Origin of the sequence: Mesorhizobium sp. M1D.F.Ca.ET.231.01.1.1 (assembly GCF_003999155.2) — a bacterium.
GTDB lineage: Bacteria > Pseudomonadota > Alphaproteobacteria > Rhizobiales > Rhizobiaceae > Mesorhizobium.
In genome coordinates this window covers 1-113,618 of the sequence record NZ_RZOZ02000011.1, presented here as the reverse complement: position 1 = coordinate 113,618, position 113,618 = coordinate 1, and the positions used below count along the sequence as shown (strand labels likewise).

Genomic DNA, 113,618 nt, shown 5'->3' with positions numbered 1-113,618 from the left:
GCCTTCGGCGAGCCTGCGCGGCACGGCAAGCATCAGCGCCATGGTCATGTCGGCGGTGTCTTCGGTGAGCACGTTCGGCGTGTTGGTGACGGTGATGCCTTTCTTGGCCGCCGCGGCGACATCGATCTTGTCGACGCCGTTGCCGAAATTGGCGATCAGCTTCAGGTTCTCGCCGGCCTGGGCGATCAGCGCCGCATCGATGTGGTCGGTGATGGTCGGGACCAGCACGTCGGCTTCCTTGACGGCCGCGACCAGCTCCGGCTGGGTCATGGGCCGGTCCTCGACATTGAGGCGCGCGTCGAACAGCTCGCGCATGCGAGTTTCGACCGGATCGGGCAGCTTGCGCGTGATGACGACGAGGGGCCGTTTTTTGCCTGCCATTTTATCCCCGAAGCTTCCTAGATCGGGATGACGTTTCGTTGAATCGCCATCCTGATCCTACTCTTTTTTGGAGCATGATCGTTTCCGAAAACCGGTTCCCACTTTTCGGGATCATGCTCTCGAAACCGATCTCGTTGAGACCTCTTTAACCAAGACCGGCGACACTTGTAGCCGATCGCGGCATCAGCCCACTCCTGTAACAAGCGGTGCCGCCGAAGACAAAGAAAAAGGGGCGCTCATCCCTACGGACCGGCGCCGAAAGGAACAAAGGTGTCTGGTTTCGCGTCGCTTCGCCTGGCTTTCAGCGCGGCCGTCCTCGGGGCTTTGCTTTGCGTGCCGCAGGCATCCGCGCAAAGCGCGGCGGCGCCCGCCCAAACCGTGGTCCTGGGCCCGAGCGGCCTGCCGCTGCCGCGTTTCGTCAGCCTGAAATCGGGCCGCGTCAATTCACGCGTCGGCCCGGGCGCCAACTATTCCGTCGACTGGATGTACATGAAGGCCGGGCTGCCGATGGAGATCATCCAGGAGTTCGACACCTGGCGCCGCGTCCGCGACGCCGACGGCTCCGAGGGCTGGATCAACCAGTCGCTGCTTTCGGGCCGCCGCACCGTGATCGTCGCCCCCTGGCAGCGCGGCAAGGGCGGCCGAATCAATCTGCTCTACGATCCCGACAAGGACGCCGGCGTGGTCGCCATCCTCGAGCCTGGGGTCATGGGCTCGATCAAGAAGTGCGACGGCCAGTGGTGCGAGATGACCTTCGACGGCCATAGCGGCTGGATAGCCCAGTCGCAGGTCTGGGGCGCCTATCCGGGCGAGAAGGTCAAGAACTGATCGTGGCCCGGTCGCGGCCGATCCGCCCGAGATGCGTATCCTGAAAGCCGGTTGACAGTTTCAGTCCGTAGCCAAGTGCGCGGTCGATGGCGATGTGGGCGATCCAGATCAGCGCCACCGCTGTCGTGATTGGGGCGGCAAGCAGGACGCCGGCGAGCGCCAGGACGAGCGGGGCGAACAGGACGTGCAGCGCGTTGTAGGCCATCGCGCCGATACGCGGCCCGGCGAGGTAGCCCAGCATCGACAGGTCCGGCGCCAGGATGAGGAGCGCAAACAGCCACCAGGATATGCCGGTCATTTCGTAGAGGACGATGGCCACCACGGCGGCGGCGACCCATTCCAACCGGACCGCCAGATCGACAGGCCTCATCGCCATCGATCAATCGCGGCGCTTGGGGCGCAGCCTGACAACGATGTCGACATTGGCGATCTCCATGCCTTCCGGAGGTTGCGGCAGGTTGGAGACGCTCACCGGGCCGCTGGCGATGTCGAAGATGCGGTTCTCGCCCTCGACATAGAAATGGTGGTGATCGGAAGTGTTGGTGTCGAAATAGGTCTTGGACCCTTCGACCGCAAGGATGCGCAGCAGGCCGGCCTGGGTGAACTGATGCAGCGCGTTGTAGACGGTCGCCAGCGAAACCGGCACGCCGGCGGCGATCGCCTCTTCGTGCAGTTCCTCGGCCGAGAGGTGGCGATCACCCTTGGCGAAAAGCAGATCGGCCAGCGCGATGCGCTGGCGCGTCGGCCTCAGGCCGGCTTCGCGAACCCGCTTGTCCACAGCGACATTTTCCTTCCGGCAGCCCGAGTCCATCTATCCCGTCGAAGCGTTCAGCCAGCCCCATAGACCGGTCCAGAATGGCAAAAAGACGTCAATGCCTATAACTGGACATCACCCGACATATATTCTGTCGCCCAAATGCGATCAATAGCGCGCATTGACCCAGGAAGGCGCACGGGTTAAGCGCAAACGCCGGTTTCCGGCCGCAAACAGAGTGTGTTAGGAAACCAACGACAAGGGCGCCCTGCCGCCCGGAAGGAAAACGGGGACGGAATTAATGGCGGGTCAAAAGTCCAGCTACGACTACGAGGAACTGCTTGCCTGCGCCCGCGGCGAGCTGTTCGGACCGGGAAACGCCCAGCTGCCCTACCCGCCGATGCTGATGTTCGACCGCATCACCGAGATCAGCGAGACCGGCGGCGCTTTCGACAAGGGTTTCATCCGTGCCGAGTTCGACATCAAGCCGGATCTCTGGTTCTTCGCCTGCCATTTCATCGGCAATCCGATTATGCCGGGCTGCCTCGGCCTCGACGCCATGTGGCAATTGACCGGCTTCTATCTCGGCTGGTTGGGCGAGCCCGGCAAGGGCATGGCGCTGTCGACCGGCGAGGTGAAATTCAAGGGCATGGTGACGCCGTCGGTCAAGAAGGTCGAATATGGCGTCGACTTCAAGCGGGTGATGCGCGGCCGCCTCGTGCTCGGCATCGCCGATGGCTGGCTCAAGGCGGATGGCGAACCCATATACGCGGCAACGGATCTGAAGGTCGGCCTGTCCAAGCAGTCCGCCGCCTGATCGTTTTCGCCACGGGGCCTCGCGTGTCAGACGGATGCGCAAGGACGCCGCGGCAGTTATTTTGCGTATGATCGAGCGCGAAAACCGATTAGGTTTTTGCCAAACTACGCCGGAAGGAGTTGCGAATGAGACGGGTCGTAGTGACAGGCCTCGGCATTGTGTCGTCGATCGGCAACAACGCCAATGAGGTGCAGTCCTCGCTTTACGATGCCAAGTCCGGCATCAGCTTTTCCAATTCCTTCGCCGAGCACGGCTTCCGCTGCCAGGTGTGGGGCGCGCCGACGCTCGACCCGTCAGCGATGATCGACCGCCGTGCCATGCGTTTCCTGAGCCAGGGCGCCGCATGGAACCATGTCGCCATGGATCAGGCGATCGCGGACGCCGGTCTGGGCGAGGGCGACATCACCAACGAGCGCACCGGCATCGTCATGGGCTCCGGCGGACCGTCGACCAGGACGATTGTCGAGGCGGCGGAAATCACACTCAAGAACAGCAGCCCGAAGCGCATCGGTCCGTTCGCGGTGCCGAAGGCGATGTCGTCGACCGCTTCGGCCACGTTGGCCACCTGGTTCAAGATCCACGGCGTCAACTACTCGATCTCGTCGGCCTGCTCGACCTCGGCGCACTGCATCGGCAATGCCTATGAGCTGATCCAGTGGGGCAAGCAGGACATGATGTTCGCCGGCGGCCACGAGGATCTCGACTGGACGATGTCGGACCTGTTCGACGCCATGGGCGCCATGTCGTCGAAATTCAACGACAAGGCATCGGCCGCATCGCGCGCGTATGACGTCAACCGCGACGGTTTCGTCATCGCCGGCGGCGCTGGCGTGCTGGTGCTGGAAGAGCTGGAGCATGCCAAGGCGCGCGGCGCCAAGATCTATGCCGAGATCGTCGGCTACGGCGCGACCTCCGATGGCTACGACATGGTGGCGCCCTCGGGCGAAGGCGCCGTCCGCTGCATGCGGCAGGCGCTTGCAACCGTCTCGACACCGGTCGACTACATCAACACCCACGGCACCTCGACGCCGGTCGGCGATTCCAAGGAAATGGGCGCCATCCGCGAGGTGTTCGGCGACAAGATGCCCTACATCACCTCGACCAAGTCGCTGACCGGCCATTCGCTCGGCGCCGCCGGCGTCCAGGAATCGATCTACTCGATCCTGATGATGCAGGGCGGCTTCATCGGCGAGAGCGCCCATATCGAGGAGCTCGATCCGGAATTCGAGGGCATGCCGATCGTGCGCAAGCGCATCGAGAACGCCAAGATCGACACCGTTCTGTCCAATTCCTTCGGTTTCGGTGGCACCAACGCAACGCTGATTTTCCAGCGCTATTCCGCATAAGGATTGCCTTTTATGGAAGGGTTGATGAAGGGCAAGCGCGGGCTTGTCATGGGGGTCGCCAACGATCATTCGATCGCTTGGGGCATCGCCAGGAAATTGTCCGAACACGGGGCGGAGCTCGCCTTCACCTATCAGGGCGACGCTTTCGGGCGGCGGGTCAAGCCGCTGGCCGAGAAGGTCGGCGCCTCGCTGATCGTGCCTTGCGACGTCGAGGACAGCGCCTCCGTCACCGCGACCTTCGAGACGCTCGGCGAGGCCTGGGGCGGACTGGATTTCATCGTCCACGCCATCGGCTTCTCCGACAAGAACGAGCTCAAGGGCCTCTACGCCGACACCAGCCGCGACAACTTCGTCCGCACCATGGTGATCTCCTGCTATTCCTTCACCGAGATCGCCCGCAATGCCGCGGCGCTGATGACGAATGGCGGCTCGATGATCACGCTGACCTATGCCGGGTCGGTTCGGGTCATGCCGAACTACAACGTCATGGGCGTCGCCAAGGCCGGGCTCGAGGCGAGCGTGCGCTATCTCGCCAATGACTACGGTCCGCGCGGCATCCGGGTGAACGGCATCTCGGCGGGACCGGTGCGGACGCTCGCCGGCTCCGGCGTTTCGGACGCGCGCCACATGTTCTCCTATCAGCAGCGCAACTCGCCGCTCAGGCGCACCGTGACCATCGACGAGGTCGGCGGCTCGGCGCTCTACCTGCTGTCCGATCTGTCTTCGGGGGTCACCGGCGAAATCCACTATGTCGATTCCGGCTACCACATCGTCTCCATGCCGACGCTCGAGGAGTTGAAGCAGAACGACGGCGCCCGCGAATAATTCGCTAACGAAAAAAATACCTTCCGGTAAAATTGGAGGCATTGGCGGAAACTCATTTTAAGGAGGCATCCGCTAGAAGGTCCCGTAGTTTGGGGACCTTGCATGTCTGCAGTCAGCAACCCGAAGCGAACACCGCTGTTCCGGCTGATCACCATCGCCAGCTCGGCCGTGGGCAGTTTCATCCTCGGACTCTGGGGATTGCAGTTCGGCTTCGGCGACGGCCTGGCCGGCATGACGGCGGAGACGATGGCGGCAATCATCGCGGCGCTCTGCGCCCTTTCCGCCGGCGGCGCCGCGCTCTCGTTCTTCGCGGGCGTCGATGAATCGGCCGAATACGTCTTCAAGGAAACGCATTTCGACAAGCTGACGGGGCTGCTGTCGCGCCCGGCCATGGTCGGCAAGATCGCCGCGGCGGCGTCGGAAACGATCAGGACCGGCGAACCGGTCTACCTGATCGATATCGACATCGACCGCTTCAAGCAGATCAACGATGCCATCGGCTACAGCAATGGCGACGAGCTGGTCCGCGCCTTCACCGGAAGGCTGCAGGAGAGCATGCCGGAGAATGCGGTGATCGGGCGCATCGGCGCCGGCGAATTCGCCGTGCTGCTGCCGGACTGCGAATTGACGGGATCGCTGGAACGGCTGCTCGAGAAGCTGATCAACCAGATGATGGAGCCCTATCAACTCCAGAGGCACCTGCAGTCCGTCAGCATGTCCGTCGGTGTCGTGGCGATGCCGAAGGACGGCGTCGATCCGGTGCTGATCCTTCGCCGATCGAACCTGGCGCTGCAGAATGCGCGCGCAAGCGGCATCGGCAACTGGTCGGTCTTCCACGCCGATATGGGGCGGGTGGCGGACTACCGGCAATGGATCGAATCCGAGCTGAAAACCGCCTTCGATCGCGGCGACTTCAGCCTCCACTACCAGCCGCAATTCGACCTGCAGGGCGGCCGGGTCGTCGGCTATGAGGCGCTGATCCGGTGGAAGCATCCTGAACGCGGCATGATCCCGCCGATGGAATTCATTCCGATCGCCGAGGAAACCGGCATGATCAATCCGATCGGCGAGTGGGTGCTGCGCAAGGCCTGCAGCGACGCCCAGCACCTGCCGCAGGATTGCTTCGTCGCCGTCAACATCTCGCCGGTCCAGTTCATGACCAAGGACTTCGTCGGCATCGTGCGCGAGACCATGGCATCGACCGGCATCAAGCCGTCGCGGCTCGAGCTCGAAGTCACCGAAACGGCGATGATGCAGGACCGCGACCGGGCGGCCGTCATCCTCAAGCAGCTCGCCGAGATGGGCATCTCGGTCGCCGTCGACGATTTTGGCACCGGCTATTCGAATCTGAGCTACCTGATCGACTTCTCGTTCGGCAAGCTGAAGATCGACCGCTCCTTCGTCAGCCGCATAGATACCGATTCCAGCTCGGGCGCCGTGGTCTCGACCATCGTCGGGCTGTCGCGGGCACTTGGCGTCGGCATCATCGCCGAAGGCGTCGAGACCGAGAACCAGGCGACGCTGCTGAGAGCCGCCGGCTGCGAGGTGGTGCAGGGCTATCTGTTCGGGCGTCCCGCGCCGCTCAGGGTCGAGCTCGGCGAGACGCGCCCTGCGTTCAGCGCGCGGGAGCCCGCACGTATCGTCAGCCTGCAGTAATCCGCCTTTGATCCTGCGCAATTCCGGACGGAAAACCGCTTCACGCTTTTCCTGGAATTGTGTTCTTCCTTGACGCAATTCCGGACGGAAAACCGCTTCACACTTTTCCTGGAATTGTGTTCTTCCTTGACGCAATTCCAGACGGAAAACCGCTTCACACTTTTCCTGGAATTGCTTTTATCGCCGCGCCGAAAACACCTTGAACATGCCGTCGCGCGCGATCTCGGCGTGGCTTGAGAAGGCTCCCGCCAGCACCTGTTCGTAGGGCAACTGCCGGTTCGCCACCATGAACAGGCGCCCACCTGGTTTCAGCGCCTTCGACGCCGCACGGATCATGCCTGAGCCGATGCCCGGCTCGGCAGCCCGGCCGCTGTGGAACGGCGGGTTCATGACGATCGCGTCATAGCGCCGCTCGACCGTTTCCGACACCAGGTCGGTCCAGAAGAAACGCGGCGCGGCCCCGGCTGCGCGGACATTGACCTTCGCCGCCTCCAGGGCCTCGAAATCCGCCTCGTAGAGATCGAGACCGGCGAGGTCCGGCGAGCGTGCCGAGACCTCCGCCGCCAGATAACCCCAGCCGGCGCAGAAATCGGCGACGTTGCCCGCAAGGCCCCGCGGCAGGCTGTCCAGCAGAAGCTTCGAGCCGGCGTCGACGCGATCGAAGGAGAACATGCCGGGCGCGGTGCGGAAGCGGCCCGCAACGACCAGATCCGGGTTGGCGACGCGAAGCGCGCGGGCCGCATCCGTTCCGGCCTGGCGGAACCAGAAGGCGACGCCGTGATGTTTCGGCAGGTGGGCTTCCAGCGGCGCCAGCGCATCGACGCGCTTGCGCAGGCTGTCGATGCCGTCCTCCTTGCCGCCGGCGACGACGATCAGCCCGCCCGGCGCCACGCGCTCGATCGCCTCGGCGATGCGCAGCTCGTTCTGGCCGCGATGCCGGCCCGCCAGCACCAGGGCGGTATCGAACCCGGAAGCTTCCGCTCGCGGCGTAACCCTGTGGCCTGTCGCCTGCAGGGCGCGAAAATGCGGCCGGAAGCCTTGCACGAGATGCAGCGCGCCATCGAAACCGTCGGGTAAGCGGAAACCGGGTTCGGCCCCCAGGAACAGCACGCGAGCGTCCTGCCCCGGCAGAGGCAGCGTCTCGGCCTCGAAGGGATGAAACAACGTCTTCAGCGGCTCTGCGACCATTCACATGCCCTTGAAACAAAAACGGGCGCGACCTCGCGGCGCGCCCGTTCAACTATCCAGTCAGGCCGATCAGGCGGCGTCTTCCTCGCCTTCCGGCTTCTTCTTCTCCTGAACGATTTCCTTGCCGGTCGCCTGGTCGACGACCTTCATCGACAGGCGAACCTTGCCGCGCTCGTCGAAGCCCATCAGCTTGACCCAGACCTTGTCGCCTTCCTTGACGACGTCGGAGGTCTTGGCGACGCGCTCATTGGCGAGCTGCGAGATGTGGACGAGGCCGTCGCGCGGGCCGAAGAAGTTGACGAAGGCGCCGAAGTCGGCCGTCTTGACGACGGTGCCCTCGTAGATCTCGCCGACTTCCGGCTCGGCAACGATGGTGTGGATCCACTTCTTCGCAGCCTCGATCTCCTTGGCGTTGGCCGAAGCGATCTTGACCGTGCCGTCGTCCTCGATGTTGATCTTGGCGCCGGTCTTCTCGACGATCTCGCGGATCACCTTGCCGCCGGAGCCGATGACGTCGCGGATCTTGTCGGTCGGGATATGCATGACCTCGATGCGCGGCGCGAACTCACCAAGCTCGGCGCGCGAGGAAGAAAGCGCATGCGCCATCTCGCCGAGGATATGCAGGCGGCCGTCCTTGGCCTGGCCGAGCGCGATCCCCATGATCTCCTCGGTGATGCCATCGATCTTGATGTCCATCTGCAGCGAGGTGACGCCATTGGCGGTGCCGGCGACCTTGAAGTCCATGTCGCCGAGGTGATCCTCGTCGCCGAGGATGTCGGAGAGCACGGCGAAGCGTTCGCCTTCCTTGATCAGGCCCATGGCGATGCCGGCCACGGGCTTGGCGATCGGCACGCCGGCATCCATCAGCGCCAGCGAGGTGCCGCAGACGGTCGCCATCGAGGACGAGCCGTTGGACTCGGTGATCTCCGAGACGACGCGCAGCGTATAGGGGAACTGGTCAGCGGAGGGCAGCATCGGGCGGATCGCGCGCCAGGCAAGCTTGCCGTGACCGATCTCGCGACGGCCGGGCGAGCCCATGCGGCCGGTTTCACCGACCGAATAGGGCGGGAAGTTGTAGTGGAGGAGGAACTTCTCCTTGTACATGCCGGTCAGCGAGTCGACATACTGCTCGTCCTCGCCGGTGCCAAGCGTGGCGACGACCAGCGCCTGGGTCTCGCCGCGGGTAAACAGCGCCGAACCATGGGTACGCGGCAGGACGCCGACCTCGGAGACGATCTTGCGCACGGTCTTCAGGTCACGGCCGTCGATGCGCGAGCCGGTGTCGAGGATGTTCCACCGCACCACCTTGGCCTGGAGCTCCTTGAAGACGCTGCCGATCTGCTCGGACGCGTACTTGGCTTCCTCGCCCTCGGCCGGCGCGAACGCTGCCTTGACCTTCGCCTTGACGGCGTCGACGGCGGCGTAGCGCGACTGCTTGTCGGTGATCTTGTAGGCCTCGCGCAGCTCGTCGCCGACGATCTTCAGCATCTCGCCTTCGAGCTCGGAATAGTCCGGAGCGGTGAAGTCGCGCGGCTCCTTGGCGGCGACCTCGGCCAGCTTGATGATCGCCTCGATCACCGGCTGGAAGCTCTTGTGGCCGAACACGACGGCGCCGAGCATCAGGTCCTCGCTGAGCTCCTTGGCCTCGGATTCGACCATCAGCACGGCGTCGGCGGTGCCGGCGACGACGAGGTCGAGCTTCGATTCCTCCATCTCGTCGATATGCGGGTTGAGCACATATTCGCCGTTGATATAGCCGACGCGAGCGCCGCCGATCGGGCCCATGAACGGCACGCCGGAGAGCGTGAGCGCGGCCGAGGTGGCGACGATCGACAGGATGTCCGGATCGTTCTCGAGATCGTGCTGGACGACGGTGACGACGATCTGGGTATCGTTCTTGTAGCCGTCAGCAAACAGCGGGCGGATTGGGCGGTCGATCAGACGGGAAACCAGCGTTTCCTTCTCGCTCGGACGGCCCTCGCGCTTGAAATAGCCGCCGGGGATCTTGCCGGCGGCATAGGTCTTTTCCTGGTAGTTGACGGTGAGCGGGAAGAAATCGAGGCCGGGCTTCGGTTCCTTCATCGAAACGACGGTGGCGAGAACCACGGTCTCGCCGTAGGTGGCGAGCACGGCACCGTCAGCCTGGCGGGCGATCTTGCCGGTTTCCAGGATGAGCGGACGGCCGCCCCATTCGATTTCCACTTTGTGATGATTGAACATATCTTGTCCTTCATATGCGGAAAGGGCCGCGCCGTCTCAACGGTCGCGGGGCATCCCTTTCCTGGCTTCCTTCGGGCAGCCACGGGCAAGACAACGGGAAGCTCGATAATCCGGCGTATTGCCGAGCGAGCATCCTGCAATCCTGCCCCATGACCGTCCACGGGCGGTTCCGAATGGCCCTCTGCACTTTCGGAACCAGGTCTGGCCGACCGGTCGGCCGGCCTTGCGCATGACGCCGAAAATCCCTGTTTCCGGAACGCGCCCTGCGCGAATGCGAATTTCGAGAGCGCTTCGCGCTCCATTCTCAGCATCGAGACACCGGACCAGCCGATGTGCCAATGCGCGACCGGCGGGCTCTCCGCAGAGAGCCCGCCGGTCAATTCGTCAGCGACGCAGACCGAGCTTGTCGATCAGCGTCTGATAGCGCGCGTCATCCTTGCGCTTGAGGTAGTCAAGCAGGCTGCGGCGCTGGGAAACGAGAGCAAGCAAACCACGGCGGGAATGGTTATCCTTCTTGTGGTCCTTGAAGTGCTCCGTCAGGTTCTTGATGCGCTCGGAAAGGATGGCAACCTGGACTTCCGGGGACCCGGTGTCGCCCTTGGCGGTTGCGAATTCAGTCATCAATTCCTTCTTGCGATCGGCAGTAATCGACATCGTGTTTTTCCTTATCTGTTCGAGGAAACGGGACGCCCACAGCCGGGATGTCGTCCAGCAGGGGCCGGTGCAAGCGACGCGTCAGGGCGCGAAGCTGCGGCGCATATAGTGCAATTTCCTGCAAAACGCCAGCCTAATCGTCGAGCCGGCTTGTCGCAGGTCTTGCCGCAAAAACAGAGGGTTCCGCCCGCTACAGCCACTTCTTCCATTTGAAGAAGGCGACGAGCCCGACAGCGACGACCAGCATGAACAAAAGTGCCGCCGGGTAGCCGTAGTAAGCCTTCAGCTCCGGCATGTTCCAGGGCGAGCTTTCCGGCTCGAAATTCATGCCCCAGACACCGACAAGGAAGGTAAGCGGCATGAAGATCACCGAGACGATCGTCAGATAGGAGATGACGTCGTTGGTACGCGCCTGGGTCAGCGACAGATGCATCTCGATCAGGCCGGTCAGCATGTCGCGCTGGTTCTCGACCAGCTCGATCAGCCGCAGCGCATGGTCGAGCGTGTCGTTGAAGAAGATCTTGGTCTCTGCCGTCACAAAGGGAACGTCGTTGCGGATCAGCGTTGCCAGCGCATCGCGCATCGGCCACAGCACTCCCTTCAGCACATTGGCGTCCCGCCGCAACTCGTGCAGCTGCCGCATCTGATGCTTGTGCGGCGTGTTCAGCATCTGGTCCTCGATGCCGTCGACCAATTCGCTCGCCGCCTCGATCGGCGGGAAATAGCTGTCGACGATGGCGTCGATCAGCGCATAGGCGAGATAGTCGGCGCTGCGCGAGCGCAGCCGGTTGGGCATGGCCGCCGCGATGCGCTTGCGCACGGGGTCGAACGGATCGCCTTCGCGCTCCTGGAAGGTGACGACGAAGCTTTTGCCGAAGAACACCGCGATCTGCTCGTAGCGGTGCGCGGTGACATCGTCGATCATGCGCATGGCGACGAAGGCATGGTCCTCGAAGAAATCCACCTTCGGCCGCTGGCCGGTGTTGACGACATCCTCCAACGCCAGCGGATGCAGGTTGAAAATCCGGCCGATCTCCTCGATCAGCGGGATGTTGGCAAGTCCGGTGCAATCCAGCCAGACAATCGGCCACTGGTCGCAATGCGTGTTGAGCTCGTCGATGCTGGCATTGTCGATGGTCTTGAATTTTTCGGGCGAGATCAACGTCAGCCTGAGCTCGCTGCGCCGCGCCGCCGGATCGGCGATCAAGGTGCCAGGCGAAGCTCCAACTGGCGGCCGGCGGGTTTTCAACGGCGCCCGTTTTCTGTCGCTGTCAGCCATGTATCCCTCGACGCCGAGCGCCCGTCAGCCTGAGTCTCCACTGAAACTAACGCATGACGTCGCCGACCGGAATCGGTTTTCAGAAAGGACCAAGCGCAGATTCAAGGCTTTAGAGGAGACTTAGCCGACAAAGACCCGCTTGGGCTTGAACATGCCCTGTTCGATGGCGCCGATGGCGACGAGCTTGCCGCGCGCGGTGGCGCAGGCCTCCTCGGCCTCGACCGGTGCATCGCGGCCGCGAATGATGACGGGGTTGCCGAGGCGGATCTTGGTCGCCGCGTCGTCGCTGACGGCGACCTGCGGCAGGCAGTCGAGCGCCGCGGCGGTATCGACCAGCAGCTGATCGATGGCACCGAAATCGGCCGGCGCCTCGGCTTCCTCGCCAGAATTCTCATCGGCCCTGCCGCCGAAGCGCGCTGCTTCGAGCTCGGCGACGGTGACGAAATCGTCCGCCGTGAACGGCTCGACCTCGACGCGGCGCAGTTCGGCGATATGGCCGAAGCAGCCCAGATCGCGGCCCATGTCGCGCGCCAGCGAACGCACATAGGTGCCTTTGCCGCATTCGACCTCGAAGACGGTCTTATCGGCGCCATGCTGGACGATGTCCAAACGGCCGATCTCGATCTCGCGGGCGGGAATGTCGACGGTCTCGCCGTCGCGGGCAAGGTCGTAGGCGCGTTCGCCGGCGATCTTTATGGCCGAGAATTGCGGCGGCGTCTGCATGATGATGCCGGTGTATTCCGGCAGCAGCGCCCTCACCTCGGCCTCGGCCGGGCGCCGGTCGGAGCTGTTCGTCACCGGCCCTTCGAGGTCGTCGGTCGAGCGCTCCTCGCCCCAGGCGACGGTGAAGCGGTAGACCTTGGCGCCGTCCTGCACGTAAGGCACGGTCTTGGTCGCCTCGCCGAGCGCGATCGGCAGCATGCCGGAGGCCAGCGGATCGAGCGTGCCCGCGTGGCCGGCCTTCTCCGCCTGGAACAGCCATTTGATCTTGGAGACCGCTTCGGTCGAGCCCATGCCGACCGGCTTGTCCAGCACCACCCAGCCGGAAACCGGCCTGCCCTTCTTCTTGCCGCGACGCGCCACTTATTCTTCGTCCTTGTCGTTATCCTGGTCGTCGAGGTCGCGCGCGACTTCGGGCGATTTCAGCAGTTCGTTGATCCTGGCGAAATTGTCGAAGGACGTGTCGAGCCGGAAGCGAATCTCCGGCATGTACTTCATCTGCCTGAGCGCGCCGGAGACGCGGCCGCGGACGAATTTCGCGTGTTTGTTGAGGGCGCCGACCACGGCATCGGCGTCGCCGACGCCGAGCGGCGAAACGAAAGCGGTGGCGATCTTAAGGTCGGGCGACATGCGCACCTCGGAGACCGAGACGACCGCGTTCTCGATCACTGGATCGATGATCTCGCCGCGCTGCAGGGTTTCGGACAGGGCATGGCGCACCTGCTCGCCGACGCGCAGCATGCGCTGGGAGGGGCCTGATGTTGTCGAACGGGACATTTTCTTCAATCCTGAAATCGTGAAGCGCGGGATAGGACCGCGCCACATGTCTCAAATATGAAATAAGGCTTTGCGCGGCAGCCTTTCGGCCGCCGCCCGGGGTCATTCCGGCAAGTATATCCGAATTTAGAGCGTCCTGCTCACCATCTCGACGCGGAAGCACTCGATGACGTCGCCGACGCGCATGTCCTCGTAGTTCTGGAAGGCCATGCCGCATTCCTGGCCGCCCGGCACTTCAGAGACTTCGTCCTTGAAGCGCTTCAGCGTCTTCAGCGTGCCTTCGTGCACGACGACATTGTCGCGGATCAGGCGCACGCCCGCGCCACGCTCGACCTTGCCTTCGGTGACGCGGCAGCCGGCGATCTTGCCGACCTTGGAGATGTCGAAGATCTCGAGGATCTCGGCATTGCCGATGAAGGTCTCGCGCCGCTCCGGCGAGAGCATGCCGGAAAGCGCCGCCTTCACGTCATCGACGAGGTTGTAGATGATCGAGTAGTAGCGGATCTCGATACCGGCAGCGGCAGCGGCCGTACGCGCCTGCGCGTTGGCGCGGACGTTGAAGCCGATGATCGCAGCACCCGAGGTCTCGGCAAGCGACACGTCGCTTTCGGTGATGCCGCCGGCGCCCGAATGGACGATCCGCGCCCGCACCTCGTCGTTGCCGAGCTTTTCGAGCGCGGCATTGATCGCCTCGATCGAGCCCTGCACGTCGCCCTTGATGACCAGCGGGAATTCCTTGAGCCCGCTCGTCTGCAACTGCGACATCATCTGCTCGAGCGAGCCGCGCTGGCCGGCATGCTTGGCCACCGCCTTCTCGCGCGCCAGGCGCTGGCGGTACTCGGTGATCTCGCGGGCTCGGGCCTCGTTGTTGACGACGGCGAAACGGTCGCCCGCCTGCGGCGTGCCCTGGAGGCCAAGCACCTCGACGGGCGTTGCCGGCGAGGCTTCCGGCACATGCTCGCCACGATCGTTGACGAGCGCGCGGACACGGCCCCACTCGTTGCCGGCCACCAGGATGTCGCCCGGCATCAGCGTGCCGGTCTGCACCAGAACGGTGGCGACAGGACCACGACCCTTGTCGAGCTTGGCCTCGATGACCGCGCCTTCGGCGGTACGGTCGGGGTTGGCCTTGAGGTCGAGGATTTCGGCCTGCAGCAGGATCGCCTCGAGCAGCTTGTCGATATTGGTGCCCTTGGTTGCCGACACCTCGACGTCCAGCACCTCGCCGCCCATCGATTCGACGAACACTTCATGGCGCAGAAGCTCCGCGCGCACCTTCTGCGGGTCGGCGTCGCGCTTATCGATCTTGTTGATCGCCACGATGATCGGCACGCCTGCCGCCTTGGCGTGATTGATCGATTCGATCGTCTGCGGCATCACGCTGTCGTCGGCCGCCACCACCAGCACGGCGATGTCGGTGACCTGGGCGCCGCGGGCGCGCATCGCCGTGAAGGCGGCGTGGCCGGGCGTGTCGATGAAGGTGATCTTCTGGCCGTTCTTCTCGACCTGGTAGGCGCCGATGTGCTGGGTGATGCCGCCGGCCTCGCCGGAGACGACATTGGCGTTGCGGATGGCGTCAAGCAGCGAGGTCTTGCCGTGGTCGACATGGCCCATGATGGTCACCACGGGCGGACGCGACACCAGATCTTCCGGACGGTCGGCGATATTGAACAGGCCTTCCTCGATGTCGGACTCGGCGACGCGGCGAACCGTATGGCCGAACTCCGAAGCGACCAGTTCGGCCGTGTCGGCGTCGATGACGTCCCCCGGCTTCAGGATCTGGCCCTGCTTCATGAAGAACTTGACAACGTCCACGGCGCGCTCGGACATGCGCTGCGCCAGTTCCTGGATGGTGATGGTTTCGGGCAGGATCACTTCACGCATGACTTTCTCGCGCGGCTCGTTGTGCATCGCGCGTTTGAACTTCTCCTGACGGCGGCGCATCGACGACAGCGAACGACCACGGGCGTCCTCATCCGACAGCGCCGAATTCAGCGTCAGCTTGCCGCGGCGGCGGTCCTCCTCGCCCTTGGTGGGCTTGGCCGGACGCGCCACTTCGGGCGTGGCGAGGCGGCGGGCGGGTGCACCGGCACCGCTACCGACTCCAGTACGCCTCGGCTTGGCCTCCTCCTCCTCGTCGGCCGTGGCGGTATCCGCGGCCTGCGGCGCGCGGCGGCGGGCCTCTTCCTCGGCGCGGCGGCGGGACTCGGCCTCGGCCTGGAGGCGCGCTTCTTCCTCGGCCTGGCGGCGCGCGGATTCCTCACGCTCGCGCTTGCGCCGTTCTTCTTCCTCGGCGCGGCGCTTGCTCTCTTCCTGAGCGCGCTGACGGTCCTCGATCTCACGTGCCTTGGAACCCTCAAGCGCCTTGCGGCGCGCTTCCATCTCGCCGCGCGACAATTCGTTCAGCACCATGCCCGAGCGTTCCGGCGGCGGCGGCGCCTTCGGCGCTTCCTGCACGGCAGGCGCGGGTGCCGCGGCCGCGGGCTTCGGCGCGAAGACGGACGGCGCCACCGGCTCCGGCTTGTCGCCGGGCAGCGAGAACTTGCGCTTCTTGGTCTCGACCACGACCGACTTGGTGCGTCCGTGCGAGAAATTCTGGCGCACGGTGCCCTGCTCCAGGCCGGGACGCTTCAGCGTCAAGGTCTTCTTCGGCGTAACGCTCAACGTCTTGTCGTCGCCCGATTTCGTATCGTTCATTCCATATCCTCTGCGGCATCATCTTCGTCGGCAACGGCCGCAAGCATTGCCAAATCGTCCGGGGTTCCGCCCCGATACCGGTCGAGCGCGACCATGCGCTTCTCAACCGCCTTTCCCGCGTCCTGCGCGAGGACGGCAGCATGTATCACATTTGTACCCCCCAATGCCAAGCTCAACTCGGCCTCGGGGAAAAGTTTGTAGGCAAGGATGGCGGGGCCGCCGAGATGGACGGTTGCCCGCCGCGCCTGACTGATCTTGCGCACACCGTCGTCCGAGGCCTCGGTCGCGTGCAGCACGAGGAGCGCCTGCCCGTCGCGCACGGCGGCCTCCACCTTTGCGGCGCCGAGAACGACCGCTCCGGCCTTGCGAGCAAGACCCAACATACCCAGAGCGGATCTGGAAAGCAGCCCGTCGACCATGCCGCCGAGATCGGCGGGAACATCGACCTGCGCCTTGAAGGCCCGGGCAAACAGATTCTTCGCCGCAGCCTTGTCGATATGTAGGCGATCGGCGGTAACCCAGCAACCGCGGCCGGGCAGATTCCTCTTGATGTCTGGAACGACGGCCGAATCCGGGCCGACGACGAAACGGATCAGCTCATCCGCGTCGGCCTGCCTGCGCGTAACGATGCAGGTGCGATCGTTCATCTCGTCCACGGGCTTTGCGATGCGCGTTCACCTCACGCACCGACGGTTTCGCCGGCAGCCGCTTCTTCCTCAGCGGCCGATTCCTCCTCGGAGATCCAGCCGGCCTTCTTGCGAGCCGCCAGCACCATCTCTTCGGCTTCGGCGCGCGAAACGCCGTGATCGGCGAGCACGCCCGGAAACACCTTGGTCTCGCCGTCCTTGCGTTCCTTCCAGCCGATCAGGTCGTCGACGGCATAGCCGGCGAAATCCTCGATCGTCTTCACGCCGTCCTCGCCGAGCGTCACCATCATGGCCGTGGTGATGCCGGGGATCTCGCGCAATTCGTCCTCGACGCCGAGCGCCTTGCGCTTCTCGTCGTGCTCGGCCTCGATCTTCTCGAGATATTCGCGGGCGCGCGACTGGATTTCGGACGCGGTGTCCTCGTCGAAACCGTCGATCGAGGAGATTTCGCCCGAGTCGACATAGGCGACTTCCTCGACGCTGGTGAAGCCTTCGGAGGCAAGCACCTGGCCGACCATCTCGTCGACGTCGAGAGCTTCCATGAACAGCGCCGAACGTTCGACGAATTCCTTCTGGCGACGCTCGCTCTCCTCCTGCTCGGTCAGGATGTCGATGTCCCAGCCGGTGAGCTGCGAGGCGAGGCGAACATTCTGGCCGCGGCGGCCGATGGCCAGCGACAGCTGGTCGTCCGGCACCACCACCTCGATGCGCTCGGCATCCTCGTCGAGCACCACCTTGGCGACCTCGGCCGGCTGCAGCGCGTTGACGATGAAGGAGGCGGCCGAAGGCGACCACGGAATGATGTCGATCTTCTCGCCCTGCAGCTCGCCGACGACCGCCTGGACGCGGCTGCCGCGCATGCCGACGCAGGCACCGACCGGATCGATGGAAGAATCGCGCGAGATGACGGCGATCTTGGCACGCGAGCCCGGGTCGCGGGCGACCGACTTGATCTCGATGATGCCGTCGTAGATCTCCGGCACTTCCATGGTGAAGAGCTTGGCCATGAACTGCGGATGTGTGCGCGACAGGAAGATCTGCGGGCCGCGCTGCTCGCGGCGCACGTCATAGACATAGGCGCGGACGCGGTCGCCATATTTGTAGTTCTCGCGCGGGATGAGCTCGTCGCGGCGGATGATCGCCTCGCCGCGGCCCAGGTCGACGATGACGTTGCCGTATTCGACGCGCTTGACGGTGCCGTTGACGATCTCGCCGATGCGGTCCTTGTACTCGTCATACTGACGATCGCGCTCGGCCTCGCGCACCTTCTGGACGATGACCTGCTTGGCCGACTGGGCGGCGATGCGGCCGAAATCCATCGGCGGCAGCTGTTCGGCGATGAAGTCGCCAAGCTGGGCGTCGGGGTTGCGCTCGCGCGCGGTCGAAAGGGCGATCTGCGTGGCGTAATCGTCGACCTTCTCGACCACTTCCATCAGCCGCTGCAGCTTCATCTCTCCCGTGTTGGGATTGATGTCGGCGCGGATATTGGTTTCCTGACCGTAACGCGAACGCGCCGCCTTCTGGATCGCATCGGCCATGGCGGCGATGACGATCGACTTGTCGATCGACTTTTCACGCGCGACCGCATCGGCGATCTGCAGCAGTTCGAGCCTGTTGGCGCTTACAACCATTGTCTTTCTCCCGACTTCGCTCCGGGCTCGCGGCCCGAAAACTCAATCAACTTTCCTGTTCTGTTTCGTTTCCTTCGCCGGCGGCATCTTCCGCTTCGCCCCGGCGTTTTTTTGCGTCCTTGCGAGCCCTGTTGTCCTTCGACAGGGCCTCGCGGATAAGATCGTCGGTCAGCACCAGCCGCGCCTCGGCGATCGCATCATAGGGCACGCGCACAGTCGGCTCTTCGCCATAGGCCGCCTTGTCGCGCTCCAGCAATATGCCGTCGGCGGCCGCCTCGGCGATCTTGCCCTTGAAACGCTTGCGGTCGCCGATGAGGACCGAGGTCTCCATCTTGACCAGATGGCCGGTCCAGGTGGTGAAATCCGACTTGCGCACCAGCGGCCGGTCGATGCCCGGCGACGACACTTCGAGATGATACGCCTTTTCGATCGGATCTTCGACATCGAGCGCCGGCGACACGGCGCGGCTGACCTCCTCGCAGTCCTCGACGGTCATGGTGCCGTCGTCGCGCTCGGCCATGATCTGCAGCGTCAGCCCGTTCTGTCCGGTCAGCTGCACCCGCACGAGGCGGAAACCGATGGCCTTGAGCACCGGCTGCACGATCAGCGCAATGCGCGCATCGATGCCGCTTTCGCGGATGATGCGGTCGTCGGCTTCGTTTGCCGCTGCGGTCATAAATTTCCTGTCGCTTTGTCGCTCCGGCCGGCAGGTAACAAAAAAGAGCGGGACCGGGTGGACCCACTCTTCGTCATACCGACCAAGAATTTGACGCTGATATAGACGATCCCGGCCGGCGTTTCAAGCCTGACGATGCCAGCAGGCAAAGTCGCGCAGGAGGTAGCAGCGTTGCGTGCCGAGCATGGCGGCCATGCGCCGGCACCTCTGTGATTCCAGTTTGCCAGCACCCATCTATGCTGCAACGCAAAAAAAGAAGGTCGCGCGCGGCGGCGCGCGAAGGTATTTGTCATGGACCGTGGATTGTTTTTCTTAATCGGTGATTTTCTGACGACATTCGGCAGCGCCGCTGCCGCGTCGCGAGCCGTCGAAGCCGGCCGCAAGCCGCGCCGCAGCGACCTGAAGAAGCTCGGCATCGACCCGACCGCTTTCGACAGGATCGGTCGGTTCTGAGCCGCGGACAACAGGGCGCTTGCCGCCCTCTTGAAAGATTTCGAGCTACGTCCGGGTAAAGGTCAGATAAGCCGGCCGCCGTCCCTCGCGGATCGCCTTTGCCTCATAGCGCGTGCCGGGCCAGCCCTCATAGGGCGTTTGCCAGTCGGCGGCCTCGCTGGCCTGCCAGGCGAAGCTGCCATTGGCGCGGCAAGCCAGCAGCGTCCAGTTCACATAGCTGTCGATGTCGGAGGCGAAGCGGAATCTGCCGCCCGCCTTCAGCACCCGGGCGAACCGGTCGAGGTTGGCAGGGCTTACGAAGCGCCGCTTCCAGTGCTTCTTCTTCGGCCATGGATCGGGATAAAGCAGATCGATGCCGTCGAGCGAGGCCGGCGGCAGCCAATCGAGCAGGCGCGTGGCGTCGTCGTCATAGACCCTGAGATTGGCGAGCGGCACCTTGGCGAGCGCGGTCATCATCTTGGCCATGCCGTTGACGAAGGGCTCGACGCCGATGAAGCCCGTCGCCGGCGCTTCCGTCGCGCGGTGCAACAGATGTTCGCCGCCGCCGAAGCCGATCTCGAGCTGAACGGCTGAGACCTTTGCCTCGAATAGCGTTCCGAGGTCCGCCGGTGGCTCCGCCGCCAGGTCGAGCCTGTAGGCGCGCAGGCCGCTTTCCAGCGCCGCGGCCTGCTGCGGACGAATGGTCTTGCCGTGCCGGCGGCCGAAAAATGCTTCGGTCGCGCGGCTCGGCCGGTCCTTCGGGTCCACTGGCGTCAGGCGGCGACCGCGTCCTTGAGCGCCTTGGCAAGGTCCGTCTTCTCCCAGGAGAAGGAACCGTCGCGGCCGGCCTTGCGGCCGAAATGGCCATAAGACGAGGTCTTGGCGTAGATCGGCTTGTTGAGGTCGAGATGACGGCGGATGCCAGAAGGCGACAGGTCCATCACCTGACGCAGAGCTCCCTCGAGCCTGGCCTCGTCGACCCTACCGGTGCCGTGCAGGTCGACATAGACCGACAGCGGCTGGGCGACGCCGATAGCGTAGGACAGTTGGATGGTGCAGCGGTCGGCGAGCTTGGCCGCGACAACGTTCTTGGCGAGATAACGCGCCGCATAGGCGGCCGAGCGGTCGACCTTGGTGGTGTCCTTGCCGGAGAAGGCGCCGCCGCCATGGGGGGCCGCGCCGCCATAGGTGTCGACGATGATCTTGCGGCCGGTAAGGCCGGCGTCGCCGTCGGGACCGCCGATCACGAACTTGCCGGTCGGGTTGATATACCAGTTGCAGTCCTCGGCGACCTTGAGATCGCCAAGCGCCTCGCGGATGTACGGCTCGACGACCTTGCGCACCTTCTTGGAATCCCAGCTGGAATCGAGGTGCTGGGTGGAAAGCACGATCTGCGTCACTTCCGCAGCCTTGCCGTCGGCATAGCGCACGGTGACCTGGCTCTTGGCATCCGGGCCGAGCCTGCCGGCATCGCCATTGCCTTCATGGCGCGCGGCGGCCAGCAATTCGAGGATCTTGTGGCTGTAATAGATCGGCGCCGGCATCAAGTCGGGCGTCTCGCGGCAGGCATAGCCGAACATGATGCCCTGGTCGCCGGCACCTTCCTCGCCCTGGCGGTCGGCAGCATTGTCGACGCCCTGGCCGATGTCGGGCGACTGGCCGTGCAGCAGCACCTCGATCTTGGCCGTCTTCCAGTGGAAGCCTGCCTGCTCGTAGCCGATCTCGCGGATGGCCTTGCGGGCGACCGACTTGAACTTGGCCGGATTGACGACCGGGTGGCCCGCCGCATCCTTGAGGATGTTGCCGGCCTTGTCCTTCTTCAGCAGCGTCTCGGGGACCCTGACCTCGCCGGCGATGACGACGCGGTTGGTGGTGGCCAGCGTCTCGCAGGCAACGCGCACCTTCCACGGGTCCATGCCCGTCTTCCTGGCTTCGCGATAGACAAGATCGACGATCTCGTCGGAGATACGGTCACAGACTTTGTCGGGATGGCCCTCGGAGACGGATTCCGAGGTGAAGAGATAGTTCTGCCGCGTCACGGGTGTCCCCTCTTGAAAAAGATCGGCAAGGCTGCCGATTTTGGCGCGCCACGTGTTAGCGGTGCCGGGCGCCGCTCGTCAAGCGGCGCGACGGATCTGGCATGACTTTCGGCACAATCAGCTTGTGCCACCAGCGGCAAGGCACCCCCGGCAGCATGAGCCTGGAATCACTCGGCGTCGTCCGGCGAAAGGGACTTCACAAGATCGATGATCCGGCGCCGCACCTTGACGTCGGGAATCTTGACGAAGGCACGATTGAGCTGAAGCCCTTCCGGGCTGCCGCAGAATTCGATGGCGAACGCCATCGAGGCATCCTCGGCGAATCCCCGATTGCCGGCCCCGGCCTCCTGACCCGGGGCGTCCTCGAAGAAGAAGGCGACGGGAACACTCAGAATGGATGCGATGGCCTGCAGACGGCTGGCCCCCACCCGGTTCGTCCCCTTTTCGTATTTCTGGATCTGTTGAAACGTGATGCCGAGATTTTCACCCAGCTTTTCCTGGCTCATTCCAAGCATATTGCGACGCAGCCGAATACGACTCCCGACATGGATGTCGATCGGATTCGGCTTCTTCTTGTTCTCTTCTGTCATTTTTTCCTCGCCGAATTTTTCCGGCTTTTTCTATTTTTGCCGCCCAAACGAAGCCGGAGCCACCTGCCCCAACAGACCCCTCCGACCGACTTCGAGAAAATTTTAGGCGTTACAGTATGAGTTTCTAATGTGCCGACTGTCAATTCACCCGTAGCCGCTGCCTTACATTCAATGTGAAGGCCGTGAGCGCAAACAGCAACATGATCAGCAATCCGTTAATGCGCCGCTGGTCGGCAGAAAGCAGCGCGTGCCCGGAAATCGGCAAATGCGCATCGATGGCGCCGCGCGCGTCGACCGCCAGGGCATCGACGATGCGCCCCCGCGAATCGACAACGGCGGAGATGCCGTTGTTAGCCGCACGCAACAAAGGCAACCCGTTCTCCACCGCGCGAATCTGCGCCTGCCGGAAGTGCTGGTACGGGCCTGGCGTATCGCCAAACCAGGCATCGTTCGTGACGTTCACAATAAGTTCAGATGACGCAGCATCAACCGCTACAAGGTCGGGAAAGATAACCTCGTAGCAGATGAAGGGAGCGGCGCTGAGGCCGTTCGGCACCGCGATCGGGTGCCGCTCGTTGCCGGCGGCGAAATTCATCGGCCCGGCGACGAGCTGTCCGATGCCGAAACGTTCGAACAGACCATCGAAAGGCAGATATTCGCCGAACGGCACCAGGTGCACCTTGTCGACGGCATCAACCATCTCGCCCTTGTCGTTGATTGCCACCACGGAATTGTAATAACGGCTGCCGGCAGTCCCCGCGCCGCCCTCCTCGCGCACCACGCCGGCGATCAGCATCTGGCCATCGGTCAACATATCGCCAAGGGCCGTCAGCGCGTCCGGACGCTCCGTGAACAGGAACGGCACCGACGTTTCCGGCCACAGGATCAGTTGCGGCCTGGCATGGCCCTCATCCGGCGCCTTGGCCGATATCCCCATCAGCGTGGCGAAGATGCGGTCGCGCACCGAGGCATCCCATTTCTCGCTGAGATCGACGGCTGGCTGGACGATGCGAACGTCGATCGCGCGGGCGGCCGGCTCGGCCGGGGCGGCGAGCCTGAAATAGCCGAAGCCGACATCGGCGGCGACAAGGATGACGAACAAGGCAAGGCCCAGCTTCAGATGCCGGCGCGCGGCGACAAGCGCCGGCAAGGAAAAGACGAAGATCGCGAGCGCGTTCATGCCGATCATGCCCGTCACCGACACGCTCTGCATCAGGAGCGGCACCGGCATTGCGGCATAGCCGACGGCATTCCAGGGAAAGCCGGTGAAGAGAAAATCGCGCAGCCATTCGGCAAGGCTGAAGCCGAAGGCGAGCGCGGCGATGCGGCCGATGTCGCTGCTCCAGAAAAGCCGCGCCGCGACCGCCGCAAAGCCGTAGAAGAAAGCGAGCGCGAAGGGAATCCCGACCACGGCGAAGGGCAAGGCCCAGGCGAAGCTGTCGGCTTCGACCAGAAGCGCCTGGCCGATCCACCAGAGGCCGGCGAGGAAATAGCCGAAGCCGAACCACCAGCCGATGGCGAAGGCCGGCCGCAGGCGCTTGAGCCAGCCGTCGGACGCTTCCCCGGTGGCGCCGTCGAGCAGCCAGACAAGCACCGGAAACGAGACGAAGCAGACCGCGAAGAAATCGTAAGGAGCCTGGGCAAGAACCGCGAGCGCTCCCGCGGCAAACGCGACCAGCGACCGCCGCCATCCCCACAGCAGAATTATCCGGCCGGCAAAGCGCTGCATCTAGCTTCCCAAGTCGCGCGAATCAGGGAGCCAGAGATTTAACAGGCCGGGCCGGATGCTCCAAATGACGGTGACTTGAGGACCGTCTTTCTATCGGTGCCACCCTTGGATGCTGAGACCACTCATCCGCTCGGCCTCTTCTTTGGGCACAACGCGCACGGTCTGCGTGAAGGTCCAGACATGGCCTTCGGGATCGCGGGCCCGGTATTGCCGTTCGCCGTAGAAGTGATCGATGGGCGCCTCGACGATTTCGGCCCCCGCGACGCGCGCTTTCTCACAGTGGGCGTCGAGGTCTTCCCTCAAACGGACGTAGACCGACTGGGTGTTCTTGCCGCCGACCGAGGCGGGGCTCGCAATGTGCTCGGCCCATTCGGAATCGATGATGATGTAGCCGTCGCCGAACCGCATTTCGGCATGGACAAGCCGCCCATCGCCGTCGCTCACCAGCATGCTCGGCTTGAAGCCGAACGCCGCCTGAAGCCAGGCCAGAGCCGCGCGTGGATTTCGATAGAAGACGCCGGATCCGAGGACCGCATGCTTGAACGGATCGTCGACCGGCATGGCGGCGGTGGTTGTCACGCCTGCTCGGTGCGCGCCGCGCGGCGGCGCTGCCGTTCGCCCTTCGGGCTCTGCACGATGCGCACCCGCTTGACGCGGCGCGGATCGGCGTCGAGCACATGGAACTCGAAGCCCGGTATGGCCTGCACCACCTCGCCCCTGGCCGGGACGCGGCCAAGCGTGTTGAAGATCATGCCGCCGATCGTGTCGACATATTCGCCATGCTCGCCGGCGGCGAAATCCTCGCCGATCATCTTGGCGACCTCGTCGATCTCGGCCTTGCCGTCGACCACGAACACGCCGTCGCCGGCCTGGGTGATCATCGGCTCGTCGTCATCGTGCTCGTCCTCGATGTCGCCGACGACCATTTCGACGATGTCCTCCAGCGAGGCAAGGCCGTCGGTGCCGCCATATTCGTCGATGACCAGCGCCATCTGGGTGCGCGTCGTCTGCATGCGTCCCATCAGGTCGGAGGCAAGCATCGACGGCGGCACGAACAGGACCGGGCGGATCAGGTCGAGATCGCCGATGGTGCGCGCGAGGTCGACCTGGGTGAGATCGAGAACGGTCGGCGCCGCCGCCTTCCTGTTCGCGCGGCCTTTCTTGACGCGGGCGAGCTTGGTGATGTGGGCAAGAACGTCGCGGATATGGACCATGCCGCGCGGATCGTCGAGCGTTTCGGAGTAGACCGGCATGCGGGAATGGCCCGATTGCTCGAAGAGGCCAAGCAGATCGCCGAGATTGGTGGTGATCTCGACCGCTTCGATGTCGGCGCGCGGCACCATGACGTCCTCGACGCGCACTTCGCGCAGCCGCAGGATGTTGTTGAGCATGGCGCGTTCGCCGGGCGAGAAGGATTCGGCATCGGTGGCCGTCTCGGCCAGCGCGTCGGCGATCTCCTCGCGCAGGTTGGTGCCATTGCGGTGCCGGAACAGGCCGAGCACGCGATCGAAGAGCGAAGGACCGGCATGCGAAGGCTCAGCGGCTGCGCTGCCGGTGGGAATACTCGGACTGGAGCCTTCTTCCGACTTTTCGGAAGGCCTGGCCGCACTGCCGGCGTCCGGACGGGCGGCAGTTTCTGGTTTGTCGTTCATCGCCATCAGGTCAATTGGTCTTTTTTGTTACGCGTAGGGATCGGGAATGGCAAGCCTTGCAAGCGCGGCGCGCTCGATCGCTTCCATCTCCTCGGCCTCGGCGTCGGTCTCGTGATCATGGCCAAGAAGATGCAGCAGGCCATGGATGACGAGATGGGTGATATGGTTCGCCAGCGGCTTGTCTTCCAGGTCGGCCTCGCGCGTGACCGTCTCCGATGCCAGCACGATGTCGCCAAGCATCGGCGGCAGCTTGCCGCCTTTCGGGAAGGAAAAAGCCGGGAAAGACAAGACGTTGGTCGGTTTGTCCTTGCCGCGCCATTCGGCGTTGAGGGTCTGGATATGGGTATCGTCGGAAAAAACGATGCTGAGCTCGGAGGCGCCCTTCGCGCCGGTCTCGGCAAAAGCGGCCGCGACGGCCCGATCGACGAGGCGCGTCAACGCAGCCTCGGGAGGCCAGTCGCCGGCCTCGACGAAAATATCGATGTCGACCGGCGTCTCGCCGCTGGTTTCCGGATTTTCAGCCATCTGGCCTTCGATCAGCTTTCGGCGCCGAGCCCTCGGGCCAGCTTGCCGTCGCGGTCATAGGCCTTGACGATCTCGGCGACCAGCGGATGGCGCACGACGTCGCCCTCGTTGAAGCGGACCGTGACGATGCCCGGCACGCCGTCGAGGATGCGCAGCGCCTCGACGAGGCCCGACTTGGTGTTGGGCGGCAGGTCGATCTGGGTCGGATCGCCGGTGACGATCATGCGCGAGTTCTCGCCGAGACGGGTGAGGAACATCTTCATCTGCATCGGCGTGGTGTTCTGCGCCTCATCGAGGATCACCGCCGCATGCGCCAGCGTGCGGCCGCGCATGAAGGCCAAAGGCGCGATCTCGATGACCTCGGCGGCAATCGCCCGCTCGACCTTGTCGGCCGGCATCATGTCGTAGAGCGCGTCGTAAAGGGGCCTCAGATACGGATCGACCTTCTCCTTCATGTCGCCGGGCAGGAAGCCAAGCCGCTCGCCGGCCTCGACCGCCGGGCGCGACAGCACGATGCGCTCGACCATGCCGCGCTCCAACAGCATCGCCGCATGCGCCACCGCCAGATAGGTCTTGCCGGTGCCGGCCGGGCCGATGCCGAAGACCATTTCGGAGCGCTCCAGCGCGCGCATATAGGCGTCCTGGTTGAGCGAGCGGGCATAGATCGTGCGCTTGCGCGTCGCGATCTGGGCGGCCGAAACCTTGCCCTTGCGCTCCATGGTCGGCAGCGTCAGCTGGTCGTCGGCGGCGATCGCCATGCGCACCGCGCCGTCGACGTCGGACTGGCCGATCTCTGCGCCTTTCTGCAGAATGCCGTAGAGTGTATCCAGCGCGCGGCGCGCCTGCTCGGCGGCCGAGGCCGTGCCTTTGATCGCAAGCTGGTTGCCGCGCGAGCGGATGTCGACACCGAGCTTCTGCTCGAGCCGGGCCAGGTTCTCGTCGAACTGGCCGTAAAGGGCGCTGGCAAGCTTGTTGTTGTCGAAGGTCAGTACGATGTGCGCCATGTCGGAGGCCCCGGATGCCTGGTTCTGGGGCGGATTCTTCAGTTCAGCAGCGCTCAACCGTCTCTCCTCATCTGCCGAGGCTTGTGGCTATGCATCAGGCCAACTCGGCGAACAGGCTGTTGGGGCCCGTCTTCGTGATTCGTACGTCGATAATGTCACCGATTCCGCCGGCCTTGTCGTCAACAATTACCGGCTGTAGCCAGGGCGAGCGGCCGACGATCTGACCGGCACGCCGGCCGGGCTTCTCGATCAGCGTGCCGACCGTGCGGCCGACCAGGCTGGCGATGAACGCCCGCTGCTGCTCGTTGATCAGCGCCTGCAGGCGCTGCAGCCGCTCGTCCTTCACGGCTTCCGACACATGGCCGTCCATCTCGGCGCCCGGTGTGCCGGGACGCGGCGAATATTTGAACGTGAAGGCCGAGGCGTAATTCACCTCGCGCACCAGCTTCAGCGTCGCCTCGAAATCCGCTTCCGTCTCGCCGGGAAAGCCGACGATGAAGTCGCCGGACATGGCGATGTCGCCGCGCGCGGCGCGGATGCGATCGATGAGGGTCAGATAGTCGCGTGCCGTATGCCTGCGATTCATCGCCTTCAGTATCCGGTCGGAGCCAGACTGCACTGGTAGATGCAGATAGGGCATCAAGGCGGGCAGGTCACGATGCGCGGCGATCAATTCGTCATCCATGTCGCGCGGATGGCTGGTCGTATAGCGCAGCCGCGCCAGGCCGGGGATTTCCGCCATGCGGAAAAGCAGGCGTCCGAGGCCCCATTCCTCGCCGTTTTCGCCCTCGCCGTGCCACGCATTGACGTTCTGGCCGAGCAACGTCACCTCGCGCACGCCGGCCTCGGCGAGGCGCCCGGCCTCGGCGACGATCTGCGCCGCGGGGCGCGAGACTTCCGAGCCGCGCGTATAGGGCACGACGCAGAAGGTGCAGAACTTGTCGCAGCCTTCCTGCACGGTGAGGAAGGCGGTAACGCCGCGCTTTGCCAACTCGGCCCGCTTCGGCTGCGGCAGATGCTCGAACTTGTCCTCGATGGCATAGTCGGTCTCGACGATCTTCTGACCGCCGCGGACCCTCGCCAGCACATCGGGCAGGCGGTGATAGGTCTGCGGGCCGATAACGAGATCGACCGCTGGCGCACGGCGGATGATCTCGGCGCCCTCGGCCTGCGCCACGCAGCCGGCGACGCCGATCAGCAACTCGCGCCCGGCCTCGGCGCGCTCGGCCTTCATGTCGCGGATGCGGCCAAGCTCGGAATAAACCTTTTCCGCCGCCTTCTCGCGGATATGGCAGGTGTTGAGCAGCACCAGATCGGCGTCCTCGACGGCGTCGGTCGCGACATAGCCGTCGGCGGCCAGCGCATCGGTCATGCGCTGGGAATCGTAGACATTCATCTGGCAGCCATAGGTCTTGACGAAGACCTTTTTTGCCGCCGGGGCAGGGCTCGCCACATGCTCGGGGGCCGTGCCGATGTCGTGGCTTTCGATCGTGTTCAATTCCATCGGCCGGCTTCTAACGCCTTTCCGTGACAAAAAACAGACGATTCTGGCCGATTCAGCGGCTTGGGCGCGGTTCGGCGAGCGCGGCCTGCATCATCTCGCGCACCTTGGCTTCCATCAATCTCGCCGTTTCCTTGCGGTTCGAACCCTTGGCGAACGGCACCGGATCGCCGAAATGCACCTCGGCATCGACCGCGCCTTCAGCCAGCAGCACCTTCAGATGCGGCATCAGATCCTGGTCGCCGATCCAGGCGGCCATCGGGCGGTGGCGGCGGCCCATCGGCACGCCATGCACCCGCGTATAGGCGATCGCCACCGGCTGGATGAACACCTGTTCCGCCGCCCCTTCGGAAATCGCCATCGAGGCCGCGCCGAACAAGGTGCTCTTGAACGGCAGCACCAGATTGCCGTCGCCGGTCGAGCCCTCGGCGAACAGCACCATCGCATCGCCCTTGGCCATGCGCTTGGCGATCTCGCTCGCCTGGTCGCCGGAGCTGCGCTTGCGCTCGCGCTCGATGAAGACGGTGCGCTGCAGCTTGGACAGCATGCCGATAAGCGGCCAGCCCTCCATGTCTGCCCTGGCGATGAACTTCACATCGACAAAGGAGCCGAGCACCATGATGTCGGTCCAGGAGATGTGGTTGGCCGCGATGAGCAACGGGCGCTCCCTGGACAGCGCGCCCTTGACGTGCACGCGAATGCCCAGCGCCTTGAGGATCATGCCGTGCCAGATCCTCAGGACGACCGTCTCCGGCCAGAGCCTGGTCTTCATCGACAGGAGCTGCAGCGGCACCAGCAGCAGCGTGCCGGCGGCGACAAGGGCGAACGCCAGGAAAGTCCGCAATTTCTTGATCATTCGCTTCCGCCCTGTGGCGCCGTCTGGCTAGCGAAGATCGCGGCGCATGACAAGCGCGCCGGTCGGGCCGTGCTCGGTCGACCGATAGTAGTTCGGACGCTGGCCGACCTGGCGGAAGCCGAGCCTGCGGTAGAGCGCGATGGCCGGCTGATTGGTCTCGTCGACTTCGAGGAACAGCGCCTCGGCGCGCTGCGCGTGCAGTTCGCGCAGCACCGCATCCATCAACTGCCAGCCAAGCCCCTGGCGGCGATGCGCGCGGGCCACGGCAACGGTCAGGATCTCGCCCTCGCCCGCCGCCAGCCGCGCCAGCACGAAACCGACCGGAGGTTTCGATCCCTGTCCTGTCTCGCGCGCGGCGTAGCCGAACACGGTGTCCTGCTCGAGCAGCGCCGCAAACTCACCATCGGTCCAGGGCCGGACAAAATCCTCGCGATGCAACACCGAGATGGCGGCGCTGTCGGCAACCGTCAGCGGCTCCAGCGCATAGTCCCTGCGGCGCGGCTGAAAGAAAGGTATGCGCATCAGGACTTTCTTCCCTTTGGCCCATGATCTTTTCCAGAACCCGGCTTTCCGGCTTCATGGCCCTGTCTCGGCAGAATGAAGCCGGCCTGCGGCTTGGCGTCAGCGCCGCGCAGATAGAGCGGCTTCGGCTTTTCGCCCGCCCCCTTGGCTGCGGCCAGCCGGGCATAGGTGGCGATGTCCGCCGTGGCAACGGCCGGCCCGATGTCGAAACCCTGTCCGGCCGCAGCGGCAATCAGCGGCGCGGCGGTGCCGGCAAGGACCGCTTTCGCATCGACCGCCATTGCGGTCGCATCGGAAAGCGTGGCCACCGATGGACCGTAAGTCAAGACTAACGCTTGATCGAAAAGAGCGGCATGGATTTCCTCGCGGCCGGCGTCGAGCGCGGCAAGCACGGCGCGCCCGGGAAAGGCATTTGCGGCCTCCGCCGCCAGCGCTTCCAGCGTCGTCACCCCGACGGCCGGGACTTTCAGGGCCAGCGCCAGGCCGCGTGCGGTCGACACGCCGACGCGCAGGCCGGTGAAGGAGCCTGGGCCGATCGAGACAGCGACGGCGTCCAGCGCCTGATAACCGATCCCGCCGGCCTTCAAGGCGGCCTCGATGACGGCCATCAGATGCTCGGCGTGCCCCTTGCCGAGGTCGAGCACATGGCGACCAAGCTCGATGCCCGCGCCGGCGTCATAGACGCAGGCGGCGCAGAGACTGGCGGCGCAGTCGATGGCAAGCAATTTCATACGGGCAGCTTCATATTGGCAGCTTCATGGGGCCGGTTGACGAACACCTTCCCTCTGCCCGGCGTGGCCCGCCGCCGCAAGTACCAGGCGGCATAAATGTTAAGCGGCTTTGCTTCGGCCGTCAGGCCGCGGCCGCGATGCGCAGCATATGATTGTCCCAGACATAGTCGGGCTCGGAATGCGAGGCGCCGGCACCGCCGACGATCGCCCCGGCGCCCGTCGTCGCCATGTAGCCGGCGCCGTCCGGGGCCAGGCCGCAAACCTCGACAAGCGACCTGGTCGCGACCACGCGTCCGCTGGCGGCGTCGATGACGGCGAGCGAATTTCCCTCGGGCGAGGTGACGGCGACCGTGCCGGCGACGGGATTGGCGGCGACCGAGCCGATATAGTTGCGGAGGCCCGAGAGCACGTCCTGCGGCATCTCCAAGAGTTCCAGCTCCTTGCCGCGCGCGGCGCGGCCGACCAACGCCGGACGGTCGGTCGCCGGTCCGCGATACTGGCAGCCTAACCAGACTGTGCCCGCCTGGTCGCGGTCCATGTGGCGGATCGAGAGCTGGTGCAGCGCCGGGGGCAGCGCATGCTTTTCGATCAGGTCGCCGGTGACGCGGTCGACCAGCGTGTAGCACGGCTTCATGGTCGCGATGTTGAGCTCGGCGCGGCCGAAGTCCGGATGCGTCTCGATGCCGCCATTGGCGATGGCGAGCGTCCGGCCGTCGCCGAGCAGCAGCAGCTCGTGCGGCCCCATGCCGTAGGTCGGGAACTCGCCGACGCGGTTGAATTTCGCCTTCGCGTCATAGACGCCGACGACGCCGGCGGCATTGTCGAAATCATTCTCGGTCGCATAGAGCAGCCCGCCGTCGGGCGAGAACACGCCATGGCCGAAGAAATGCCGGCCGGCGATGCTGGCGATGGTCAATGGGTGCTCGCGGCCGGCATGGTCGAAGACGACGGCGAAGGTGCCGGGCTGGCGGGCGAAGACGACCGAGCGCTTCGACACCGGATCGAAGGTGACGTCGTGGCCGCGGTCGGGCAGATCGAGGGTGTGCAGAACCTTGCCGGCCTCGGAGAGCACGGCGGCGCCGAAGCTGCCGTCGCGCTTGACGAAGGCGGTGGCAAAGACGGCATCCGCGGCAAGCGTATCCGCCCAGGCGCGCGGCGCCGTGGCGGCGGCGAAGCCGGCACCCGCGGCCCTCAGAAAATCGCGGCGATCGATGAATTGCGTGCCTCTCCAGGCCATCGATCAATCCCCGTCAAGCGAGGAAAAGCCGGCGGTCAGGCCGAATTCCGCGGTCATCCTGGTGCCGATCAGGGTCGACAGGCTGGAGGTGATCAACGCGAAATGCTCGAGCTTGTCGCGCAGCGCCGGATCGGCGAGCGCCTTGTCGATCGGGCCGTTGGCGGACTTTGTGGTGGCCACGCCGTTGGCGAGCTGAATGTGGATGGATTCGGCCATCCACCGCGCATCGGCGGGCAGCGCGTCACCGAGCTTCGAGGCCTGGAACAACTGGTCGATGCCGGTGAGATTCCCGGCCAGCGAAGTCGTCGTGTTCTGCGAGCGCCAGTAGATCGCCTGCTTCGGCTTGTCGGCGTCCGGCTTGGCACCAAGAAAACCCTTGAGCCGCACGTCGCGGATCATCTCCAGCTCGTTGATGAAAACGCCGACCAGTTCCGTCACCGCTTCGGTGCCGTCGCGGTAAAGCGGGTTCTTCGGTCCCGGATTGGCCCAAAGCGAAGCAAAGCCGTCGGGCTTGTTCCAGGCGTCGCGAACCTCGCCGGCGATCGTTTCGATGTTGCCGGCCACCGCCGCGCCATAGGCGCAGCGATAGGGCTCGTCCTTCTTGGCAAGCACCTCGGCGCCATCGCCGAACAGCACATATTCCAGCGCGCCGAGCCCCTGCATGGCGACGCTCTTTCCCGCCAGCTGCGCCGGATCGGTGGCGGAGGGATCCTTGGCGGCGAGCGTCGCCTGCACCTGCCTCAGACCGATGCTCTTACGGTCCGGCCAATAGAGCATGCGCTCCAGCCGGTTGTTGTCCTTGATCGGTCCGAAGGCGATGATCTCGGCCACCGACCAGGTCTCGACGGTGGCGGAAAAATCCGTGCGCGCCGCTTCGAGATTTTGCTCGGACGGTGCCGCGCAAAGCCGGCGCATCGCCTTGGTCAGGCTCGCGGCACGAGCGTCGAGACCGGCATAGGCCGGGCGGACGAAGCCATCGATCGCGCGTCCGATGACATCGGAGGCCTTGACCGCGGCGGACGCCGGCCACGCGGCGGCCAGAAAAAGCGGAAGAGCAAAGGCGGCTGCCAGGCGTTTCGACATCAGAGCGACTCCAGGAATTTGATCAGCGCGGCGCGGTTCGCGGCATCGGCGGCGGCAAAACGGTCGCGCGCCTTCCGGCCCTCGCCGCCATGCCAAAGGATCGCCTCTTCGAGCGTGCGCGCGCGGCCGTCATGCAGATAGAAGCTGTTGCCGTTGACCGTCGCGGTCAGGCCAATGCCCCAGAGCGGCGGCGTGCGCCATTCGCTGCCGCTCGCTTCTCCCACGCGCTGCCCATCGGCCAGCCCCCCGCCCATGTCATGCAGCAGAAAATCGGAATAGGGCCAGATCAGCTGGAAGGCCTGCGCCTTGTTGGGCGTGCCGCGCAGCGTGACGAATTTCGGCGTGTGGCAGGAAATGCAGCCCATCTCATAGAATTGCTTCTTGCCGGCAAGGACCTCCGGCTTGCCGAGATCGCGCCGCGCCGGCACGGCAAGGTTCTGCGAATAGAAGGTGACGAGGTCCATGACCGGGGGCGGCGCTTCCGCCGCGCCCAGGCGCTGCTGAACGCCATTCGGCATGGCAAGGCAATGCTTTTGCGCGTCGGTGCAGTCGCCCCAATGTTTGGGCACCTCCGGCGTCGAGATGCCGATGTCGCCGGCAAAGGCATCTGCCGTCTGCTGACGGATCGATGCGGCCTGCGCCTTCCAGCCGAAGCGGCCTAACGTGATCTCGCCGCTCAATTCATCGCGCACGATGTTGGGCCTGCCGGAAATGCCGTCGCCGTCGCGGTCGTCCGGATCGGCATGCGATTGGATATCAACCGGAGCGATCCGCTCAATCAGGCCGAGGCCGATCATCGGCGGCGTCAGGCGCGGCGACAAAGTCGTGCGCGGATCAAGCGGCCCATAGGCCAGATCCTCGACCGAGTAGCTGGGCTTGCGCAGCGACACGACGGCGCCGCTGGCAAGCACAACTTTCTCTTGCGCATAGTCGACACGCATGCGGCCTTCGCCCTTGAGGCCTGGAACCGCAAGCTCCTGCAATTGCGAGCCGTAGACCGGATCGGGGAAGTTGAGCGCCTTGTGGTCGGCAAGCGCGGCCTTTTCTTCCTCGCTGCTCGCATCGCGCGCAAGCCGCAGGAACATCGACGTCGAGCCGATACCACCTTCCGGCGGACGGCCGCGACCGTCCTTCAGATGGCAGTTCTGGCAGGCGCGTTCGTTGAACAGCGGGCCGAGCCCATCGGAGGCCTGGGTCGACGACGGCGACGACACCCAATTCTTGCGGAAAAGCGCGTTGCCGAGCTTGAAGGTGCCTTCTTCCTCGAAGGTGATGTTGGCGGCGGATTGCGAGAAGGCATCGCGGTTGACGTCCTTCTCCGACGTGCCGGCGCCGCCTTGCATCAGCTCGAACGGCTCGGGCTTGGAAAAGTCCGTGGTCGGCCTGGTGACGGCCAGCACCCGCGCCTGATCCTTCGACGTCTGATCGGCGCGGCTGGAGGCGAAGCCCACAGGGCCCGGCTCGCCGGCGATGGCGGAAGCAGAAAATGTGAGTGCCAGCAAGAGCGAAGCCCCACGACAATTCCGGTATCGCGGGGTCTTCTGAGGCGGCTGGCCAACACCTTTGGCCCGCCGCGAGCGGCGCGAAAAATCTATGGGGCGCCGCATTCCCGCATGTCCTTACTCCGCCTCGTTGGCCGAGTCGGCGTTGAGCTGGCCGTACTTTTCCTCGCCGATCGAGGCGAGCAGGTCGAGTTGCGTCTCGAGGAAGTCGATATGGCTTTCCTCGTCCGCCAGCAGGTCCTCGAAGAGCTTCATCGACACGTAGTCGCCCTCGTCCTGACAGATCTCGCGCGAGCGCTTGTAGGACGTGCGGGCGTCATATTCGCCGGCGAGATCGGATTCGAGCACTTCCTTCACGTTCTGGCCGATGCGCAGCGGCGCGACGGATTGCAAGTTCGGATGGCCTTCGAGGAAGATGATGCGGGCGACCAGCCGATCGGCATGATGCATTTCCTCGATCGATTCCGCCCGCTCCTTCTGCGCGAGCTTGGTGTAGCCCCAGTCCTCGAGCAGACGATAGTGGACCCAGTACTGGTTGACTGCTCCAAGCTCCAGAAACAGGGCCTCGTTAAGCCGCTCGATGATCTGCGGATCGCCTTTCATGGAATCTGCTCCCGTATTGGACCCGCAAGCCTCTCACGCGGTCCAGGTGTGAAACGATGTCCGCGCCGCTCCCCTCTGAACGGGCATGGTAGTTCTCGGTGACCCGAATGATCGTTTCCACCACATTTGGGAAGCAGCCGCAACAGCGGCCGCGCTTGCGCATGGCATGATAGACCTTGGCCGGCACAATAAGCTGCCAGGGATCTTCATCCAGCAGACCGATGATCGTCTGCTCGATCTCCTTTTCGGTGATGATGTTGCAATGGCAGATCAGCATTTACTTGGTCTGGCTGACGGCGCCACTCCGGCGCCGTTTGGCTTGTTTCTCAATCGGGCATGATCTTGGCCAAAAACCGGCTTCCACTTTTTGGGATCGTGCCCGGGTCTTACTTGAACGCCTTGGCTTACTTGAACACCTTGTCCGGCGCGTCGAGGCTGTCGGAGCCCTCGAAGGCGATGGCGTTGAGCTTGAGCGAACCGACGGCGCGCTCGACCGACTTGGTCTGGTCGATCAGCGCATCGATTGCCGCCTGCACGGTGGCGTTGCCTTCCGTGTTGCCCTCGGCGATCTGCTGGTCATAGGCCTCGCCGGCCAGCGCGCGCGCCTTGATCGCTTCCATCCTGGCGACCGTCACGTCGAGCTTGTCCGACAGTTCCTTGTCGATCGCCGGGTCGGCGGCCTTCACCATATCCGCCACCGACGGGCCGGAAACCACGGTGCCATCGAGCCGCGTGTAGCTGGCGTGATAGGCGGCGCGGATGCCGACGGCGTCGTAGAGATGCGAGTTGTAGGTGTTGTCGGAGAAGCAGTCGTGCTCCTCCTCCGGATCGTGCAGCAGCAGGCCGAGCTTCATGCGCTCGCCGGCCAGTTCGCCGTAAGAGAGCGAGCCCATGCCGGTGAAGATGGTGGAAATGCCGGCGTTCGGCTCACCGTCGGCAAGGTTCTTGCGCGCCGCGCCCTCTTCCTTCCAGTTGTTGACCATCTCCTGCAGGTCGGACACCAGAAGGTCGCTCGCCGACTTCAGATATTGCGCGCGGCGATCGCAGTTGCCGCCGGTGCAGTTCTTCAGATCGTAGTCGGTGTAAGGCCGCTCGCCGGCGCCGGGACCGGTGCCGTGCAGGTCCTGGCCCCAGAGCAGAAACTCGATGGCGTGATAGCCGGTCGCGACATTGGCCTCGACGCCGCCGGCTTCCTGCAGCGTGCCGGAGAGGAATTCGGGCGTCAGCTTCGAGGCGTCGACCTTCTTGCCGTTGATCTCGATCTCCTTGTTGGCGATGACGTTCGCCGTATAGAGCGAGTTCTCGTCCGACTCGGTGCCGTAGCTCTTGGCGACGTAGTCGATCAGGCCTTCGTCCAGCGGCCAGGAATTCACCTTGCCTTCCCAGTCGTCGACGATCTTGTTGCCGAAGCGATAGACCTCGGTCTGCTGGTAAGGAACGCGCGCGGCCTTCCAGGCCTCGCGGGCGGCGTTGAGCGTCTCGGCCGAAGGCTTGGCGATGAGCGCGTCGACGGCCTTGTCGAGCGCCTGCGCGGTGGTCAGCGAATCCTCATACTTTGCCAGCGCGATGTCGGCATAGGTCTTGATCACCGCCTTCGGGTCCGTTTCGGCTTTCGCCGGCAGCACGAACACGGCCGCCGTGAGCGCCGCGGTGGCGCCGATCGCGGCAAGCCTGCTGCCCCAGAGTGGGGCAATAATCCGCGGCGAAATAGTCGCTTTCATCAATCCCATCTCCTCAGAAATTCAATGACATAGGTGCGCGGCTGCAGGCGCGCGGTGCCGGCGCAGGAACCAATGAGCCGAAAGGCAAAGTTGCCGCGCAACGGCGCGGCCAGTCAGCAAAAGACACCGAAATGCCTCCAATCGAAAGGGTTCAAGGCCCAGACATCAAAGGAATGCGCCAGGAGCGCGGCCCTCCATAAAGCGGCGGAAAGGCCGGAAGTCAACTGGCGAGGCAGAGAAAATTCAATTGAAACAATAGTTTAGAATTATTCTAAACTGCAATTATCAACTTTAACCCCGGTATCGGCGCCGAACATCCGGATTGACAGGCGGCCATTCCGGGTGCGACCGGGACCAGGGCTCTTGCGGCGGCGGCAGACAATCGCCACCTGGCGGAAGGTCCTAGATTCGAAGGCAAAAAGGGTTGCGATGAAGAACGGGATGGTCATTGTCGGTGCGGGTCATGCCGGCGTGCAGGCGGCCGCGAGCCTGCGCGAGGAAGGCTATGACGGACCGGTCATCCTGATCGGCGCCGAGAACGAACTGCCCTACCACAAGCCGCCGCTGTCCAAGACCTTCATCAAGGATGCCGAGGCCAAGCCGCAGCCGCTGCGCGGCGAAGCCTTCTATTCCGGCAATGCCATCGATTACCGGCCGGGCGTTTGGATCGACAGGATCGATAGTGGGGCGCGCAGGCTCGACGTTTCCGGCGGCGCCGCAATTCCCTTCGACCGGCTGGTGCTCGCGACCGGCGCGCGGCCGCGCCTGCTGAAGCTCGAGGGCGTGGAGCTCGCCGGCGTGGTGTCGTTGCGCTCGCTGGCCGATGCGCGGCTGATCCGCGAGCTCAGCGCGCAGAGCGAGGACGTCGTCATCCTGGGCGGCGGCTTCATCGGCCTCGAAATCGCGGCGACGCTGAGGGCCGCCGGCCGCAAAGTCACCGTCGTCGAGGCCGTCGACCGGCTGCTCGGCCGTGCCGTTGCGCCGGTGATTGCCATCCATGTGCGTCAGCGTTTGGAAGCGAGCGGCGTGCGCATCCTGACCGGCACCACGGTTTCCCGTCTGGAAAGCCAAGGCGGCCGCGTCTCGGCCGCGATCACGTCGAGCGGCGAGCGGCTGCCGGCGCAGATGGTGGTCATCGGCATCGGCGTGGTGCCCAATGTCGAGCTGGCGGAAGCCGCCGGCATTGCGATTGGCAACGGCATCCGCGTCGACCAGCATATGCAAAGCTCGATCCCCGAAATCCTCGCCGTCGGCGACGCCGCCTCCTACCGGCACTGGTTTACCGGCGGCGACGTGCGGCTGGAATCGGTGCAGAACGCCACCGACCAGGCGCGGCTCGCCGCGCGCACCATCCTTGGCCATGCCGAACCCTTCTCGGCCGTGCCATGGTTCTGGTCGGATATCGGCGACATGAAGCTGCAGATGGTCGGCCTGACGCAAGGCGGCGACAACCATGTCGTGCTGGGCGAGCCGGCCGAAAACAAGTTCTCGATCTACCACTATGCCGGCAACCGGCTGCTCGGCATCGAATCCGTCAACCGCCCGGCCGACCACATGCTTGGCCGCAAGATGCTCGGCGCCGGTTTTTCGCCGGCGCCGCAGACGGCAGCGGCCGGGCCGGATGCGCTGAAGGCGGCGCTTGCCGCGTTTCAGGATATGGAGCCGGCCAAGGCCAGTGCATAGAAGTTGCCAATTTTTGCCATACGCCATAAGATGCCTGAATGAGCACCATGAATATCTCACTGCCAGAAAGCTTGAAGCATTTTGTCGATCAGCAAGTTATGGACCGCGGCTATGGCACGAGCAGCGAGTATGTGCGTGAACTGATCCGCCACGATCAGGATCGTCAACTTCTGCGCCGTTTGCTCCTCGAGGGCGCGTCATCCTCGCCGGGCACCCCGGTTGACGATGACTATTTCGCAGCGCTGCGAAAACGAGCGCAGGGCCAATAAATTAGTGATCCCAAAGGCAATTGTTCCTCGAAGTCTTGCGTTGCGGGATATCGAGGACGCTGTTGATTATTATGCACGTGAAGCCGGTTCGCACGTGGCGTTGGGCTACGTCGAGGATCTTCAAAATGCCTACGAACTGATAGCCAGTCATCCGGCATCGGGCTCTCTGAGGCATGGTTATGAAATTGGGTTGCCCGGTCTGCGCAGCCTGCAGTTCAAGCGCTATCCGTACCTGATCTTCTATTTGGAACAGGCTGACCATATCGATGTGTGGCGGGTTCTGCACGCCAAGATGGACATTCCGGCCTGGCTACAGAATCCGAACTCCTGACGGCGCGTTCTCGCGCCTCGACGCAAGCCGTCAGGAGTAATGCGGGATCGCCCTTCAGGCGGAACGCGCTTCGCGGATCGAAGTCTCCAGGATATCGAGCGCCTCGGTCATCACGCCGTCCTGGATGGTGATCGGCGACAGGAAGCGGATGACATTGCCGTAGACGCCGCAGGTGAGCAGGATGAGGCCCTTGTCGAGCGCCTTCAGCCGCACCGCGTTGGCGAATTCGGCTGACGGCAGGCCCTTCTTCACGTCGTTGAACTCGACGGCGTTCATGAAGCCCGGGCCGCGGATGTCGACGATCTCCGGCACATCCTCCCGGATCGATTCCAAGCGCTGCTTCAGCCTGGCGCCCAGCGCATTGGCGCGGTCGCAGAGCTTTTCCTCCTCGATGACATCGAGCACGGCATGCGCCGCGGCGACGCCGATCGGGCTGCCGCCATAGGTGCCGCCGAGACCGCCGGGGCCGGGCGCGTCCATGATCTCGGCGCGGCCGGTGACGGCCGACAGAGGGAAGCCGCCGGCGAGGCTCTTGGCCATGGTGGTGATGTCGGGCGCCACGTCATGATGCTCCATCGCGAACATCTTGCCGGTGCGGGCAAAGCCGGTCTGCACCTCGTCGGCGACGAGCAGGATGCCGTGCTGGTCGCAGATCTTGCGCAGGGCCGTCATGAAATCGCGCGGCGCCTCGTAGAAGCCGCCTTCGCCCTGCACCGGCTCGACGATGATGGCGGCGACGCGGGCCGGATCGACGTCGGCCTTGAACAGCTTGTCCAACGCGGCAAGCGAATCCGCGACCGAAACGCCATGCAGCGCGACCGGGAACGGCGCATGGAAGACGTCGGCCGGCATGGCGCCGAAGCCGACCTTGTAGGGCACGACCTTGCCGGTCAGCGCCATGCCCATGAAGGTGCGGCCATGGAAGCCGCCGGAAAAGGCGATGACCGCCTGGCGGCCGGTCGCGTTGCGGGCGATCTTGATCGCGTTCTCGACCGCCTCGGCGCCGGTGGTGACGAAGACGGTCTTCTTGTCGAACTTGCCGGGCAGCATGCCGTTCAGGCGCTCGGCCAGCCGCACATAGCTTTCATAGGGCACGACCTGGTGGCAGGTGTGGGTGAAGCGGTCGAGCTGCGCCTTGACCGCCTCGATCACCTTCGGATGGCGGTGGCCGGTGTTGACGACCGCAATGCCTGACGAGAAGTCGATATAGCGGCGGCCCTCGACATCCCAGATTTCCGTATTTTCGGCGCGATCGGCATAGATCTGGGTGGTCATGCCGACGCCGCGCGAGATCGACTGGTTCTTGCGCTCGGAAATGGCTGAATTCTTCATCTCATCCCTCATCGGGCAGGCGCGCCCGTTCTGTTTTGATGTCGTCAAAGCCTCTTCTGACCTTATTTCAGGTTTTCCTCAAGTCGGCACATTGGCCCAGTCGATTGGGCCTGCCCCAAAGCCAATTCCAGGAAAAGTGTGAAGCGGTTTCCCTGCGGAATTGCGTCCAACAAAAAGATGGAGCGGCTCGCCGTTTCCATGAAACGGTGAACCGCTCCGGGCCGAAATCGAAGTTGGCCAAGCCGGCGATGAACGTGCGGAAATGGTTTCCTTTTTCCGCTGATCGATTATCCTCATTCTATCCGCGACGTGCCGCCGTCAGGAGCGGCTCCCGCGAGCTGAGGGGAACCATGAGCAGGAACGCGACAACGTCCGCCTTGCCGTCTTCGCCGCCCAGCCCCCCGTCTCGTTCAAACACCCTGTTGCTGCTGGCCTGTGGCGCAGCGCTGCTGACCTCAGGCTGCCAGAAGCAGCAGGCGGCGGAAAAGAAGCTGCCGGTCATGGTCACAACGCAGACGGTCGCGCTTGCCGACTATGCGCCGCGGACCTCGCTGACCGGCGTGATCGCGGCCCGCACGCTCAACAATCTGTCCTTCCGCGTCGGCGGCCGCGTTGCCGAACGGCTCGTCGATGTCGGCCAGCATGTCGACCAGGGCGCCGTGCTCGCCCGCATCGATCCGCAAGAGCAGGAATCGGACCTGCGCTCGGCGCAGGCGGATCTCGACGCCGCGCAGGCGCAACTGACCCAGGCCGCGGCCACCTACCAACGGCAAAAGACGCTGCTTTCGCAAGGTTTCACCACCCGGCGAGACTTCGACAGCGCCGACCAGACGCTGAAAGTGGCGCAAGGCAGCGTCGACGCCGCGCAAAGCGCCCTGGCCAACGCCAAGGAAAACCTCTCCTACACCGAGCTCAAGGCCGGTGCTGCAGGCGTCATCACCGCGCGCCAGGTGGAAGCCGGCCAGGTGGTGCAGGCGGCACAGACCGTCTTCACCATCGCCGAGGACGGCGACCGCGACGCCGTCTTCAACGTGCATGAGACGCTGGTTGCCAGGACACCTTCGGGGCCCGCGGTGACGATCACGCTGCTCTCCGACCCGCAGATCAGGGCGGTGGGAAAGGTGCGCGAAATCTCGCCGGCGGTCGATCCGGCTTCGGGGTCGATCAGGGTCAAGGTCGGAATACCCGACACGCCCGCCGCCATGCCGCTGGGCGCAGCCGTGATCGGCTCGGCCAGTGCCAAGCCGGTGAAAGCCGTCCTGCTGCCGTGGCAGGCATTGACGTCCAATGCCGGCAAGCCCGCCGTATGGATCGTCGATCCGTCGAGCAAGGCGGTGATGACAGTGCCGGTCGAGGTGCTCGCCTTCGATTCCGGCGTGGTCGTCGTCGACAAAGGGCTCGAGGCGGGCCAGAGCGTCGTGACCGCCGGCGGGCAGTTGCTCAGTCCCGGACAGGCGATCGAGGTGTCGGGAGTGAAGCAATGAACCGGTTGCCGCACATCGCTCCCCTGTTGATCCTCACAGCGCTTGCCGCCTGCTCACGTTCGGAAGAGAAGCCGCCGGAGGTCATCCGGCCGGTTTTGTCGGTGGTGGTCCAACCAAAGACCGTCGAGACCTTCGGTTTCGCCGGGACGGTCGAACCGCAATACAGCGCCGACCTTGCCTTCCGCCTGCTCGGCCGCGTCGTGTCGCGCGACGTCAAGGTCGGCGACCTGGTCAGCAAAGGCACGACGATCGCGGCGCTCGATCCGACGGCGCTTGAGCTCGCCCTCCAGGCATCGAAAGCGGATCTGTCGAACGCCGAGGCGCAATTCGCCAATGCAGCGGCCAGCGAGGAGCGCCAGCGCGCCCTGCTTGCCTCCGCCAACACCCCACAGTCCGTCTTCGACGCCGCGCAGCAGGCCCGGCAAGCCGCGGCCGCCGGCGTCGAGCGGGCGAATGCGGCTTTAGCCAAGTCGCAGGAGCAGTTGGGCTATGCCCGGCTGTTCTCCGACTTCGACGGCGTCGTCACGGCGGTCGGTGCCGAGGTCGGCCAAACCGTCTCGCCCGGGCAGACCGTCGTCACCGTGGCGCGCACCGATCCGCGCGAGGCAGTGGTCGACATTCCCGACCAGCTGACCGGCGATCTCAGCGTCGGCACGCCGTTCCAGATCATCCTGCAGTCGCTGCCCAGCATCACGACCGAGGCCAGGCTGCGCGAGATCGCGCCGCAGTCGGAAGGCTCGACCCGCACCCGCCGCGTGCGGCTGACGCTGACAGACCCGCCCACGGCCTTCCGGCTTGGCTCGACGATCACGGCGACGCGCATGACCAAGGTGGAGCCGACGATCGAACTGCCGATATCGGCACTGCTCGAAAAGGATGGGGCCGAAAAAGTGTGGATCGTCGATCCGCAGACCGCCAGCGTGAGCGCGCGCGAGGTCAAGATCGCCTCGAAGAATGGCGGCAGCTTCACGGTGGCGTCCGGCCTGGAGGCCGGCATGCGCGTCGTCACCGCCGGCGTCCATAGCCTCAGCGAGGGCCAGAAGGTCAAGGTGCTCGAGGGAGGCGCCTGATGAAGGGCTTCAACCTCTCCGACTGGGCGCTCAGCCACCGTTCGCTGGTCTGGTATTTCATGCTGGTCTTCGTGGTCGCCGGCATCTTCTCCTACCTAAATCTCGGCCGCGAGGAAGACCCCGCCTTCACCATCAAGACGATGCTGATCCAGGCCAACTGGCCGGGCGCCTCGGTTAACGAGACGGTGCGCCAGGTGACCGACCGCATCGAGAAGAAGCTCGAAGAGCTCGACAGCCTGGACTACACCAAATCCGTCACCACCGCCGGCAAGACCGTCATCTTCGTCAACCTGAAGGACACCACGAAGGCTCGCGATGTCGTGCCGACCTGGCTGCAGGTCCGCGACATGGTCAACGACATCTGGCCCGAGCTCCCGCAGGGCGTGCAGGGACCGTTCTTCAACGACCGCTTCGGCGACGTCTTCGGCAACATCTACGCCTTCACCGCCGACGGGCTGACGCCACGCCAGCTGCGCGACTATGTCGAGGATGTCCGCACCAAAATCCTGACCGTGCCGAACGCCGGCAAGGTCGATCTCGTCGGCGCCCAGGACGAGGCGATCTATCTCGAATTCTCTTCCCGCCAGGTCGCGGCGCTCGGCCTCAACCAGCAGCAGATCGTCGCCAGCCTGCAAGCGCAGAACGCCATAACGCCGTCGGGCGTGATCCAGTCCGGTCCCGAGCGTATCAGTGTGCGCGTCGGCGGCCAGTTCACCTCCGAGGACAGCCTGCGCGCCATCAACCTGCGCGTCAACGACCGCTTTTTCCGGCTAAGCGATGTCGCGACGATCACGCGCGGCTATGTCGATCCGCCGACGGCGCTGTTTCGCTTCAATGGCCAAGACGCCATCGGGCTTGCCATCGGCATGAAGCCGAACGCCAATCTGCTCAAGTTCGGCGAGGCGCTGCACGAGGAGATGAACAAGGTGCTGGCCGACCTGCCGGTCGGCGTCGGCGTGCATCTGGTCGCCGATCAGCCGGTGATCGTAGAGGAAGCGGTCTCCGGGTTCACGCGGGCGCTGTTCGAGGCGGTGGCGATCGTACTCGCGGTTTCCTTCATCAGCCTTGGCATGCGCGCCGGTTTCGTCGTCGCGCTGTCGATCCCGCTGGTTTTGGCCATCACCTTCACCGTCATGGCCTATCTCGGCATATCGCTGCAGCGCATTTCGCTCGGCGCGCTGATCATCGCGCTGGGCTTGCTGGTCGACGACGCCATGATCGCGGTGGAGATGATGGTGGCGCGGCTGGAGGTCGGCGACAATCTGCGCAAGGCGGCGACCTATGTCTACATCTCGACCGCGTTTCCGATGCTGACCGGAACGCTGGTGACGGTTGCCGGCTTCATTCCGATCGGCCTCAACAACAGCGCCGCAGGCGAATACACCTTCACGCTGTTCGTCGTCATTGCGGTGTCGCTCCTGGTGTCATGGATCGTTGCGGTGCTGTTCGCGCCGCTGCTCGGCGTAACCCTCCTGCCGGCAACGATGAAGGCCAAGCACCACGACCAGCCGGGGCGGTTCACATCCATGTTCCGGCGCGTGCTCGTCCTCTCGGTGCGCCGGCATTGGCTGACGATCATCGCGACCGTGCTGCTGTTCGCGGCCTCCATTGCCGGCTTCGGGCTCGTCCAGCAGCAGTTCTTCCCGCCGTCCGACAGACCGGAACTGGTCGTCGACTGGAACCTGCCGCAAAACTCGTCGATCGCCGAGACGCGCGACCAGATGGAGCGCTTCGAGCAGCGCGCGCTGGTCGGCAATCCCGATATCGATCACTTCAGTTCCTATATCGGCCAGGGCGCGGTGCGCTTCCTGCTTGCCTATGACGTGCAGCCGGCCAATCCCTATTTCGGACAGACCGTCATCGTCACCAAGAGTATCGAGGCGCGCAACCGGGTGAAGCCGGCGCTGGAAAAACTGCTGCGCGAGGAGTTCGTCGGCACCGACGCCTTCGTCAAGCTGCTCGAGCTCGGGCCGCCGGTCGGGAGGCCGGTGCAGTACCGCGTCGGCGGTCCCGATATTCAGACGGTGCGCGAGCTGGCGCAGCAATTCTCCGGAATCATCTCGGCCAATCCGAAGCTTGCCCCACCCACTTTCGACTGGAACGAGCCGCAGAGGGTGCTGCGGGTCGACGTGCTTCAGGACAAGGCGCGCCAGCTCGGCATCACCTCCTCCGACATCGCCAGCGCGCTGAACAGCACGGTCGGCGGCGCGACGATCACCCAGGTGCGCGACGCGACCTATCTGATCGATGTCGTGGCGCGCTCGCGCGAAGCGGACCGGAGCTCGATCTCGACGCTGCAGAATATGCAATTGCCGACCGGCACCGGCGAGGCGATCCCGTTGGCTGCGATCGCCAACTTCCGCTATGAGCTCGAACAGCCGACGGTCTGGCGGCGCAACCGCACCCCGACAATCACCGTGCGCGCCGGGCTGGTCGGCGACGTGCTGCCGGCGACCGTCGTCAACGAGCTCAGGCCGTCGGTCGACACCTTCATCGCCAAGCTCCCGCCTGGCTATTCGGTGCAGACCGCCGGCTCGGTCGAAGAGAGCGCAAAGAGCCAGGGACCGATTGCGGCTGTCGTGCCGCTGATGCTGTTCGTCATGGCGACGATCCTGATGGTGCAACTGCAGAGCTTCCAGCGCCTGTTCCTGGTGGTGGCGGTGGCGCCGCTCGGCTTGATCGGCGTGGTGGCCGCGCTGGCGCCCAGCGGCGCGCCGCTCGGCTTCGTCGCCATCCTCGGCGTGCTGGCGCTGATCGGCATCCTGATCCGCAACTCGGTCATCCTGATCGTGCAGATCGAAGACCTCGTCGCCGAGGGCAAGGACCGCTGGGCGGCCGTGATCGAAGCGACCGAGCACCGCATGCGTCCGATCGCGCTGACGGCGGCCGCTGCGAGTCTCGCGCTGATCCCGATCGCGCGCGAGGTGTTCTGGGGGCCGATGGCCTACGCCATGATGGGCGGCATCATCGCCGGTACCGCGATCACGCTGCTGTTCCTGCCGGCGCTTTATGTGACGTGGTTCAGGATCAAGGAGCCGAAGGACAGGGGGCAGGAGGGCGAGGCTGGCACCAGCGCAGCAGTGTCGGTGGGTGAGGCGACCTGAGGCGGCCGTGCATTTGCCTTCGATGCAGAAATTCGAAGGCCGGCAGGACAGTGGGCGGGCGAAGGAATCGACTTCGATAACCAGGCGTTACGCCCTCACAAACCCCTCGCTCGCTCTGAGCAAGTTGCGCGTATAGTCCTCGCTGACGCGATGGCCGATCAGCTGGCTCGCGGTCAGCGTTTCCACCGCCTCGCCGTTCTGCATCACCATCAGCCGCTCGCACATGTGGGTGATGATGGCGAGGTCGTGGCTGACCATCAGGAAGGTGAGCTTGCGCCGTCGCCGCAGCTCTTCGAGCAGGTTCAGCACCTCCGCCTGCACGGACGCGTCGAGCGCCGAGGTCGGCTCGTCGAGCAAAAGGATCGAGGGTTCGAGGATCAGCGCGCGGGCAATCGCCACGCGCTGGCGCTGGCCGCCCGACAATTGGTGCGCGTAGCGGAAGCGGAAGCCGTTGCCGAGGCCGACCTCGTCAAGCGCGCGCTCGATGCGTTTCTCGCCGTCGGCGATGCCGTGGATGGCCAAAGGCTCCTGCAGCAGACGATCGACGGTCTGGCGCGGATGCAGCGAGCCGTACGGATCCTGGAAGACCATCTGCACGTCGCGGTAGAAGGCCTTGTCGCGGGTCTTGCCGAGTGCCTTGCCGTTGACGGTGATGGTGCCGGAAGAGACGGGCGCCAGCCCGGTGATTGCCTTGAGCAACGTCGACTTGCCGGAGCCGCTTTCGCCGACCAGCCCGTAGGACTCGCCTTCCCTGACTTCGAGGTCGACACCCTTCAGCGCGCGGAAGCGGTCGAAGACCACCTCCAGCCCTTCCACGGAAAGCGCCGCCGTCATGCCGCCCACTCCGGCTTGCGGTCGAGCACCGGCAGCGGATGACGCTCGAAGCCGATCCTCGGCATGCAGTTGAGCAGGCCGCGCGTGTAGGGATGGCGGGCATCGCGCAGCTCGGAGGCCTTGAGCTGCTCGACCACCTTGCCGGCATACATGACGACGACGCGGTCGCAGAAGGAGGAGACGAGCCGCAGATCGTGCGAGATGAAGATCAGCCCCATGCCGCGCTCGGCGACCAGCTTGTCGAGGATGTTCAGCACGTCGAGCTGCACGGTGACGTCGAGCGCCGAGGTCGGCTCGTCAGCAATCATCAGCTCCGGTCCGGCGATCAGCATCATGGCGATCATGGCGCGTTGGCCCATGCCGCCCGAGACCTCATGCGGGTGAAGGTCGAAGACGCGGGCCGGATCGCGGATCTGCACTGCCCGCAGCATCTCCAGCGCCCGCTCGCGCGCCTCGGCCTTGGAGACCTTTTCGTGCGTGCGCAACGTCTCGACGATCTGGCGGCCGATGGTCATCACCGGGTCGAGCGAGTATTTCGGATCCTGCAGGATCATGGCGATGCGGTTTCCCCGCAGCGCCCGGCGTTGGCGCGGCGAAACGGCAAGCAGATCAATGCCGTCGAAGCTGAGCTTCTTCGCCGACACCTCGGCCTGCGGCGGGGTCAGGCCCATGATGGCGCGGCCGGTCTGCGACTTGCCGGATCCGCTTTCGCCGACGATGCCCAGCCGCTCGCGGCCAAGCGAGAACGAGACGCCGCGCACCGCCTGCACGATGCCGGTGCGGGTCGGGAAGGTGACGCGCAGATCGTCGACTTCGAGCAGCGCGCCTTTTGCCTGCTTGTCCGGATTGCCGCTGCTCACTGGTCGCCGCTCCGTGGGTCGAGCGCGTCGCGCAGGCCGTCGCCGAGCAGGTTGAAGCCGAGGCTGACGATGAGGATGGCGGCACCCGGTGCCGCCGCTACCCACCACTGGTCGAGGATGAAGCGGCGGCCCGAAGCGATCATCGCGCCCCATTCGGGCAGCGGCGGCTGCGCGCCGAGGCCGAGGAAGCCGAGGCCGGCGGCCGTGAGGATGATGCCCGCCATGTCGAGCGTCACCCGGATGATCAGCGAGGAGATGCAGAGTGGCATGATGTGGCGCAGCACGATGCGGAAGGGCGAGGCGCCCATCAGTTGCACCGCCTTGATGTAGTCGGAGTTGCGCACCGTCAGCGTCTCGGCGCGGGCGATGCGCGCATAGGGCGGCCAGGAGGTGATGGCGATCGCCAGCACCGCATTCTCGATGCCGGGCCCGAGCGCCGCGACGAAGGCGAGCGCCAGCACCAGCTTCGGGAAGGCGAGGAAGATGTCGGTGATGCGCATCAGGATGGCATCCGTCCAGCCGCCGGCATAGCCGGCGACGGTGCCGACCAGCAGACCGATGGGGGCGGCGATGACGGCCACGAGAACCACCACGTAAAGCGTCCAGCGCGATCCGTAGACGATGCGCGAGTAGATATCGCGGCCGAGGTCGTCGGTGCCGAACCAATGCGCGGCGCCAGGCGGAAGCAGGCGCGCGTTCTTCAGGTCACCCACGGTCGGCGAATATGGCGCCAGCACGCCGGCAAGGGCGGCAACCACCACCAAGGCGAGGATGATGAGCAAACCAATGAAGGCCAGCCGATTGGCCGAGAAGCGCCGCCAGGCGACATAGGCGCGGCCGAGCCTTGCCTGCATGCGCGAAGCCGGCCTCTCGCTGAGCAGCCACTCGCGCCGGCTCTGGACGACCTCTGCGCTCATCGGATCTTCGTCCTCGGATCGAGAAGCTGGTAGAGCAGGTCGGACAGAAGGTTGATGCCGATGAACACCGAGCCGATGATGATGGTGCCGCCGAGCACCGCGTTCATGTCGGCGTTCTGCAGCGAATTGGTGATGTAGAGGCCGATGCCCGGCCAGGAGAAGACGGTTTCGGTCAGCACCGAGCCTTCGAGCAGGCTGGCATAGGAAAGCGCGATGACCGTCACCATCGGCACCGCGGCGTTGCGCAGCGCGTGGCCCCAGATGATGCGGCGCTCCGACAAGCCCTTGGCGCGCGCGGCGACGATATATTCCTGCGCCAGCTCGTTCAGCATGAAGGAGCGCGTCATGCGGCTGATATAGGCAAGCGCGAAATAGCCGAGCAGCGAGGCCGGCAGGATGATGTGGCGCCAGGCGTCGTAGAAGACGTCCCACTGCCCCTGCATGGCCGCGTCGAGCAGGTAGAAACCGGTGATCGGCGTGAAAGTGTATTCGTAGACGACATCGAGCCGCGCCGGGAAGGCGACCCATTGCAGCTTGGCGTAGAACAGGACGAGGCCGAGCAGCCCCAGCCAGAAGATCGGCACGGAATAGCCGATCAGGCCGATGATGCGCACGATCTGGTCGATGAGGCTGCCGCGCCGCACCGCCGCCAGCACGCCGAGCGGAACGCCGATGACGGCGCCGATGATCGTGCCCAGCGTGGCGAGCTCGATGGTCGCCGGGAAGACGCGGCGGATGTCGGACATCACCGGGTTGGTGGTCAGCACCGAGGTGCCGAAATCGCCGTTGAGCGCACTTTTCACATAGATGTAGAACTGTTCGATCAGGGGCAGGTCGAGCCCCATCTCGCGGCGCGTGCGCTCGACGACGGCCGTGGGCGCCCGGTCGCCGAGCACGGCCAGCACCGGATCGATCGGGATGACGCGGCCGATGAAGAAGGTCACCGCGAGAAGACCGAGATAGGTCGTCACCGCGATGACCAGGAAGCGGCCGATCGACGACAAAATGGCGACGGCGCGGGCGCTGCCGCGCCCGGCCGCCGCCTGGTTCTCAGCTACGCTCACGCGGCGCGCCCGAAAACGCTATTCCTTCGAGACCGCCCCGACGAAGTTGGTGTCGAAGCTCGGTCCGAGCGCGAAGCCCTTGAGGTTCTTGCGCAGGCCGGCCACTTCGAGCTGCTGGTGGATGATGACGAAGGGGCTGGTGTCGAGGATCTTCTTCTGCAGATCCTTGTACATGTCGGCGCGCTTGGCCGAATCCTTTTCCAGCAGCGCCGCCTCGGTCTGCTTGGTCAGGTCCGGAATGTCCCAGGCATTGCGCCAGGCCAGGGTCTTGATCTTGGCGGCGTCGGAATTGTCCGGGTTGGAGGCGAAGGTCTGGGCATTGGAGTTCGGATCGAAATAATCCTGACCCCAGTTGCCGATATAGATGTCGTGGTTGCGGGCGCGATACTTGGTCAGCGTCTGCTTGCCGTCGCCCGGAATGATCTCCAGCTTGATGCCGACCTGGCCCAGCGTCTGCTGGATCGATTCGGCCATGCCCGTCTCAGGCTGTTTGCTGCGCACATCCATGGTCACCTTGAAGCCGTCCGCGAGGCCGGCCTTGGCCAGAAGTTCCTTCGCCTTGGCGACGTCGAGCTTGAAGGGATTCTCGTCGATGGCGCCGAGGTCGCCCTTGGGCAGGAAGGACTGGTGGATCTCGCCGATGCCCTTGAGGATCGTCGAACTCAGCGCGTCATAGTCGACCAGGTATTTGAACGCCTGGCGAACCTCCGGCTTGGCGAGGTTCGGGTTCTTCTGGTTGAGGCTGATGTAATAGACCGTGCCCTTCGGCGCGCTGGTGGTGGTGAGATCGGCGTTCTTGGCGATGGCGTCGAGGTCGTTCGGCTCGAGGTTGCGGGCAACGTCGATATCGCCGGCTTCGAGCGCCAGGCGCTGCGCCGAGCTTTCCTTCATGAAGCGGTAGATGACGCGGGCGAGCTTGGCCTTTTCGCCGTTATAACTGTCGTTGCGTTCCAGGACGACGACTTCATTGGCACGCCATTCGCGCAGCTTGTACTGACCGGAGCCGGCATAGCCGGTCTTCAGCCAGGCGTTGCCAAAGTCATTGTCCCATTTGTAGTCGGCGCTCGGCGTGACGGCCGCGACATGTTCCTTGACCAGCTTGCTGTCGACGACCGAAGCGACGGTGGCCGACAGGCAGTTGAGCACGAAGCTCGGCGCATAGGCCTTGTCGACGACGAACTGGAAGGTGGTGTCGTCAACCGCCTTGGCCTTCTCGGTGACGTTGTCGCCGCTGATGCCCAACTGGTTGATGATGAAGGCCGGGCTCTTGTCGAGCTTGATGGCGCGCTCGAAGGAATAGGCGACGTCGGCCGCGGTGATCGGATTGCCGGAAGCGAACTTCATGCCGGGCTTGAGCTTGAAGGTGTAGGTCAGGCCGTCGTCGGAAACAGTCCAGCTCTCGGCGAGATCGCCCTTGACCTTGGAGGTGTCGCTGAGGTCGAGGCGGACCAGGAGATCGTAGGTATTGCCGGTGACTTCGGCCGTCGACAGCTCGAACGCCTCGCCCGGATCCATCGTGATGATATCGTCGAAGGCGAAGCCTTCGACCAGCGTGTCGGCAGGCGTGACCGCGAAGGCGGGCGCTGCCAGCAGCGCAGACATCGCCACACCCGCAAGCAAGCTACGGAGAGCAAACTTTTCCAGCATCATAATGATCGTTCCCTGTTTTGTTGACCTGAGTTCCCGGCTCAGGGCCGCATTATTCTTTGCGAAGCCGACGGCGGCTTGGACCACTTACCGTCGTGGTTTTTGTCCAGTTGGTCAACACCCTATCGGCAGCGTTCGAACCGGCAACGCGCATTTTGCGAAACAGCCTATTGGGCCAGAATGGGCCGCCACAGGCCAACCCTTGCGCCGGCTAATCGAGGCTTCCAATCGGGAAAAATCCGCCAAACTTTTGACGCTCGGAAGTCGCCCGTCATTTCAGCTGCGCAACCAGGCTCGCGTCGGGAAAGCAGGTCGCCGCCTTGCCGTTCTTCGCCTGCCAGACGCCGATCGAACGGCGCGTCTTGAAGCCGGGCAAGCCGTCGGCGCTGCCGACATCGTAGCCCTTCGCCTCCAGCGCCCGCTGCAACGCCGCGATATCGGACCGGTGGAGATCGCCGACCGGCCCCCAGGCGCCGGCGAAGGTGCCGTCGCCCTTTGCAATGCGGTCTGCGGCGTGGCCGATGAACAGCGCGTAGAGGTCGCTGGTGTTGTATTCCTTCAGCACATAGAAGTTCGGCGTGACGATGAAGGCCGGACCGCTGCGCCCGGCCGGCATCAGGAAGAAGCCTTCGGCTTTCAGTTCGCTGGCCTGGAACGCCTTGCCGTCGGCGCGCCTGATGCCCATCGCCACCCAGTCGGAAATCTTCCTGCCCTGGTCGGGTCCTTCGAGCGCGCAGGAGACATTTGCCGGCGCGATCACCTCGGTCCCCCAGCCGCGGCCCCTCACCCAGCCATAGTGGACGAGATAGTTGGCGATCGAGGCGAGCACGTCAGGGGTCGAATTCCAGATGTCGGGGCGGCCGTCGCCGTCGAAGTCGACGGCATGTTTGAGGAAAGACGTCGGCATGAATTGCGGCTGGCCGAGCGCGCCGGCCCAGGACGATTTCATCGCGTTGACCGGGGCAAGCCCCCGCTCGACGATCTCCAGCGCCGCCAGCACCTCGGTGCGGAAGAAATCCTTTTTCGTCGACATGAACGCCTTGGTGCCCAGCACCTCGAAGGCATCGTAAGGCAGCTTGGCGGCGCCGAAGCCGGTCTCGCGGCCCCAGATCGCCAGCACTATGTCGCCGGGCACGCCGTAGCGCTTCTCGATCAGTCCGAGCACACGGGCGTTGGCGCTCTCGCGCGACCGTCCGCCGGTGGTGACAGGGCGGATGATCTTCTCAGCGAAATAATTGGCCGGCGGGCCGAACTCCGCCTGGTGCTGCTTCCCAGGCGTCGTCGGCTTCTCGCCGGGCATGACGAGATCCGGCAATTTCAGATTCGGCTTCACGCCGAGAAAGGCGGCGTCGAAGGTCTTTTTCGATATGCCTTTGGCCTTGGCCTCGGGCCACAGGTCCGTCTGCAGCCAGGCCTGGAACTGGTTGTCGATGGACGCGGCGGAGGCGGGGGTGGTGAGGAGGACGACAAGCGCTGCGAGGAAGGAAAGTAGGGCCAATCTGAGAGGTTTGCGTTCCTTCGCGCCCCCCTCTGTCCTGCCGGACATCTCCCCCACAAGGGGGGAGATTGGCTGTTTCGGCGCCCCGTCTCTTCCTGCGACGTTGAAGATTGGCGAAAGTCGGCGTGACATCTGATCTCCCCCCAAGTGGGGGAGATGTCCGGCAGGACAGAGGGGGGCGCGAAGGAATGCCGTCATATCCAGGCTAACCCCCCTCCAAATCCCTCAAAACGCCGTCCTCGATCGCAGCGCCGCGGCAAGCGTGCCTTCGTCGAGATAATCGAGTTCGCCGCCGACCGGCACGCCATGCGCGAGCCGCGTCACCTTGACGTCGAAGCCCGAGAGCTGGTCGGTCAGGTAATGCGCCGTGGTCTGGCCCTCGACCGTGGCGTTGACGGCGAGGATCACCTCCTTCACCTCGCCGCCGGCGACACGGTCGACCAGCGAGCGGATGTTGAGCTGTTCCGGGCCAATGCCGTCGAGCGGCGACAGCGTGCCGCCGAGCACGTGATAGCGCACGTTCATGGCGGCGGCGCGCTCCAGCGCCCAAAGGTCGGAAACGTCCTCGACGACGATGAGCGTGCCGGCGTCGCGGCGCGGATCGGTGCAAATCATGCAGGGATCGGAGGTGTCGACATTGCCGCAGGTCGAGCAGATGCGCACCTTGTCGACCGCCTCGCCCATCGCGGCAGCGAGGGGCTGCAGCAACTGTTCCTTCTTCTTGATCAGATGGAGGGCCGCGCGCCTGGCCGAACGCGGTCCGAGCCCCGGCACCTTGGCCAGGAGCTGGATCAGGCGTTCGATCTCTGGACCGGCGATTCGTTTCGACATCGCTCTGATTTAGGATTTTTCAGAGCGGTTTGGAACAGCCCGCAATGGCGCACGACCCGCCCTGCTGCCATGGCGGGTCGTTGAAGAGGTTGGCCCGGTAGGCTCAGAGCGGCCGGTTCTGGCTGACGATCAGCGCGCCGATGGCGTCGGTGTTCTCAGGTGTCGACTGGAACCCCATCGCCGCTTCCTGCGGCGCGCTCGGAACGGAGGTGATGTAGCGGCCCTTCAAGGTGCCGCCGAAGCGGGACGCGTCCGGCTCTTCCATCGGCTCCTGCATCGCCACCACCGTCGGCTTCGCCGTGACTCGGCCGGACTTCTGCGCCGGCGCGATGGAGGCCGTCACATAGGTCTGCTCGGCCGGAACGGTCGCGGTCCTGGGCGCAGCCACCGCCGCGGTCATCGCTGCCTGCTTGGCCGGATCGGCATGGACGATGGTCTTGACCACCGGTTCGGCGGAAGCGACGAGCACGGGAGCGGCAGGGTCGATCTTCTGCGACTTGCCGGAGGCCATGGCGACCATGGGCTCATCGGGCAGCGGCTGCCAGTTGCGGCCGCGCTTCTCGTAGAAGGCGTTGCCGCCGGCCACCATCGTGTAGTGCATGTTGTTGTAGGGGAAGCGCAGGCCGGCGGTATGGAAGAACATCGTGTTCTTGAGCTTGGACTTGCGCTCGCCCTTGAGCACCGCCTCGGCGGCTTCCTCGACATCGGGCAGCGCCCTCGAATTCATCGGCCGCGTCAGCACGCCAGGAGCGAACTGACCCCTCTCGCCGACGACCTCGCAAATGGTGTTGCCGTGCTGGCCGGAACGCAGCCGGTTCATGACGACGGTGCCGACCGCGATCATGCCGTCGCGGCTCGACCGGTTGGACTCGAAGAACATCGCCCTTTGCAGGCATTCCTTGTCCTTCATCGAGTATTTGTAGGAGCGCGAGCTGAGGAAGCTCGGCGTGACGGCGTCGGTCAGGCTCGCCATCGACATGCCGTGCGAAGCGGTCTGGCTGCAGCCGGCCAGGAGCAAGGGGGAAGCGGCGATGCCGATAAGCAGCAGCGGCGTCTTCCATCGCGTCGCGATCAACAAAAAAGCCTCATTTCCAGATGCCAGCCCGCCCCGAGATGTGGCAAGAATGAGACTCTTTCAGGCAAAAAGATGGCTAGATGGTTAGCAACCTCTGGACTTGGGTAAAACTTTATGAATGTCGCGAAATGAGCCCGTGAGCAACGCCGGCAAAATGGTTAATATTGCGGCCCGAGCTCGATTTTCGTTCATAATCAATTAACTGGCGGCAGCCGCCTCAGAACGGCAATTTCATTCCGGGCGGTATAGGCAGGCCCGCCGTCAACGCCTTGGTCTTTTCCTGCATGACCTGCTCGACCTTATTTTTGGCGTCATTGTGAGCGGCCAAAAGCAGGTCTTCGAGGATCTCGACCTCGTCGTCCTTGAGGAGCGAAGGATCGATCTTCAGCGCCTTCATCTCGAACTTGCCGGTCAGGGTGACGCTGACCAGGCCGCCGCCCGCCTGTCCGGTGGCTTCGAGCGTCGCGATCTCGTCCTGCATGGCCTGGAACTTGGCCTGCATTTCCTTCGCCTTGCCCATCAGGCCGAGAAGATCCTTCATCGCAAACGTCCTTTTTGTTTCTTCAGATTTCTTCGTCGTCGGCCGACGGCTCGACCGGCAGGTCGGCATCGGCCTCTTCCGCTTCCGGCACCTCCGGAATGCGCACGTCGATGATCTTGGCGCCCGGGAAGCGGGCGAGGATGGCGGCGACCGTCGGGTCGCTCCTGGCATCGGAGAAGGCGTTCTCGCGCTTCGTCGTCTCCATCTCGGCCAGCGTCTGGCCGCCCTCTTCCTTCGACAGCGAGACCAGCCAGTTGCGCCCGGTCCAGGCGCGCAGCTTCGCGGTCAGGTCGTTGAGCAGCATCTTGGGCGCATCGTCGGTCAGGCTGACGTCGATGCGGCCAGCTTCGATACGCACCGGCCGCACGCAGCGCTTCAAAATCACCTTGAAGGCGATGTCGCGGTTGGCGTCGGCAAGGGCCGCGATATCGGCCAGCGACTTCACCGGAACGGCGGGCGTCTCGACGACCGGCTCAGGCGCCGGAACGAAGGCGGCGGGCACGGGCTCAGCCTCGACCAGCCGCATGGTCTGCGCGCCGCCGGTGGAGGCCGGCATCCTGGCCTGCGCCACGGCGCTCGCGCCGGCGCCATTGCCGGCCGGCGCTCCGTTGGCGCGCGGCGCGCCGTTTGGCACAGGCGCGGCGCCTTCCAGCGATTTCAGCGCCTCGTCCAGCGTCGGCAGGTCGGCGGCATGCGCCAGCCGGATCAGCACCATCTCGCCGGCGCTGACCGGGCGGTTGGAGGACTGCACCTCCGGAATGCCCTTGAGCAGCATCTGCCAGGTCCGCGACAGCACGCGCACGGAAAGCGCGCTCGCGAATTCGGCGCCGCGCTGGCGCTCGTCCTCGGAGAGCGAGGCATCGTCTGCGGCGGCAGGCACGAAGCGCAGCCGGGTGACGAGGTGGTTGAATTCCGCCAGATCGGTGAGCACTGCGGCCGGATCGGCGCCGGTGTCGTATTGCGCGCGGAATTCGGCCAGGGCCGCCGCCACATCGCCCTTCATGACATGCTCGAACAGGTCGATGATGCGGGCGCGGTCGGCGAGCCCCAGCATGGCGCGCACCGCCTCGGCGCTGACCGCGCCGCTGCCGTGGGCGATCGCCTGGTCGAGGATGGAGAGCGAATCGCGCGCCGAGCCTTCGGCGGCGCGGGCGATCATCGCCAGGGCCTCATCGTCGACGGAAATGCCTTCCTTGGCGGCGATCGAGGAAAGATGCGCGACAAGCGCGCCGGCGTCGATGCGCCTCAGATCGAAGCGCTGGCAGCGCGACAGGACCGTGATCGGCACCTTGCGGATCTCGGTGGTGGCGAAGATGAATTTGACATGCGGTGGCGGCTCTTCCAGCGTCTTCAACAGGCCGTTGAAGGCCTGGGTGGAGAGCATGTGCACTTCGTCGATGATGTAGACCTTGTAGCGCGCCGAGACCGGCGCATAGCGGACACGGTCGATGATGTCCCTGATGTCGTCGATGCCGGTGTGGGAGGCGGCGTCCATCTCGATGACGTCGACATGGCGGCCTTCCATGATCGCCTGGCAGTGCTCGCCGGGCACGGACAGATCGACCGAGGGCTGGTCGACGGTGGCGGTCTTGTAGTTGAGCGCCCGCGCCAGGATGCGCGCCGTCGTCGTCTTGCCGACGCCGCGCACGCCGGTCAGCATCCAGGCCTGGGCGATGCGGCCGGTGGCGAAGGCGTTGGTCAGCGTGCGGACCATCGGCTCCTGGCCGATCAGCTCGGAGAAATTCGAGGGGCGATATTTGCGCGCCAGCACGCGATAGGCGCCGGCCTTTTCCGTCTCCGGATTCTTTGGCCCCAAATTTCCGGCTTCGCTCATTCGCCGTCAAAAGCTCCAAGGACTGCAGGCGGCCGATTCCTGCCCATAGTCTCGCCCGCACGGCTCGGCGCCGTCAATGTCGCGGGAGAAAGGCGAAGAGGCGGGAGGCTGGAACAATGACCCGTTCCGGGCTCGTTAGGGCTGCTTCCTTCCGGACCTGACCCGGTTGGCGAGTGGATCGTCCACCACCAACCTCCCGCGCTCCATATCGGCAATTCAGCGGCGAAATGCAAGGGTGGAGGTGAACGACCACCCCGCCCATGCGCCAGAGACGACCTTCAAATCCGCAGTAGCGGCCAATGATTCGCTTGCAGCCATCTTGCCGCCGCTCTAGCGTTCCCCGGTTTGGAAAAGACCACAAAAGCGAAGGAAACGCCCATGCTGCCTGGCCTCAAGGCCGGATTCACGCTGGACGCCCGATTGGAGGCGGACAGTGAGCAGCTGATGTGGCTTGGCCTCTGCGAGCTTCGGCTGATGAACGATCGCCGCTGGCCGTGGCTGGTGCTGGTGCCGCAGCGGCCGGGGATCGAGGAATTGCACGAGCTGACACCGCTCGACCAGACGATGCTGACCTTCGAGACCAATATGGTGGCGCAGGCGCTGAAGCGCGTGACCGGCTGCACCAAGATCAACACTGGCGCTTTGGGCAACATCGTGCGCCAGCTGCATGTCCATGTCATCGCCCGCACCGAAGGCGATCCCGGCTGGCCGGGGCCGGTCTGGGGGTACGGCATGCGCGAGCCCTATCAGCGCCCCGAGATCCGACGGTTTGCCGAAACGATCAAGGCAGCGCTATAAGTCCCAAGTCTCCCAACCCTTGAGTCCCCGGTTCCGAATCCCATGAGCTTCCGCCTGTTTGACGCGCCCTTGCGCGAGCCAAGTCAGTTCGTCGGCTTCGCCGGCAACCAGATCGACCGGCAATCGGAAAACCGCGCCGACGACGCAGTCGAGAAGGCGCTTGCCGAGCGATCGGCGCGGCTGATGCTGATGCATGGCGGCAGGCTTTATCTGAAGCTCGCCGACGGCAGCTTCGACCCATGGTTCGAGGCGGCGGAAAGCCAGGCCTTCGAGGCTTCGCTCGACCGCGGCGTGCTGCTCGGCCTTTCCGAAAATGGCCCGGTGCTTGCCGTGCCTGCGGGCATCGAGCCGGAAAACCTGCCGGAAACGGTAAAGGCGATCGATTACCGCTCCGTCTACATGCAGGGGCTGATCGACGAAGCGGCGGCAGGCGCGCTGGCGCAAGGGGCGGCGCTGCTCGCCTGGCATGCCAGCCATGGCTTCTGCTCGAAATGCGGCAATCGCTCGGAAATGCGCGCCGGCGGCTACAGGCGCCATTGTCCGGCCTGCGGCACCGAGCATTTCCCGCGCACCGACCCGGTGGCGATCATGCTGACGGTGACGCGCGACAAATGCCTGCTCGGGCGCGGCCGGCATTTCGGGCCGGGCATGTATTCGGCCCTTGCCGGCTTCATCGAGCCCGGCGAGACGATCGAGGCCGCGGTGCGCCGCGAGACGCTGGAAGAGGCCGGGATCCGGCTCGGCCGCGTCGTCTACCATGCCAGCCAGCCCTGGCCGTTCCCCTATTCGCTGATGATCGGCTGCTTCGGCGAGCCGCTCAACGAGGATATCCAGGCAGATCTCAACGAGCTCGAGGACTGCCGCTGGTTCTTCCGCGACGAGGTGCGCTCGATGCTCGACAGGACGCATGCCGATGGCTTGATCACGCCGCCCAACGGGGCTATCGCGCATCACCTCATCCGCGCCTGGGTCGACAGCGAATAGGAGCAGAAGAATGATCCGTCACACCGTCGTGTTCACGCTGAAGCATCCCTTGCAGTCGCTGGAAACGAAGCGCTTCCTGCACGACGCCAAAAAGATCCTCACCGGGATCAAGGGCGTCACGCATTTCGAGCAGTTGCGGCAGGTGAGCCCGAAGAACGACTATCAGTTCGGCTTCTCGATGGAGTTCGCCGACCAGGCCGCCTACACCAGGTACAACGAACACCCAGACCATGTCGCCTTCGTCCGCGACCGCTGGGTGCCCGAGGTCGAGAAATTTCTCGAAATCGACTATGTCCCGCTCGGCTTTGGGTGAGATTGGGTCGAACGCCGACGTCTGAGATTGGCGACGACCTTCGTGGGTTCGTCATTCCAGGGCGGAGCGACGCGAAGCGGAGCGCAGACCCTGGAATCCATGCCGTTACCTCAATCGAGGGGCGCAGCGGAGCAGAATTCAGGACCGTCGTAACGCGTTGAAGTCGCGGCATGGATCCTCGGGTCTGCGCTGCGTCGCTTCGCTCCTTGCTTCGCCCGTGGATGACGAAGCACGAGCGTCTCGCCTAACCTCGCAGGTGCAGCCAGCTAATCCGCGACCTTCCACTGCTCACGCGAGGCGCTCGCCGGATAGACGCCGAGGATGCGCATCTCGCGCGAGAAGAAGCGCAGTTCGTCGAGCGCCAACTTGACCAGCGGATCGTCGGGGTGGCCCTCGATGTCGGCGTAGAACAGCGTCGCGGTGAAGGCGCCGAGCTGGTAGCTCTCGAGCTTGGTCATGTTGATGCCGTTGGTGGCGAAGCCGCCCATGGCCTTGTAGAGCGCGGCCGGCACGTTGCGGACGCGGAAGATGAAAGTGGTCATCATCCTGGCGTCCGGCGACGGGCGTTCGGCCCATTGCTTGTTCTTGGTCAGCACGACGAAACGGGTAACGTTGGAGTCGGTGTCCTCGACATTCTTCTCGATGATGTCGAGACCGTAGAGCTCGGCGGCGAGCGCCGGCGCGAGCGCGGCCATGGTGCGGTCCTTGACCTCGGATACCATCTTGGCCGAACCCGCCGTGTCGCCGGCGACCACCGGCTTCCAGCCGTTCTTGCGGATGTATTTGCGGCACTGGCCAAGCGCGTGGATGTGGCTGTGCACCGTCTTGATCTCTTCGCGCCTGACGCCGGGCAGCACCATCAATTGGAAGTGGATCGGCAGGAAATACTCGCCGACGATATGCAGGCGCGATTCCGGCAGCAGATGATGGATGTCGGCGACACGGCCCGCGATCGTGTTCTCGATCGGGATCATGGCGAGTTCGGCCTTGCCGGTCTCGACCGCGTTGAAGGCGTCCTCGAAGGTCGGACAGGGCAACGGATCCATCGAAGGGAACATGTTGCGGCAGGCGGTGTCGGAATTGGCGCCCGGCTCGCCCTGGAAGGAGATTCTGTTGGTGTTTTCAGGCATGCGCCGATGTCTCGCTTGCGGATGTCTCAGTTTGAAATGATTTGCCTGGCGCGCTCGAGGTCGCCGGGCGTGTCGACGCCGAGGGGCAGGGAATTGACGATCTCGGCGTCGATGCGCATGCCGGCTTCCAGTGCCCGCAGCTGCTCCAGCCGCTCGCGGCGCTCGAGCGGCGACGGCTTCAGCGCCACGAAGCGCTCAAGCGCGGCGCGGCGGTAGGCGTAGAGGCCGATGTGGTGATAGAGCGGGCCCTCGCCCCACGGCGCCGTGGCGCGCGTGAAATAGAGCGCCTTCAGCCTCGTCGCGGAGAGCGGCGAGCCGACGATCTTGACGACGTTGGGATTGGTCTTTTCCTCGTCGCGCACGATCTCGACGCCGAGCGTGGCGATGTCGACCGAAGGGTCGGCGAACGGCCGCAGCGATGCACCGATGATTTCGGGGTCGATCGTCGGCAGGTCGCCCTGGACATTGACGATCGTTTCGACCTTCTTCTCCGGGTCAAGCGCTGTGAGGGCCTCGAAGATGCGATCGGAGCCCGATTCGTGGTCCGCGCGCGTCATGACGGCCTCGAAGCCGTGCGCCCGCACCGCGTCGGCGACGGCCTCCGTGTCGGTCGCCACCACCACGCGGCCAAGCCCCGCCTCGGCGCCGCGACGGGCGACATGGACGATCATCGGCGCGCCGGCGATGTCGGCCAGCGGCTTGCCCGGCAGGCGCGTCGAGGCCATGCGGGCGGGGATCAGGATCAATGTCGACATGGGACTTCGGGGCGGCCGGGAAAGCGGATGGAAAAGTGGCAAAAGGTCTCACTGGAAGCGCCCTTATAGGTGTTGCAACGCCGAAGCAAAAGACCTAGTTTCCGCGCGATTTGACTGGCCCTCCCGGGCCTTTAGCGATACCGACGGACGGAGTGGACGGGACGGTCCGCCGGAAAAGGGAGCAAGGGGCGTATGGATTCCAACGAAGTCAACAAGCTGCTCGGCGGATTCCTCGGAACCTGCTTCGTCGTCTTTTCCGTGGGCATCGTGTCCAACGCCCTGTTTGCTTCCCCCGCGCCCGAGAAGCCCGGCTTCGCCATCGAGGCCCAGGAGCCGGCCGAAGGCGGTGGCGCAGCCGCCCCGGCCGCCGAAGCCAAGCCGATCGCCGATCTGCTTGCTGCTGCCAATGCCGAGGCGGGCGCCGCCATCTTCAAGAAGTGCCAGGCCTGCCACTCCGGCGAAAAGGGCGGCCCCAACAAGGTCGGTCCGGACCTCTGGGACATCGTCGACCGCCCTGTCGCCGAGCATGAGGGCTTCGCCTATTCCGCCGGCATGAAGGACTTTTCCAAGGGCGGCGCTGAGAAGTGGACCTACGACAACCTCAACCACTTCATCACCTCGCCGAAGAAGTTCGTGAAGGGCACGGCAATGGGCTTCGCCGGCCTGCCGAAGGATGAAGACCGCGCCAACGTGATCGCCTATCTGCGCACGCTGTCGGACAATCCGAAGCCGCTGCCGCAGCCGGGCGCTTCGGCCGAAGCCAAGCCGGCGGAAGGCGCTGCACCCGCCAAGCCTGCCGAAGGAGCGGCACCGGCCAAGCCGGCCGAGGGCACCGCGCCCGCCAAGCCGGCTGCGCCGGCTCAATAAACAATTTGTCATGAAGACACCTTGGAAAAGCCGGGTTCGTCCCGGCTTTTCTGTTAGGAAAGCCGCATATTGGGCGACAAAGACCGCCCCTTGCGGTTTTCACCGGCGTCAAATGATCTAGATTGCCGGTGGGCAGAGCAATTCCAGGAAAAGTGGGACCCGGTTTTCCGTCCGGAATTGCGTCGAAACAAAGCGAAGGAGCGGTCGTCGTTTTCGTAAAACGATGAACGCTCCAGAGCTCGCGACGAGGAGAACGCATGACGGTTGGCCGCTCCCGGACACTTTTCCCATCGACGACACTTTTCGCATCGATGCTGGCGTTCGTCCTTGCAGCCAGTTTGCCGGCCGGTGCCGCCGACGAATGGCACACCTCCTCCTCGCTGATCGGCCCTTCCAAATACGGCGAGAATTTCCAGCGCTACGACTACGTCAATCCGGATGCGCCGAAGGGCGGCACCTACAACTCCGTGGTTACCGGCACTTTCGACAGCTTCAACCCTTATATCGTGCAGGGATCGCCGGCCGCCGGCTTCGCGCAGTTCGGCGGCGGGCTGCTCTACGACACGCTGATGGAACAGGCACAGGACGAAGGCAGCGTCAGCCACCCGCTGATCGCCGAGGCCTACAAATACCCTGCGGACTACTCCTCGGCGACCTACCGGCTCGACCCGCGCGCCAAATGGCACGACGGCCAGCCGATCACCGTCGACGACGTGGTCTGGTCGTTCCAGGTGCTCAAGACCAACAGCCCGATGTACAACCGCTATTTCGAGAATGTGACCGAAGCGGTCGCCCTCTCGGACAGCGAGGTCGAGTTCCATTTCAACCAGAAGGGCAATCGGGAACTGCCGAAGATCATCGGCGACTTGGTCGTGCTGCCGAAGCACTGGTGGGAGGGCACCGACGCCAGCGGCAAGAAGCGCGACGTCACCAAGCCGACGCTGGAGCCGCCGCTGGGCTCGGCCGCCTACAAGATCGCCAGCTTCAAGCCTGGCTCGGAGATCGTCTGGCAGCGCGTGCCCGACTACTGGGGCGCCAAGCTGCCGGTGAAGGTCGGCCGCGAGAATTTCGACACCCAGCGCTTCACCTACATCCTGGACGACAATGCCTCCTGGCAGGCCTTCACCAAGGGCGGGCTCGACGACATCAAGCCGGAAAACAGCTCGCGGCGCTGGGCGACGGCCTACAACTTTCCGGCGGTGGGCGCCGGAGACGTGGTCAAAAAGGAATTCAAGACAACCTCGCCCGAGCCGATGCAGGCTTTCGTGCTCAACCAGCGGCGGCCGCTGTTCCAGGATCGGCTGGTGCGCGCCGCGCTGACCTATCCGTTCGACTTCGAAACGATGAACCGGACGCTGTTCTACAATTCGAACACGCGCACCCACAGCTATTTCGGGGGTACGGAACTGGCGTCGAGCGGGCTGCCGCAAGGCAAGGAGCTCGAAATCCTGGAGAAATATCGCGACAAGCTGCCGCCGGAGTTGTTCACACAGGAATTCAAGCTACCGGTCTACGATTCACCGCAAGCCGAACGCAAATATCTGAAGCAGGCTGTCGACCTCTTTGCCAAGGCAGGCTGGGTGATCAAGGACGGCAAGATGGTGAACGCCAAGACCGGCGCGCCGTTCAAGTTCGAAATACTCGGCTCGAACGACACCGACCAGGTCATCGCCAGTCCCTGGATCGCCAACCTGCGCAAGATCGGCGTCGACGCGACGTTGCGGATCATCGACCAGACGCAGTACATCAACCGCGTCAACAATTTCGACTACGACGCCATCACCAGCATACTCCAGCAATCGGAATCGCCAGGGAACGAGCAGCGCGACTTCTGGAGCTCGAAGGCGGCGGACTCGCCGGGATCGCGCAACTATTCCGGCATCAAGAACCCGGTCGTCGACGCGCTGATCGACCGCATCATCTTCGCCACCGACCGCGACGAGCTGGTCGCTGCCACCCATGCGCTCGATCGGGTGCTGTTGTGGAACTACTACACCGTGCCGCAATACTACCGCGCGGTGGTTTGGCTTGCCTATTGGAACAAGTTCGGCATGCCGGAAAAGCAGCCCAGCTACCGCGGCGCCGATATCGATTCCTGGTGGATCGACACGGCGAAGGAAAAGGCGCTTGCCGCCAAGTATAAGGGCCTTCATTGATGGGGCGGCAGACAATGCTCCCTCGTCGCGACTTCCTGGCGCTCGGCGCGGCAGCAGCGGCCGCATCGCTGCTCCCCGGCCGCGCCTTTGCCGAGACGCCGACCGGCGTCAAACTGCATGGCCTGTCGGCTTTCGGCGACCTCAAATACAAGCCCGATTTTGCGCATTTCGACTACGTCAATCCGGACGCGCCGAAGGGCGGCCAGATGAATTTCGCGCCACCGAACGCCACCTTGAATCAGAGTTTTCTGACCTTCAACACGTTGAATTCCCTGGTGCTGAAAGGCGATTCGCCACCGCGCACGGAACTCTGCTTCGATTCGCTGATGACAAGCGCACTCGACGAACCGGACGCGATGTATGGCGTGCTTGCCGAGTCAGTTACCTTGTCGCAAGACCGCAACGGCTTCCGCTTCAGCCTGCGACCGCAAGCGCGATTCCACGATGGCACACCTCTGACCGCCGAGGACGTCGCCTTCGCATTGAAGCTGTACAAGGACCAGGGCCATCCAAACCTGTCCAAGGCGTTGCGCTATATGACGGAGGCGGTTGCCGTCGATGCCGTCACCCTCAACCTCACCTTCAACGGCGAACAATCCGCGCAGAACATTCTTACGGTCGTCGGAATGCCGATCGTGTCCAAAGCCTTTTATACGGCCAATGACTTCGATGCCTCGACGATGACACCGCCGCTCGGTTCGGGACCATACAAGATGGGGCACGTCGTGGCTGGACAGACCGTCGAGTATGACCGCGTCGCCGACTATTGGGGCCGCGATCTGGCCGTGAACCGCGGCCTTAACAATTTCGATCGCATTCGTATCGACTTCTACCTCGATCGCCAGGCGGCGTTCGAGGCCTTCAAAAAGGGCGACACGCATTTTCGCGAGGAATTTACCTCGCGGGTTTGGGCAACCGGTTATGATTTTCCGGCGCTCAAGGATGGCAGGGTCGTCAAACGGGAGTTTCCCGGCGAGAAGACGCCGGACATGCAGGCCGTCGCGCTTAACCAGCGCCGTCCGCAGTTCCGCGATGTGCGCGTGAGACTGGCGATTGCCAATTGCTTCGACTTCGAATGGAGCAAGCGCGTGCTGTTTTTTGGTTCTTACGAGCGTTCGCAATCGAATTTCGAACGCTCGGACTACAAGGCTCAGGGCCTACCCTCGGCCCAGGAACTGGCCCTGCTGGAACCGTTTCGAGCCGAACTGCCGCCAGAAACTTTCGCCGAACCGGTCATGCAACCTATATCCGATGGTTCGGGCCGCGACCGCAAACTGCTCGGCAAGGCTTCAAAACTGCTCGCCGAAGCCGGCTGGAAGCGGGCGGGCGATTTCGTGGTCAATGAAAAGGGAGAGCGACTGCGCGTGGAAATGCTGGCCGAAGACGATGGCATCGTCCGTCTCTTCACCAAATGGTTCGAGAATATGAAGGCGATCGGGATCGACGCGTCGATCCGGCAGGTCGATTCGACACAATATGAAGAGCGGCAGAGCGATTTCGACTTCGATTTCAACCTGCTCCATTGGTCTATCGGGGCAACGCCCACTGCCGATGGACTGGAGATGCTCTACGACTCCCGAATGGCGAATACACCGGGGCAGCGCAACTATCCGGGTACCGAAAGCAAGGCCATCGACGCGCTGATCGTGGCGGCGGGCAAGGCAAAAAGCCGAACAGAACTCGTCACGGCGCTTAGGGCGCTCGACCGGGTCTTGCGCGCACGGCTAGACTGGATTCCAACATATTATCTCGCGAATCACCGCGTCGCCTATTGGGACATGTTCGGTTTTCCCGATCAGAAACCCGATTTCGGCTTTCCGGTCGAAACGGCGTGGTGGTTCGACATGGGCAAGGCGGCAAAAATTGGCAAAGGGTGAATTTCTTGCGAGCGTTGGCGCCGCCGCTCACCTGCCTGCCGGCATCCTCTCCCCGTATAGTGACGGGGAGAGGGGGGCCTTCATCAATGGTTGCGCCAATCACAAGCGTCGCAATCAAAGCGCAGAGATTGCGGCCGGCCCCTTTCTCCCCGTCTCTATACGGGGAGAAATGTCCGGCAGGACATTGAGGGGCGGCGCCGGCGTCGACAATTGGTCTGAAGCGACTGCCTTGGGGACATCTTCAGATACGGCGGCCCTGCTCAAGAAGGACAATGCCTGATGGGCGCCTACATCCTGCGCCGCATTCTTCTGATGATCCCGACGCTGTTCGGCATCATGGCGATCTCCTTCGCGGTCATCCAGTTCGCGCCGGGCGGCCCGGTCGAGCAGGTCATCGCCAGGCTGACCAACCAGGGCGGCACCGACCGCCTCGGCGGCGGCGGTGGCGATGCCGGCGCCAGCAATCTGGATGTCGCCGGCGACGTCAGCTCGAAATATCGCGGCGCGCAGGGGCTGGACCCTGAATTCATCAAGAAGCTCGAAAAGCAGTTCGGCTTCGACAAGCCGCCGCTCGAGCGCTTCGGCATGATGTTGTGGAACTATAGCCGCTTCGATTTCGGCGACAGCTATTTCCGCGATATCTCGGTGCTCGACCTGATCCTGGAAAAGATGCCGGTGTCGATCTCGATCGGGCTGTGGATCACGCTTCTGTCCTACCTGATCTCGATCCCCCTCGGCATCCGCAAGGCGGTGCAGGACGGCTCGACCTTCGATGTCTGGACGAGCGGCATCGTCATTGTCGGCTACGCCATCCCCGGCTTCCTGTTCGGCATCCTTTTGATGGTGCTGTTTGCCGGCGGCTCGTTCTGGGATTGGTTCCCGCTGCGCGGCATCGTTTCAGACAATTGGGACCAGTTGTCCTGGCCGGACAAGATCATCGACTATTTCTGGCACATGACCCTGCCGCTGACCGCACTTGTGCTGTCGGCCTTCGCCACGACGACGCTTTTGACCAAGAACTCCTTCCTTGAAGAAATCCGCAAGCAATATGTGGTGACGGCGAGGGCCAAGGGCCTTTCGGAACGCAAGGTGCTTTACGGCCATGTCTTCCGCAACGCCATGCTGATTGTCATAGCCGGCTTTCCCGGCGCCTTCATCTCGGCCTTCTTCACCGGCTCGCTGCTGATCGAGAACATCTTCTCGCTCGACGGCCTCGGCCTGCTCGGCTTCAAATCGGTGATCGACCGCGACTATCCGGTGGTCTTTGCCAATCTCTATATCTTCTCGCTGCTCGGCCTGTTCGTCGGCCTGCTGTCGGACCTGATCTACACCTGGGTCGATCCGCGCATCGATTTCGAGCGGAGAGACATCTGATGGCGGTAGCCTCGGCCGAAACCAAGCCGGCCCGCGCCGCCCGGCCGCGGCTCTCGCCGCTCAACCAGCGGCGGCTGCAGAATTTCAAGGCGAACCGGCGCGGCTACTGGTCGCTGTGGATCTTCCTCATCCTGTTCGTGCTGTCGCTGTTTTCCGAGCTGATCGCCAACGACAAGCCGATCATCGCTTCCTACAAGGGCGAGATCCTGTTTCCGGTGCTGGTCGCCTATCCGGAAGAGAAGTTCGGCGGCTTCTATGCCGTCACCGATTATCGCGATCCGGTCATCCAGGACGAGATCAACGCCAATGGCTGGATGATCTGGCCGCCGGTGCGCTACTCCTACCAGACGGTCAACAACGCCATCCCCGAAGCGGCGCCCGCCAAGCCGTCCTGGCTCTACGACAGGAAGGCGCGCTGCAGCCAGTATCCGCAAGGCGAGGCCGATCCCAATTGCGTCGTCGGCAACTGGAACTGGCTGGGCACCGACGACCAAGCGCGCGACGTCCTGGCGCGCGTGCTCTACGGCTTCCGCATCTCGGTGCTGTTCGGGCTGATCCTGACGCTGGGCTCGTCGCTGATCGGCGTCGCGGCGGGCGCCGTGCAAGGCTATTTCGGCGGCTGGACGGACCTTCTGTTCCAGCGCTTCATCGAGATCTGGTCGGCGATCCCGGTGCTCTACCTCCTGCTCATCGTCTCGGCGATCCTGCCGCCCGGCTTCTTCATCCTGCTCGGCCTGATGCTGCTGTTCTCCTGGGTGGCGCTGGTCGGCGTGGTGCGCGCCGAGTTCCTGCGCGCGCGCAACTTCGAATATGTCAACGCGGCGCGCGCGCTCGGCGTGCCCAACCTCACCATCATGTTCCGCCATCTTCTGCCCAACGCCATGGTGGCGACGCTGACCTTCCTGCCCTTCCTGCTCTCGGGCTCGATCTCGACGCTGACCTCGCTCGACTATCTCGGCTTCGGCCTGCCGCCCGGCTCCGCCTCGCTCGGCGAACTGCTGAAGCAGGCGCAGCGCAATCTCAACGCGCCGTGGCTCGGCATCTCCGGCTTCATCGTGATCTCGCTGATGCTGTCGCTGCTGGTGTTCATCGGCGAGGCGACGCGCGACGCCTTCGATCCGCGCAAGACGTTCAAATGAGCGAAGCCCTGCTTTCCGTCCGCGATCTGAGCGTCGCCTTCGCGCAAGGCGGCAGCCAGTCGGTTGCCGTCGACCACATCTCCTTCGCTATCGCCAAGGGCGAGACGCTGGCGCTGGTCGGCGAGTCCGGATCGGGCAAGTCGGTCTCGGCGCTCTCGGTGCTGAAGCTCCTGCCCTACCCCGCGGCCAGCCATCCCTCGGGAAAGATCCTGTTCCACGGCGCCGATCTGCTCGGGGCCAACGAAAAGACCTTGCGCGGCGTGCGCGGCAACAAGATCACCATGATCTTCCAGGAGCCGATGACCTCGCTCAATCCGCTGCACACGATCGAGCAGCAGATCGTCGAGGTGCTGAAACTGCACCAGGGGCTGGGCGACCGACAGGCGCGGGCGCGGGTGCTGGAACTGCTCGCCGAGGTCGGCATACGCGATCCGCAGAAGCGTCTCGACGCCTATCCGCACCAGCTCTCGGGCGGCCAGCGGCAGCGCGTCATGATCGCCATGGCCTTGGCCAACGAGCCGGAACTGCTGATCGCCGACGAACCGACGACGGCGCTCGACGTCACCGTGCAGGCGCAGATCCTCGAACTGCTGGCCGACCTGAAAAGCCGCAAGGGCATGTCGATGCTCTTCATCACCCACGATCTCGGCATCGTGCGGAAGATCGCCGATCGCGTCTGCGTGATGACCAAGGGCAAAATAGTCGAGACCGGACCCACCAAGGAGATCTTCGCCAACCCGCAGCACGCCTACACCAAGCACCTGTTGGCCGCCGAACCGAAGGGCAAGCCGCCGGCGGCCAATGCCGATGCCAAGGCGGTGATGACCGGCAAGGACATCAAGGTCTGGTTTCCGATCAAGCGCGGCTTCTTCCGTCGCACCGTCGACCACGTGAAGGCGGTGGACGGCATCGACGTCACGGTGCGCGCCGGCCAGACGCTCGGCGTCGTCGGCGAATCCGGCTCCGGCAAGACGACGCTTGGCCTGGCCCTGGCGAGGATGATCTCCTCGACGGGCGCGATCAACTTCGACGGGCGCGACATCAATCAGCTGTCCTTCAGCGCCATGCGGCCGCTGCGGCGCGAGCTGCAGATCGTCTTCCAGGATCCGTTCGGATCCTTGAGCCCGCGCATGTCGGTCGCTGAGATCATCGAGGAAGGGCTGAAGATCCACGCGCCGAAACTCTCGCCCGACGAGCGCGACGACAAGGTCGTCGAGGTGCTGAAGGAGGTCGGGCTCGATCCCGAGACGCGCCACCGCTATCCGCATGAATTCTCGGGCGGCCAGCGCCAGCGCGTCGCGATCGCGCGGGCCATGGTGCTCAATCCGCGCTTCGTCATGCTCGACGAGCCGACCTCGGCGCTCGACATGAGCGTGCAGGCGCAGGTCGTCGACCTATTGCGCAACCTGCAAGCCAGGCACAACCTCGCCTATCTCTTCATCAGCCACGACCTGAAGGTCATCCGGGCCCTTGCCAATGACGTGATCGTCATGCGCAATGGGCAGGTTGTCGAGGCCGGCCCGTCCGAACGGATTTTCGGCAGCCCGCAGACCGACTATACAAGGGCGCTGATCTCGGCCGCCTTCCGGATCGAAACGGCACCGACCGGCGTGGTCAGCCAGTAGGCTTGCCCGGACTTCAATAACAGGGAAGAAAATCCGCCAATGGAAAAAGGCAAAATCCTGCTTGCCCTCACCGGCTTTCACCCGCAGCGCTGGCGCGAGCTGCTCGCGGTCGAGCGCGAGGTGGTGCTGGAGCCGGACGGCCCCAAAGATCCTTCGATCGCCTATGCGGTGGTGTGGAAGCAGAAACCCAATCTCTTGTCGTCGCTGCCCAATCTGCGCGCCATCTTCTCGATCGGCGCCGGAGTCGACCACATCTTCGCCGACCCAGGCCTGCCCGACGTGCCGATCATCAGGATCGTCGCCGACAATCTCACCCAGCACATGACCGAATATGTCGTCTGGCGGGTGCTCGACCACCATCGCCAGAGCAGGCACTACCGGGCGCAGCAGCAGAAGAAGATCTGGCGCGAGCTGCCGCAGCGCCCGGCGGAAGACATCTCCGTCGGCATCATGGGCCTCGGCAATCTCGGCCGCGCGGCCGCCTCGGTGCTGCTCTCGCTTGGCTTCGCCGTGAACGGCTGGTCACGCACCGAGCGGCCGATGAAGGGCGTTTCGACCTATTCCGGCGAAGCGGGGCTGATCCCGTTCCTCAACGCCACCGACATCCTGGTGGTGCTGCTGCCGCTGACCTCCAACACGCATGGCATCATCAACTACGGCGTGCTGAAGGAATTGCGCCGGCGCAACGGCCTTGGCGGCGCGGTGCTGATCAATGCCGGGCGCGGGCGGCTGCAGAAGGACGCCGACGTCCTGCGGGCGCTGGACGACGGCACGCTGAAGGAAGCGAGCCTCGACGTGTTCGAGGTCGAGCCGCTGCCGAAGACGAGCCCGCTGTGGAGCCATCCGAAGGTGTTCGTGACGCCGCACGCGGCGGCGACCTCTGATCCGGCCCATCTGGTGCCGATCATGCTTCGGCAGATGGATGCCTTCGAGCGCGGCGAAAAGCTGGAAAACCTGGTGGACCGCGAAGCGGGCTACTGAGCTGGCGAAGACGGCTTCGAGCCGGGCAGCGCGAACTTGTCCTTCTTCTTCGGCTTGCCGCAGTCACGGCGCTCGATCGACCGGCTCATGGCGTCGATCTCGCCGCTCGCCTTGTCGGCGTCGCGCTGCGCCTTCGAGCGCATGTCCGGCGTGAACGGGCCGAAGCCCATCGCCGGATTCGAAAAACTCGGCTTGGCGGTGATCGGCAGGTTGTTTTGCTGCGCCACCTGATTGCGCTGCGCCAACAATTGGTCGCAAGGCACATCGTCATATTGCAGCGAGGATTGCACGGCCTCGTCCTGGCGTTCGGCCATCGAGGTGCCGCCGACGCAGCCCGCCACCATCAGGCAAGACGCCAACACAACCATGTTGAAGCGCATGGTATCCCTCCGTGCTGTATCCGCCCAAGCATAACCCCGACCATGCGATTCGGGCTTTTTCGCGAGCAGCGATTCTGGCGTTCTCGCAGGATCGATAGAAACGTTGGCAGGACAGAGGGGTGTGAAGATCACGGCTTTGACGATTTCTCGGCCACGACGCCGAGGCCATCGACAGGCTCGCTCCGATCCTGGCGGATGACGGTTGGATCGAGCGACCGGACGGAGAACCCGCAGGCGGCGAGGACGCGCCGCACATAGGCCTCGGAATGCGCGTAGCGCCGCGACGGCAGCAAGGCGAAGTCATCGCCGCCGGCAGTGGTCTCCACCGAGAACGCGAACATGCCGTCATCCACGAGCGTATCGGCGACCGCCCCGACAAGGCGTTCGAGCGCGCCGATATAGATGAGCACGTCGGCGGCGACCACGAGGTCGGCTTTCGGGCCAGCATAAGAGAAATGCTGGAGATCGGCCCTGGAGAGCTGGTCGTAGATGCCTTTGGCGCGCGCCTTCCGCAACATGCCGGCCGAGATGTCGTAGCCTTCCAGCCGCTCCACGATCGGCCGCAGCCTTTCGCCCATCAGGCCGGTGCCGCAGCCGAGGTCGAGGGCCAGCCTGAAGCGACCCGACCTGGCCAGGCGAATGGCCCGGTCGAGGACATCCGGCATCCGGTAGCCGAGCGTCCCGACCAGCGCTTCCTCGAACCCGTCGGCATAATGATCGAACAGGGTCTCGACGAACGCGCCGGGCGGAGCGGCTGCCGCCGGCGCATGGCCGATCAATTGCAGCTTGAGCGAAGCGCCCAGCCGGTCCGCGGGATCGAGCTTCAGCGCCATCGTCCACGCTTGTGCGGCCTGGTCAAGGAAGCCTGCCGCTTCCTGCATCTCGCCGAGGCGAAACCACCCGGCCGCCCATTGCGGCGCCAGCTCCAGCGCGCCGAGCAAAAGCTCCGCCGCCTGCGCGGGCTCGCCGGAGGCCAGCAGCATCTCGGCGAAGTCGGCGCGGCGGTCGGCGTTCAAGTCGCCGGACGAGGCCTGAAGCGGTTTCATGGTTGAAGGATCCGACCGGCAAGGCGAACCGGCGACCGGCTGTAGGATGAGTCAGCAGTCTCTTGCAACAGGCTTCCCGAGAGGAATTTAGCCATTATCTTGGAGCGATGCGCGCCAGCGACCTGCTCAAACCGCGACCTGAGGGCCTCTACTGCCCGCCAGGCGATTTCTTCATCGATCCGGTGCGGCCGGTGGGTCGCGCGCTGATCACGCACGGCCATTCCGACCACGCGCGCTCCGGCCACCGCTCGGTGCTTGCGACGCAGCAAACGCTGGACATCATGGGCTTGCGCTATGGCGAGGATTTTGCCGGGACGACCCAGGCGGCCGTCCTCGGCGAGACGACCGACATCAACGGCGTCGCCGTCACCTTCCATCCGGCCGGCCATGTGCTGGGCTCGGCGCAGATCGCCGTCGAGCACCAGGGCATGCGCATCGTCGCCTCCGGCGACTACAAGCGCCAGAAGGACGCCACCTGCCTGCCCTTCGAGCCGGTCCTGTGCGATGTCTTCATCACCGAGGCGACCTTCGGCCTGCCGGTGTTCCGGCATCCGCCTGACCATGAGGAAATCGCGCGTATGCTCAAATCGGCGGCGCAGTTCCCGGAACGCTCGCACCTGATCGGCGCCTATGCGCTCGGCAAGGCGCAGCGCGTCATGCGGCTGCTGCGCGACGCCGGCTACGACAGGCCGATCTACATCCACGGCGCGCTGGCCAAGCTCAGCGAGTATTACCAGAGCCAGGGGATCGATCTCGGCGACCTTGAACCCGGGACCGTGGAAAGCGGCGGCAAGGCCGATTTCACCGGGGCCGTCGTCGTCGGGCCGCCTGCGGCCTTCGCCGACCGCTGGGCACGGCGTTTCCCCGATCCGATCTCCTGCTTCGCGTCAGGCTGGATGCGCATCCGCCAGCGCGCCAAGCAAGGCGGCGTCGAGCTGCCGCTGATCATTTCCGACCATGCCGACTGGGATGAGCTCACCGTTACGATCAAGGAGACACAAGCCGAGGAGATCTGGGTGACGCATGGCCGCGAGGAAGCGCTGGTGCGCTGGTGCGAGCTGGAGGGCATAGCGGCAAGGCCACTGCACCTTGTGGGGTACGAGGACGAGGGCGATTGAGATGAACCGTTTCGCCGAGCTCCTCGACCGGCTGGTGCTGACGCCGTCGCGCAACGGCAAGCTGACGCTGCTCACCGATTATTTCCGCAGCGTCGAGGATCCCGACCGCGGGCTGGCGCTGGCGGCGATCACCGGCGATCTGTCGATCGCGGCGGTGAAGCCGGCGATGCTGCGCGCGCTGGTCACCGACCGCATGGACCCGGTGCTGTTCGGCTATTCCTACGACTATGTCGGCGACCTCGCCGAGACGGTGTCGCTGGTGTGGCCGCAGTCGGCCGGCCATATCCCGAACCATGCGCCGACGCTGGCCGAGGTGGTCGGCAAGCTGCAGGCGGCGAGCCGCTCTGACGGGCCGCGAGTGCTTGCCAGGCTGCTCGACAGCGCCAGCATCTCGGCGCGCTTCGCCATCATCAAGCTGGTGACCGGCGGCTTGCGCATCGGCGTTTCGGCGCGGCTCGCCAAGCAGGCGCTGGCCGATCTCGGCCAAGCCGACGTCGCCGAGATCGAGGAGCTCTGGCACGGGCTGACGCCGCCCTACATCGAGCTTTTCGCGTGGCTGGAAGGACGGGCGGAAAAACCGAGGAGCGTGGCGCTCGCCCTGTTCCGGCCGGTGATGCTCTCCAATGCGGTCGACGACGGCGACCTGGAAAAGCTCGATCCGGCCGACTACGCCGCGGAGTGGAAGTGGGATGGCATCCGCGTGCAGGCGGTGTGCGAAGGCGGCATCCGGCGGCTTTATTCGCGCACCGGCGACGATGTTTCGGGTGCCTTTCCAGACCTTGCCGCCGCGATGGATTTCGAGGCGGCGCTCGATGGCGAGCTTTTGGTCGGCGATCCGCGTGAGGCGACCGGAACCTTTTCCGACCTGCAGCAGCGGCTGAACCGCAAGAGCGTGTCGGCAAAAATCCAGCAACAATATCCGGCCTTCATGCGCTGCTACGACGCGCTGCAGATCAACGGCGAGGATTTGCGCGGCCTTCCCTTCGCAGAGCGCCGAAGCCGGCTCGAAGCCTTCGTCAAGACGCTCGATCCCAGCCGCTTCGACCTCTCGCCGCTGGTCGAATTTCCGGATTGGCAGGCGCTGGAGCGGCTGCGACAGGCGCCGCCCCATCCGATCATCGAAGGGGTGATGCTGAAGCGCTGGGATTCGCCCTATCTCGCCGGCCGGCCGAAGGGCCCCTGGTTCAAGTGGAAGCGCGATCCGCACACGGTCGACGCGGTGCTGATGTATGCGCAGCGCGGCCACGGCAAGCGCTCGAGCTTCTACTCCGACTACACGTTCGGCGTCTGGGCCGGACCGGAGGGCTCGGAAGAGCTGGTGCCGGTCGGCAAGGCCTATTTCGGCTTCACCGACGAGGAGCTGCGGCAGATCGACAAATATGTCCGCGACAACACGATCGAGCGTTTTGGGCCGGTGCGCTCGGTGCGCGCCGACCGCAACAACGGCCTGGTCCTGGAAGTGGCCTTCGAAGGCCTCAACCGCTCGACGCGCCACAAATCGGGGGTGGCGATGCGCTTTCCCCGCATCTCGCGGCTGCGCTGGGACAAGCCGGCCGCCGAGGCCGACCGCATCGAGACGCTGCAGGCGCTGCTCGACAGTTAGACAATCCGACTCAGGCGCTTCACCCCACCCACGCCCGCGTCGAGGGGCGAGGTCACTCCGCGATCGAGACGCGGATCTCGTAAATGTCGACCGACTTGCCCTGCTTGTCGAAGTCGGAATTGACGGCGATGGTGCCGGCAGCACCCGGATGCTTGGCCGGGAACTGCACGTCGAACAGGTATTCGTTGCGCTCGTGGCCGACGGCATAGCGCTTGCGGCCGCAATCGCCGAGCTCGCCGAAATTGCAGTCGACCGAGATCTGCGTCTCCTTGCCTTCTTCCGAACGGGCGATGATGTCGAACATGGCATGCTTGCCGGCGAGCTTTTCCAGCACGCCTTGCCCGACGTCGAAGGCAATCGCCGAGCCGGACGCGCCGGAGCGGATGCGCAGGAACTGGCCGGTGTCGTCCTTCATCACGTCGGCGCCGGCGTCCGAAGGCGTGCTGACATGAGTTGGGTCGGCGGGCGAAAAGACGTTGATCCAGTTCTTCGACTGGTCGGCCTCGCCTGGCTTTTGCGGCGACCCGGTTTCGCCCTCCGGCTGTGAGGATTCCTCGTCTTCCAACGTCGGGGTGGGCTCCGGCGGACCGGTGTTGAGCTCGGCCGCCGTCTTGAAGACGCCGGTCTGCTTCGCGAAATAGAGGCCGATGCCCGCGGCCGCAACGAGCGTCGCCACGACGAAGATGGCGGTGAGCGGCAGGCGCCGTCCCCGGATACGCCGCTCATCGCGGTCCGGCGCCACTTCGGCGCCGTTGCCGACGGAGGCTCCGGGAGAATCATCGAGGCTCGGCGCGTTGGGAAGCGCCTCGTCCGGCATGATGTCGGGCACGCGGGGCAGGACGCGCGAACGCGGGGCATCCGAAGCGTCGGGCTGCACCGGCCCGTCGATAGTGATCGACGGCGACGGCACCCCCTGGGCCGGAGCCTGCCGCGGCGCGTCCACCGACGGCGCCGGAGACCGGGCCGGCGTGTCCACCGACGGCGCCGGCGCGGCATCGCCGGCGGGCGCACCGTTCTCGGACGGGAGCATGACGTCCGGGATGGCCTGGACGGCCGGCAGGAATTCGGATTCGATCTCGGCGATCTTGGCCTGCACCGCCTTGCGGCGGTTGATGGCGGCCTCCACCGTCACATTCGGATTGGCCTGCAGGACGCGATCCAGCGCGGCAAAGGCCGAGCGATAGACCTTCTCGCGAAACACCCTGTCCTCGGCATTGCCTTTCTCGAAGGCGTTGCGGATCGCTTTCTCGATGGCGTCCAAGCGAGCTCCCTCTGCGCGTTCGCTCACAGTTATCGATCGTTAGCCGCAGGCGGCCAGTCAATCAACGGGCGAGCGGCTGCCTTGCCGACGCATCCAAAGCCCATTTCGGCGTTTTTTGTTGAAGAATCAACATTTTTGTCGCGCCCGCCGGATCGGCCTCGGCGAACGAACGCCAGCCCGCCGGCGGCCGCCAAGCCGCGCCGGCAGGGCGCCGGCGGCTGTCGCACGGCGGCAACCGACCGGAACTGCCGCGTACGGGCGCAGGATTTCACTGCCAGCCATCTTGAATTAGCTGACGGTTGAGTCTATCAACCGGCGCATCTTGGAAGCCCAGCAGCTTCCCGGGCCGCTTTAGCTCAGTTGGTAGAGCACATCATTCGTAATGATGGGGTCGCGTGTTCGAGTCACGCAAGCGGCACCAGTTTATTCCTAAAAGCGCTTTATTTCCAATACCATACTCATATTGGGTGGATTCACCATAAACCATCCAGGATCGCCTCGAGCGGACCGGCGTCGGACGGCCGCATTGCGCCACTTGCCGACCTACAGCGTTTCACCGTTTCACGGAAACGGCGAACCGCTCTATCTCTTTGTTTTTACGCAATTCCGGACGGAGGGCTGCGGCGAAATCGCCGAGCCTAACCATTTCACACTTTTCCTGGAATTGCTCTAAGCACCTCCGAGCGCGAACGTCTGGCGTAATGCCGGATACAAAAGCAGCACCACGGTGGCGTCAACCGGTTACACAGGGCAGGGAATATCCCCAGCCTTCCGGAAGTGGCGTCTCAGCGTCCCGGAGGCTGATAGCCAAATCTCGTGAAGGCAAGGTCAAGCTGCTCTCCGTTCCTGCGACGGGCGGAGACTGGGAGAGATGGATACCATGCGCGTGGCGCGTCTGGACGTTGGCAGGACATGGACGCGGGGCGGCCCGCGTGCAGGCGCTTGGCTGAGCAGTGCGATGACCACGCAGCGCCACCTCGCAGCGATCCTGGCTTGCGACGTGGTCGGCTATTCGCGCCTGATGGAGCGCGACGAGCGCGGCACGCTCGAGCGGCTGAAGACCTACCGCAAGGACGTCCTCGAACCGCTGGTCTCCGAGAACCAGGGCCGGATCGTCAAGCTCACCGGCGACGGCATGCTCTGCGAGTTCGCGAGCGTCGTCAACGCGGTGACCTCGGCGATGGCGATCCAGCAGGCTTTCGCGGAACACGAGGCGGAGACGCCGGAGGAAGAGCGGATCCGCTTGCGCATCGGCGTCAATCTCGGCGATGTGGTCTGCGAGGAGGACGGCGACCTCTACGGCGACGGGGTCAACATCGCCGCCCGCCTCGAAAGCGTCGCCGATCCCGGCACCGTGGTCGTCTCGGGCACCGCCTACGACCACCTTCAGGGCAAGCTCGACTTCGGCTTCACGCCGCTCGGCGAACTGCGCCTCAAGAACATCGAGCGGCCCGTGCGCGCCTACCGCGTCGAGACCGACGCCAGCGCTGCACCGCCTCCCCTGCCCGAGAAACCCTCGATCGCGGTTCTGCCTTTCACCAACATGAGCGGTGACCCCGACCAGGAATACTTCGCCGACGGGCTGGTGGAGGACATCATCACCGGATTGAGCCGGGTGAACTCGTTCTTCGTGATCGCCCGCAACTCGTCCTTCACCTACAAGGGCCGGGCGGTGGACCTGCGCCAGGTCGGGCGCGAGCTGGGCGTCCGCTACGTGCTCGAAGGCAGCATCCGCAGAGCCGGATCGCGGGTGCGCATCAGTGGGCAGCTGGTGGACGCAATCAGCGGACACCATGTCTGGACCGACCGCTTCGAGGGCGACGTGAGCGACATCTTCGACCTGCAGGACAAGGTAACCGAGAGCGTCGTCGGCGCTGTCGAGCCGAGCATCCGGCTGGAGGAGATCAAGCAGGCGCGCATGAAGCCGACCGACTACATCAGCGCCTACGACCTCTACCTTCGCGCGCTGCCGCGCTTCTACAGCATGACGCGCGAAGGCTTTGCCGACGTGCGCCGGCTCACCAACGAGGCGCTCAGCATCGACCCTGGCTTCAACCTGGCGAAGGCACTCGGCGCCTATATCCGCAGCCTGTCCGTGAGCCAGTGCTGGCACGAGCCCGACGATATGCGGGTCGCCGCGCGCATGGCGAGCGAGGTCCTGGCGGAAGCGCGCGACGACCCCACCAGCCTGCGCTTCGCCGCGCAGGTGATCGCCTATAGCGCCAGGGACTACGAGATGGCGCTGGGCACGATCGAACGGTCCCTGCTGCTCAACCCCAATTCGGCGCAGGGCCATACCGGCAGCGGCTGGGTGAACGCGCATTCCAGCCGCCCGCTCGCGGCGATCGAGCACTTTCACAGGGCAATGCGGCTTAGCCCGGTGGACCCCGAGAAGGGCATCGCGCTCTCCGGCATCGGTATGAGCTACCTGATGCTCGAGCGCTACGAGGAAGCGCTGTCATGGGGAGAACGCGCGCTGCACGAGATGCCGAACTACGGCTCCTCGCACCGGGTGGTGATCATGGCGCTGGTCAAACTCAACCGGCTGGAGGAGGCACAGGCCGCGGCGCGGCGGCTGATGGAGGCTTTCCCGACCTTCTCGCTCACCCTGCAGAGACAGATCAACCCTTGGCTGGACAAGGTGTTCGCCGAGCGTTACGTCGAGGCCCTGGGCATCGCCGGCGTGCCGGAGTGATCGTCGCGGCTGCAGAGACGCTCCTCGTTGCGCGTCACATGCGGCCAGGCAATCTCCGTGCACAGGGGTTCGCGCTGAATTCCCGACCGCCAAGGATCCTCTCCTTGCCGGTCGGGACCTGAGGTGTCGGGCTAGCGTTCGCGCCCATTCTGCAAATATCTCACTCTGTCAGTTTGTCGCCGGGACCCGCGCGATAACTTTGATCTCGAAGTCGAAACCTGCCAGCCAGTTCACGCCGATCGCCGTCCAGTTGGGGTAGGGCTTCGCGGTGAAGATCTCGCTCTTGACCTCCATCATGGTCTCGAACTGCGTTTCGGGATTTGTATGGAAGGTGGTCACGTCCACAATATCATCGAACGTCGCCCCGGCCGCATGGAGCACAGATCGGAGGTTCTCGAAGGCGAGACGCACCTGACGTTCGAATGCGGGTTCGGGAGAACCGTCCGGAAGGCTGCCAACCTGGCCGGAGATGAACAAGAGGTCGCCGGAACGTATGGCAGCCGAATAGCCGTGCTCGTCGTACAAGGCGTGTCGGCCAAGAGGGAAAATCGCCTCGCGTGCATGCATTTCTATTGTCCTTTCCGGTTGAGCAGATGGCCTTTTTGCCTGGGAAGAACAGGCTTCACCACCTGGCTGCGATTTGGTATACGAAGCGTATGTGATAATATATACGATGCGTATGTCAACCCACATACGCTACGTATACGAAAAATTGGCGGATCGCGGCTTATGAACAAGCGCATCGAATTGATGGAACAGAACCGAATCAAGCTCATCTCGGCTGCGCGAAAAGCGTTTGCCGAGAAGGGCTTTGCGGATGCCTCGATGGATGATCTGACGGCGGACGTCGGCCTGACGAGGGGCGCGCTCTACCACAATTTCGGTGACAAGCGCGGCCTACTGGCGGCAGTCGTCGATCAGGTCGACGGCGAGATGGCGGCACGGGCGCAAGCCATCGGGGCGGCTTGCGCCGACGAATGGGAGGGTCTGCTGGCCGAGGGCGCGGCGTATATCGAAATGGCCCTCGATCCTGAGGTCCAGCGCATCGTATTGCGAGATGGGCCAGCAGTCCTCGGCGACCCCTCGCTTTGGCCGAGCCAGGACAGCTGCTTGCGGGCGACGAAGCGGACTGTTGGTCGCCTGATTGAACGCGGGGTGCTTAAGCCGCTCGACGTGGAAGCGGTGGCACGGCTCCTCAGCGGGGCAGCCTTCAACGCAGCTTTGTGGGTGGCGGCCACTCCAAATCAGGAGGTGGTCCTGCCGAAAGCAATTCGCGCGTTCAAAGAAATGGCCGGCGGTTTGCTGGCAGCACCGAAGTTGTAAATCCAGCTTCCAAAGGACCAGCATCCACTCTGGTCAAGCAATCTGCACCAATCCGGCAAAGCATCTCGACCATTGTCGCGACTGAGGTTTGGTGGAAAACTCGGGGGCCTCAGCATGGGAGGTCGAAATGCCCAATAGTTTCAAGACCGGTGACATCGTCAAGCTGAAATCCGGAGGCCCACAGATGACGATCAGCGACGGCGCGGCGTCCGGCACTTATCTGTGCCACTGGTTCAACCGCGAGGGCGACGTCTGGACCCCGCAACATGCCGGCTTCAAGCCGGACCAACTGGTGGTGGTCGACGAACGGAAATAATTTCGCCCACCCTCGGGTCGGCTCCGGTCCGGCTTTGCCGGACCTTCCTGCTCTCATTGTCTCCTCGGAAGCGACCGACGGATTCTCCCTGTCACCGCGTTTAACAGCTGAAGCATGGCCGCCAACGGCCGCGCGCAAGCGGAGACGAGAGCATGATCCGCCCCACGATATTCGTCGTTGCCCTTGGATTGCAGACCGCGGCCGCCCAGACAACGACGCCGACCGCCTCACCGGTGCAACCGGCACCAAGCGCGTCCACTCCCGCCGCCGTCAAGCCTGGCATCACGCTGGAAAAGTTCGAGGCGCGCCGGGAAAAGGCGTTCATGCGAGCCGACACCGACGGCGACGGCAAGGTCAGCCTCGCCGAATGGACGGCGTTCCAGACCGAGCGCAAGGCCAAGGGCGACCCGGCCAAGTCCTTCGCGCGCATGGATGCCAACAAGGACGGGGTCGTCGACAAGTCGGAACTCGACGCTTTCCTCGCCAAACGCTTCGCCAGGCTCGACAAGAACAGCGACGGCACGCTCGGCGCCGACGAGAAGCCGGACCACAAAACCGCTCCCAATCAGGAGCAATGACCGAGAGGTTATGCAGCACGATGATCAGCGGGAGCGCCCAGCTTGATGGGCGCCGATCCGGACGAGGAACTGGTACGGCGCATCGGTGCCGGCGACCAGGCCGCCGTGCAGGCGATGGTGGCGCGCAAGCTGCCGCGCGTGCTTTCGCTCGCCACCCGCATGCTCGGCGACGCGGCCGAGGCCGAGGACGTCGCCCAGGAGACCTTCGTGCGCATCTGGCGTCATGCCTCCGGCTGGCGCCAGGGACCCGCGCGTTTCGACACCTGGATCCACCGCGTGGCGCTCAACCTCTGCTACGACCGGCTGCGGCGACGCCGCGAGTGGACGACGGGCGAGCTGCCGGAGGTAGCCGATGAAACGCCGCTTCCCGACGCGGGAGGCGAAGGCCGCCATGTGCAGCAGGCGCTGCAACGCATCGCGCCGCGCCAGCGCGAGGCGATCGTTCTGGTCTATTATCAGGAGATGTCCAACATCGAGGCCGCCGGCGCCATGCAGGTCAGCGTCGACGCGCTGGAAAGCCTGCTGGCGCGGGGTCGTCGCGCGCTGCAGGCAATGCTCGTCGGAGACGATGGCGATGACTGAGACGGTGAAGCATCCGGCGGTTCCTGGAACATTGCCGATCCTTGGCGCCTGGGGGGCCACGTCAGGACCGCGGAAGGGGGAACGGGATGGCTGAGGGAAGAAAGACCCCGGACGTGCGGATGGATGCCCGGCGCTTCGCCGCGCTGGCGGACGCCTATGGCAGCGCCCTGCATCGCTGGCCGCGGGCCGAGCAGGCTGCCGCCACGCTGTTTGCTGAGAGCGAGGAAGGCCGCGCCATCCTGGCGCGCGCCGGCAGGCTCGACGCCTTCCTCGACCGTCATCACGTCGAAGCCCCAAGCCGGACGCTGCATGGCGAGATTGTCGCGCGAGCCACCACGCAACTCAGGCAAGGACGCCATCGCCGGTTCTGGTGGCTGGGCTTCGGGCTCGTCGGCGTTGGTCTCGCCGGCGCCGTGGCCGGGCTGGCGCTGGTCACCGTCGTCGCGCCGGATGCCCCGTCCGACCGCTATGTGATGGACGCCAACGCAACGTCGTTCGGCGATGCCGGTCCCGACGCCGACACGGAGGACCTATGAACGCTCGTCTTTTCGCGGCATCGCTGGTGCTGAACGTCTTTCTGATCGGCGCTGTCGCCGGCGGCGCCGGCTGGCTTATCGGCAGGTCCAGCGTGGGCTATTCGCTGGAATCGGCCGGCGGGCAGCTTCCCGCCAACGACCGCAAGGCGTTCCGCCAGGCGATGCGCGAGGTTCGTCGCGAGTCACGACAGGTCATCCTCGACGGGCAGCAGGCACGGCGCGAGGCGGCAAACCTTTTGCAGCAGCCGACGCTGGACGCGAACGCCCTGGCCGCCGCCCTGGAGCGGGCGCGCAATGCCGACGCCACCATCCGCAGCCGGCTGGAACACCGCATCGTCGAATTCGCCGCGTCGAGCTCACCCGAGGACCGCAAGCTGTTGGCCGACGCCTTGCTGCGCCATGTCGGCAGGCAGCGGTTGCCCGTTGCAAAAAATACGCCCTGACCAGCGACGGAAACCGCAAGCCGCCTCCGTTCAAGGGAAAGAGGGACAGGCCTGCCGCGACAATGCGGCAGGTTCTGTTCAACCTCGAGAAATCCGGGAGTATCCCATGAACGGTTTGACCAAATATTCGCTCGCTGCCGCCCTCGCCATCGGCGGGGCGGCCGCGGCAAGTGCCGCTTCGGCAATGCCGATGGCGCCGGTTGCAGCACCTGCGCTTGTCGAGCATGTGGCGTGGGGCTGCGGCCCCGGATGGCATCCCAACCACTGGGGGCGCTGCGTCCCCAATCGCCGCGTGGTCTATCCGGGCTACTACTATTGGGGCGGGCCGAGCGTCTATATCGGCCCGGTCTGGCATCCCTGGCACCGCTATCACTACTGGCGCCGCTGATAAGCCGCCTGCCGGTCTTATGATGCCGGCACGGGCATCATGAGACTTTTCGCCCATCACGACATGCCGGCGGCGCGACCTGCGCCGGCCCGCGTGACGGAGGCTGTGTTGGCCCTATCCGTTTCAAATGCCGTTCCGCCCGATCCGGCGCTGGTCGCGCTTAACCGCTTCGGGCTCGGCGCGAGACCCGGCGACGATCTCGGCAAGATCGCGGCGGATGCGCGCGGCTATCTCAAGGCCGAGCTCAAGCGGCAGGATATCGCCCTTATCACGGCCGACGATTCCAAGAATGCCGGGTTGCTGGACAGCACCGCCGCGATCCAGGCCAGCATGGCCGCTGCCGCGGAGCGCAAGGCGGCGCGGGACGCGAAGGCGGCGCCCGTCATGCAGCCTGCGACAGACACCGCGGACAACCGGACCGATGCAAAAGAGAAGCCAGCCGTGCCGCCGGTCGAGGCCGATATCTATCGTGATGAAGCGCAAGCCCGTTTCGACAAGGCGCTCAATGCCGCACCGGGCTTTGTCGAACATCTGGTCGGCTTCTGGTCGAACCATTTCTGCGTCTCGGTCGCCAAGGCCCAGGTCGTGCGGGCCTGCGCCGGCGCCTTCGAGCGCGAGGCGATCCGCCCCTTCGTGCTCGGCCGCTTCGCCGACATGCTGCTGGCGGTCGAGCATCATCCGGCCATGCTGTTCTTTCTCGACAACCAGCAGTCTATCGGGCCGGACTCCCGCGCCGGCAAAAGGCGCGGCCGTGGCCTCAACGAGAACCTTGCCCGCGAAATCCTGGAACTGCACACGCTGGGGGTCGGCAGCGGCTACAGCCAGGCGGACGTCACCAGCTTCGCCGGCATGCTGACCGGCTGGACCATGGCGGGCCGCGAGGGTCGCTCGGGCGAACCCGGCACGTTCGTCTTCAACGCCAATGCGCATCAGCCTGGCGAGGCGGTGCTGCTCGGCAAGACCTATCCGGCGGGCGGCATGGGCCAGGCAGAAGCCGCGCTCAACGACATCGCCCGCCACCCGGCAACCGCGCGACACATCGCCGCCAAGCTCGCGCGTCATTTCATCGCCGACGATCCGCCGCCACAGTCCGTCGCACATCTGGCCGCGGTCTTCACCAAGACAGACGGTGACTTGCGCGCATTGGCGCTCGCATTGGTCGACATGCCCGAAACCTGGTCGATGCCGCTCGCCAAGCTGCGCGCGCCCTTCGACTACGTCATGGCCTTGAGGCGGGCGATTGGCCCTGCCGCCGGCAACGAGCCGCAACGATCACTTCGCTGGCTAAGGGCCTTGGGCGAGCCGCTCTGGCAGCCGCCCGGGCCGAACGGCTTTTCCGACCGCATCGACAATTGGGCTTCGGCCGAAGGCCTGAAGACCCGCCTCGATATCGCCTGGCAGGCGGCGAAGCAGGCGGACGATGTCGGCAATCCCGACGACATGCTTGCCACCGTGATCGGCGCCTCCGCCTCGAACGAAACGAAAGAGGCGATCGCGCGCGCGCCGAATCCAGGCAGCAGGGCCTGGCGCTGCTTTTGATGGCGCCCGAATTCCAGCGCCGGTGAACAGCAATGGAGATGCGGCGATGAGCCTTCTTTGCGAAACCCCCAGCCTTTCCCGCCGCGCCGTGCTGATGAGCGGCGGCGCGCTGTTCGCCTGGGCCTATCTGCCGCGCTTTGCCCGCGCGGCGGACAATCGCGATCCGCGCCTCGTCGTGATTGTGCTGCGCGGCGCGCTGGACGGCCTGTCGACGATCGGCCCGGTCGGCGACCCGGACTATGCCGACCTGCATGGCGACATCGCGCTTTCCCTCTCGGGCTCCAATCCGGCGCTGCCGCTCGACGGCTTCTTCGCGGTCAACCCGGCGATGCCGGTGTTCGCGCGGCTGTTCAAGGCGGGCCAGGCGGCGGCGGTGCATGCGGCCGCGACCGGGTATCGCGACCGCTCGCATTTCGACGGCCAGGACGTGCTGGAAAGCGGCCTCCCCGGCCCCGGCAACGCCACAACCGGCTGGCTCAACCGGGCTCTTGCCAGCCTGCCGGCGGGCGAGCGCGTGGCGAAAGCCGGCGGGCTGGCGGTCGGGCCGTCGACGCCGCTGGTGATCCGCGGCGCCGCGCCCGTGCTCGGCTGGGCGCCGCAGGCGCTGCCGACGCCCGGCGACGCGCTGGCCGAGCGGGTGCTCGACCTTTACAATCATCGCGATCCGGTGCTGGCGGCCGCCTTGCAGAAAGGCCTCGACGCCGACCGGCTGGCAATGAGCGATGAGCTCGACGGCAAGACGATGAAACCCAAGGGCGGCCTCGACAGCGCCGCCGGCATGCGGCAGTCGGCGCGAGGCGCGGCGAAACTGATGGCGGCCGATGACGGGCCGCGCATCGCGGCACTCGCCTTCGACGGCTGGGACACGCACGTCAACGAAGGCGGCGCCACCGGCCGGCTCGCCAATCTGCTCGGCGGCCTCGACGGCGCCTTCGAGGAGTTCCAGAAGGGGCTTGGCTCGAGCTGGAACGATACGGCGATCGTCACTATTACCGAATTCGGCCGCACCGCCCGCATCAACGGCACGGTCGGCACCGATCACGGCACCGGCACCGTGGTGCTGCTCGCCGGAGGCGCGATCAAGGGCGGCCGCGTCATCGCCGACTGGCCCGGGCTGAAGCCGGCCCAGCTTCACGAAGGCCGCGACCTCGCGCCGACCAGCGATGTGCGCGCGGTGCTGAAGGGTGTGCTCGCCGATCAGTTCGGGCTGTCCGCCGCCGTGCTTGGCGACGCGGTGTTTCCGGACTCGTCGGCGGTGAAGCCGATGCGCAACCTGGTTGTGTGAACGGAAACCGCCCGCGCCGTTTCCAGCGCGGGCGTCTGTCCCCAAAGGCGATCACCAGCTCCAATAGCCGGGGTGCCAGCGATGGTGGGCCCAGTAGCCGGGATGCCAATGGCGCACGGGCCGGATGAACCGGCGACCGTTCGGCACGCATCTGCCCCAGCGGTTCACGTGCCAGCCTGGACCGCAGCGCCATCCGACGGTTTCAATCAGCGGCGGCGCAGCGCTGGGCTTAGCCATCGGCATGGCCTGCGCGCCGGCGCCGGAGAGCATCAACGTCCCGGCAGCCAGTGCGAACGGCAGAAAATGTTTGGTGAGCATAAGGTTCGTCTCCGTGATTCATCCCTACCTCCGTGAAACGGAGGAGAGGGGGAAATCCCGTCGCAGCGGGGCCGCTCACATCTTCGTTACATCAGTTCCGGCCACGCGGCAGTTCGCGGTTGGTATCCCCCGCGCCAGCCGAAGGTTCGCCATTGACGTGGCAAGCCTAAGCCCGTCCCGCGGGCAAGTTGATCCAGATCAACGAGCCATGATGTGGCTTGCACTAGGTTTGGCGAGCAGTGGATGGACGGAGAGGCCGAAAGCCCGACGGGAGTTCGTACCGATGATGATCCGCACGCTCTCTACCTTGGAGTGCACGAAATTGCTGGCGGCCAACCGCACCGCCCATCTGGCATGCGCGAGGGACGGACAGCCCTATGTCGTGCCCCTCAACTACGCCTACGCCGACAGTCACCTCTACGCGTTCTCCCTGCTGGGCAGGAAGATCGACTGGATGCGGGCCAATCCCCTGGTGTGCGCCCAGATAGAGGAACACACCCAGGGGCGTGGATGGAGAAGCGTGATTGTCGACGGCCGCTATGAAGAATTGACGGACCGGATCGGCCACAAGGTTCAGCGCGACCGTGCATGGTCGGTGCTGAGCAAGCACGCGGACTGGTGGGAGCCGGGCGCGCTCAAGCCTGTCGCGCCTCCGATGTCAGACGGTTCGCCGCACGTCTTTTTCCGGATCCTTGTCGAAAAGGTCTCGGGACGCGAAGCAAGTGAATAGGCTGCGGCAGCAGGTCGAACGTTTATGAAGCCGGGCTATCGCCGAGCGTCGCGACCGTCTTCAGCGCGCCGTCCAGCATGTCGCCTTTCTCGTCCTTCAGCGCCGCCTCGCGCAGGCGGCGGATCCAGTCGGCGGCGTCGTCGCGGCCGTTGAGCATGGCAAGCGCCGACAGCACGCGGTCGAATTTCGACTGGGCGCGGGCGTGGGTGTCGCTGTAACCCTTGATCAGCCGGCGGCAGTTCAGGATCTCCAGCCCAAGCGCATAGTTTTCGCGGGCGTGGGCGAGCGCCAGTTCGTACCAGCGCTCCAGATGCTCGACCTCTACCCTGTGGCGCAGCAGGCGGCGACGCCAGCGGCGCAGGCCGCCGATGAACCAGAGCATGGCGAAGCCGGTAAAACTGTCGGTGCGGATGTGGCGGCCGCGATTGATGCGGCGGTCGAGGAAGGCGGCGAGCTTCGGCCGGCTCTCGATGTAGTTGCCGAGCCCCACTGGCAGCGTGCCGCAGAACTCCTCGATGCGCGGGTGGAAATATTCGGTGACCTGCAGGACCGAGCCTTCCTTGACACCGACTTCCTTGCGCACCCGCCTGTCGCGGGTGGAGCGCGTTTTCAGATCGGCGACGCGGATCATGTCGTCGTAGCACATGGCGTTGGCGAGATGTTTCGCCGCCGCGATCGACAGAGCGTAGCCATGCTCGGCATTGTCCAGCGCGACTGCCCGGTCCAACCGGTCGAGATATTCGCCGCCATAGGCGATGTCCTGGTAGTCGACGACCTTCTTCAGGCCGCGTTCGGCCATGTCGCGCATCGGCTCCGGCAGCGCCCGGACGCGGGCGGCAAGATCCTGCCAGCTCTTCAGCAGCGTTTCGGGGCCGCTGACCTTCGGACTGGCTTCGGGAGCGGCTGGTTCGGCCGCTGCCTTGTCGCCCGCCGGCGCGGCCGCGATGCCGCGCGCGCGGTCATAGGCGGCGCCGAAGGCGGCAAGGCTGGCCTTGACGCCACGGCCGCCGGCGCCGATCGCCTGCTCGTAGCTTGCGCGGGCGAACGGCAGCGCGTCGGAACCGGCCAGCGCTCCGAGCAGGCTGGCCGAGATCATCGTGCCGTTCTCGGCGGCGATCTTCTCCATGTCGAAGGCGATGAAGCACTTTGCCGCCGCTTGCGCTGTCGCATGCACCTTCTCAGACGAGGCGCGGCCATCGCCCGGCTCGATCTTTTCCGAGACGGCGGCGATGCGGTGCGAGGAGGCGATCAGCGTCGTGCGCTCGGGCGTGACGAAGCCGCGGATGATGGCGCGGCCGGCTTCCATCAGCTCGGCGGCGATCAGTATGTCGACGTCTCCTTGCGAGGGCGACAGCGCGAAGACCGGCAGCCGGCCGGTGTCGCGGGCCATCTCGATGTAATAGATCGTCGCCCCGGTGCGCTGGGCAACGCCCGCAACGGACGTCGACTGCGCAATGTAGCCGCTGCGTTCGGCGACGTCGGTGATCCAGTCGGCGAGCACGCCGCCGCCCTGGCCGCCGACGGCAAGCACGGCGAGTTTTATCACCTGCCCGTCACCGACCGCGTCCGTCCTCGGGCGCAAGGGCGAGGCCTGGTCAAGCATCGGCGAACACCAGCCGGCGGCGCTCGCGGCGGCGCTGCAGAAGACCGATCGCGGCGCGGCGCGCGCTTTCCAGGAACCGGTCCCAGCGGCCGGGATTGTGGACGACGTCGGCGCGGTAGAAGGACGGGCAGAGCACGGCCGCGTCCGCCACCTCGCCGCAATTGCCGCAGCCGACGCAGTTCTGGTCGATCGATGCGACAGGATCGTCGCGCAGCGGATCGTCGAGCGACTTCACCGACAGCGACGGGCAGCCGGAGAGCCGCATGCAGGCGTGGTCGCCGGTGCAGACGTCCTCGTCGACGCCGAATTTCGGCTTGACCACACGCTCGCCGCCCTTGATCGCCTTGTCGAGCAGCGGCTTCTCACGGCGCTGGCGGTTGAGCATGCATTCGGAGGAGGCGACGATGACTTTCGGCCCCTTCTCCTCCGTCGTCAGCGCCTCCCGCAGCGCGGCGCGCATCTTGCCGACATCGTAGGTGCGGTCGATGTGGCGCAGCCACTTCACGCCCATGCCCTTCACCGCTTCGGTGATCGGATGCTTGGTCGATTTCGTCCGGTTCGAGGCGCGCGAAGACAGGATGTCCTGGCCGCCGGTGGCGGCCGAGTAGAAGTTGTCGACGATGACGATGACGCCGTCGTTCTTGTTGAACACCGCGTTGCCGATCGAGGAGGTCAGGCCGTTGTGCCAGAAGCCGCCGTCGCCGACGAAGGAGATCGAGCGGCGCCTGGCGTCAGGCGAATTGAAGGCTGACGCCGAGGCCGGCCCCAGCCCGTAGCCCATGGTGGTGGCGCCGACCTCGAAGGGCGGCATGATCGAGAACAGGTGGCAGCCGATGTCGGAGGCGATGTGGTGCTTGCCGAGTTCCTGCTCGACCAGTTTGGTGGCGGCGAAGATCGGCCGCTCGGGGCAACCGACGCAGAAGCCCGGCGGTCGGCCCGGAACGACATTGATGAGATCGGCCGTATCGACCCCCTCGCCCAGCTTGTTCGGCGCGCGCACCTCGCCCGGCAGCAGATGCGGAGCATGCGCCCTGAGGAAAGAGCCGATGCCGTCGAGCATCACCTGTCCGGTGTATTCGCCAGCCATCGGCAGATGCTCCTTGCCGACCAGCCTGGTGCCGCGACCGGCCTTGTGCAGCATGGCGGCGAAGGCCTGCTCGATATAGTTGGGCTGGCCTTCCTCGACGACCAGCACCGCCTGCTTGCCTTCGCAGAAGGACAGGAACTCGTCGTCGATCAGCGGGTAGACGGCGTTGAGCACATAGAGCGGCACATCGGTGTCGCCATAGGTGTCGGCGATGCCGAGCCGCTGCAGCGCGCGGATGACGGAATTATACATGCCGCCCTGCATGACGATGCCGACTGGGCCGTGGTCCGAGCCGAAGATCTCGTTGATCTTGCGCTCGCGGATGAAATCCACCGCCGCCGGCCAGCGCTTGGCGACCTTCTCCTTCTCATGCAGGAAGGACGCCGGCGGCAGCACGATGCGGCCGGTGTCGCGGCGCGGCGCGGCAAGCGCGTCGGCGACCGACATCGGCGGACGCTTGTTGTCCCTGGCGATGAAATGGCCGTGGACGTGGCAGCAGCGGATGCGCACCTGCAGCATGACCGGCGTGTTCGATGCCTCCGACAGCTCGAAGCCGTCCTCGACCGCCTTGACGATCGAGGGCAGGTTCGGGCGCGGGTCGAGCAGCCAGACCTGGCTCTTCATGGCGAAGGCATGGCTGCGCTCCTGCATGATGGAGGAGCCCTCGCCGTAATCCTCGCCGACGATGATCAGCGCGCCGCCGGTGACCCCGCCCGATGCCAGATTGGCGAGCGCATCGGAGGCGACATTGGTGCCGACCGTCGACTTGAAGGTGGCCGCGCCCCGGATCGGGTAATGCACGGAAGCCGCGAGCATGGCGGTGGCGGTGGCCTCCGAGGCACTCGCTTCGAAATGCACGCCGAGCTCGCCCAGGATGTCCTGCGCGTCGGCGAGCACGTCCATCAGATGGCTGATCGGCGCGCCCTGATAGCCGCCGACATAGCCGACGCCGCACTGCAGCAGCGCCTTGGTGATGGCGAGGATGCCTTCGCCGGCAAATTCCTGGCCGGCCCCTAACCTCAGCTTTTCGACTTCCTTGGCAAAAGACCGTTCGGCCATCTCTGCCTCCTCCCGTTGCCGCCTGTCCGTTGCCGGAGGGGGCGGCGCGTATGTCAAACTCAAATGTCGTGCTTGCGGATGTTCTTCAGCATCTTCTGCAGGATGGCGATCAGCGCGGCATATTCGGCATCGTCGACACCGTCGAACATCGTCTCGAAGGCATCGTGCATGGCGGGCCAGGCGCGGGTGAAGAGCGCCCGCCCGTCGTCGGTCAGGAACACGTGGCGGATGCGGCTGTCGGTGACGCCCTGCTCGCGCCGCACGAGGCCCTGGCCTTCCAGCGTGTCGAGCGTGCGGCTCAAGGTCGACTGCTCGATCACCGTGTAGACCGATAGGTCGTTGACGGTGACGCCGTCGGTGATCGACAGCACGGCCAGCGTGCGCACCTGCGGGATGGTCAGGCCCTGCTTGCGGAAGTCGTCGCGCAAGGTGGCGTTGTAGCGGCCCATGATGCGGTTCATCAGATAGGGCGCGAACTGCTGCAGGCCGATCTCGCCGAGGGTCGAGATGCGCTGGCGCTTTTCCGCAAGTTTCTGCTCCATCAGAGCCTCCCCGCCAGAAGGAAGCCGGAGCCGCCGCCAAGGCCGGCGCCCGGATGCGTCGAAGCGCCGATGTGGTAGAGGCCCTGGATGCCGGTGTCGTGGTTGCGGCTCGCCTTGAACGGCCGCCACAGGAAGGCCTGGTCGATGGTCGACGAGCCGCCATAGGGATCGCCGCCGACAAGGTTGACGTTCATCGCTTCGAGATCGGCCGGCGAGTAGGCGCGGCGCGCGATGACCGTCTCGCGGAAACCGTCGATGTGATGGGCGAGGATCGCCTCGACCCGGTCGGCAAAGACTTCGCGCAAGGCGTCGCTCCATCGTCCGTCAGCCGGTGTTTCCAACTGGCCCGCCGCATCGCCTTTGACAACGCGCGGCGCCTCGGGCAGTTGCAGCCAGAGGATCGCCTTGCCCTCCGGACAGCGCGACGGGTCGAGCGCGTGCGGCTGGCCGACGCAGATGGTCGGCACTTGCGGCAGCAGGCCGCGCACCGCCTCGTTGCAGGCTTTCGAGACGCCGTCGAGCCCCGGCGTCAGATGCAGCAGCGCCACCTTGCCGAGGCCCTCGCCGCGCCAGGCCGGCGACTTGTTCAGCGCATAGTGGATCTGGAAGTTGCCCTTTCCGTAGCGATAGTCTTTCGTCGCTTTCGCGGCGGCCTCCGGCGCATCCTTGCCGAGCAGGCGGCCGTAAAGCTGCGTCGGCGTGACCGAGCAGACGACGCTCTTGGCGGCGCTTAGCGTCTCGCCGGAGGCGAGCTGCACGCCGGTGGCTCGGCCGCCGGTCTGGACGATCGAGGTGACATCGGCATTGACGCGGATTTCGCCGCGGCGCTCCTTGATCAGCGCCTCGAAGGCGGCGAGCAGGTTCTTGGCGCCGCCCTTGACGATCGGCGCGCCGGCCGCCTCCAGCGCAAAGGCGATGACTTTGGCGATCTGACCGGAGAAGGCGTCTTCCGGTCCGAGCCCGGCATGCAGCACCCAGGGCGCCCAGAGCGCGCGCACGGTGTCGGATGTATAGCCGGCTTCCAGCCAGCCGCGCGCGGGAACCAGCGTCTCGCCCATGAAGGCGGCAAGGTTGCGCGGGCCGCGGCGCCAGGCTTCGCCGGCCATGAGCCTCGTCGTCGGATAGGACCAGAGCGCGCCGCCGAGCAGTCCGAACAGCAGCCCGGCATTGCGCTCGACGTCGCCGACATCGCCGCCATGGCGGTCGCCGTCGCCGGAGGCAATCGCGTTCAGCGCCGCTATGTTGGCGGCGCGGTCGGTGGTGAGCACCGCATGGCTGCCGTCGGGCCGCAGCACGCCGGTGGGGGTGGCGGTGTGGCAGAATTCCAGCCCGTGCCGCGCAAGGTCCTTGCCGAGCGCGGCATAGGCCGGCGAGGTGATGAACAGCACGAAGGTCGTCGCCATCACATCATGGACGAAGCCGGGCGCAGTGATCTCCTCGCTGCGCATGCAGCCGCCGATGCGGTCGTTGCGCTCGAGCACCAGCACCTTGGCTCCCTTGGCGCCAAGCATCGCCGCGCAGACCAGCGCGTTGATGCCGCTGCCGACGATGATGTGATCGGGGGCGGTCATTGGCAGCTCGCGGTCGAGAAATGGACGTCAATCGCGCGGGACGGCGTTCCTTCGCGCCCCCCTCTGTCCTGCCGGACATCTCCCCCACAAGGGGGGAGATTGATCATCGCGGCTTTCGCCAATTGTCCACGTTGCAGGATTGAACAGGGCGCCAAAGCTGCCGATCTCCCCCCTTGTGGGGGAGATGTCCGGCAGGACAGAGGGGGGCGCCGTAGAGCGCTGACGCTCCAAGGCTGCCATCCCGTACCCATCGTCACTCCGTTGCCCACAAGCATGATCTTCTCCCGAAGACCGCCGCCTCGTCTTACTTGCCCGGCACCAGCGCCAGCGCGCGGATCGGGCTGCCGGTGCCGTGCTCGATCTTGAGCGGCGCGGCGATCAGGATCGCGCCCTTCGGCGGCAGCAGGTCGAGATTGCAGAGGCTGGCGAGGCCGTAACGATTGGCCTTGTGCATCAGCGTGTGCGCCGGGAATGGCGGCTCCATGCCGCCGGCCTTGCCGGCATCGGTGCCGATCGTCTCGGAGCCCCAGCCCTTGATGTCCTTGCTGATCAGGAACTGGATAGCTTCGGCCGTCGGTCCGGGCGTGTGCGGGCCGGTCTCGTTGGCGTTGAGGAATTCGGCCTCCGAGCCGTTGCGCTTGTACCAGTCGGTGCGCATCACCACCCATTCGCCGGGATTGATGGCGCCATGCTCGGCTTCCCAGGCCTTGATGTGGTCGACGGTGAGCAGGAAATCGTGGTCGGCTGCGGCTTCCTTCGAGCAGTCGATGACATTGACCGGGCCGACGAAATTCTGCGCCGGAATGGTATCGGTGGCGCCGTCCGGATAGTCCTTGCCGGTGATCCAGTGCTGCGGCGCGTCGAAATGCGTGCCCGAATGCTCGCCGAGCTTCAGCCAGTTCCAGGCCCACCACGGGCCGTTCTTGTCATATTTGGAGATGGCGTGGATCTCGACCTTCGGCGTGTCGACGGCGAGCTCCGGCGGCAGCTTGATCAGCGGCGTGTCGGGCCCGAGCGGCGCCGACAGATCGACCACCTTGATGGCGCCCGAAAGCAGCTGGCCGGCGACTTCGCCGAGGAGTTTTTGCGTGTCCATGGTTCTGTTCCCTCTTGTTCGTGACCTTCAAGGCTCGTTGCGGCCCTTAATATCCTACTAGACGAAAACATATGCATCTGCAATTATCTTTAAGCATAAAGCATTTTGGGGAGGGGCGTGAGCGAGTTCGACGCCATCTTTGTCGGGGCGGGCCACAACAGTCTGGCCTGCGCGGCGCATCTGTCGCTCAAAGGCTGGAAAACCGCGGTTTTCGAGCGCAGCCAGGCGATCGGCGGCGCCGTCCGGACGGCGGAATATACGTTGCCCGGCTTCCGTCACGATTTCGGCGCGATGAATCTGAGCCTGTTCGCCGGCTCGGCCTTCCACCGGAAATATGCAAATGAATTGAAAGACCAGGGGCTGGAATTCGCGCCCGTCACCGACTGTTTCGCCAGCGCCTTCCCGGATGGGAAGTGGTTCGGCGTCAGCAACGATCTCGAAAAGACCGTCGCCCGGCTCGCTGCCTTCTCCGCCGCCGACGCCGCCGCCTGGCGCCGGCTGGTCGGCGCCTTTCCCGGAGAGGCCGAGCATCTTTTCCGCCTGCTCGGATCGCCGATGAGCGCGCAGGCGCTGGCCGGCACGGCCTGGAACCTGTGGCGCAAGAAGGGCATTGTCGGCGCGCTGGACACGGGGCGGCTGCTGCTGTCGTCACCGCGGGCGTGGCTGGAGGAGAATTTCGAGACGCCGCATGTCAGGACGACGCTCGCAGCCTGGGGCATGCATCTCGACTTCGCGCCCGACATCGCCGGCGGCGCCGTGTTTCCTTATCTGGAATCGATGGCCAACCAGAGCTTCGGCATGGTGCTTGGCAAGGGCGGCGCCGACACCATCATCCACGCGCTGGCCGGCATGGTCAAAGCGGCGGGCGGCAAGATCGCGACCGGCGCGGACGTGGCCGAGATCATGGTTGCCGGCGGCCGGGCCACCGGCGTGCGGCTCGCGTCCGGCGATTTCCATGTCGCCAGCAAGGCCGTCATTGCCGGCGTCGCTCCGAAGGCGCTTGCCGGCAAGCTGCTGCCCGATGGCTCCGGCGACGCCGGATTCGACGCGGCGGTGAAAAAGTTCCGCCATGCGCCGGGCACGATGATGATCCATCTGGCGCTGGACGATCTGCCGGACTGGAGCGCCGGCGCCGAGCTTCGCCGGTTCGCCTATGTGCATCTGGCGCCGTCGCTCGACGCCATGTCGCGCACCTATCAGCAGGCGATGGCCGGCATCTTGCCGGATCAGCCGGTGCTCGTGGTGGGACAGCCGACGGCTGTCGACCCCTCGCGTGCGCCCGACGGCAAGCACGTGCTGTGGGTGCAGGTGCGCATGTTGCCGGCAGAAATCCTTGGCGATGCCGCCGGCAAGACCACGCCTGCTCATTGGGACGCGGTCAAGGACAACTATGGCGAACGCGTGCTCGACATCATCGAGACCTACGCGCCCGGCCTGCGCAAGAAGATCCTCGGCCGCGCGATCTTCTCGCCGCTCGACCTCGAGCGCGAGAACCCGAATCTCGTCGGCGGCGACCAGATCTGCGGCAGCCACCATCTGGCGCAGAATTTTCTCTTCCGTCCGGCGCGCGGCTTCGCGCGCTGGAACACGCCGGTCTCAAACCTCTACCTCACCGGCGCCGCGACATGGCCCGGCGCCGGCACCGGTGCCGGGTCCGGCTTCATGCTCGCGCAACAACTGGGAGGAATTTGAGCCTAGGAACTCCAGGATGGACAAGGCGCGGTTGCTCACCAGACCTGCCGAATGAAAAACGCCGCGCGCACAATTACAGTCAAAAATGGACAACCAACAAGGGGAACGACCATGACCATCAACAGACGCGATTTGCTCGGATATGGCGCGGCGGCGATCGGCGCGGCGACGCTCGGCCTGCCGAGGGCAGCGAAGGCGGCGGACGAGCTGACGATCGCCTACAACGTCAACCTGCCCTCCTGGGACCCGACGACCGGCCCTTCGGCAGTGAACCCGACCATCCAGGGGCTCTACCAGTCGGTGTTCGACCAGTTCATCCCGCAGAAGCCGGATCTCTCCTTCATGCCCGGCCTGCTCACCGAATGGGGCTGGAACGACGACCGCACCAAGGTGACGATGACGGTGCGTGACGGCGTGAAGTGGCATGACGGCTCGCCCTTCACCGCCGAGGATGTGGTGTGGTCGCTGCAGCGGGCCGGCGACGAGAAGACCGGCAACCCGATCCAGTTCGTGTGGAAGAACGTCAACAATTTCAAGATCGACGGCAACAAGATCACCGGCGACGTGGTGCAGTTCGACCCGGTCTATTTCAAGTGGATGTCGTTCCTGACCGGCTACATCATGCCGAAGGCCTATTACGAGAAGGTGGGCGCCGAAGGTTTCGAGAAGGCGCCGATCGGCACCGGCCCTTATATGGTCGACAAGTTCGAGCGCAACGCCTTCCTGCGGCTCAAGGCCAATCCGAACTACTGGGGCAGTAAGCCCGCCTTCGAGAATGTGACGATCAAGTTCGTCACCGATGCGGCGAGCCGCGTCGCCGAGATCGAATCCGGCTCCTCGCAGGTGACGCTCGAAATTCCTTACGAGGAATATGACCGGCTGATCGCCAAGGACGGGCTCGCCGGCTCGATCAAGAACGTCTCCGACATCGGCATGGTCTTCTTCAACGACATCGAGGCGATGCTGGACAAGAACGTCCGCCAGGCGGCGGTGATGGCGGTGGACAAGGAGCTCTTGGTCAAGCGGCTGCTGCGCGGCTACGGCCAGCCGATCGCGACGCTGGAGACGCCGGAATACGCGGCCTTCGATCCATCGATCAAGGTCGAGCACAATCCTGAGAAGGCCAAGGAACTGCTCGCGGCGTCCGGCTATTCGCCCAAGAAGCCGGTCAAGTTCACCATCCAGACGACCAAGGGCTTCAAGCCCAAGGACTATGAGATGATCCAGGCGATCGTCGGCATGTGGCGCAAGGTCGGCATCGAGGCCAATATCGAGGTCTACGAGATCGCCAAGCATTACGAGCTGCGCGCCGCCGACAAGCTGGCGCCGGCCGCCTTCTACAACTGGGGCAATGCGATCGGCGACCCGACCACCTCGACCGGCTTTGCCATGTACGGCCCGAGCCCGCATTCGGTGTGGGACAGCAAGGACCTTGTCGACATGATCAATCCGCTGTGGGGCGAGAAGGACGAGGCCAAGCGCATCGCCGGCTGGAAGGCCGTCGACAAATACATCGCCGAGCAGGCCTATGTGCTGCCGCTGATCCAGTATGCGCAGCCGATCGTGCATTCGAAGAAGGTCAATGTCGTGCAGCATGTGTCCGGCGCGCTGCTGCCGGCGCTGATGACCCCGGCCTGACCATCGGCCTCGATTGCCGCGCGCGCCGCCCGCAAGACGGCGCGCATTTTCATCCGGGCATGTTGGCAGATGCTGCTGCAGAGATTCCTCGTTCGTCTTGTGACGATGCTTGTCACGCTGTTCGGCGTGGCCGTCATCGTCTTCGTCGTCATCCGCGTCGCGCCCGGCGATCCGATCGCCATGATGCTGCCGCCCGGCGCCAGCGACGACGACATCGCGCGGCTGCGCGGGCTCTACGGCCTGGACAAGGGTATCGTGCAGCAATTCTTCATCTGGCTCGCCGGCGTGCTGCACGGCGATTTCGGCACCTCGATCTCGCTGCGCCAGGACGTGCTCGGCCTGGTCTTCAACCGGCTGCCGGCGACGCTGGAACTGGCGACCGTGGCGCTGCTGATGGCGGTGGCGATCGGCGTCACCGCGGCGATCCTTGGCGCGCGCTCGCGCGGCACGGCGGTCGAAGCCGGCATCGACATCGCCAGCGGCGCGACGCTCTCCATCCCCGACTTCCTGTGGGGCCTGGTGCTGATCCTGCTGTTCGGTGTGCTTATCCCCGTGTTCGACATTTCCGGCCGGGTGTCGCCGCAGCTCGACCTGCCCTTCGTCACCCAGTTTTACCTCGTGGAGAGCATCCTGCGACTGCGCATCGATCTCACCTGGGATCTCATCAAGCACATGCTAATGCCGGCGATCGCGCTGGCGCTGCCGCTGGCGGCGATCATCGCGCAGCTCCTGAAGCAGTCGCTGAAGGAAGTGCTCGATCTCGACTATGTCGTGCTGGCCCGGGTCAAGGGCTTTTCCGAAACGCAGGTCATCCTGCGCGAGGCGCTGAAGAACGCGGCGCTGCCGACGCTGACGCTGGTCGGCGTGCAGTTCACCTTCCTGATCGGCGGCACCGTCATCGTCGAGCGGCTGTTCTCCTATGAGGGCCTCGGCAATATGGCGATCGACGCCGTGATCAACCGCGACCTGCCGCTGATCCAGGGCATCGTGCTGGTCTTCGCGCTGCTCTTCGTGCTGATCAACTTGGCCGTCGACATGATGTATGCGCTGCTCAATCCAAGGCTGCGCCATGGATGAGGCGCGCATCTCAAGACGCGGGTTGAGCCCGCGACTGTGGCTGGCCGGCGGGTGGCTGCTCATTGCGCTCGCCGCGGCGATCTTCGCGCCGCTGATCGCGCCGCAGGACCCGCTGGCGCAGGACCTGATGCTGGAGCGGCTGCCGCCCTTCTGGCTCGACGGAGCCGAGCCAGGCTATTGGCTGGGCACCGACAGCCTCGGCCGGGATCTGCTGTCGCGCCTGATCTTCGGCGGCCGCATCGCCTTCATCGTCGCCTTCGCCGCGGCGACGTCGGCCTGCCTCATCGGCTCGGCGCTCGGGCTGATCGCCGGCTATTTCGGCGGCTGGGCCGACCGCATCATCTCGCGCATCGTCGATGTCTGGATGGCGTTCCCGCCGGTGCTGTTCGCGATCCTCCTGGTGGCCGTTCTGGGCACGGGCCTCAGCTCCGTCGTCATCGCGATCGCCATCATCGACTGGACGCGCTTCTGCCGGGTGATCCGCGCCGAGGCGATGAGCCAGGCGCGCATGGACTATGTCGAAAGCGCGCGCATCGCCGGCTATGGCCGCATCGGCATCATGCTGCGCGAGGTGCTGCCCAATGTGCTGCCTTCGGTGGTGGCGCTGCTGTCGCTCGAAATGGGCATCGCCGTCATCGTCGAGGCGATCCTGTCCTTCGTCAATCTGTCGATCTCGACCGACGATCCGACCTGGGGCGGCATCATCGCCGAAGGCCGGCTGTCGATCCATCAGGCCTGGTGGGTGCTGGTGTTCCCGCTGATCACATTGATACTCACCGTGCTCTCCTTCAGCCAGTTCGGCGAAGGATTGAAGGCACGCTTCGATCCAGTGCTGCGATGAGCGCCAACATGGAACCATGCCTCGACATCCGCTCCTTGAGCGCGGTGCTGCCCAACGGCCAGCGCGTGCTGCGCTCGGTCTCGCTCAGCGTCCAGCCGGGCGAGGTGCGGGCGCTGGTCGGCGAGAGCGGCGCCGGCAAGACGATGATCGGCAAGGCCGTGCTCGGCGTCCTGCCGAGCAGCGTGCGCATCGTGGAAGGCGAGATGCTGATCGAAGGCGCGGACCTCGGCCGCCTCGATGCGAAGGCGCGGCGGGCCTTGATCGGCGCGCGCACGGCGCTGATCCCGCAGGATCCGCTGACCGCGCTCAATCCGTCGCGCCGCATCGGCCCGCAGACGACCGACCGGCTGGTGCGCATCCTCGGCTGGAGCGGCGAGAGGGCCGACAAGCGCATCCGGCGATTGCTCGATGAAGTGCAAATCCGCGATCCGGAACGGGTGCTGAAGAGCTATCCGCATGAGCTGTCCGGCGGCATGCGCCAGCGCGTTCTTATCGCGGCGGCCTTCGCGGCGGAACCCAGGCTGATCGTTGCCGACGAACCGACGACGGCTCTCGACGTGACCGTGCAGAAGCAGATCCTGCGGCTGATCGCGCAATTGCAGCGTGACCACGGCACCGCGATCCTGTTCGTGACCCATGATCTCGGCGTCGTCGCCAAGATCAGCCAGAGGGTGTCGGTGCTCTATGCCGGCAAGGTGGTCGAGGAGGCCGAGACCGCCGATCTCTTTGCAGCGCCCCAGCACGCTTACACGCGGGCGCTGATCGCGGCGACGCCGCGCTATACCGATCCCTACGCTTCGCTGAAGCCGGTGGACGAAACCGTGCTCGCGGGGCTCTCTGCAGAGATCGCCGCCGCCGACAAGGCATGGAGGCCCAGCCATGACTGAGCCGTTGTTTTCCGTGCGCGGGCTGAAAGTGGTGCTGCCCGACATGACGCGCAAACCGCTGATCGGCCGGGCGCCGCTTGCGGAAATCCTCAAGGGTCTCGATTTCGACCTGCCGAAGGGTTCGGTCACCGGCATCGTCGGCGAATCCGGCTCGGGCAAGTCGACGCTCGGCCGCGCGCTGGTCAGGCTGATCGAGCCGAGTTCGGGGACCATCCACTTCGAAGGACGCGACATCAGCCATCTGTCGGAGGCAGAGCTGAGGCCGCTGCGGCGCGACCTGCAGATGATCTTCCAGGATCCGATGTCCTCGCTCAATCCGCGGCACACGATCTTCAACATCATCGCAGCACCCTTGAGGCAGAACGGGCTTGGCGACAGGCTGAAGGAGCGCGTCGCGGAGGCCCTTCAGCGCGTCGGCCTGCCGCAGAATTTCGCCGGCCGCTATCGCCACGAGCTGTCGGGCGGCCAGCGGCAGCGCGTCGGCATCGCGCGAGCGCTGGCCTTGTCGCCGAAATTCGTGCTGGCCGACGAGATCGTCTCCGGCCTCGACGTCTCGACGCAGGCGCAGATCCTGACGCTGCTCGAAAAGCTGGCGGCCGAGATGGGCCTGACGGTCGCCTTTATCAGCCATGATCTGTCGGTGATCCGGCGGCTCTGCCGGCAGGTCATCGTCATGCGCGAGGGCAGGATCGTCGAATCGAGCGCCACCGACGCGCTGTTCGACAAACCCAGGGAGGCCTATACGCGCGACCTGCTCGCCGCCATTCCGCTGCCCGAGATCGACGCGGACTGGCTGGAGCCGTCCGCGAAGGCGCCGGCATGAGAAAAGCTTGACCTGTCCGCACGCCGAACAGCGGGCCTCGGATGTGCAGGGAAGCAAAGTCAGCCCGCCAATGGAGGGTGACATGAACTACGCAGCAGGCGGCGCGATGCTCGCCGCAATCCTGTTCGGCTCGATGGGAGCGGCCTCGGCCGATTCGATCCCCGGCATGCGTGGGCACGACCATACCGGCATCACCGTGCCCGACACGAAGCAGGCCGTCGACTTCTTCACCGGCGTGGTCGGATGCAAGAAGGCGATGTCGTTCGGCCCGTTCGCCGACGACAAGGGCACCTTCATGCAAGACCTGCTCGGCGTCGATCCGAAGGCGGTGATCGAGGAGATCACCATGGTCTGCTGCGGCACCGGTTCGAACATCGAGCTGTTCAAATACACCGCGCCCGACCAGAAGGACCTGCAGCCGAAGAACAGCGACATCGGCGGCTTCCACATCGCCTTCTATGTCGACGACGTCGCCGCGGCGAAGACCTATCTCGACGCCAAGGGCGTGAAGACCAGGCTGGGACCATTGCCGGTCAAGGAAGGGCCGGCCGCCGGCCAGACCATCCTTTACTTCCAGGCGCCGTGGGGACTGCAGCTCGAAGCGATCAGCTATCCGCAAGGCATGGCTTACGAGAAGGGCGCCGAAACGGTGCTGTGGAGCCCCAAGGATCCGGCCAAGTGACCGGTTCCCGCGATGCGTCCAGGAATTGTTCAACTATAAAACTTTAAGCTTGAAATAATTTCCGGAAGGCGCGATACTGACAGTCGGGATCGCCTGGCCTTGCCGGCGACTCCCGATGCGAAGAGGAGATCGCAAGACATGAAGGTTGCGGTTCTCGGCGGCGGACCGGCCGGGCTCTACTTTGCCATCTCGCTGAAGCTGCGCGACGCCGCGCATGAGGTGACAGTCTATGAACGCAACCGCCCGGACGACACGTTCGGCTGGGGCGTGGTGCTGTCGGCCGAAACGCTGGACAACCTGACCAGGAACGACCCGGTCAGCGCGGTCTGGATCAAGAAGCATTTCGCCTATTGGGACGACATCGCCGTCATCCATGACGGCGTGCGCACGGTATCCTCCGGCCATGGCTTCTGCGGCATCGGCCGCAAGCGGCTGCTGATCCTTTTGCAGCGCAGGGCGCGCGAGCTCGGCATCAAGTTGATGTTCGAGACCGATGTCTCCGACCCCCGCCCCTTCATGGAAACGCACGACCTTGTAGTCGCGGCCGACGGGCTGAACTCCAAGTCACGCGCGGCTTTCGCCGATGTCTTCAAGCCCGACATCGACACCCGCAAATGCAAGTTCGTCTGGCTCGGCACGACGCAGAAATTCGACGACGCCTTCACCTTTATCTTCGAGAAGACGGAGCATGGCTGGGTGTGGGCGCATGCCTACCAGTTCGACAGCGAGACCGCGACCTTCATCGTCGAATGCAGCGAGCAGACTTGGGAGCGCTTCGGCTTTGGCCAGATGACGCAGCAGGAATCGATCGCGGTCTGCGAGCGCATCTTCAAAAAGCATCTTGGCGGCCATCCGCTGATGACCAACGCCAACCACATCCGCGGGTCGGCCTGGATCAATTTCCCGCGCGTGCTGTGCGAGCGCTGGTCGTATAAGAACCTGGCGCTGATGGGCGATGCGGCTGCGTCGGCGCATTTCTCCATTGGCTCCGGCACCAAGCTCGCGCTGGAAAGCGCTGTCGCGCTCGCCGACTATGTCGAGTCCGAGCCGGACCTCGAGGCGGCCTTCCGCAAATATGAAGACGCGCGCCGCACCGAAGTGCTGAAGCTGCAGTCGGCGGCGCGCAATTCGCTCGAATGGTTCGAGGAAGTCGAACGATATCTCGGGTTAGATCCGGTGCAGTTCAACTATTCGCTGCTCACCCGCTCGCAGCGCATCAGCCACGAGAACCTGAGACTGCGCGACGCCGAATGGCTGGCGGGCGCCGAGGAATGGTTCCAGCGCAGGGCCGGCGCGGACGGCAGAAGCTTGCGCCGCGCGCCGATGTTCGCGCCGTTCAAGCTGCGCGACATGGCGCTCAACAACCGCATCGTCGTCTCGCCGATGGCGCAGTACAAGGCCGTCGACGGCTGTCCGACCGACTGGCATTTTGCTCACTATGCCGAGCGCGCCAAGGGCGGCGCCGGCCTCGTCTATATCGAAATGACCTGCGTCAGCCCCGAGGGGCGCATCACGCCCGGATGTCCCGGCTTCTACAAGCCCGAACATGAGGCCGCGTGGAAGCGCCTGGTCGATTTTGTCCATGCCGAGACCGAGGCGAAAATCTGCGCCCAGATCGGCCACTCCGGCGCCAAGGGCTCGACCCGCCTCGGCTGGGAAGGAACCGACGAGCCGCTACCCTCCGGCAACTGGCCGGTGATGGCGCCTTCGGCCGTGCCGTGGTCGCCCGGGAACCAGGTGCCGAAGGCGATGGACCGCGCCGACATGGACGCTGTGCGCGACCAGTTCGTCGCCTCGGCGCAGATGGCCGAGCGCTGCGGCTTCGACATGCTGGAGATCCATGCCGCGCATGGCTACCTGCTCTCGGCGTTCATCACGCCGCTGACCAACAGGCGCACCGACGACTATGGCGGCTCGCTCGAAAACCGCATGCGCTATCCGCTGGAGATCTTCCACGCGGTGCGCGCGGTGTGGTCGGCGGGAAAGCCGATCTCGATGCGCATCTCGGCCAATGACTGGGTTGGCATCGAGGGCGTGACGCCGGCCGATGCCGTCGAGATCGCCAGGCTTCTGCATCAAGCCGGCGTCGACCTCTGCGACGTGTCGGCCGGCCAGACCACGATCGCCGCAAGACCTGTCTATGGGCGCATGTTCCAGACGCCGTTCTCCGACCGCATCCGCAACGAGGTCGGCATGGCGACCATGGCTGTCGGCAACATCTACGAGCCCGACCATGCCAACTCGATCCTGATGGCCGGACGCGCCGATCTGGTGGCGCTGGCGCGACCGCATCTCACCGACCCCTACTGGACGCTGCATGCGGCGGTCACGCTCGGCGACCGCGGCATCAAATGGCCGGATCCTTATCTGCGCGGGCGCGACCAGATCTATCGCCTGGCCGAACGCGAAGCAGCAGCGGGGCTGAAGGTATGAGCGCCGCTCCGGCAATCATGGGCAGGCACGCCCTGGTCACCGGCGGCGGCTCTGGCGTTGGGCGCTCGATCGCGCTGGCGCTGGCGGGTGCCGGCGTCACCGTCACCATCTGCGGCCGGCGCGAGGCCGCGCTGGCGGAAGTGGCCCGCGAAAACGACCGCATCTTTGGCATTGCCGCCGATGTCACCGACGAAGCGGAAATGGCCGCTCTGCACGAGAAGGCGGAAGCGGCGCGCGGACCGTTGGACATCGTGGTTGCCAATGCCGGCATGTCCGGCAGTGCCCCGGCGCACAGGATTTCGCTAGCCGACTGGCGACGCACGCTCGACGTCAACCTCACCGGCGCCTTCCTGACGGTGAAGCCGGCGCTGGCCGGCATGCTGGCGCGAAAGTCGGGCCGCATCGTCTTCGTCGCCTCGACCGCCGGCTTGAAAGGCTATGCTTATGTCGCGCCTTACGTCGCTGCCAAGCACGGCGTCGTCGGGCTGATGCGAGCGCTCGCAGCCGAGACGGCAAAATCAGGCATTACCGTCAATGCGGTGTGCCCAGGCTTCGTGGAAACGGACATGCTGGAAGAGTCCGTCCGGCGCATCGTCGAAAAAACCGGCCGCGCCGCCGACGAGGCGCGGGCGAGCCTTGCCGCGATCAATCCGCAAGGGCGTTTCGTCCAGCCGGACGAGGTCGCTGCGGCGGTGCTTTGGCTATGCAGCGACGCCGCGCGATCGATCACCGGACAGGCCATCTCAGTCTCCGGAGGCGAGACATGGTAGCCGGACCGACGTCCACTGGGCCGGGTAAGGACAGGCTGCGCCTATGGATACGCCTGCTGCGTGCTTCGCGCACCATCGAGGCAGAGCTGCGCGAGCGGCTGAAGAAGGAATTCGACACGACGCTGCCGCGCTTCGACGTGATGGCGGCACTCTACCGGTCGCCGGAAGGCATGCTGATGAGTGATCTGTCGCGCTTCCTGCTGGTGTCGAACGGCAACGTGACGGGCATCGTCGACCGCCTGGTTTCGGAAGGCCTTGTGATGCGCGCGCGCCGCAACGGCGACCGCCGCACCTCGATGGTGCGGCTGACCGAGGAAGGCTCAAAATCTTTCGCCGCGATCGCCGCCGCGCATGAGAGCTGGGTCGGCGAGCTGCTCGGCACTGTCAGCGATGACGAGGCGCGCCGTCTGACCGGCATGCTGAAATCGTTCCGCAGCAATTGGGAGGGACGCGAATGAGCGCCATGGCCAAGCTCAAGCCGAAACACTTCCTCTGGGAGGTCGAAGGCAAGGTCGCCAAGGTCCGGCTCGATCGGCCCGAGCGCAAGAACCCGCTCACCTTCGACAGCTATGCGGAGATGCGCGACACTTTTCGCGACCTTGTCTATGCCGACGATGTCGATGCCGTGGTCTTCCTGCCCAATGGCGGCAATTTCTGCTCGGGCGGCGATGTCCACGACATCATCGGGCCGCTGGTCAGAATGGACATGAAGGCGCTGCTTGCCTTCACGCGCATGACCGGCGACTTCGTCAAGGCGATGCTCAACTGCGGCAAGCCGATCATCTCCGCGGTCGACGGGGTAGCGGTCGGCGCCGGCGCCATCATCGCCATGGCCGCCGACATCCGCATCGCCACGCCCGAGGCAAAGACCGCCTTCCTGTTCACCCGCGTCGGACTCGCCGGCTGCGACATGGGCGCCTGCGCGATCCTGCCGAGGATCATCGGCCAGGGCCGCGCCGCGGAGCTGCTGTACACCGGCCGCACCATGGGTGCAGCCGAAGGCGAGCGCTGGGGATTTTATAACCGGCTGGTCGATGCGGCAGCGCTCGAAGCCGACGCGCTCGACATGGCGGCGCGCATCGTCTCCGGCCCGACCTTCGCGCATGGCATCACCAAGACGCAGCTCAATCAGGAATGGTCGATGGGCCTCGACCAGGCGATCGAAGCGGAGGCGCAGGCGCAGGCGATCTGCATGCAGACCGGCGATTTCGAGCGGGCGTACAAGGCGTTCGTGGCGAAGGAGAAGCCGGTGTTCGAAGGGAACTAGCGATGGACGCTTCTATGGAGATCTTGGCGGGACAGCGCCCCCCTCTGTCCTGCCGGACATCTCCCCCTCAAGGGGGGAGATTGGCAGCTTGCGCGCCGGCTCCTCTCCTGCGGCGCAGGCGATTGGCGAAAGCGGCAATGACGTCTGATCTCCCCCCCAGAGGGGGAGATGTCCGGCAGGACAGAGGGGGGCGCCGTAGAGCGCAAGGCTCGAAGCACTGCGGAGGCGCAAATGCCTGACCGTTCCTTCCTCTCGTGGCCCTTCTTCGAAGACCGCCATCGCCAACTCGCCGGACGCCTCGACGCCTGGTGCGCGAAGAACCTGCCGGTCGATCACCACGACGTCGACGCCGCCTGCCGCGCGCTGGTGGCGAGGCTTGGCCGCGACGGCTGGCTGAAGCCTACGGCGCTCGACCCGGACAATCCCGCACCGCTCGACGTGCGCACGCTCTGCATCACCCGCGAGACACTCGCGCACCATGATGGCCTGGCCGACTTCGCCTTCGCCATGCAAGGCCTTGGCACCGGCGCGATCTCGCTCTTCGGCACGCCGGACCAGCAGCGCTGGCTGGAGAAGACGCGAGCCGGTCAAGCGATTTCCGCGTTTGCGCTGTCCGAGCCGCGCTCAGGTTCGGACGTCGCCAACATGGAAATGACGGCGGTACGCGACTGCGACGACTACGTGCTGTCGGGCGAAAAGACGTGGATCTCCAATGGCGGCATCGCCGATCTCTATGTGGTCTTCGCCCGCACCGGTGAGGCGCCGGGCGCCAAGGGGATTTCCGCTTTCATCGTGCCTGCCGACACGAAGGGTCTGGGCATTGCCGAGCGCCTCGAGGTCATCGCTCCGCACCCGTTGGCGCGGCTTTCGTTCGACAATGTCCGCGTTCCGGTTTCCGCCCTGATCGGCAAACCCGGCGACGGCTTCCGCATCGCCATGTCGGTGCTCGACGTCTTCCGCTCGACCGTCGGCGCCGCTGCTCTCGGCTTTGCCCGCCGTGCGCTGGACGAAAGCATCAAGAGGGTGGCCGAACGGAAACTCTTCGGCGCGCCGATGGCCGAACTGCAGATGGTGCAAGGCCATATCGCCGACATGGCGCTGGACGTCGACGCCGCCGCCTTGCTCATCTACCGCGCCGCGTGGACCAAGGACATGGGCGCCGCCCGCGTCACCCGTGAGGCTGCGATGGCGAAACTGTTCGCCACCGATCGGGCGCAGGAAGTGATCGACAAGGCGGTGCAACTGCATGGCGGCGACGGCGTGCGCAAGGGCCATATCGTCGAGAGCCTCTATCGCGAGATCCGGGCGCTGCGCATCTATGAGGGCGCTTCCGACGTGCAGAAGGTGGTGATCGCCAGGCAAGTCATGGGAGCCGCGTGACACCATGCCCTGCGAACCGAATTTGAATTAGGGGAAGCTAGACATGCACACCATCCTGCAGCCGGAAGGCTGGGCCAAACCGATCGGCTACGCCAATGGCGTCGCGGCGCGCGGGCGGCTGGTTTTCGTCGGCGGCCAGGTCGGCTGGAACGCCGCGTGCAAATTCGAGACCGATGACTTCGTCGGCCAGGTGCGCCAGACGCTCGCCAACATTGTCGCGGTGCTGGCGGAAGCCGGCGGCGAGCCGCACCACATCACCTCAATGACCTGGTTTTTCACCGACAAAGGCGAGTATCTCGCCAACCTCAAAGGGATCGGCGAGGCCTACCGCGCCATCATCGGACGGCATTTTCCGGCAATGGCCGCCATGCAGGTGGTGGCGCTGGTCGAAGACCGGGCCAAGGTGGAAATCCAGGCTACGGCGGTTATTCCGGACTAACGTCCAAGATCAACGCGGGCGTTCGCGGCCACAGCCGCATCGCACCGGCTTGGCTCTTCCTACAATTTGTGATCAGATGATCACGCCTGCTTCGGCCGGCGTGTTTCACCTGTCTTCGCATAGGCTTTGTTGGAGGAAAACAAAAGCGTGGCTCTGGGCTTCGAACCGGTATCGGGACGCATCACCGTCCAGGATGGCGTCTATCAGCAGCTCCGCCATGCCTTGATGGTCGGAAGCTTCGATCCGGGGCAGGTGCTGACCATCGCCTCGCTGGCGGAAGCGTTCGGCACCTCCAACATGCCGGTACGCGAGGCCTTGCGGCGACTGGCGGCGGAGAACGCACTGGAAATCTCGCAGAACGGTTCGGCCTGCGTGCCGGTGGTGACACGGGCGCGGCTCGACGACCTTTGCCGGGCGCGCCTCGCCGTGGAAGGGCTGGCCGCCGAGCTTGGCGGACCGCGCCTTACCGCTGCCGAGATCGCCTCGCTGCAAAGGGTCACCGACGACCAGCAGGCGATCGGCCGCGACGGCAGCATCTACGAGCTGATCGCCAAGAACCAGCAGTTCCATTTCACCATCTATCGCGCCTCCGGCTCCGACGTGCTGTTCCAGCTGATCGAGACGCTGTGGCTGCGCTTCGGCCCTTATATGCGGCTGTTGTCCAACCATGTCGCGCCGCTGATGCGCGCCGGCACCATGGAACCCTCGGGCCGGCACGTCGCGATCATCGCGGCGCTGAAGGACAAGGACTTTGCGCGCGCCCGCGACGAGGTGGTGGCCGACATCACGGCGACCCAGATCACGCTGCGCGCCATCTGCCCCGATGTGCCAGAGCCCAAGACGGTCGACTTCACCGGTTTCGGCAAAGCTTCCTGATCTTCCTCAGCGTTGGGCTGACCCAAAGACCGAGAAAGTCCTGTCGCGGCCGCGCTGGACCAAAGCGATCGGCTGCTTTTTGTCACCTTACCGTTTTTCTTTAGCCTTAAAGGATTGATCCTCGCTCCGTTTTGTGATCACATGATCACAAGGGAGCGAGACAGAAGATGTCCGGCTATTTTCTCTACCACTCGATCGGCACTTTCCCCGGCAAAGCCGAGCAGATGGCTGCCGCGCTGGCGGATTTTTCCCGCGTCTGGTCAGCCGAGGACGACGGCCAGTGGCCGGCCGCGCTTGCCGCGCGGCAGCGCTTCATCGATGCCTGGACACGGCTGGTCGAGGCGCCGCAAGGTACGCTCACCACGGCCGAGAACGTCACCGCAGCGCTCTACAGCCTGATCGGCGCCCTGCCGACCGAGCGGCTGGCGGGGAAGCGGCTGCTGGTCGCCGCCGACTGTTTTCCGAGCCTGCATTTCCTGCTCGACGGGCTTGCCGAGCGTTTCGGCTTCACGCTCGACACCGTGCCGCTAAGGCCTGGCGAAAGCTGGGTGCGCGACGAGGATTTCGTTGCCCGCTGGCAGGAAGATGTCGGGCTGGCGCTCATCACCTTCGTCACCTCGACCGCCTCGCACCGCTGCGACGTCGAGCGGCTTGCCGCGCATGGTCGCGCCATGGGCAGCGTCGTCGGCGTCGACATCACTCAGGGCATCGGCGTCGTGCCGTTTTCGGTTGCCGCGACGCCGGTCGATTTCGTCGTCTCGACATCGCTCAAATGGCTGTGCGGCTCTTCCGGCGCCGGCATTTTGCAAGTCGCTCCCGACCTTCTTTCGACATGCCGGCCGGAGCTGCGCGGCTGGTTCAGCCAGCCGAATCCGTTCTCCTGGGATCTCGACGCCTTCACCTATGCCGCCGATGCGCGGCGTTTCGACCACGGCACGCCGGCGATTCTCGCGAGCGTCGCCTCGCTGCCGGGGCTGGAATGGGTGGAACGGACCGGCATCGATACGATCCGCGCGCAGAACGCGGCGCTCGTCGAGCGCATCGTCGGTGCCGCGCTGGACAATGGCTGGGCGGTCCGCTCGCCGCTCGACGCCCGCGAGCGCGGCGGCAGCGTCATGCTCGGCCTGCCGCAGCACGTCGAGGCGGCGAAGGTCGTCGCCGCGCTGCGCGACGAGCGGCTTTACTGCGATGCGCGCGGCACGACGCTGCGGCTGTCGCCCGGCATGGTCACGACAGAGGCGGCGGTCGAAACACTGATCGCCAGGCTGCAGCAGCATTTCGGCTCGCGGCGGCGCCGCGCATCCTGAATTCAGGCACCGCCTCGCCTGCGGCGCCCCGGGAGCTGGGCGCCGAAAGGGGCGGATGAGGAACCGAACCAGAGGGAAGCAAAAATGCTGAAACGTCTAGGACTGATTGTGGTGATCATCGCCGCCGGCGTCGCCTTCGCGGCCCCCGCCTTCGCCGACAAGATCATGGTGGGCGCCTATCCGGCCAACCCGCCATGGGAATACAAGACCGATTCCGGCGGTTTCGAGGGTTTTGAGATCGACGTCGCCAATGATGTCGCCAAGCGACTCGGTGCCGAGGTCGAGTTCCAGGACCTCGGCTTCCAGGCGCTGTTCGCGGCAACGGCTTCGGGCCGTATCGACTTCGCCGTGTCGTCAATCTCGGTCACCAAGGAGCGGCTGCAGAACCAGGGCTTCACCCAGGCCTATTACGACAGCGACGGCACCATCGTCGGCAAGGCGGATTCCACCATCAAGTCGCTCGACGACCTGAAGGGCAAGACCATCGGCGTCATCGCCGGCTCCACCGGCGAAGCCTACATGAAGGAAAACGCCGCCAAGCTCGGCGTCGCCGAGACCAAGAGCTACAACGCCCAGCAGGACCTTTTGCTCGACGTGCAGAACGGCCGCATCGACGGCGGCGCCGGCGAGCTCGCCGGCTTCCTGTTCGCCATCAAACAGATGCCGGCGCTGAAGATCCTGGTCCGCATCCCGACCGGCGAGCGCTTCGCGATGATGACCAAGAAGGGCCACCCGCTGCTGGAAAAGATCAACGACGCCATCAGCGGAATGAAGAAGGACGGCACCATGGCCGCCATCCACAAGAAGTGGTTCGGCGTCGATCCGGAGGCCGGGACCAGCACGGTGACGCCCGGACCGATCCCGCAATAAGCCGGCTAATCAAACGCCCTTGGAGGAGCGCCGGCGACCGGCGCTCCTCATCTCCAACCCCTTAGGCTGCGCGAACGCCGCAAGGTCTGACGCTGCCTTGACGGTGAAGCGATGGAACTGATCGATACCTTCTTCAACTGGGGCATCCTGGTCCGATCGTTTCCGATCCTCATCCGCGGGCTCGGCAACACCATCCTGCTCGGCTGCGCCGCGATCGTCTTCGGCACCATTGCCGGGCTGGCGATCTGCCTGGTGCGGCTCTATGCGCCGAAGCCGGTGAGACGGCTGGCGACGCTCTATATCGACATGTTCCGCGCGCTGCCGATCCTGGTGGTGCTGATCCTGATCTACTACGCCCTGCCCTTCATCGGCATCCGGCTGTCGTCCTTCGTGTCGGCGGCACTTGCGCTGTCGCTGGTGCTTGCCGCCTTCACCGCGGAAGTCTGCCGCGCCGGCATCGAGAACATCCCGAAGGGCCAGTTCGAGGCCGCTGCCGCGCTCGGCCTGCCGTTCTGGGTCGCCATGCGCAAGGTGGTGCTGCCGCAGGCGATCCGCGTCGTCATTCCGCCGCTCACCAGTAACTGCGTCTCCGTGTTCAAGGACACCGCGCTCGCCTCTGTCGTGGCGATGCCCGACCTCCTGAAGCAGGCGACGGACGCGCAGGCGCTGATGGCCAACCCGACGCCGCTGATCGGCGCGGCGATCATCTATCTCGCCTTCCTGTGGCCGCTGGTGCGGCTGGTCGGCTACCTCGAAGAGCGCGGCAAGGCCCGGTCCGGCGCGCGCTAACCTCCTCTCGAACTGACATCGACGACCTGAAGGAGACTCCCGTGAACCAGCACCAAGTTTCGAAAGCGCAGGAGAGCGCCGCTGCGTTCCCGGTCGAGAAGATCCGCGCCATGTTTCCCGCACTCCGGCAGGCCGGCGACTTCATCTTCATGGACAACGCCGCCGGAGCCCAGATACCGCAAAGCGTGCTCGAGGCGGTGACCAATCACCTGGTCGGGCACAACGTCCAGCGCGGTGGCCGCTATGGCCGCAGCGTCACCGTCGATCAGTCGGTCGCCGAGGCGCGCGAAAGCGTGGCGCTTTTGATCAATGCCTACAGCCCGTCCGAAATCTGCTTCGGCATGAACGCCACCTCGTTCATTCGCCTCGTCAGCCTCGGCATCGGGCAGATGCTTTCGGAACGCGACGAGATCGTCGTCACCGACATGGATCATGATGCCAACATCGCCACGTGGCTGGCGCTGGAACAGGCCGGCGCCAAGTTCAAATGGTGGCGCATGCGCGAGGACGGCAACCTCCATGTCGACGACCTCGAGCCGCTGATGTCGGACCGCACCCGCCTCGTCGCCTGCACGGTGACGGCGCATTCGATCGGCTCGATCGTCGATGTCGCTTCGGTGGCGAAGATCGCGCATGCGGCGGGCGCGGAAGTGTTCCTCGACTGCGTGCATTACGGCCCGCATGGGCTGATCGACGTGCAGGCCTGGGACTGCGACTATCTGGTCTGCTCCGGCTACAAGAACTTCTCGCCGCATATGGGCTTCCTCTGGGGCCGCTTCGAAACGCTGAAGCGGCTGCCGACCTTCCGCGAGGATTTCATTCCCGACGAGCCCCCCTACAAGGTCGAGGCCGGCACCTTCATCTACGAGAACGTGTCGGGCATGGACGCGGCCGTGCGCTATCTGGAAGCGGTCGGCCGCAATTTCCTGGCCCAGAACAACCGCTCGCGCCGCGACAACATCGTCGCCGGCATGAACGCCATCCGCGACTATGAGCTGATGCTGGCGCGCGAGATGCTGAAGGTGTTGAAGGCGTGCGGCGCCACCATCTACGGCGTCGCCGAGGAAGACCGCATCAACGAGCGCGTGCCGACCTTCTGCTTCAACATCGGCAATCTGTCGCCGCAGCGGATCGTCGAGGAGATGGCCGCCGTCCGGATCGGCATCCGCGACGGCCACATGTATGCGCCGCGGCTGATGAAGCGGCTCAACCTTTCCATGGACAGCGGCGCCATCCGCGCCTCGCTGGTGCATTACAACACGGTCGAGGAGGTGCACCGGTTTGGGGAAGCGCTGCGGGCGATTATCGCGAAGCTGTCGTGATCTGACGACCTTGGTCCGAGTCTGCACAGGTCATCGGGAGGGGCTACCTCCGCGTCGTCATCCACGGGCGGAGCAAGGAGCGAAGCGACGCGGCGCAGACCCGAGGATCCTGTGTGTTGATTCCCGTGTATGGTTTGAAGTGGGAAGGAGACCGAGTGGATCCTGGTCGTCCTTGCAGACAGGCCGTGGCATGGCCCGGTCCCTTCCCACCGGTGAACCATCAACCTGAA

106 protein-coding genes, 1 tRNA gene, 1 other RNA gene and 1 pseudogene (1 of these 109 running past the window's edge) are annotated in these 113,618 nt (G+C 64.9%); 54 read left to right on the top strand and 55 right to left on the bottom strand.

The window, feature by feature from the left end; genetic code table 11:
• A protein-coding gene (locus EN874_RS25265) for a D-glycerate dehydrogenase (RefSeq protein ID WP_126086008.1) crosses the window boundary here: on the bottom strand, window positions 1-381 show its beginning. It extends 621 nt beyond the left edge of the window; the window shows 381 of its 1,002 coding nt (coding positions 1-381); the start codon lies at window positions 379-381; its stop codon lies off the left edge, out of view.
• Window positions 382-651: 270 nt separating this feature from the next.
• On the opposite strand from EN874_RS25265, the gene EN874_RS25260 reads away from it, so the two are divergent.
• Entirely contained in the window at window positions 652-1,209 is a 558-nt protein-coding gene (locus EN874_RS25260; RefSeq protein ID WP_127427659.1) for an SH3 domain-containing protein, read from the top strand.
• Here the strand turns inward: EN874_RS25260 and EN874_RS25255 are convergent.
• Together EN874_RS25255 and irrA are read right to left on the bottom strand one after the other, a co-directional pair.
• The gene (locus EN874_RS25255) at window positions 1,199-1,579 is read right to left on the bottom strand and encodes a DUF4260 domain-containing protein (RefSeq protein ID WP_127427732.1); all 381 of its coding nucleotides are present in this window, start codon (window positions 1,577-1,579) and stop codon (window positions 1,199-1,201) included. The genes EN874_RS25260 and EN874_RS25255 overlap by 11 nt on opposite strands.
• Window positions 1,580-1,588: 9 nt before the next feature.
• Complete coding sequence (irrA, locus tag EN874_RS25250; RefSeq protein ID WP_127427658.1) at window positions 1,589-2,020, bottom strand: iron response transcriptional regulator IrrA; 432 nt, start codon at window positions 2,018-2,020, stop codon at window positions 1,589-1,591.
• 244 nt (window positions 2,021-2,264) lie between these two features.
• On the opposite strand from irrA, the gene fabA reads away from it, so the two are divergent.
• From fabA to EN874_RS25230, 4 genes are all read left to right on the top strand, one after another.
• Window positions 2,265-2,780 carry a 3-hydroxyacyl-[acyl-carrier-protein] dehydratase FabA gene (gene fabA, locus EN874_RS25245; protein ID WP_027165888.1) on the top strand — a complete coding sequence of 172 codons (516 nt, stop codon included), beginning with the start codon at window positions 2,265-2,267 and terminating at the stop codon, window positions 2,778-2,780.
• Window positions 2,781-2,905: 125 nt separating this feature from the next.
• Complete coding sequence (gene fabB / locus EN874_RS25240) at window positions 2,906-4,126, top strand: beta-ketoacyl-ACP synthase I (protein ID WP_127427657.1); 1,221 nt, start codon at window positions 2,906-2,908, stop codon at window positions 4,124-4,126.
• A gap of 12 nt (window positions 4,127-4,138) precedes the next feature.
• A complete protein-coding gene (gene fabI / locus EN874_RS25235; RefSeq protein ID WP_127427656.1) occupies window positions 4,139-4,951 on the top strand; it encodes an enoyl-ACP reductase FabI in 813 nt (270 codons plus the stop codon).
• Window positions 4,952-5,053: 102 nt separating this feature from the next.
• Window positions 5,054-6,607: a bifunctional diguanylate cyclase/phosphodiesterase gene (locus EN874_RS25230; RefSeq protein WP_127427655.1), complete on the top strand. Its 1,554-nt coding sequence runs from the start codon at window positions 5,054-5,056 to the stop codon at window positions 6,605-6,607.
• Window positions 6,608-6,784: 177 nt separating this feature from the next.
• On the opposite strand, the gene EN874_RS25225 is transcribed toward EN874_RS25230, so the two are convergent.
• The 10 genes from EN874_RS25225 to rimP form a co-directional block, all read right to left on the bottom strand.
• Window positions 6,785-7,795, bottom strand: a complete 1,011-nt coding sequence (locus EN874_RS25225; RefSeq protein WP_127427654.1) for a class I SAM-dependent methyltransferase — start codon at window positions 7,793-7,795, stop codon at window positions 6,785-6,787.
• 69 nt (window positions 7,796-7,864) lie between these two features.
• Window positions 7,865-10,015, bottom strand: coding sequence for a polyribonucleotide nucleotidyltransferase (gene pnp, locus EN874_RS25220; protein ID WP_127427653.1), 2,151 nt, complete (start codon window positions 10,013-10,015; stop codon window positions 7,865-7,867).
• A 384-nt stretch (window positions 10,016-10,399) separates the two neighbouring features.
• Window positions 10,400-10,711, bottom strand: coding sequence for a 30S ribosomal protein S15 (gene rpsO / locus EN874_RS25215; protein ID WP_281058988.1), 312 nt, complete (start codon window positions 10,709-10,711; stop codon window positions 10,400-10,402).
• Between the two features lie 148 nt (window positions 10,712-10,859).
• Window positions 10,860-11,948 (bottom strand): magnesium/cobalt transporter CorA, encoded by a 1,089-nt coding sequence (corA, locus tag EN874_RS25210; protein WP_127427652.1) that lies wholly within the window; start codon window positions 11,946-11,948, stop codon window positions 10,860-10,862.
• Between the two features lie 120 nt (window positions 11,949-12,068).
• Window positions 12,069-13,031: a tRNA pseudouridine(55) synthase TruB gene (truB, locus tag EN874_RS25205; protein ID WP_127427651.1), complete on the bottom strand. Its 963-nt coding sequence runs from the start codon at window positions 13,029-13,031 to the stop codon at window positions 12,069-12,071.
• A complete protein-coding gene (gene rbfA, locus EN874_RS25200; RefSeq protein ID WP_126086018.1) occupies window positions 13,032-13,445 on the bottom strand; it encodes a 30S ribosome-binding factor RbfA in 414 nt (137 codons plus the stop codon).
• Window positions 13,446-13,571: 126 nt separating this feature from the next.
• Window positions 13,572-16,142 carry a translation initiation factor IF-2 gene (gene infB / locus EN874_RS25195; protein ID WP_127427650.1) on the bottom strand — a complete coding sequence of 857 codons (2,571 nt, stop codon included), beginning with the start codon at window positions 16,140-16,142 and terminating at the stop codon, window positions 13,572-13,574.
• Window positions 16,139-16,789: an RNA-binding protein gene (locus EN874_RS25190; protein ID WP_126086020.1), complete on the bottom strand. Its 651-nt coding sequence runs from the start codon at window positions 16,787-16,789 to the stop codon at window positions 16,139-16,141. The genes infB and EN874_RS25190 overlap by 4 nt, the downstream gene beginning before the upstream one ends.
• A 32-nt stretch (window positions 16,790-16,821) precedes the next feature.
• Entirely contained in the window at window positions 16,822-18,420 is a 1,599-nt protein-coding gene (gene nusA, locus EN874_RS25185) for a transcription termination factor NusA (RefSeq protein WP_127427649.1), read from the bottom strand.
• Window positions 18,421-18,466: 46 nt separating this feature from the next.
• Window positions 18,467-19,096, bottom strand: a complete 630-nt coding sequence (gene rimP / locus EN874_RS25180; protein ID WP_127427648.1) for a ribosome maturation factor RimP — start codon at window positions 19,094-19,096, stop codon at window positions 18,467-18,469.
• Window positions 19,097-19,387: 291 nt separating this feature from the next.
• On the opposite strand from rimP, the gene EN874_RS33825 reads away from it, so the two are divergent.
• A complete protein-coding gene (locus EN874_RS33825) occupies window positions 19,388-19,549 on the top strand; it encodes a hypothetical protein (RefSeq protein WP_168247597.1) in 162 nt (53 codons plus the stop codon).
• Between the two features lie 45 nt (window positions 19,550-19,594).
• Here the strand turns inward: EN874_RS33825 and EN874_RS25175 are convergent, their stop codons facing one another.
• From EN874_RS25175 to EN874_RS25090, 18 genes are all read right to left on the bottom strand, one after another.
• Entirely contained in the window at window positions 19,595-20,296 is a 702-nt protein-coding gene (locus tag EN874_RS25175) for a tRNA (guanosine(46)-N(7))-methyltransferase TrmB (RefSeq protein WP_127427647.1), read from the bottom strand.
• 5 nt (window positions 20,297-20,301) lie between these two features.
• The gene (gene metK, locus EN874_RS25170; protein ID WP_127427646.1) at window positions 20,302-21,567 is read right to left on the bottom strand and encodes a methionine adenosyltransferase; all 1,266 of its coding nucleotides are present in this window, start codon (window positions 21,565-21,567) and stop codon (window positions 20,302-20,304) included.
• A gap of 167 nt (window positions 21,568-21,734) precedes the next feature.
• Window positions 21,735-22,157, bottom strand: a complete 423-nt coding sequence (locus tag EN874_RS25165) for a helix-turn-helix transcriptional regulator (protein ID WP_126086026.1) — start codon at window positions 22,155-22,157, stop codon at window positions 21,735-21,737.
• A gap of 139 nt (window positions 22,158-22,296) precedes the next feature.
• Window positions 22,297-23,886: an apolipoprotein N-acyltransferase gene (gene lnt, locus EN874_RS25160; RefSeq protein WP_127427645.1), complete on the bottom strand. Its 1,590-nt coding sequence runs from the start codon at window positions 23,884-23,886 to the stop codon at window positions 22,297-22,299.
• A 90-nt stretch (window positions 23,887-23,976) separates the two neighbouring features.
• On the bottom strand, window positions 23,977-24,465 hold the full coding sequence (locus tag EN874_RS25155) for a VOC family protein (RefSeq protein ID WP_348631743.1): 489 nt from the start codon (window positions 24,463-24,465) through the stop codon (window positions 23,977-23,979).
• A complete protein-coding gene (locus EN874_RS25150; RefSeq protein ID WP_127427644.1) occupies window positions 24,462-25,538 on the bottom strand; it encodes a hemolysin family protein in 1,077 nt (358 codons plus the stop codon). The genes EN874_RS25155 and EN874_RS25150 overlap by 4 nt, the downstream gene beginning before the upstream one ends.
• Window positions 25,539-25,565: 27 nt before the next feature.
• Window positions 25,566-26,063: an rRNA maturation RNase YbeY gene (gene ybeY / locus EN874_RS25145; protein WP_127427643.1), complete on the bottom strand. Its 498-nt coding sequence runs from the start codon at window positions 26,061-26,063 to the stop codon at window positions 25,566-25,568.
• Between the two features lie 11 nt (window positions 26,064-26,074).
• On the bottom strand, window positions 26,075-27,067 hold the full coding sequence (locus EN874_RS25140; protein ID WP_245468304.1) for a PhoH family protein: 993 nt from the start codon (window positions 27,065-27,067) through the stop codon (window positions 26,075-26,077).
• Between the two features lie 94 nt (window positions 27,068-27,161).
• A complete protein-coding gene (gene miaB, locus EN874_RS25135; RefSeq protein ID WP_127427642.1) occupies window positions 27,162-28,571 on the bottom strand; it encodes a tRNA (N6-isopentenyl adenosine(37)-C2)-methylthiotransferase MiaB in 1,410 nt (469 codons plus the stop codon).
• Window positions 28,572-28,623: 52 nt separating this feature from the next.
• The gene (locus EN874_RS25130; RefSeq protein WP_127427641.1) at window positions 28,624-29,424 is read right to left on the bottom strand and encodes a lysophospholipid acyltransferase family protein; all 801 of its coding nucleotides are present in this window, start codon (window positions 29,422-29,424) and stop codon (window positions 28,624-28,626) included.
• A gap of 27 nt (window positions 29,425-29,451) precedes the next feature.
• The gene (gene rimI, locus EN874_RS25125) at window positions 29,452-29,946 is read right to left on the bottom strand and encodes a ribosomal protein S18-alanine N-acetyltransferase (RefSeq protein WP_126086034.1); all 495 of its coding nucleotides are present in this window, start codon (window positions 29,944-29,946) and stop codon (window positions 29,452-29,454) included.
• A complete protein-coding gene (tsaB, locus tag EN874_RS25120; RefSeq protein ID WP_127427640.1) occupies window positions 29,946-30,677 on the bottom strand; it encodes a tRNA (adenosine(37)-N6)-threonylcarbamoyltransferase complex dimerization subunit type 1 TsaB in 732 nt (243 codons plus the stop codon). The genes rimI and tsaB overlap by 1 nt, the downstream gene beginning before the upstream one ends.
• Window positions 30,678-30,798: 121 nt before the next feature.
• Window positions 30,799-31,914, bottom strand: a complete 1,116-nt coding sequence (locus tag EN874_RS25115; RefSeq protein ID WP_127427639.1) for a DUF1513 domain-containing protein — start codon at window positions 31,912-31,914, stop codon at window positions 30,799-30,801.
• A 3-nt stretch (window positions 31,915-31,917) separates the two neighbouring features.
• The gene (locus tag EN874_RS25110) at window positions 31,918-32,997 is read right to left on the bottom strand and encodes an imelysin family protein (RefSeq protein ID WP_127427638.1); all 1,080 of its coding nucleotides are present in this window, start codon (window positions 32,995-32,997) and stop codon (window positions 31,918-31,920) included.
• On the bottom strand, window positions 32,997-34,604 hold the full coding sequence (locus tag EN874_RS25105; protein ID WP_127427637.1) for a di-heme oxidoredictase family protein: 1,608 nt from the start codon (window positions 34,602-34,604) through the stop codon (window positions 32,997-32,999). Before EN874_RS25105 ends, EN874_RS25110 begins: the two co-directional genes overlap by 1 nt.
• A 12-nt stretch (window positions 34,605-34,616) precedes the next feature.
• Complete coding sequence (gene bfr, locus EN874_RS25100; RefSeq protein WP_127427636.1) at window positions 34,617-35,102, bottom strand: bacterioferritin; 486 nt, start codon at window positions 35,100-35,102, stop codon at window positions 34,617-34,619.
• Complete coding sequence (locus EN874_RS25095) at window positions 35,068-35,379, bottom strand: (2Fe-2S)-binding protein (protein ID WP_127427635.1); 312 nt, start codon at window positions 35,377-35,379, stop codon at window positions 35,068-35,070. Before EN874_RS25095 ends, bfr begins: the two co-directional genes overlap by 35 nt.
• Before the next feature lie 127 nt (window positions 35,380-35,506).
• Window positions 35,507-36,823, bottom strand: a complete 1,317-nt coding sequence (locus EN874_RS25090; protein WP_245513665.1) for an imelysin family protein — start codon at window positions 36,821-36,823, stop codon at window positions 35,507-35,509.
• A gap of 429 nt (window positions 36,824-37,252) precedes the next feature.
• On the opposite strand from EN874_RS25090, the gene EN874_RS25085 reads away from it, so the two are divergent.
• The 3 genes from EN874_RS25085 to EN874_RS25075 are packed head-to-tail and all read left to right on the top strand — an operon-like array spanning window position 37,253 to window position 39,106.
• Complete coding sequence (locus EN874_RS25085) at window positions 37,253-38,506, top strand: FAD-dependent oxidoreductase (RefSeq protein ID WP_127427634.1); 1,254 nt, start codon at window positions 37,253-37,255, stop codon at window positions 38,504-38,506.
• Window positions 38,507-38,544: 38 nt separating this feature from the next.
• On the top strand, window positions 38,545-38,775 hold the full coding sequence (locus tag EN874_RS25080) for a type II toxin-antitoxin system ParD family antitoxin (protein ID WP_127427633.1): 231 nt from the start codon (window positions 38,545-38,547) through the stop codon (window positions 38,773-38,775).
• Window positions 38,732-39,106 carry a type II toxin-antitoxin system RelE/ParE family toxin gene (locus tag EN874_RS25075; RefSeq protein WP_168247604.1) on the top strand — a complete coding sequence of 125 codons (375 nt, stop codon included), beginning with the start codon at window positions 38,732-38,734 and terminating at the stop codon, window positions 39,104-39,106. The genes EN874_RS25080 and EN874_RS25075 overlap by 44 nt, the downstream gene beginning before the upstream one ends.
• 54 nt (window positions 39,107-39,160) lie before the next feature.
• On the opposite strand, the gene EN874_RS25070 is transcribed toward EN874_RS25075, so the two are convergent.
• Window positions 39,161-40,438 carry a 4-aminobutyrate--2-oxoglutarate transaminase gene (locus EN874_RS25070; RefSeq protein WP_127427631.1) on the bottom strand — a complete coding sequence of 426 codons (1,278 nt, stop codon included), beginning with the start codon at window positions 40,436-40,438 and terminating at the stop codon, window positions 39,161-39,163.
• A 422-nt stretch (window positions 40,439-40,860) separates the two neighbouring features.
• Between EN874_RS25070 and EN874_RS25065 the strand changes: the two genes are divergently transcribed.
• The 3 genes from EN874_RS25065 to EN874_RS25055 are packed head-to-tail and all read left to right on the top strand — an operon-like array spanning window position 40,861 to window position 46,096.
• Complete coding sequence (locus tag EN874_RS25065; RefSeq protein WP_245513664.1) at window positions 40,861-41,922, top strand: efflux RND transporter periplasmic adaptor subunit; 1,062 nt, start codon at window positions 40,861-40,863, stop codon at window positions 41,920-41,922.
• On the top strand, window positions 41,919-42,992 hold the full coding sequence (locus tag EN874_RS25060) for an efflux RND transporter periplasmic adaptor subunit (protein WP_127427629.1): 1,074 nt from the start codon (window positions 41,919-41,921) through the stop codon (window positions 42,990-42,992). The genes EN874_RS25065 and EN874_RS25060 overlap by 4 nt, the downstream gene beginning before the upstream one ends.
• Window positions 42,992-46,096: an efflux RND transporter permease subunit gene (locus EN874_RS25055; protein WP_127427628.1), complete on the top strand. Its 3,105-nt coding sequence runs from the start codon at window positions 42,992-42,994 to the stop codon at window positions 46,094-46,096. Before EN874_RS25060 ends, EN874_RS25055 begins: the two co-directional genes overlap by 1 nt.
• 87 nt (window positions 46,097-46,183) lie before the next feature.
• On the opposite strand, the gene EN874_RS25050 is transcribed toward EN874_RS25055, so the two are convergent.
• From EN874_RS25050 to ffs, 11 genes are all read right to left on the bottom strand, one after another.
• A complete protein-coding gene (locus EN874_RS25050; RefSeq protein ID WP_127427627.1) occupies window positions 46,184-46,930 on the bottom strand; it encodes an ABC transporter ATP-binding protein in 747 nt (248 codons plus the stop codon).
• Window positions 46,927-47,790: an ABC transporter ATP-binding protein gene (locus tag EN874_RS25045; protein ID WP_168247596.1), complete on the bottom strand. Its 864-nt coding sequence runs from the start codon at window positions 47,788-47,790 to the stop codon at window positions 46,927-46,929. The genes EN874_RS25050 and EN874_RS25045 overlap by 4 nt, the downstream gene beginning before the upstream one ends.
• Window positions 47,787-48,707, bottom strand: coding sequence for a nickel transporter permease (gene nikC, locus EN874_RS25040; protein WP_127427626.1), 921 nt, complete (start codon window positions 48,705-48,707; stop codon window positions 47,787-47,789). The genes EN874_RS25045 and nikC overlap by 4 nt, the downstream gene beginning before the upstream one ends.
• Entirely contained in the window at window positions 48,704-49,771 is a 1,068-nt protein-coding gene (locus EN874_RS25035; protein WP_127427625.1) for an ABC transporter permease, read from the bottom strand. Before EN874_RS25035 ends, nikC begins: the two co-directional genes overlap by 4 nt.
• A gap of 18 nt (window positions 49,772-49,789) precedes the next feature.
• Complete coding sequence (locus EN874_RS25030) at window positions 49,790-51,421, bottom strand: ABC transporter substrate-binding protein (protein WP_127427624.1); 1,632 nt, start codon at window positions 51,419-51,421, stop codon at window positions 49,790-49,792.
• Window positions 51,422-51,689: 268 nt separating this feature from the next.
• Window positions 51,690-52,964, bottom strand: a complete 1,275-nt coding sequence (locus EN874_RS25025) for a lytic murein transglycosylase (protein WP_127427728.1) — start codon at window positions 52,962-52,964, stop codon at window positions 51,690-51,692.
• Between the two features lie 177 nt (window positions 52,965-53,141).
• Complete coding sequence (gene recR, locus EN874_RS25020) at window positions 53,142-53,747, bottom strand: recombination mediator RecR (protein ID WP_127427623.1); 606 nt, start codon at window positions 53,745-53,747, stop codon at window positions 53,142-53,144.
• A 103-nt stretch (window positions 53,748-53,850) separates the two neighbouring features.
• Window positions 53,851-54,822: a cell wall hydrolase gene (locus tag EN874_RS25015; protein ID WP_126086053.1), complete on the bottom strand. Its 972-nt coding sequence runs from the start codon at window positions 54,820-54,822 to the stop codon at window positions 53,851-53,853.
• 217 nt (window positions 54,823-55,039) lie between these two features.
• Window positions 55,040-55,363, bottom strand: coding sequence for a YbaB/EbfC family nucleoid-associated protein (locus EN874_RS25010; RefSeq protein ID WP_071101772.1), 324 nt, complete (start codon window positions 55,361-55,363; stop codon window positions 55,040-55,042).
• A gap of 22 nt (window positions 55,364-55,385) precedes the next feature.
• A complete protein-coding gene (locus EN874_RS25005; RefSeq protein ID WP_127427622.1) occupies window positions 55,386-57,197 on the bottom strand; it encodes a DNA polymerase III subunit gamma/tau in 1,812 nt (603 codons plus the stop codon).
• Between the two features lie 100 nt (window positions 57,198-57,297).
• Window positions 57,298-57,394: signal recognition particle sRNA small type (gene ffs, locus EN874_RS25000), an RNA gene on the bottom strand.
• 181 nt (window positions 57,395-57,575) lie between these two features.
• On the opposite strand from ffs, the gene EN874_RS24995 reads away from it, so the two are divergent.
• The 3 genes from EN874_RS24995 to EN874_RS24985 are packed head-to-tail and all read left to right on the top strand — an operon-like array spanning window position 57,576 to window position 59,292.
• Window positions 57,576-57,995, top strand: coding sequence for an HIT family protein (locus tag EN874_RS24995; RefSeq protein WP_127427621.1), 420 nt, complete (start codon window positions 57,576-57,578; stop codon window positions 57,993-57,995).
• 42 nt (window positions 57,996-58,037) lie between these two features.
• Window positions 58,038-58,979 (top strand): NAD(+) diphosphatase, encoded by a 942-nt coding sequence (nudC, locus tag EN874_RS24990; protein WP_127427620.1) that lies wholly within the window; start codon window positions 58,038-58,040, stop codon window positions 58,977-58,979.
• 10 nt (window positions 58,980-58,989) lie between these two features.
• Window positions 58,990-59,292 carry a Dabb family protein gene (locus tag EN874_RS24985; RefSeq protein ID WP_127285625.1) on the top strand — a complete coding sequence of 101 codons (303 nt, stop codon included), beginning with the start codon at window positions 58,990-58,992 and terminating at the stop codon, window positions 59,290-59,292.
• Window positions 59,293-59,558: 266 nt separating this feature from the next.
• Here the strand turns inward: EN874_RS24985 and EN874_RS24980 are convergent, their stop codons facing one another.
• Both EN874_RS24980 and EN874_RS24975 read right to left on the bottom strand, forming a co-directional pair.
• A complete protein-coding gene (locus tag EN874_RS24980; RefSeq protein WP_127427619.1) occupies window positions 59,559-60,422 on the bottom strand; it encodes a prephenate dehydratase in 864 nt (287 codons plus the stop codon).
• A 26-nt stretch (window positions 60,423-60,448) separates the two neighbouring features.
• Complete coding sequence (locus EN874_RS24975) at window positions 60,449-61,177, bottom strand: 3-deoxy-manno-octulosonate cytidylyltransferase (RefSeq protein ID WP_127427618.1); 729 nt, start codon at window positions 61,175-61,177, stop codon at window positions 60,449-60,451.
• Window positions 61,178-61,369: 192 nt separating this feature from the next.
• On the opposite strand from EN874_RS24975, the gene EN874_RS24970 reads away from it, so the two are divergent.
• The 7 genes from EN874_RS24970 (at window position 61,370) to EN874_RS24935 (ending at window position 71,196) form a co-directional block, all read left to right on the top strand.
• Complete coding sequence (locus EN874_RS24970) at window positions 61,370-62,044, top strand: cytochrome c family protein (RefSeq protein WP_127427617.1); 675 nt, start codon at window positions 61,370-61,372, stop codon at window positions 62,042-62,044.
• Between the two features lie 257 nt (window positions 62,045-62,301).
• Window positions 62,302-64,200 (top strand): extracellular solute-binding protein, encoded by a 1,899-nt coding sequence (locus EN874_RS24965; protein ID WP_127427616.1) that lies wholly within the window; start codon window positions 62,302-62,304, stop codon window positions 64,198-64,200.
• Entirely contained in the window at window positions 64,200-66,077 is a 1,878-nt protein-coding gene (locus EN874_RS24960; protein WP_245513663.1) for an extracellular solute-binding protein, read from the top strand. Before EN874_RS24965 ends, EN874_RS24960 begins: the two co-directional genes overlap by 1 nt.
• A gap of 279 nt (window positions 66,078-66,356) precedes the next feature.
• Window positions 66,357-67,451 carry a microcin C ABC transporter permease YejB gene (locus EN874_RS24950; protein WP_127427614.1) on the top strand — a complete coding sequence of 365 codons (1,095 nt, stop codon included), beginning with the start codon at window positions 66,357-66,359 and terminating at the stop codon, window positions 67,449-67,451.
• Entirely contained in the window at window positions 67,451-68,590 is a 1,140-nt protein-coding gene (locus tag EN874_RS24945) for an ABC transporter permease (RefSeq protein WP_127427613.1), read from the top strand. The genes EN874_RS24950 and EN874_RS24945 overlap by 1 nt, the downstream gene beginning before the upstream one ends.
• Window positions 68,587-70,215, top strand: coding sequence for an ABC transporter ATP-binding protein (locus tag EN874_RS24940; protein ID WP_127427612.1), 1,629 nt, complete (start codon window positions 68,587-68,589; stop codon window positions 70,213-70,215). The genes EN874_RS24945 and EN874_RS24940 overlap by 4 nt, the downstream gene beginning before the upstream one ends.
• Before the next feature lie 39 nt (window positions 70,216-70,254).
• The gene (locus tag EN874_RS24935; RefSeq protein WP_126086066.1) at window positions 70,255-71,196 is read left to right on the top strand and encodes a glyoxylate/hydroxypyruvate reductase A; all 942 of its coding nucleotides are present in this window, start codon (window positions 70,255-70,257) and stop codon (window positions 71,194-71,196) included.
• On the opposite strand, the gene EN874_RS24930 is transcribed toward EN874_RS24935, so the two are convergent.
• The gene (locus EN874_RS24930) at window positions 71,190-71,576 is read right to left on the bottom strand and encodes a hypothetical protein (RefSeq protein WP_127427611.1); all 387 of its coding nucleotides are present in this window, start codon (window positions 71,574-71,576) and stop codon (window positions 71,190-71,192) included. The genes EN874_RS24935 and EN874_RS24930 overlap by 7 nt on opposite strands.
• Before the next feature lie 128 nt (window positions 71,577-71,704).
• A complete protein-coding gene (locus tag EN874_RS24925) occupies window positions 71,705-72,622 on the bottom strand; it encodes a methyltransferase domain-containing protein (protein ID WP_127427610.1) in 918 nt (305 codons plus the stop codon).
• A 107-nt stretch (window positions 72,623-72,729) separates the two neighbouring features.
• Here EN874_RS24925 and EN874_RS24920 point away from each other — a divergent pair, with 107 nt between their 5' ends.
• The gene (locus EN874_RS24920) at window positions 72,730-73,740 is read left to right on the top strand and encodes a ligase-associated DNA damage response exonuclease (RefSeq protein ID WP_127427609.1); all 1,011 of its coding nucleotides are present in this window, start codon (window positions 72,730-72,732) and stop codon (window positions 73,738-73,740) included.
• Window position 73,741: 1 nt separating this feature from the next.
• On the top strand, window positions 73,742-75,343 hold the full coding sequence (locus EN874_RS24915) for a cisplatin damage response ATP-dependent DNA ligase (protein WP_127427608.1): 1,602 nt from the start codon (window positions 73,742-73,744) through the stop codon (window positions 75,341-75,343).
• Between the two features lie 52 nt (window positions 75,344-75,395).
• On the opposite strand, the gene EN874_RS24910 is transcribed toward EN874_RS24915, so the two are convergent.
• On the bottom strand, window positions 75,396-76,604 hold the full coding sequence (locus tag EN874_RS24910) for a hypothetical protein (protein ID WP_127427607.1): 1,209 nt from the start codon (window positions 76,602-76,604) through the stop codon (window positions 75,396-75,398).
• A 345-nt stretch (window positions 76,605-76,949) separates the two neighbouring features.
• On the opposite strand from EN874_RS24910, the gene EN874_RS24905 reads away from it, so the two are divergent.
• Window positions 76,950-77,025: transfer RNA gene (locus EN874_RS24905), tRNA-Thr, on the top strand.
• A 537-nt stretch (window positions 77,026-77,562) separates the two neighbouring features.
• Window positions 77,563-79,299, top strand: coding sequence for an adenylate/guanylate cyclase domain-containing protein (locus tag EN874_RS24900; RefSeq protein ID WP_127427606.1), 1,737 nt, complete (start codon window positions 77,563-77,565; stop codon window positions 79,297-79,299).
• 168 nt (window positions 79,300-79,467) lie between these two features.
• Here the strand turns inward: EN874_RS24900 and EN874_RS24895 are convergent, their stop codons facing one another.
• A complete protein-coding gene (locus EN874_RS24895) occupies window positions 79,468-79,866 on the bottom strand; it encodes a RidA family protein (RefSeq protein WP_126086073.1) in 399 nt (132 codons plus the stop codon).
• Window positions 79,867-80,028: 162 nt separating this feature from the next.
• On the opposite strand from EN874_RS24895, the gene EN874_RS24890 reads away from it, so the two are divergent.
• The 9 genes and pseudogenes from EN874_RS24890 (at window position 80,029) to EN874_RS24850 (ending at window position 86,289) form a co-directional block, all read left to right on the top strand.
• Window positions 80,029-80,622, top strand: coding sequence for a TetR/AcrR family transcriptional regulator (locus EN874_RS24890; protein ID WP_127427605.1), 594 nt, complete (start codon window positions 80,029-80,031; stop codon window positions 80,620-80,622).
• 127 nt (window positions 80,623-80,749) lie between these two features.
• Window positions 80,750-80,938: a DUF2158 domain-containing protein gene (locus EN874_RS24885; protein WP_127427604.1), complete on the top strand. Its 189-nt coding sequence runs from the start codon at window positions 80,750-80,752 to the stop codon at window positions 80,936-80,938.
• A gap of 152 nt (window positions 80,939-81,090) precedes the next feature.
• Window positions 81,091-81,516 (top strand): acid-shock protein, encoded by a 426-nt coding sequence (locus EN874_RS24880; RefSeq protein WP_127427603.1) that lies wholly within the window; start codon window positions 81,091-81,093, stop codon window positions 81,514-81,516.
• Window positions 81,517-81,561: 45 nt separating this feature from the next.
• On the top strand, window positions 81,562-82,098 hold the full coding sequence (locus tag EN874_RS24875) for an RNA polymerase sigma factor (protein WP_127427602.1): 537 nt from the start codon (window positions 81,562-81,564) through the stop codon (window positions 82,096-82,098).
• Between the two features lie 86 nt (window positions 82,099-82,184).
• Complete coding sequence (locus EN874_RS24870; RefSeq protein WP_127427601.1) at window positions 82,185-82,634, top strand: hypothetical protein; 450 nt, start codon at window positions 82,185-82,187, stop codon at window positions 82,632-82,634.
• Entirely contained in the window at window positions 82,631-83,077 is a 447-nt protein-coding gene (locus EN874_RS24865; protein WP_127427600.1) for a periplasmic heavy metal sensor, read from the top strand. The genes EN874_RS24870 and EN874_RS24865 overlap by 4 nt, the downstream gene beginning before the upstream one ends.
• 106 nt (window positions 83,078-83,183) lie before the next feature.
• Complete coding sequence (locus EN874_RS24860; RefSeq protein WP_127427599.1) at window positions 83,184-83,465, top strand: hypothetical protein; 282 nt, start codon at window positions 83,184-83,186, stop codon at window positions 83,463-83,465.
• Between the two features lie 108 nt (window positions 83,466-83,573).
• Window positions 83,574-85,030, top strand: a pseudogene (locus EN874_RS24855) (DUF1800 family protein).
• Between the two features lie 20 nt (window positions 85,031-85,050).
• The gene (locus tag EN874_RS24850) at window positions 85,051-86,289 is read left to right on the top strand and encodes a DUF1501 domain-containing protein (protein ID WP_127427598.1); all 1,239 of its coding nucleotides are present in this window, start codon (window positions 85,051-85,053) and stop codon (window positions 86,287-86,289) included.
• Between the two features lie 51 nt (window positions 86,290-86,340).
• On the opposite strand, the gene EN874_RS24845 is transcribed toward EN874_RS24850, so the two are convergent.
• Window positions 86,341-86,607, bottom strand: coding sequence for a hypothetical protein (locus EN874_RS24845; RefSeq protein WP_127427597.1), 267 nt, complete (start codon window positions 86,605-86,607; stop codon window positions 86,341-86,343).
• A gap of 283 nt (window positions 86,608-86,890) precedes the next feature.
• Here EN874_RS24845 and EN874_RS24840 point away from each other — a divergent pair, with 283 nt between their 5' ends.
• A complete protein-coding gene (locus EN874_RS24840; protein ID WP_127427596.1) occupies window positions 86,891-87,337 on the top strand; it encodes a pyridoxamine 5'-phosphate oxidase family protein in 447 nt (148 codons plus the stop codon).
• Window positions 87,338-87,359: 22 nt separating this feature from the next.
• Here EN874_RS24840 and EN874_RS24835 read toward each other — a convergent pair whose 3' ends face one another.
• From EN874_RS24835 to EN874_RS24810, 5 genes are all read right to left on the bottom strand, one after another.
• Window positions 87,360-88,940, bottom strand: coding sequence for an indolepyruvate oxidoreductase subunit beta family protein (locus tag EN874_RS24835; RefSeq protein WP_127427595.1), 1,581 nt, complete (start codon window positions 88,938-88,940; stop codon window positions 87,360-87,362).
• Window positions 88,933-91,086: an indolepyruvate ferredoxin oxidoreductase subunit alpha gene (locus tag EN874_RS24830; protein ID WP_127427594.1), complete on the bottom strand. Its 2,154-nt coding sequence runs from the start codon at window positions 91,084-91,086 to the stop codon at window positions 88,933-88,935. The genes EN874_RS24835 and EN874_RS24830 overlap by 8 nt, the downstream gene beginning before the upstream one ends.
• A gap of 59 nt (window positions 91,087-91,145) precedes the next feature.
• Complete coding sequence (locus EN874_RS24825) at window positions 91,146-91,628, bottom strand: MarR family transcriptional regulator (RefSeq protein WP_127427593.1); 483 nt, start codon at window positions 91,626-91,628, stop codon at window positions 91,146-91,148.
• Window positions 91,628-93,199 (bottom strand): NAD(P)/FAD-dependent oxidoreductase, encoded by a 1,572-nt coding sequence (locus EN874_RS24820; RefSeq protein ID WP_127427592.1) that lies wholly within the window; start codon window positions 93,197-93,199, stop codon window positions 91,628-91,630. Before EN874_RS24820 ends, EN874_RS24825 begins: the two co-directional genes overlap by 1 nt.
• A 304-nt stretch (window positions 93,200-93,503) precedes the next feature.
• The gene (locus EN874_RS24810) at window positions 93,504-94,295 is read right to left on the bottom strand and encodes a cyclase family protein (protein ID WP_127427591.1); all 792 of its coding nucleotides are present in this window, start codon (window positions 94,293-94,295) and stop codon (window positions 93,504-93,506) included.
• Window positions 94,296-94,412: 117 nt separating this feature from the next.
• On the opposite strand from EN874_RS24810, the gene EN874_RS24805 reads away from it, so the two are divergent.
• The 18 genes from EN874_RS24805 to EN874_RS24720 all read left to right on the top strand — a co-directional run bounded on the left by EN874_RS24805 (window position 94,413) and on the right by EN874_RS24720 (window position 113,388).
• Entirely contained in the window at window positions 94,413-95,987 is a 1,575-nt protein-coding gene (locus EN874_RS24805; RefSeq protein ID WP_127427590.1) for an NAD(P)/FAD-dependent oxidoreductase, read from the top strand.
• A gap of 111 nt (window positions 95,988-96,098) precedes the next feature.
• Entirely contained in the window at window positions 96,099-97,625 is a 1,527-nt protein-coding gene (locus EN874_RS24800; RefSeq protein ID WP_127427589.1) for an ABC transporter substrate-binding protein, read from the top strand.
• A gap of 69 nt (window positions 97,626-97,694) precedes the next feature.
• Complete coding sequence (locus EN874_RS24795; RefSeq protein WP_127427588.1) at window positions 97,695-98,702, top strand: ABC transporter permease; 1,008 nt, start codon at window positions 97,695-97,697, stop codon at window positions 98,700-98,702.
• Window positions 98,695-99,543, top strand: a complete 849-nt coding sequence (locus tag EN874_RS24790) for an ABC transporter permease (protein ID WP_127427587.1) — start codon at window positions 98,695-98,697, stop codon at window positions 99,541-99,543. Before EN874_RS24795 ends, EN874_RS24790 begins: the two co-directional genes overlap by 8 nt.
• An 8-nt stretch (window positions 99,544-99,551) precedes the next feature.
• A complete protein-coding gene (locus tag EN874_RS24785) occupies window positions 99,552-100,430 on the top strand; it encodes an ABC transporter ATP-binding protein (RefSeq protein ID WP_168247594.1) in 879 nt (292 codons plus the stop codon).
• Window positions 100,423-101,253 (top strand): ATP-binding cassette domain-containing protein, encoded by an 831-nt coding sequence (locus EN874_RS24780; RefSeq protein ID WP_127427585.1) that lies wholly within the window; start codon window positions 100,423-100,425, stop codon window positions 101,251-101,253. Before EN874_RS24785 ends, EN874_RS24780 begins: the two co-directional genes overlap by 8 nt.
• 82 nt (window positions 101,254-101,335) lie before the next feature.
• Window positions 101,336-101,935 carry a VOC family protein gene (locus EN874_RS24775; RefSeq protein WP_127427584.1) on the top strand — a complete coding sequence of 200 codons (600 nt, stop codon included), beginning with the start codon at window positions 101,336-101,338 and terminating at the stop codon, window positions 101,933-101,935.
• A 138-nt stretch (window positions 101,936-102,073) separates the two neighbouring features.
• The gene (locus EN874_RS24770; RefSeq protein ID WP_127427583.1) at window positions 102,074-104,368 is read left to right on the top strand and encodes a bifunctional salicylyl-CoA 5-hydroxylase/oxidoreductase; all 2,295 of its coding nucleotides are present in this window, start codon (window positions 102,074-102,076) and stop codon (window positions 104,366-104,368) included.
• Window positions 104,365-105,138, top strand: a complete 774-nt coding sequence (locus EN874_RS24765) for an SDR family NAD(P)-dependent oxidoreductase (protein WP_127427582.1) — start codon at window positions 104,365-104,367, stop codon at window positions 105,136-105,138. Before EN874_RS24770 ends, EN874_RS24765 begins: the two co-directional genes overlap by 4 nt.
• The gene (locus tag EN874_RS24760; protein ID WP_127427581.1) at window positions 105,132-105,596 is read left to right on the top strand and encodes a MarR family transcriptional regulator; all 465 of its coding nucleotides are present in this window, start codon (window positions 105,132-105,134) and stop codon (window positions 105,594-105,596) included. Before EN874_RS24765 ends, EN874_RS24760 begins: the two co-directional genes overlap by 7 nt.
• A complete protein-coding gene (locus tag EN874_RS24755; RefSeq protein ID WP_127427580.1) occupies window positions 105,593-106,405 on the top strand; it encodes an enoyl-CoA hydratase family protein in 813 nt (270 codons plus the stop codon). The genes EN874_RS24760 and EN874_RS24755 overlap by 4 nt, the downstream gene beginning before the upstream one ends.
• Before the next feature lie 231 nt (window positions 106,406-106,636).
• Window positions 106,637-107,785: an acyl-CoA dehydrogenase family protein gene (locus EN874_RS24750; protein WP_127427579.1), complete on the top strand. Its 1,149-nt coding sequence runs from the start codon at window positions 106,637-106,639 to the stop codon at window positions 107,783-107,785.
• Window positions 107,786-107,828: 43 nt separating this feature from the next.
• Entirely contained in the window at window positions 107,829-108,224 is a 396-nt protein-coding gene (locus EN874_RS24745) for a RidA family protein (RefSeq protein WP_127427578.1), read from the top strand.
• A gap of 147 nt (window positions 108,225-108,371) precedes the next feature.
• Window positions 108,372-109,100, top strand: coding sequence for a GntR family transcriptional regulator (locus tag EN874_RS24740; RefSeq protein WP_127427577.1), 729 nt, complete (start codon window positions 108,372-108,374; stop codon window positions 109,098-109,100).
• Window positions 109,101-109,267: 167 nt separating this feature from the next.
• The gene (locus EN874_RS24735) at window positions 109,268-110,407 is read left to right on the top strand and encodes an aminotransferase class V-fold PLP-dependent enzyme (protein WP_127427576.1); all 1,140 of its coding nucleotides are present in this window, start codon (window positions 109,268-109,270) and stop codon (window positions 110,405-110,407) included.
• Window positions 110,408-110,491: 84 nt separating this feature from the next.
• Window positions 110,492-111,277, top strand: coding sequence for an ABC transporter substrate-binding protein (locus EN874_RS24730; RefSeq protein WP_127427575.1), 786 nt, complete (start codon window positions 110,492-110,494; stop codon window positions 111,275-111,277).
• A 111-nt stretch (window positions 111,278-111,388) separates the two neighbouring features.
• Window positions 111,389-112,066 (top strand): amino acid ABC transporter permease, encoded by a 678-nt coding sequence (locus tag EN874_RS24725; RefSeq protein ID WP_127427574.1) that lies wholly within the window; start codon window positions 111,389-111,391, stop codon window positions 112,064-112,066.
• A 41-nt stretch (window positions 112,067-112,107) separates the two neighbouring features.
• Window positions 112,108-113,388, top strand: a complete 1,281-nt coding sequence (locus tag EN874_RS24720; RefSeq protein ID WP_127427573.1) for a cysteine desulfurase-like protein — start codon at window positions 112,108-112,110, stop codon at window positions 113,386-113,388.
• The last annotated feature ends 230 nt before the right edge of the window (window positions 113,389-113,618 follow it).

Excerpts from the sequence above, each read along its gene's own strand:
- EN874_RS25010 (WP_071101772.1), bottom strand. The coding sequence starts at position 55,363 with ATGAAGGATCTTCTCGGCCTGATGGGCAAGGCGAAGGAAATGCAGGCC.
- EN874_RS25225 (WP_127427654.1), bottom strand. The coding sequence starts at position 7,795 with ATGGTCGCAGAGCCGCTGAAGACGTTGTTTCATCCCTTCGAGGCCGAG.
- EN874_RS25060 (WP_127427629.1), top strand. The coding sequence starts at position 41,919 with ATGAACCGGTTGCCGCACATCGCTCCCCTGTTGATCCTCACAGCGCTT.
- EN874_RS24895 (WP_126086073.1), bottom strand. The coding sequence starts at position 79,866 with ATGCATGCACGCGAGGCGATTTTCCCTCTTGGCCGACACGCCTTGTAC.
- EN874_RS24780 (WP_127427585.1), top strand. The coding sequence starts at position 100,423 with ATGACTGAGCCGTTGTTTTCCGTGCGCGGGCTGAAAGTGGTGCTGCCC.
- rbfA (WP_126086018.1), bottom strand. The coding sequence starts at position 13,445 with ATGTCCCGTTCGACAACATCAGGCCCCTCCCAGCGCATGCTGCGCGTC.
- EN874_RS24850 (WP_127427598.1), top strand. The coding sequence starts at position 85,051 with ATGAGCCTTCTTTGCGAAACCCCCAGCCTTTCCCGCCGCGCCGTGCTG.
- EN874_RS24915 (WP_127427608.1), top strand. The coding sequence starts at position 73,742 with ATGAACCGTTTCGCCGAGCTCCTCGACCGGCTGGTGCTGACGCCGTCG.
- EN874_RS24865 (WP_127427600.1), top strand. The coding sequence starts at position 82,631 with ATGAACGCTCGTCTTTTCGCGGCATCGCTGGTGCTGAACGTCTTTCTG.
- pnp (WP_127427653.1), bottom strand. The coding sequence starts at position 10,015 with ATGTTCAATCATCACAAAGTGGAAATCGAATGGGGCGGCCGTCCGCTC.
- nikC (WP_127427626.1), bottom strand. The coding sequence starts at position 48,707 with ATGAGCGCAGAGGTCGTCCAGAGCCGGCGCGAGTGGCTGCTCAGCGAG.
- EN874_RS33825 (WP_168247597.1), top strand. The coding sequence starts at position 19,388 with ATGGACCGTGGATTGTTTTTCTTAATCGGTGATTTTCTGACGACATTC.
- rimI (WP_126086034.1), bottom strand. The coding sequence starts at position 29,946 with ATGCGCATACCTTTCTTTCAGCCGCGCCGCAGGGACTATGCGCTGGAG.
- EN874_RS24880 (WP_127427603.1), top strand. The coding sequence starts at position 81,091 with ATGATCCGCCCCACGATATTCGTCGTTGCCCTTGGATTGCAGACCGCG.
- miaB (WP_127427642.1), bottom strand. The coding sequence starts at position 28,571 with ATGGAATTGAACACGATCGAAAGCCACGACATCGGCACGGCCCCCGAG.
- EN874_RS24980 (WP_127427619.1), bottom strand. The coding sequence starts at position 60,422 with ATGCCTGAAAACACCAACAGAATCTCCTTCCAGGGCGAGCCGGGCGCC.
- bfr (WP_127427636.1), bottom strand. The coding sequence starts at position 35,102 with ATGAAAGGCGATCCGCAGATCATCGAGCGGCTTAACGAGGCCCTGTTT.
- EN874_RS24830 (WP_127427594.1), bottom strand. The coding sequence starts at position 91,086 with ATGGCCGAACGGTCTTTTGCCAAGGAAGTCGAAAAGCTGAGGTTAGGG.
- EN874_RS24775 (WP_127427584.1), top strand. The coding sequence starts at position 101,336 with ATGAACTACGCAGCAGGCGGCGCGATGCTCGCCGCAATCCTGTTCGGC.
- EN874_RS25105 (WP_127427637.1), bottom strand. The coding sequence starts at position 34,604 with ATGCGGCGCCCCATAGATTTTTCGCGCCGCTCGCGGCGGGCCAAAGGT.
- recR (WP_127427623.1), bottom strand. The coding sequence starts at position 53,747 with ATGTCGAAACGAATCGCCGGTCCAGAGATCGAACGCCTGATCCAGCTC.
- EN874_RS24940 (WP_127427612.1), top strand. The coding sequence starts at position 68,587 with ATGAGCGAAGCCCTGCTTTCCGTCCGCGATCTGAGCGTCGCCTTCGCG.
- EN874_RS25255 (WP_127427732.1), bottom strand. The coding sequence starts at position 1,579 with ATGAGGCCTGTCGATCTGGCGGTCCGGTTGGAATGGGTCGCCGCCGCC.
- EN874_RS25140 (WP_245468304.1), bottom strand. The coding sequence starts at position 27,067 with ATGGCGCACATCGTACTGACCTTCGACAACAACAAGCTTGCCAGCGCC.
- EN874_RS25085 (WP_127427634.1), top strand. The coding sequence starts at position 37,253 with ATGAAGAACGGGATGGTCATTGTCGGTGCGGGTCATGCCGGCGTGCAG.
- infB (WP_127427650.1), bottom strand. The coding sequence starts at position 16,142 with ATGAACGATACGAAATCGGGCGACGACAAGACGTTGAGCGTTACGCCG.
- EN874_RS24790 (WP_127427587.1), top strand. The coding sequence starts at position 98,695 with ATGGATGAGGCGCGCATCTCAAGACGCGGGTTGAGCCCGCGACTGTGG.
- EN874_RS24840 (WP_127427596.1), top strand. The coding sequence starts at position 86,891 with ATGATGATCCGCACGCTCTCTACCTTGGAGTGCACGAAATTGCTGGCG.
- tsaB (WP_127427640.1), bottom strand. The coding sequence starts at position 30,677 with ATGAAATTGCTTGCCATCGACTGCGCCGCCAGTCTCTGCGCCGCCTGC.
- EN874_RS25095 (WP_127427635.1), bottom strand. The coding sequence starts at position 35,379 with ATGCTGATCTGCCATTGCAACATCATCACCGAAAAGGAGATCGAGCAG.
- EN874_RS24725 (WP_127427574.1), top strand. The coding sequence starts at position 111,389 with ATGGAACTGATCGATACCTTCTTCAACTGGGGCATCCTGGTCCGATCG.
- EN874_RS25090 (WP_245513665.1), bottom strand. The coding sequence starts at position 36,823 with ATGAAAGCGACTATTTCGCCGCGGATTATTGCCCCACTCTGGGGCAGC.
- fabI (WP_127427656.1), top strand. The coding sequence starts at position 4,139 with ATGGAAGGGTTGATGAAGGGCAAGCGCGGGCTTGTCATGGGGGTCGCC.
- EN874_RS24930 (WP_127427611.1), bottom strand. The coding sequence starts at position 71,576 with ATGCGCTTCAACATGGTTGTGTTGGCGTCTTGCCTGATGGTGGCGGGC.
- EN874_RS24745 (WP_127427578.1), top strand. The coding sequence starts at position 107,829 with ATGCACACCATCCTGCAGCCGGAAGGCTGGGCCAAACCGATCGGCTAC.
- EN874_RS24770 (WP_127427583.1), top strand. The coding sequence starts at position 102,074 with ATGAAGGTTGCGGTTCTCGGCGGCGGACCGGCCGGGCTCTACTTTGCC.
- EN874_RS24925 (WP_127427610.1), bottom strand. The coding sequence starts at position 72,622 with ATGAAACCGCTTCAGGCCTCGTCCGGCGACTTGAACGCCGACCGCCGC.
- EN874_RS24860 (WP_127427599.1), top strand. The coding sequence starts at position 83,184 with ATGAACGGTTTGACCAAATATTCGCTCGCTGCCGCCCTCGCCATCGGC.
- EN874_RS24765 (WP_127427582.1), top strand. The coding sequence starts at position 104,365 with ATGAGCGCCGCTCCGGCAATCATGGGCAGGCACGCCCTGGTCACCGGC.
- irrA (WP_127427658.1), bottom strand. The coding sequence starts at position 2,020 with ATGGACTCGGGCTGCCGGAAGGAAAATGTCGCTGTGGACAAGCGGGTT.
- EN874_RS24870 (WP_127427601.1), top strand. The coding sequence starts at position 82,185 with ATGGCTGAGGGAAGAAAGACCCCGGACGTGCGGATGGATGCCCGGCGC.
- EN874_RS24735 (WP_127427576.1), top strand. The coding sequence starts at position 109,268 with ATGTCCGGCTATTTTCTCTACCACTCGATCGGCACTTTCCCCGGCAAA.
- EN874_RS25070 (WP_127427631.1), bottom strand. The coding sequence starts at position 40,438 with ATGAAGAATTCAGCCATTTCCGAGCGCAAGAACCAGTCGATCTCGCGC.
- EN874_RS24945 (WP_127427613.1), top strand. The coding sequence starts at position 67,451 with ATGGCGGTAGCCTCGGCCGAAACCAAGCCGGCCCGCGCCGCCCGGCCG.
- EN874_RS25110 (WP_127427638.1), bottom strand. The coding sequence starts at position 32,997 with ATGTCGAAACGCCTGGCAGCCGCCTTTGCTCTTCCGCTTTTTCTGGCC.
- EN874_RS24885 (WP_127427604.1), top strand. The coding sequence starts at position 80,750 with ATGCCCAATAGTTTCAAGACCGGTGACATCGTCAAGCTGAAATCCGGA.
- EN874_RS24875 (WP_127427602.1), top strand. The coding sequence starts at position 81,562 with ATGGGCGCCGATCCGGACGAGGAACTGGTACGGCGCATCGGTGCCGGC.
- EN874_RS24835 (WP_127427595.1), bottom strand. The coding sequence starts at position 88,940 with ATGCTTGACCAGGCCTCGCCCTTGCGCCCGAGGACGGACGCGGTCGGT.
- EN874_RS24960 (WP_245513663.1), top strand. The coding sequence starts at position 64,200 with ATGGGGCGGCAGACAATGCTCCCTCGTCGCGACTTCCTGGCGCTCGGC.
- EN874_RS25165 (WP_126086026.1), bottom strand. The coding sequence starts at position 22,157 with ATGACAGAAGAGAACAAGAAGAAGCCGAATCCGATCGACATCCATGTC.
- corA (WP_127427652.1), bottom strand. The coding sequence starts at position 11,948 with ATGGCTGACAGCGACAGAAAACGGGCGCCGTTGAAAACCCGCCGGCCG.
- EN874_RS24845 (WP_127427597.1), bottom strand. The coding sequence starts at position 86,607 with ATGCTCACCAAACATTTTCTGCCGTTCGCACTGGCTGCCGGGACGTTG.
- EN874_RS24810 (WP_127427591.1), bottom strand. The coding sequence starts at position 94,295 with ATGGACACGCAAAAACTCCTCGGCGAAGTCGCCGGCCAGCTGCTTTCG.
- EN874_RS25190 (WP_126086020.1), bottom strand. The coding sequence starts at position 16,789 with ATGAACGATCGCACCTGCATCGTTACGCGCAGGCAGGCCGACGCGGAT.
- EN874_RS24820 (WP_127427592.1), bottom strand. The coding sequence starts at position 93,199 with ATGACCGCCCCCGATCACATCATCGTCGGCAGCGGCATCAACGCGCTG.
- EN874_RS24750 (WP_127427579.1), top strand. The coding sequence starts at position 106,637 with ATGCCTGACCGTTCCTTCCTCTCGTGGCCCTTCTTCGAAGACCGCCAT.
- EN874_RS25030 (WP_127427624.1), bottom strand. The coding sequence starts at position 51,421 with ATGATGCTGGAAAAGTTTGCTCTCCGTAGCTTGCTTGCGGGTGTGGCG.
- nusA (WP_127427649.1), bottom strand. The coding sequence starts at position 18,420 with ATGGTTGTAAGCGCCAACAGGCTCGAACTGCTGCAGATCGCCGATGCG.
- EN874_RS25115 (WP_127427639.1), bottom strand. The coding sequence starts at position 31,914 with ATGGCCTGGAGAGGCACGCAATTCATCGATCGCCGCGATTTTCTGAGG.
- EN874_RS24900 (WP_127427606.1), top strand. The coding sequence starts at position 77,563 with ATGACCACGCAGCGCCACCTCGCAGCGATCCTGGCTTGCGACGTGGTC.
- EN874_RS24920 (WP_127427609.1), top strand. The coding sequence starts at position 72,730 with ATGCGCGCCAGCGACCTGCTCAAACCGCGACCTGAGGGCCTCTACTGC.
- EN874_RS24985 (WP_127285625.1), top strand. The coding sequence starts at position 58,990 with ATGATCCGTCACACCGTCGTGTTCACGCTGAAGCATCCCTTGCAGTCG.
- EN874_RS25050 (WP_127427627.1), bottom strand. The coding sequence starts at position 46,930 with ATGACGGCGGCGCTTTCCGTGGAAGGGCTGGAGGTGGTCTTCGACCGC.
- EN874_RS25075 (WP_168247604.1), top strand. The coding sequence starts at position 38,732 with ATGACTATTTCGCAGCGCTGCGAAAACGAGCGCAGGGCCAATAAATTA.
- EN874_RS25150 (WP_127427644.1), bottom strand. The coding sequence starts at position 25,538 with ATGAACGACAAACCAGAAACTGCCGCCCGTCCGGACGCCGGCAGTGCG.
- EN874_RS24965 (WP_127427616.1), top strand. The coding sequence starts at position 62,302 with ATGACGGTTGGCCGCTCCCGGACACTTTTCCCATCGACGACACTTTTC.
- EN874_RS25130 (WP_127427641.1), bottom strand. The coding sequence starts at position 29,424 with ATGATCAAGAAATTGCGGACTTTCCTGGCGTTCGCCCTTGTCGCCGCC.
- EN874_RS24935 (WP_126086066.1), top strand. The coding sequence starts at position 70,255 with ATGGAAAAAGGCAAAATCCTGCTTGCCCTCACCGGCTTTCACCCGCAG.
- EN874_RS24760 (WP_127427581.1), top strand. The coding sequence starts at position 105,132 with ATGGTAGCCGGACCGACGTCCACTGGGCCGGGTAAGGACAGGCTGCGC.
- ybeY (WP_127427643.1), bottom strand. The coding sequence starts at position 26,063 with ATGGCTGAAAATCCGGAAACCAGCGGCGAGACGCCGGTCGACATCGAT.
- EN874_RS24970 (WP_127427617.1), top strand. The coding sequence starts at position 61,370 with ATGGATTCCAACGAAGTCAACAAGCTGCTCGGCGGATTCCTCGGAACC.
- EN874_RS25005 (WP_127427622.1), bottom strand. The coding sequence starts at position 57,197 with ATGAGCGAAGCCGGAAATTTGGGGCCAAAGAATCCGGAGACGGAAAAG.
- EN874_RS24730 (WP_127427575.1), top strand. The coding sequence starts at position 110,492 with ATGCTGAAACGTCTAGGACTGATTGTGGTGATCATCGCCGCCGGCGTC.
- EN874_RS24975 (WP_127427618.1), bottom strand. The coding sequence starts at position 61,177 with ATGTCGACATTGATCCTGATCCCCGCCCGCATGGCCTCGACGCGCCTG.
- nudC (WP_127427620.1), top strand. The coding sequence starts at position 58,038 with ATGAGCTTCCGCCTGTTTGACGCGCCCTTGCGCGAGCCAAGTCAGTTC.
- EN874_RS25080 (WP_127427633.1), top strand. The coding sequence starts at position 38,545 with ATGAGCACCATGAATATCTCACTGCCAGAAAGCTTGAAGCATTTTGTC.
- EN874_RS24995 (WP_127427621.1), top strand. The coding sequence starts at position 57,576 with ATGCTGCCTGGCCTCAAGGCCGGATTCACGCTGGACGCCCGATTGGAG.
- EN874_RS24825 (WP_127427593.1), bottom strand. The coding sequence starts at position 91,628 with ATGGAGCAGAAACTTGCGGAAAAGCGCCAGCGCATCTCGACCCTCGGC.
- EN874_RS24800 (WP_127427589.1), top strand. The coding sequence starts at position 96,099 with ATGACCATCAACAGACGCGATTTGCTCGGATATGGCGCGGCGGCGATC.
- EN874_RS24755 (WP_127427580.1), top strand. The coding sequence starts at position 105,593 with ATGAGCGCCATGGCCAAGCTCAAGCCGAAACACTTCCTCTGGGAGGTC.
- EN874_RS25025 (WP_127427728.1), bottom strand. The coding sequence starts at position 52,964 with ATGTCCGGCAGGACAGAGGGGGGCGCGAAGGAACGCAAACCTCTCAGA.
- rimP (WP_127427648.1), bottom strand. The coding sequence starts at position 19,096 with ATGACCGCAGCGGCAAACGAAGCCGACGACCGCATCATCCGCGAAAGC.
- EN874_RS24795 (WP_127427588.1), top strand. The coding sequence starts at position 97,695 with ATGCTGCTGCAGAGATTCCTCGTTCGTCTTGTGACGATGCTTGTCACG.
- EN874_RS25055 (WP_127427628.1), top strand. The coding sequence starts at position 42,992 with ATGAAGGGCTTCAACCTCTCCGACTGGGCGCTCAGCCACCGTTCGCTG.
- fabA (WP_027165888.1), top strand. The coding sequence starts at position 2,265 with ATGGCGGGTCAAAAGTCCAGCTACGACTACGAGGAACTGCTTGCCTGC.
- EN874_RS24950 (WP_127427614.1), top strand. The coding sequence starts at position 66,357 with ATGGGCGCCTACATCCTGCGCCGCATTCTTCTGATGATCCCGACGCTG.
- lnt (WP_127427645.1), bottom strand. The coding sequence starts at position 23,886 with ATGCAGCGCTTTGCCGGCCGGATAATTCTGCTGTGGGGATGGCGGCGG.
- EN874_RS24785 (WP_168247594.1), top strand. The coding sequence starts at position 99,552 with ATGGAACCATGCCTCGACATCCGCTCCTTGAGCGCGGTGCTGCCCAAC.
- EN874_RS25230 (WP_127427655.1), top strand. The coding sequence starts at position 5,054 with ATGTCTGCAGTCAGCAACCCGAAGCGAACACCGCTGTTCCGGCTGATC.
- EN874_RS24890 (WP_127427605.1), top strand. The coding sequence starts at position 80,029 with ATGAACAAGCGCATCGAATTGATGGAACAGAACCGAATCAAGCTCATC.
- fabB (WP_127427657.1), top strand. The coding sequence starts at position 2,906 with ATGAGACGGGTCGTAGTGACAGGCCTCGGCATTGTGTCGTCGATCGGC.